General features: G+C 45.4%; 104 protein-coding genes and 4 riboswitches (2 of these 108 cut by a window edge). Of the genes, 23 read left to right on the forward strand and 81 right to left on the reverse strand.

All coding sequences use genetic code 11. The annotated features are described in order from the left end of the window. Together CP943_RS21290 and pdxR are read right to left on the reverse strand one after the other, a co-directional pair. Positions 1 to 86: the 5' portion of a polysaccharide deacetylase family protein gene (locus tag CP943_RS21290; protein WP_199792134.1), read on the reverse strand. Its footprint begins 721 nt before the window's first position; the window shows 86 of its 807 coding nt (coding positions 1–86); the start codon lies at positions 84 to 86; its stop codon lies beyond the left edge, outside the window. Positions 87 to 180: 94 nt separating this feature from the next. Beyond that, positions 181 to 1,608: a MocR-like pyridoxine biosynthesis transcription factor PdxR gene (gene pdxR / locus CP943_RS21295; protein ID WP_316242714.1), complete on the reverse strand. Its 1,428-nt coding sequence runs from the start codon at positions 1,606 to 1,608 to the stop codon at positions 181 to 183. A 91-nt stretch (positions 1,609 to 1,699) separates the two neighbouring features. Here pdxR and CP943_RS21300 point away from each other — a divergent pair, with 91 nt between their 5' ends. Then, a complete protein-coding gene (locus CP943_RS21300; protein ID WP_025810577.1) occupies positions 1,700 to 2,248 on the forward strand; it encodes a pyridoxamine 5'-phosphate oxidase family protein in 549 nt (182 codons plus the stop codon). Positions 2,249 to 2,266: 18 nt separating this feature from the next. Here the strand turns inward: CP943_RS21300 and CP943_RS21305 are convergent, their stop codons facing one another. Beyond that, the gene (locus tag CP943_RS21305) at positions 2,267 to 4,525 is read right to left on the reverse strand and encodes a glycosyltransferase (RefSeq protein WP_105981305.1); all 2,259 of its coding nucleotides are present in this window, start codon (positions 4,523 to 4,525) and stop codon (positions 2,267 to 2,269) included. A 605-nt stretch (positions 4,526 to 5,130) separates the two neighbouring features. Between CP943_RS21305 and CP943_RS21310 the strand changes: the two genes are divergently transcribed. Next, the gene (locus CP943_RS21310; protein WP_020453456.1) at positions 5,131 to 6,483 is read left to right on the forward strand and encodes a citrate/malate transporter CimH; all 1,353 of its coding nucleotides are present in this window, start codon (positions 5,131 to 5,133) and stop codon (positions 6,481 to 6,483) included. Between the two features lie 250 nt (positions 6,484 to 6,733). On the opposite strand, the gene CP943_RS21320 is transcribed toward CP943_RS21310, so the two are convergent. The 6 genes from CP943_RS21320 to CP943_RS21345 all read right to left on the reverse strand — a co-directional run bounded on the left by CP943_RS21320 (position 6,734) and on the right by CP943_RS21345 (position 12,719). Then, positions 6,734 to 7,594 (reverse strand): glycerophosphodiester phosphodiesterase, encoded by an 861-nt coding sequence (locus CP943_RS21320; protein WP_095291329.1) that lies wholly within the window; start codon positions 7,592 to 7,594, stop codon positions 6,734 to 6,736. A 142-nt stretch (positions 7,595 to 7,736) separates the two neighbouring features. After that, positions 7,737 to 8,006 (reverse strand): excalibur calcium-binding domain-containing protein, encoded by a 270-nt coding sequence (locus CP943_RS21325; protein ID WP_020453458.1) that lies wholly within the window; start codon positions 8,004 to 8,006, stop codon positions 7,737 to 7,739. 144 nt (positions 8,007 to 8,150) lie between these two features. Continuing rightward, complete coding sequence (locus CP943_RS21330; RefSeq protein ID WP_020453459.1) at positions 8,151 to 8,798, reverse strand: hypothetical protein; 648 nt, start codon at positions 8,796 to 8,798, stop codon at positions 8,151 to 8,153. Between the two features lie 130 nt (positions 8,799 to 8,928). Beyond that, positions 8,929 to 10,848, reverse strand: coding sequence for a lipoteichoic acid synthase (locus tag CP943_RS21335; RefSeq protein WP_023856932.1), 1,920 nt, complete (start codon positions 10,846 to 10,848; stop codon positions 8,929 to 8,931). A gap of 272 nt (positions 10,849 to 11,120) precedes the next feature. Next, the gene (locus CP943_RS21340) at positions 11,121 to 11,678 is read right to left on the reverse strand and encodes a YfjD family protein (RefSeq protein WP_105981306.1); all 558 of its coding nucleotides are present in this window, start codon (positions 11,676 to 11,678) and stop codon (positions 11,121 to 11,123) included. A 204-nt stretch (positions 11,679 to 11,882) separates the two neighbouring features. Continuing rightward, positions 11,883 to 12,719: a YitT family protein gene (locus CP943_RS21345; protein ID WP_020453462.1), complete on the reverse strand. Its 837-nt coding sequence runs from the start codon at positions 12,717 to 12,719 to the stop codon at positions 11,883 to 11,885. A gap of 86 nt (positions 12,720 to 12,805) precedes the next feature. Beyond that, a riboswitch (guanidine-I (ykkC/yxkD leader) is annotated at positions 12,806 to 12,912 on the reverse strand. A gap of 169 nt (positions 12,913 to 13,081) precedes the next feature. Here CP943_RS21345 and argR point away from each other — a divergent pair. The 6 genes from argR (at position 13,082) to CP943_RS21385 (ending at position 19,279) form a co-directional block, all read left to right on the forward strand. Continuing rightward, the gene (argR, locus tag CP943_RS21355) at positions 13,082 to 13,522 is read left to right on the forward strand and encodes an arginine repressor (protein ID WP_020453463.1); all 441 of its coding nucleotides are present in this window, start codon (positions 13,082 to 13,084) and stop codon (positions 13,520 to 13,522) included. 265 nt (positions 13,523 to 13,787) lie between these two features. Beyond that, complete coding sequence (arcA, locus tag CP943_RS21365) at positions 13,788 to 15,023, forward strand: arginine deiminase (protein ID WP_023856930.1); 1,236 nt, start codon at positions 13,788 to 13,790, stop codon at positions 15,021 to 15,023. A gap of 29 nt (positions 15,024 to 15,052) precedes the next feature. Beyond that, positions 15,053 to 16,060 carry an ornithine carbamoyltransferase gene (gene argF, locus CP943_RS21370; protein ID WP_020453465.1) on the forward strand — a complete coding sequence of 336 codons (1,008 nt, stop codon included), beginning with the start codon at positions 15,053 to 15,055 and terminating at the stop codon, positions 16,058 to 16,060. Between the two features lie 53 nt (positions 16,061 to 16,113). After that, positions 16,114 to 17,520: an arginine-ornithine antiporter gene (arcD, locus tag CP943_RS21375; protein ID WP_020453466.1), complete on the forward strand. Its 1,407-nt coding sequence runs from the start codon at positions 16,114 to 16,116 to the stop codon at positions 17,518 to 17,520. Between the two features lie 21 nt (positions 17,521 to 17,541). Beyond that, positions 17,542 to 18,492 carry a carbamate kinase gene (gene arcC, locus CP943_RS21380; RefSeq protein WP_020453467.1) on the forward strand — a complete coding sequence of 317 codons (951 nt, stop codon included), beginning with the start codon at positions 17,542 to 17,544 and terminating at the stop codon, positions 18,490 to 18,492. A gap of 109 nt (positions 18,493 to 18,601) precedes the next feature. Next, positions 18,602 to 19,279, forward strand: a complete 678-nt coding sequence (locus tag CP943_RS21385; protein ID WP_020453468.1) for a Crp/Fnr family transcriptional regulator — start codon at positions 18,602 to 18,604, stop codon at positions 19,277 to 19,279. A 54-nt stretch (positions 19,280 to 19,333) separates the two neighbouring features. Here the strand turns inward: CP943_RS21385 and CP943_RS21390 are convergent, their stop codons facing one another. The 5 genes from CP943_RS21390 to CP943_RS21410 form a co-directional block, all read right to left on the reverse strand. Then, positions 19,334 to 20,770, reverse strand: a complete 1,437-nt coding sequence (locus tag CP943_RS21390; RefSeq protein ID WP_023856929.1) for a glycoside hydrolase family 1 protein — start codon at positions 20,768 to 20,770, stop codon at positions 19,334 to 19,336. Positions 20,771 to 20,793: 23 nt separating this feature from the next. Then, the gene (locus CP943_RS21395; RefSeq protein WP_105981307.1) at positions 20,794 to 22,113 is read right to left on the reverse strand and encodes a PTS sugar transporter subunit IIC; all 1,320 of its coding nucleotides are present in this window, start codon (positions 22,111 to 22,113) and stop codon (positions 20,794 to 20,796) included. A 157-nt stretch (positions 22,114 to 22,270) separates the two neighbouring features. After that, on the reverse strand, positions 22,271 to 23,662 hold the full coding sequence (locus CP943_RS21400; protein WP_105981308.1) for a DUF4179 domain-containing protein: 1,392 nt from the start codon (positions 23,660 to 23,662) through the stop codon (positions 22,271 to 22,273). Further along, on the reverse strand, positions 23,632 to 24,201 hold the full coding sequence (locus tag CP943_RS21405; RefSeq protein ID WP_025810570.1) for a sigma-70 family RNA polymerase sigma factor: 570 nt from the start codon (positions 24,199 to 24,201) through the stop codon (positions 23,632 to 23,634). Before CP943_RS21405 ends, CP943_RS21400 begins: the two co-directional genes overlap by 31 nt. Positions 24,202 to 24,296: 95 nt before the next feature. Then, the gene (locus tag CP943_RS21410; RefSeq protein WP_025810569.1) at positions 24,297 to 24,710 is read right to left on the reverse strand and encodes a hypothetical protein; all 414 of its coding nucleotides are present in this window, start codon (positions 24,708 to 24,710) and stop codon (positions 24,297 to 24,299) included. A gap of 139 nt (positions 24,711 to 24,849) precedes the next feature. Here CP943_RS21410 and pepT point away from each other — a divergent pair, with 139 nt between their 5' ends. Next, positions 24,850 to 26,082 carry a peptidase T gene (gene pepT / locus CP943_RS21415; RefSeq protein WP_026580333.1) on the forward strand — a complete coding sequence of 411 codons (1,233 nt, stop codon included), beginning with the start codon at positions 24,850 to 24,852 and terminating at the stop codon, positions 26,080 to 26,082. Positions 26,083 to 26,220: 138 nt separating this feature from the next. Here the strand turns inward: pepT and CP943_RS21425 are convergent, their stop codons facing one another. From CP943_RS21425 to CP943_RS21445, 5 genes are read right to left on the reverse strand one after another with little or no spacing between them, the layout of a single operon-like run. Beyond that, the gene (locus CP943_RS21425; RefSeq protein ID WP_026580334.1) at positions 26,221 to 27,699 is read right to left on the reverse strand and encodes a glycoside hydrolase family 32 protein; all 1,479 of its coding nucleotides are present in this window, start codon (positions 27,697 to 27,699) and stop codon (positions 26,221 to 26,223) included. Positions 27,700 to 27,713: 14 nt separating this feature from the next. Continuing rightward, complete coding sequence (locus tag CP943_RS21430; RefSeq protein ID WP_026580335.1) at positions 27,714 to 28,949, reverse strand: MFS transporter; 1,236 nt, start codon at positions 28,947 to 28,949, stop codon at positions 27,714 to 27,716. A 34-nt stretch (positions 28,950 to 28,983) separates the two neighbouring features. Continuing rightward, positions 28,984 to 29,832, reverse strand: a complete 849-nt coding sequence (locus CP943_RS21435) for a carbohydrate ABC transporter permease (RefSeq protein ID WP_023856923.1) — start codon at positions 29,830 to 29,832, stop codon at positions 28,984 to 28,986. Beyond that, positions 29,829 to 30,767, reverse strand: coding sequence for a carbohydrate ABC transporter permease (locus CP943_RS21440; RefSeq protein WP_035400392.1), 939 nt, complete (start codon positions 30,765 to 30,767; stop codon positions 29,829 to 29,831). The genes CP943_RS21435 and CP943_RS21440 overlap by 4 nt, the downstream gene beginning before the upstream one ends. 11 nt (positions 30,768 to 30,778) lie before the next feature. Further along, the gene (locus tag CP943_RS21445) at positions 30,779 to 32,077 is read right to left on the reverse strand and encodes an ABC transporter substrate-binding protein (protein ID WP_026580337.1); all 1,299 of its coding nucleotides are present in this window, start codon (positions 32,075 to 32,077) and stop codon (positions 30,779 to 30,781) included. Between the two features lie 233 nt (positions 32,078 to 32,310). On the opposite strand from CP943_RS21445, the gene CP943_RS21450 reads away from it, so the two are divergent. Beyond that, a complete protein-coding gene (locus CP943_RS21450; RefSeq protein ID WP_020453480.1) occupies positions 32,311 to 33,285 on the forward strand; it encodes a LacI family DNA-binding transcriptional regulator in 975 nt (324 codons plus the stop codon). A gap of 196 nt (positions 33,286 to 33,481) precedes the next feature. Further along, positions 33,482 to 34,012: a chorismate--pyruvate lyase family protein gene (locus CP943_RS21455; RefSeq protein WP_020453481.1), complete on the forward strand. Its 531-nt coding sequence runs from the start codon at positions 33,482 to 33,484 to the stop codon at positions 34,010 to 34,012. 100 nt (positions 34,013 to 34,112) lie between these two features. Here CP943_RS21455 and CP943_RS21460 read toward each other — a convergent pair whose 3' ends face one another. Then, complete coding sequence (locus tag CP943_RS21460) at positions 34,113 to 34,796, reverse strand: DUF3298 and DUF4163 domain-containing protein (RefSeq protein WP_026580338.1); 684 nt, start codon at positions 34,794 to 34,796, stop codon at positions 34,113 to 34,115. 318 nt (positions 34,797 to 35,114) lie between these two features. Continuing rightward, positions 35,115 to 35,224, forward strand: a riboswitch (SAM riboswitch). 73 nt (positions 35,225 to 35,297) lie between these two features. Between CP943_RS21460 and CP943_RS21465 the strand changes: the two genes are divergently transcribed. From CP943_RS21465 to galE, 4 genes are all read left to right on the forward strand, one after another. Further along, positions 35,298 to 36,428 (forward strand): 5-methyltetrahydropteroyltriglutamate--homocysteine S-methyltransferase, encoded by a 1,131-nt coding sequence (locus CP943_RS21465; protein WP_023856917.1) that lies wholly within the window; start codon positions 35,298 to 35,300, stop codon positions 36,426 to 36,428. 343 nt (positions 36,429 to 36,771) lie between these two features. After that, positions 36,772 to 39,012, forward strand: a complete 2,241-nt coding sequence (locus CP943_RS21470) for a glycosyltransferase family 39 protein (RefSeq protein WP_105981309.1) — start codon at positions 36,772 to 36,774, stop codon at positions 39,010 to 39,012. Next, a complete protein-coding gene (locus tag CP943_RS21475; protein ID WP_020453486.1) occupies positions 39,012 to 40,010 on the forward strand; it encodes a glycosyltransferase family 2 protein in 999 nt (332 codons plus the stop codon). Before CP943_RS21470 ends, CP943_RS21475 begins: the two co-directional genes overlap by 1 nt. 30 nt (positions 40,011 to 40,040) lie before the next feature. Then, positions 40,041 to 41,033 (forward strand): UDP-glucose 4-epimerase GalE, encoded by a 993-nt coding sequence (gene galE, locus CP943_RS21480; protein WP_105981310.1) that lies wholly within the window; start codon positions 40,041 to 40,043, stop codon positions 41,031 to 41,033. 206 nt (positions 41,034 to 41,239) lie between these two features. Here the strand turns inward: galE and CP943_RS21485 are convergent, their stop codons facing one another. Genes CP943_RS21485 through CP943_RS21500 form a run of 4 tightly spaced genes read right to left on the reverse strand, consistent with a single transcriptional unit; the run spans position 41,240 to position 44,803 of the window. Next, complete coding sequence (locus CP943_RS21485; protein ID WP_105981311.1) at positions 41,240 to 42,403, reverse strand: hypothetical protein; 1,164 nt, start codon at positions 42,401 to 42,403, stop codon at positions 41,240 to 41,242. Between the two features lie 10 nt (positions 42,404 to 42,413). Further along, positions 42,414 to 43,847 (reverse strand): alpha/beta fold hydrolase, encoded by a 1,434-nt coding sequence (locus CP943_RS21490; RefSeq protein ID WP_105981312.1) that lies wholly within the window; start codon positions 43,845 to 43,847, stop codon positions 42,414 to 42,416. Positions 43,848 to 43,865: 18 nt separating this feature from the next. Further along, a complete protein-coding gene (locus CP943_RS21495) occupies positions 43,866 to 44,504 on the reverse strand; it encodes a hypothetical protein (RefSeq protein WP_020453490.1) in 639 nt (212 codons plus the stop codon). A gap of 2 nt (positions 44,505 to 44,506) precedes the next feature. Next, entirely contained in the window at positions 44,507 to 44,803 is a 297-nt protein-coding gene (locus CP943_RS21500) for a DUF4176 domain-containing protein (protein ID WP_020453491.1), read from the reverse strand. A gap of 531 nt (positions 44,804 to 45,334) precedes the next feature. Further along, positions 45,335 to 45,436: riboswitch (purine riboswitch) on the forward strand. A gap of 134 nt (positions 45,437 to 45,570) precedes the next feature. Between CP943_RS21500 and CP943_RS21505 the strand changes: the two genes are divergently transcribed. Then, complete coding sequence (locus CP943_RS21505) at positions 45,571 to 46,764, forward strand: nucleoside transporter C-terminal domain-containing protein (protein ID WP_020453492.1); 1,194 nt, start codon at positions 45,571 to 45,573, stop codon at positions 46,762 to 46,764. A gap of 45 nt (positions 46,765 to 46,809) precedes the next feature. On the opposite strand, the gene CP943_RS21510 is transcribed toward CP943_RS21505, so the two are convergent. The 9 genes from CP943_RS21510 to tenA form a co-directional block, all read right to left on the reverse strand. Further along, a complete protein-coding gene (locus CP943_RS21510; RefSeq protein WP_105981313.1) occupies positions 46,810 to 48,891 on the reverse strand; it encodes a catalase in 2,082 nt (693 codons plus the stop codon). Between the two features lie 146 nt (positions 48,892 to 49,037). After that, positions 49,038 to 49,490, reverse strand: a complete 453-nt coding sequence (locus tag CP943_RS21515) for an AraC family transcriptional regulator (protein ID WP_035339296.1) — start codon at positions 49,488 to 49,490, stop codon at positions 49,038 to 49,040. A gap of 167 nt (positions 49,491 to 49,657) precedes the next feature. Then, positions 49,658 to 51,076, reverse strand: coding sequence for a glycoside hydrolase family 1 protein (locus CP943_RS21520; RefSeq protein WP_105981314.1), 1,419 nt, complete (start codon positions 51,074 to 51,076; stop codon positions 49,658 to 49,660). Continuing rightward, positions 51,066 to 52,925 carry a PTS beta-glucoside transporter subunit IIBCA gene (locus CP943_RS21525; protein WP_095291286.1) on the reverse strand — a complete coding sequence of 620 codons (1,860 nt, stop codon included), beginning with the start codon at positions 52,923 to 52,925 and terminating at the stop codon, positions 51,066 to 51,068. Before CP943_RS21525 ends, CP943_RS21520 begins: the two co-directional genes overlap by 11 nt. 311 nt (positions 52,926 to 53,236) lie before the next feature. Then, positions 53,237 to 54,070 (reverse strand): BglG family transcription antiterminator LicT, encoded by an 834-nt coding sequence (licT, locus tag CP943_RS21530; RefSeq protein WP_020453498.1) that lies wholly within the window; start codon positions 54,068 to 54,070, stop codon positions 53,237 to 53,239. 182 nt (positions 54,071 to 54,252) lie between these two features. Continuing rightward, positions 54,253 to 54,987 carry an energy-coupling factor transporter transmembrane component T family protein gene (locus tag CP943_RS21535; protein WP_023856906.1) on the reverse strand — a complete coding sequence of 245 codons (735 nt, stop codon included), beginning with the start codon at positions 54,985 to 54,987 and terminating at the stop codon, positions 54,253 to 54,255. Further along, positions 54,984 to 56,576 (reverse strand): ABC transporter ATP-binding protein, encoded by a 1,593-nt coding sequence (locus CP943_RS21540; protein WP_075212851.1) that lies wholly within the window; start codon positions 56,574 to 56,576, stop codon positions 54,984 to 54,986. Before CP943_RS21540 ends, CP943_RS21535 begins: the two co-directional genes overlap by 4 nt. Continuing rightward, positions 56,551 to 57,150: an ECF transporter S component gene (locus CP943_RS21545; protein WP_020453501.1), complete on the reverse strand. Its 600-nt coding sequence runs from the start codon at positions 57,148 to 57,150 to the stop codon at positions 56,551 to 56,553. Before CP943_RS21545 ends, CP943_RS21540 begins: the two co-directional genes overlap by 26 nt. Next, positions 57,147 to 57,833, reverse strand: a complete 687-nt coding sequence (gene tenA / locus CP943_RS21550; protein ID WP_096748405.1) for a thiaminase II — start codon at positions 57,831 to 57,833, stop codon at positions 57,147 to 57,149. Before tenA ends, CP943_RS21545 begins: the two co-directional genes overlap by 4 nt. A 113-nt stretch (positions 57,834 to 57,946) precedes the next feature. Next, a riboswitch (TPP riboswitch) is annotated at positions 57,947 to 58,051 on the reverse strand. Positions 58,052 to 58,255: 204 nt separating this feature from the next. Between tenA and CP943_RS22560 the strand changes: the two genes are divergently transcribed. Further along, the gene (locus CP943_RS22560) at positions 58,256 to 58,414 is read left to right on the forward strand and encodes a hypothetical protein (RefSeq protein ID WP_020453503.1); all 159 of its coding nucleotides are present in this window, start codon (positions 58,256 to 58,258) and stop codon (positions 58,412 to 58,414) included. A 50-nt stretch (positions 58,415 to 58,464) separates the two neighbouring features. Here CP943_RS22560 and aceA read toward each other — a convergent pair whose 3' ends face one another. Genes aceA through yhfH form a run of 3 tightly spaced genes read right to left on the reverse strand, consistent with a single transcriptional unit; the run spans position 58,465 to position 61,520 of the window. Next, positions 58,465 to 59,736 (reverse strand): isocitrate lyase, encoded by a 1,272-nt coding sequence (gene aceA, locus CP943_RS21555; protein WP_105981315.1) that lies wholly within the window; start codon positions 59,734 to 59,736, stop codon positions 58,465 to 58,467. A 14-nt stretch (positions 59,737 to 59,750) separates the two neighbouring features. Further along, the gene (gene aceB / locus CP943_RS21560; protein WP_103749450.1) at positions 59,751 to 61,340 is read right to left on the reverse strand and encodes a malate synthase A; all 1,590 of its coding nucleotides are present in this window, start codon (positions 61,338 to 61,340) and stop codon (positions 59,751 to 59,753) included. A gap of 42 nt (positions 61,341 to 61,382) precedes the next feature. Continuing rightward, positions 61,383 to 61,520: a protein YhfH gene (gene yhfH / locus CP943_RS21565; RefSeq protein WP_023856901.1), complete on the reverse strand. Its 138-nt coding sequence runs from the start codon at positions 61,518 to 61,520 to the stop codon at positions 61,383 to 61,385. Positions 61,521 to 61,735: 215 nt separating this feature from the next. Between yhfH and CP943_RS21570 the strand changes: the two genes are divergently transcribed. Then, the gene (locus CP943_RS21570; protein ID WP_199792135.1) at positions 61,736 to 63,916 is read left to right on the forward strand and encodes an ArnT family glycosyltransferase; all 2,181 of its coding nucleotides are present in this window, start codon (positions 61,736 to 61,738) and stop codon (positions 63,914 to 63,916) included. 43 nt (positions 63,917 to 63,959) lie between these two features. Here CP943_RS21570 and CP943_RS21575 read toward each other — a convergent pair whose 3' ends face one another. The 31 genes from CP943_RS21575 to CP943_RS21725 all read right to left on the reverse strand — a co-directional run bounded on the left by CP943_RS21575 (position 63,960) and on the right by CP943_RS21725 (position 93,266). Further along, on the reverse strand, positions 63,960 to 64,427 hold the full coding sequence (locus CP943_RS21575) for a DUF2716 domain-containing protein (protein WP_095291279.1): 468 nt from the start codon (positions 64,425 to 64,427) through the stop codon (positions 63,960 to 63,962). Continuing rightward, entirely contained in the window at positions 64,424 to 65,131 is a 708-nt protein-coding gene (locus CP943_RS21580; protein WP_105981317.1) for a hypothetical protein, read from the reverse strand. Before CP943_RS21580 ends, CP943_RS21575 begins: the two co-directional genes overlap by 4 nt. A 13-nt stretch (positions 65,132 to 65,144) precedes the next feature. Continuing rightward, on the reverse strand, positions 65,145 to 65,711 hold the full coding sequence (locus CP943_RS21585) for a hypothetical protein (protein ID WP_095291275.1): 567 nt from the start codon (positions 65,709 to 65,711) through the stop codon (positions 65,145 to 65,147). Continuing rightward, complete coding sequence (locus CP943_RS22775) at positions 65,712 to 66,449, reverse strand: DUF2750 domain-containing protein (protein WP_234026550.1); 738 nt, start codon at positions 66,447 to 66,449, stop codon at positions 65,712 to 65,714. A gap of 25 nt (positions 66,450 to 66,474) precedes the next feature. Beyond that, positions 66,475 to 66,828 (reverse strand): YxiJ family protein, encoded by a 354-nt coding sequence (locus CP943_RS21595; protein ID WP_026580354.1) that lies wholly within the window; start codon positions 66,826 to 66,828, stop codon positions 66,475 to 66,477. A 190-nt stretch (positions 66,829 to 67,018) separates the two neighbouring features. Then, positions 67,019 to 67,492, reverse strand: coding sequence for a hypothetical protein (locus CP943_RS21600; RefSeq protein WP_229129193.1), 474 nt, complete (start codon positions 67,490 to 67,492; stop codon positions 67,019 to 67,021). Between the two features lie 14 nt (positions 67,493 to 67,506). Beyond that, entirely contained in the window at positions 67,507 to 68,265 is a 759-nt protein-coding gene (locus CP943_RS21605) for a hypothetical protein (protein WP_026580356.1), read from the reverse strand. Continuing rightward, complete coding sequence (locus tag CP943_RS21610) at positions 68,241 to 68,627, reverse strand: hypothetical protein (protein ID WP_309436367.1); 387 nt, start codon at positions 68,625 to 68,627, stop codon at positions 68,241 to 68,243. The genes CP943_RS21605 and CP943_RS21610 overlap by 25 nt, the downstream gene beginning before the upstream one ends. Beyond that, positions 68,590 to 69,264 (reverse strand): DUF7003 family protein, encoded by a 675-nt coding sequence (locus CP943_RS21615; RefSeq protein WP_051967027.1) that lies wholly within the window; start codon positions 69,262 to 69,264, stop codon positions 68,590 to 68,592. The genes CP943_RS21610 and CP943_RS21615 overlap by 38 nt, the downstream gene beginning before the upstream one ends. Positions 69,265 to 69,287: 23 nt before the next feature. Then, positions 69,288 to 69,980 (reverse strand): DUF7003 family protein, encoded by a 693-nt coding sequence (locus CP943_RS21620; RefSeq protein WP_096748407.1) that lies wholly within the window; start codon positions 69,978 to 69,980, stop codon positions 69,288 to 69,290. 182 nt (positions 69,981 to 70,162) lie between these two features. Beyond that, positions 70,163 to 70,924 carry a hypothetical protein gene (locus CP943_RS21625; protein WP_026580359.1) on the reverse strand — a complete coding sequence of 254 codons (762 nt, stop codon included), beginning with the start codon at positions 70,922 to 70,924 and terminating at the stop codon, positions 70,163 to 70,165. 438 nt (positions 70,925 to 71,362) lie between these two features. After that, positions 71,363 to 73,303, reverse strand: a complete 1,941-nt coding sequence (locus CP943_RS21630) for an ABC transporter permease (protein ID WP_095291266.1) — start codon at positions 73,301 to 73,303, stop codon at positions 71,363 to 71,365. After that, entirely contained in the window at positions 73,293 to 74,054 is a 762-nt protein-coding gene (locus CP943_RS21635) for an ABC transporter ATP-binding protein (RefSeq protein WP_020453508.1), read from the reverse strand. The genes CP943_RS21630 and CP943_RS21635 overlap by 11 nt, the downstream gene beginning before the upstream one ends. A gap of 101 nt (positions 74,055 to 74,155) precedes the next feature. Next, positions 74,156 to 75,160 (reverse strand): sensor histidine kinase, encoded by a 1,005-nt coding sequence (locus tag CP943_RS21640; RefSeq protein WP_105981381.1) that lies wholly within the window; start codon positions 75,158 to 75,160, stop codon positions 74,156 to 74,158. Between the two features lie 5 nt (positions 75,161 to 75,165). After that, complete coding sequence (locus tag CP943_RS21645) at positions 75,166 to 75,852, reverse strand: response regulator transcription factor (protein WP_020453510.1); 687 nt, start codon at positions 75,850 to 75,852, stop codon at positions 75,166 to 75,168. Positions 75,853 to 75,959: 107 nt separating this feature from the next. Further along, a complete protein-coding gene (locus CP943_RS21650; protein ID WP_023856895.1) occupies positions 75,960 to 77,369 on the reverse strand; it encodes an aryl-phospho-beta-d-glucosidase in 1,410 nt (469 codons plus the stop codon). A gap of 40 nt (positions 77,370 to 77,409) precedes the next feature. Beyond that, positions 77,410 to 79,254: a beta-glucoside-specific PTS transporter subunit IIABC gene (locus CP943_RS21655; protein WP_023856894.1), complete on the reverse strand. Its 1,845-nt coding sequence runs from the start codon at positions 79,252 to 79,254 to the stop codon at positions 77,410 to 77,412. Positions 79,255 to 79,582: 328 nt separating this feature from the next. After that, positions 79,583 to 79,960 carry a hypothetical protein gene (locus CP943_RS21660; protein ID WP_234026551.1) on the reverse strand — a complete coding sequence of 126 codons (378 nt, stop codon included), beginning with the start codon at positions 79,958 to 79,960 and terminating at the stop codon, positions 79,583 to 79,585. Positions 79,961 to 80,143: 183 nt separating this feature from the next. Beyond that, positions 80,144 to 81,133 (reverse strand): choloylglycine hydrolase family protein, encoded by a 990-nt coding sequence (locus tag CP943_RS21665; protein WP_105981318.1) that lies wholly within the window; start codon positions 81,131 to 81,133, stop codon positions 80,144 to 80,146. Positions 81,134 to 81,269: 136 nt separating this feature from the next. Next, entirely contained in the window at positions 81,270 to 82,679 is a 1,410-nt protein-coding gene (locus CP943_RS21670) for an arabinan endo-1,5-alpha-L-arabinosidase AbnB (RefSeq protein ID WP_026580360.1), read from the reverse strand. Between the two features lie 110 nt (positions 82,680 to 82,789). Continuing rightward, positions 82,790 to 84,235: a DEAD/DEAH box helicase gene (locus CP943_RS21675; protein ID WP_105981319.1), complete on the reverse strand. Its 1,446-nt coding sequence runs from the start codon at positions 84,233 to 84,235 to the stop codon at positions 82,790 to 82,792. A 230-nt stretch (positions 84,236 to 84,465) separates the two neighbouring features. Next, entirely contained in the window at positions 84,466 to 85,062 is a 597-nt protein-coding gene (locus CP943_RS21680; RefSeq protein WP_105981320.1) for a hypothetical protein, read from the reverse strand. 23 nt (positions 85,063 to 85,085) lie between these two features. Continuing rightward, a complete protein-coding gene (locus CP943_RS21685; RefSeq protein WP_105981321.1) occupies positions 85,086 to 85,859 on the reverse strand; it encodes a phosphate signaling complex PhoU family protein in 774 nt (257 codons plus the stop codon). A 12-nt stretch (positions 85,860 to 85,871) separates the two neighbouring features. Then, entirely contained in the window at positions 85,872 to 87,464 is a 1,593-nt protein-coding gene (locus CP943_RS21690) for a ribonuclease YeeF family protein (RefSeq protein ID WP_105981322.1), read from the reverse strand. Positions 87,465 to 87,481: 17 nt separating this feature from the next. Further along, positions 87,482 to 87,751, reverse strand: a complete 270-nt coding sequence (locus CP943_RS21695; protein WP_020453522.1) for a YwqI/YxiC family protein — start codon at positions 87,749 to 87,751, stop codon at positions 87,482 to 87,484. A gap of 9 nt (positions 87,752 to 87,760) precedes the next feature. Continuing rightward, on the reverse strand, positions 87,761 to 88,153 hold the full coding sequence (locus CP943_RS21700; protein WP_023856887.1) for a DUF5082 domain-containing protein: 393 nt from the start codon (positions 88,151 to 88,153) through the stop codon (positions 87,761 to 87,763). A gap of 354 nt (positions 88,154 to 88,507) precedes the next feature. Further along, positions 88,508 to 88,774: a hypothetical protein gene (locus CP943_RS21705; RefSeq protein ID WP_026580364.1), complete on the reverse strand. Its 267-nt coding sequence runs from the start codon at positions 88,772 to 88,774 to the stop codon at positions 88,508 to 88,510. Positions 88,775 to 88,935: 161 nt separating this feature from the next. Beyond that, positions 88,936 to 90,237 (reverse strand): pyrimidine-nucleoside phosphorylase, encoded by a 1,302-nt coding sequence (locus CP943_RS21710; protein WP_026580365.1) that lies wholly within the window; start codon positions 90,235 to 90,237, stop codon positions 88,936 to 88,938. Positions 90,238 to 90,267: 30 nt separating this feature from the next. Further along, positions 90,268 to 91,449 carry a NupC/NupG family nucleoside CNT transporter gene (locus CP943_RS21715; RefSeq protein WP_105981323.1) on the reverse strand — a complete coding sequence of 394 codons (1,182 nt, stop codon included), beginning with the start codon at positions 91,447 to 91,449 and terminating at the stop codon, positions 90,268 to 90,270. An 81-nt stretch (positions 91,450 to 91,530) separates the two neighbouring features. Beyond that, positions 91,531 to 92,202: a deoxyribose-phosphate aldolase gene (deoC, locus tag CP943_RS21720; protein ID WP_026580366.1), complete on the reverse strand. Its 672-nt coding sequence runs from the start codon at positions 92,200 to 92,202 to the stop codon at positions 91,531 to 91,533. Between the two features lie 125 nt (positions 92,203 to 92,327). Further along, a complete protein-coding gene (locus CP943_RS21725) occupies positions 92,328 to 93,266 on the reverse strand; it encodes a DNA-binding transcriptional repressor DeoR (RefSeq protein WP_020453527.1) in 939 nt (312 codons plus the stop codon). A 513-nt stretch (positions 93,267 to 93,779) separates the two neighbouring features. On the opposite strand from CP943_RS21725, the gene CP943_RS21730 reads away from it, so the two are divergent. From CP943_RS21730 to CP943_RS21750, 5 genes are read left to right on the forward strand one after another with little or no spacing between them, the layout of a single operon-like run. Continuing rightward, a complete protein-coding gene (locus tag CP943_RS21730) occupies positions 93,780 to 94,841 on the forward strand; it encodes a lipoprotein YdaJ (RefSeq protein ID WP_206761232.1) in 1,062 nt (353 codons plus the stop codon). Beyond that, on the forward strand, positions 94,822 to 95,661 hold the full coding sequence (locus CP943_RS21735; RefSeq protein ID WP_026580368.1) for a diguanylate cyclase domain-containing protein: 840 nt from the start codon (positions 94,822 to 94,824) through the stop codon (positions 95,659 to 95,661). The genes CP943_RS21730 and CP943_RS21735 overlap by 20 nt, the downstream gene beginning before the upstream one ends. Further along, positions 95,651 to 97,381 (forward strand): DUF2334 domain-containing protein, encoded by a 1,731-nt coding sequence (locus tag CP943_RS21740; protein ID WP_025810543.1) that lies wholly within the window; start codon positions 95,651 to 95,653, stop codon positions 97,379 to 97,381. Before CP943_RS21735 ends, CP943_RS21740 begins: the two co-directional genes overlap by 11 nt. Further along, on the forward strand, positions 97,374 to 98,636 hold the full coding sequence (locus CP943_RS21745; protein ID WP_020453531.1) for a glycosyltransferase family 2 protein: 1,263 nt from the start codon (positions 97,374 to 97,376) through the stop codon (positions 98,634 to 98,636). The genes CP943_RS21740 and CP943_RS21745 overlap by 8 nt, the downstream gene beginning before the upstream one ends. Positions 98,637 to 98,641: 5 nt before the next feature. Continuing rightward, on the forward strand, positions 98,642 to 100,768 hold the full coding sequence (locus tag CP943_RS21750) for a cellulose biosynthesis cyclic di-GMP-binding regulatory protein BcsB (RefSeq protein ID WP_026580370.1): 2,127 nt from the start codon (positions 98,642 to 98,644) through the stop codon (positions 100,766 to 100,768). Between the two features lie 30 nt (positions 100,769 to 100,798). On the opposite strand, the gene CP943_RS21755 is transcribed toward CP943_RS21750, so the two are convergent. From CP943_RS21755 to iolB, 14 genes are all read right to left on the reverse strand, one after another. Next, positions 100,799 to 102,088 (reverse strand): valine--pyruvate transaminase, encoded by a 1,290-nt coding sequence (locus CP943_RS21755; RefSeq protein WP_025810541.1) that lies wholly within the window; start codon positions 102,086 to 102,088, stop codon positions 100,799 to 100,801. After that, a complete protein-coding gene (locus CP943_RS21760; protein WP_105981324.1) occupies positions 102,085 to 103,323 on the reverse strand; it encodes a DUF6421 family protein in 1,239 nt (412 codons plus the stop codon). The genes CP943_RS21755 and CP943_RS21760 overlap by 4 nt, the downstream gene beginning before the upstream one ends. Further along, positions 103,320 to 103,886, reverse strand: a complete 567-nt coding sequence (locus CP943_RS21765) for a prephenate dehydratase domain-containing protein (RefSeq protein WP_020453535.1) — start codon at positions 103,884 to 103,886, stop codon at positions 103,320 to 103,322. Before CP943_RS21765 ends, CP943_RS21760 begins: the two co-directional genes overlap by 4 nt. Before the next feature lies 1 nt (position 103,887). After that, positions 103,888 to 105,165: an ATP-grasp domain-containing protein gene (locus CP943_RS21770; protein WP_105981325.1), complete on the reverse strand. Its 1,278-nt coding sequence runs from the start codon at positions 105,163 to 105,165 to the stop codon at positions 103,888 to 103,890. Further along, entirely contained in the window at positions 105,122 to 106,060 is a 939-nt protein-coding gene (locus CP943_RS21775) for a DMT family transporter (RefSeq protein WP_020453537.1), read from the reverse strand. The genes CP943_RS21770 and CP943_RS21775 overlap by 44 nt, the downstream gene beginning before the upstream one ends. A 206-nt stretch (positions 106,061 to 106,266) precedes the next feature. After that, the gene (fba, locus tag CP943_RS21780) at positions 106,267 to 107,145 is read right to left on the reverse strand and encodes a class II fructose-1,6-bisphosphate aldolase (RefSeq protein ID WP_095323587.1); all 879 of its coding nucleotides are present in this window, start codon (positions 107,143 to 107,145) and stop codon (positions 106,267 to 106,269) included. A 21-nt stretch (positions 107,146 to 107,166) separates the two neighbouring features. Then, a complete protein-coding gene (gene iolI, locus CP943_RS21785) occupies positions 107,167 to 108,003 on the reverse strand; it encodes a 2-keto-myo-inositol isomerase (RefSeq protein WP_025810538.1) in 837 nt (278 codons plus the stop codon). Positions 108,004 to 108,069: 66 nt separating this feature from the next. Continuing rightward, a complete protein-coding gene (locus CP943_RS21790; protein WP_023856874.1) occupies positions 108,070 to 108,936 on the reverse strand; it encodes a sugar phosphate isomerase/epimerase family protein in 867 nt (288 codons plus the stop codon). Positions 108,937 to 108,959: 23 nt separating this feature from the next. Next, positions 108,960 to 109,994 (reverse strand): bifunctional inositol 2-dehydrogenase/D-chiro-inositol 1-dehydrogenase, encoded by a 1,035-nt coding sequence (locus CP943_RS21795; protein WP_105981326.1) that lies wholly within the window; start codon positions 109,992 to 109,994, stop codon positions 108,960 to 108,962. 23 nt (positions 109,995 to 110,017) lie between these two features. Next, a complete protein-coding gene (locus tag CP943_RS21800; RefSeq protein WP_020453542.1) occupies positions 110,018 to 111,322 on the reverse strand; it encodes an MFS transporter in 1,305 nt (434 codons plus the stop codon). A 12-nt stretch (positions 111,323 to 111,334) separates the two neighbouring features. After that, positions 111,335 to 112,237: a myo-inosose-2 dehydratase gene (iolE, locus tag CP943_RS21805; RefSeq protein ID WP_105981327.1), complete on the reverse strand. Its 903-nt coding sequence runs from the start codon at positions 112,235 to 112,237 to the stop codon at positions 111,335 to 111,337. A gap of 13 nt (positions 112,238 to 112,250) precedes the next feature. Further along, positions 112,251 to 114,164, reverse strand: coding sequence for a 3D-(3,5/4)-trihydroxycyclohexane-1,2-dione acylhydrolase (decyclizing) (gene iolD / locus CP943_RS21810; RefSeq protein WP_105981328.1), 1,914 nt, complete (start codon positions 114,162 to 114,164; stop codon positions 112,251 to 112,253). 31 nt (positions 114,165 to 114,195) lie between these two features. Continuing rightward, positions 114,196 to 115,173, reverse strand: coding sequence for a 5-dehydro-2-deoxygluconokinase (gene iolC, locus CP943_RS21815; RefSeq protein WP_025810535.1), 978 nt, complete (start codon positions 115,171 to 115,173; stop codon positions 114,196 to 114,198). A gap of 27 nt (positions 115,174 to 115,200) precedes the next feature. Beyond that, on the reverse strand, positions 115,201 to 115,343 hold the final stretch of the coding sequence (iolB, locus tag CP943_RS21820) for a 5-deoxy-glucuronate isomerase (RefSeq protein WP_020453546.1). Its footprint extends 673 nt past the window's final position; only the last 143 of its 816 coding nucleotides appear in the window; its start codon lies beyond the right edge, outside the window; it ends in the stop codon at positions 115,201 to 115,203.

Consider the following 115,343-nt stretch of genomic DNA (forward strand, 5'->3'; position numbering starts at 1 on the left):
GCCGCTTTTTGAGCCGTATTTGGTTCTGTTTTTTCCTCTCCTTTTGCTTCATGACTGGAACACCCGTACAGCATTCCCATCAACATAAGCAGCAAAATGAGCAGTTTCGTTTTTTTCACAAGTATTCCCGCTTTCTATCTATTGAATCCTTTTTAATATCGGTTTCGGAACGAGCATTTTTCACCGTTCCTGCTTTGATGATGAAAGCCAAGCTTTACGCAGTATGCTGATCCCTTCTTCAATTTCCGCTTCAGAAAGCCCCCCAAATCCCGCCATGACGATGGAAGAGCTGCTTTTATGTGGCTCAAGCCAGAAATCTGATACCGGATAAACTTTCACACCGAGTTTTTCCGCTTTATGTATGAAGTCTTGTGCATGTCGGTCTGTCTTCATCAAAATATGGAGCCCCGCTTTTTCGCCGATGATTTCCATGTCATTTCCGAAATGCGTTTTAATGGCCGATATTAATGTTTTGTGCTTTTCTTGATATACTTTTTTCATTTTACGGATGTGTCTTTCGAAAAAACCTTCTTTCATAAATAAAAACATCGCTTTTTGAATGATGGGTGAAGCGGACTGGCTGTAGCGGCCAAGCGTTTCTTGAAATTCATCCGCCAGCTTTGAAGGCAGAACGATATAACTCAATCTCGCTGCCGGAAGAAATGACTTTGAAAAAGTCCCTAAATAAATGACTTTTTCTTTTTTATCAAGCGCTTTTAAAGATGGAATAGGCCTGCCCTGATAGCGGAATTCACTGTCATAGTCGTCTTCGATAATGTAGGCATTCTCACGGCTTGCCCATTCAAGCAATTTCAGCCTCTTCTGTACCGGCAGGACCATTCCATACGGAAACTGATGAGATGGCGTAATATAAACGAGTTTGGCTCGGCTTGCAGCAAGCTGAAACAAATTGATCCCGTCTGTCTCGAGACCAATCGGCTGAAGTTCACATCCATGGTTGAGGAAAACGGAACGCACACCATCATATCCCGGATTTTCCGCCGCAACCAATCGGCCGTGCATTGAGAGCAGCTGGCAAAGAAGTCCGACTGCATACTGCGTACCGGAACAGATCACAATTTGCTCCGGTACACAGCGCACACCCCTTGCCTGAAATAAATACTTCGCCAATTCCGTGCGAAGGCCGAAATCGCCTTTATGATCGCCATACAAAAATAAGTCATGATCTCCACTGTCCATTGCATTCTGCAGACAACGTCTCCATGTTTTGAATGGAAAATGGCTTAAATCGATATCACCATATTTAAAATCATATGTTGCCGCTGAAGCTTGTCCTGTGTCTTTTTGTTCCCGATTGGTATGAATCTTCAATTGACTAGGCGGCATCAGTGTTTTCTCCAAGGGAAGCACTTTGATGCCGATCCTTGGCCTGCTTTCTGTATAGCCTTCTGCAGTGAGCTGCTGATAGGCGCTTTCAACTGTATTTTTGCTTAGATGCAAATGTTCGCATAAATAGCGGATCGGCGGCAAAAGAGCTCCCGCTGGGATGCCGCCGGCCTCTATTTCTTTTTTGATATATTCGTAAAGCTGTATATACAGAGGTGTTTTAAGCTGTTTATTGAGTAAAGGCGTTAACTCTATCATCATCTGACCTCATCAAGTTTTCTATTATTGTCTCTTTTTAAAGGGACAATAACAACTTAAAATCAGTTTAATAATAAAAAGGAGCGTGAATGTGATGGCTCATTCCATTCGGCAAAAACAGCTTGTCTGCACAGATGAAAAAAAGATTGATCAATTTTTAACAGAAGCGCAAACCGGTTATCTCGGCATGTCCACAGATGAATATCCATATGTCATCCCTTTGAATTTCGTCTGGAAAAACGGTTACATTTACTTTCACGGTGCATCAGAGGGACGGAAAATGGACATGCTGCAAGAAAATCCTAACGTATGTTTCACAGTCAGCGAACAATATGGAACAATGGTTCATCCCATTCCCGCTAAAACCGATACCGCTTATATGAGTGTCATTCTTTTCGGCACAGCGTCAATCATCACAGACTTAGATGAAGCAACATCCGCGATGCAGGCTCTTCTCGACAAATACGTACCAGGATACTACAGTACTCCGCTTCACAAAACACATGTTGAAAAGTACAGATCGAGTTTAGGCAGCAAAACCGTTGTCCTTAAAATTCATCCCATAAAGATAACAGCTAAAGAAAACATGCTGAATCAAAGTATGAAATTCGAAAACGGGCGGACCGTACAGGAAGACCGTTGATAAAAAAAGACCCGCAGCTTATGCTACCGGGTCTCCTATGGATTGTGCCGCATTTCCATCTATAAATTTCAATCCCGCTGTGTACCGCTTCTTCCGCTTCTTTATCCAGCAGACGAGCGCCAACCGCTGATCCAGATCCTTCTCATTGATAGAAACTAACACATGTTCATTCATCTCAAGCGGGACGCCGGATTCAATCTGACAGCCTGACAAGCTGATGTCCTTAATCATGATCTCGTGGGCGCCTTTCTCTGCATCATCGGGAAACAGCAGTGTTCCCAGACCTTGAAAGGCCTCGCGGACGTGTTTTCTCTTGTATGCATCCGGGCTTTTTTCTGTTTTCATGAAAAATCGCAGCACTGTTGACAACGTATCAGCCCGCTTTTCCCGGTCGGCCTTTTTTTCATTTTCTTCATCAAACATAAAACCGATCAGTTTCACATACAGTTCCTTGTCCATCTCTTTGAAGTGCAGCCCGATTTCAATGTCTGCCTCGTCTTTTGTCGTCCACATCACCCGAGCCGGCACTTTTCCGACCGCATCTATGATCAGACCGTCCACATGATAGTACATGTGCAAATCAGCCTGATAAGGCAGCCTGATACGCGCGCCCGTGTCGCTCACATCGATCAGTTCGCATTCGTGCTCATCGCCAGAAACGGTGGAAAAAGCCGCCGGCTTGTTGACTGTGAACCGTTCAGAGCTTCGAAATCTCGGCCTGTCAAAGGCAACGAGCAGCGCAAGTATGAGTCCCGTCATATTATAGAGAACCCAAAATAAATGATACGATGTGACGTTCATATCAAAAGTATGCAGAAACCAAAGTTCATAAAGAATTTTCCCGAGAGCAAACAGCGTCATTGCAAGCAGAATCGCACACGGCAGCGCCGTCGTATATTTGAATTTTCGCCGATCTGTGTTGACGCCCTTCGGTGTGACTTTAAAATCAAACCGCTTTTTAAAAATGAATTCCGACAAAGCCGATATCGCCATGTGCGGCGCCATCGATGTATCGTAAATATGACTCCAGCTCATGCTGCGCTGCCGGTCCGAAACGGCTTTAAATGAAAGGTAAGAACCTAAAAACGCAGGCAGCCAAAACGAGGTGATCGACCACAAATCGGTCTTTAAGCTATGTATGCCAAACAGCAAAAACAAGAGCGGCGCCAGGATGTAAACCATCTTAAAAACGCCGAAAAACCAAAAGAGAATACCGTCAAAATAAAGAATGCGCTGCATTGGTGTAAGACCTTTTAAGAAAAGCGGATTCCACTTCTTTCCGCACTGAATGTTTCCCCTGCACCAGCGGTCGCGCTGCTTCAAAAGATCCGTCCACGTTTCCGGCGAGAGACCGACGGCAAGCACTTCCTTGACGAAAACAGATTTAAATTTCGTTTGCAAAAGCATTCCCGTTGCCATATCCTCCGTAATCACGCCTGTCGCAAAACCGCCGATTTCCTCCAAAGCGGTTCTTCTGAAAACCGTATTGCTGCCGACGTACATGACGGCATTAAAACGGTCTTTCCCGGCCTGGAGCCTGCGCATAAAAAAGTCCTGCTCATTCGGAATGTTCGCACCGGAAAATAAGTTGTACTGATAAGGATCTTCATTATAGAAGGCCTGCGGCGTTTGAACAAAAGCCACTTTTTCCTTCTTAAAATAGCCGACAGTTTTCTGCAAAAATGAAGGGAGCGGAACCATATCGGCATCCATCGTCACAATCAGTTCCCCGTTCGAGCAGCTCATCGCATGGTTTAAATTCCCCGCTTTTGCATGCTCATTGTTTGGCCTTGTAACGTAATGAACGCCAAGTTCCTCAGCCAGTTTTTGAATATCCGTCCGCCTTCCGTCATCACACAAATAAATGTTGACAAGCTCTTTTGGATAGTCGAGGCTCAGACAGCCTGCCACAGACTTTTTCAGCACATGGCGCTCCTCGTTATAAGTTGCAATGAGAATATCAACGCTCGGCCAATGGTCTTGATCGCCCAGCGTTTCCGGCTCCCGCTTCCTTTCCTTCCATACTAGCGTATAAAAGATCAAGAGCTGTAAAAAGCCGATACATTCAGTTGCAATCAGGATCACGCCCATCACGATGTCGGCAGGGCGAGAGACAGGCAGTGTATAGCCGAACCGCCAAACAATATACACGCCGTTCGTCATAAGACACAATATGATTAAAAATTTCTTGAAACGCGGATTCATCCAAGATCCCAAAAAACCGATGAGAATAAGGGCAATCATTGCGACGGGATAGCAGTGTAAGATAAATTCCATTTTCTTCTCCTTATGTGCTGATAAAAAACCCTTCGGGAAGGGTTTCTCTAAAATTTCCCTCCATTTCATTCTTTTGCACTCGAATATATTACCACCTTTAGACCTAAATTTCCTTAAAAATAATAAAAAAACATATCTAATTGTCTTTTAAACGCGAAAAATATAAGACTATAGACTCTCTTCCAAAAAATCCATAAGGCTCACGTTGATAACCCTTCACATATATGCCACCTCAAGATTGAATCTTTTGTCGCAGACGTCCTCTGTCTCTTCGGAGACGGGAGCTGAATGTATCAACGGTTCACACAGGAAAAAAGGTCTCTGCTCCTAAATGTTTGATTTATTTTTGACGGATTGACAGCTTTTTTGTGTCGATTTTGATTCCAGTAAAAGGAGATTCGGGAATTACCGCATCAAAAAAAGCCTGCACAAGGCCATTAAACAGTGTCCAGACACGTCTTTAACCAAATGGACCCGCTCTAGATCATCATGTGAAAACAGCTAGGTCTTCCTGCACGGTTGTCTGAATTTTGATTTTTTTAGTATACTTAATTTAGTTAAATAACTCAGAGCAAAGGGATAACAAAAAGGATGGGGGAAAGAAAATGGAAGCAAAACCAAAGGTACAACATATACCGATTCAAACAACGAAAGAACCGGATGAAAATTTTTTTGCAAGAGCAATGAATGTTAAAATCGGCATCATTCCGCTGCCCGTGTACTTGCTGCTCTTCGCTTTGATTGTGACGTTTGTCTATATGCACGATCTGAAAAGCGACATTTTAACAGCTATTGCAGTTACGGGCTTTTTCGGATTCACCTTCGCCCAAATCGGAAAGTCGCTGCCGCTTCTTCGTTCTGTCGGCGGTGCCGCTATACTTGCGACATTTATTCCTTCAGCTATCGTCTATTACCATCTCATTCCCGATGACATTATCAAATCAACAACTGAATTTACAGAAAACTCAAACTTTCTTTATTTGTTTATTTCAGCCATTGTAGTGGGAAGCATTTTAGGGATGAAAAGAGAAACGCTGGTCAGGGCGTTCATTAAAATTTTCATTCCGCTGATCGCAGGGACAATTGCCGCAGCGGCAGTCGGTCTGACAGTTGGTACAATGCTCGGCCTCGGATTTCAGCATACGCTGCTGTACATTGTGATTCCGATCATGGCCGGAGGGGTTGGCGAGGGAGCCATTCCGCTGTCCATCGGCTATTCGGAAATCATGCACATGTCACAAGGAGAAGCTTTTGCACTTGTCATTCCTTCCATTATGTTCGGAAGCTTAAGCGCTGTCATTTTGTCCGGGGTTTTAAATGTAATGGGGAAGAAAAAGCCTGAATGGACAGGCAACGGAAAAGTCGACCGTTTCGAAAGTGGGGACGCACTGCCGCTTGAAAGCCGCGACAAAGACAAAGAAAGCGTTTTTAACCTTTCCCACTTTGCATCGGGAGGCATTCTTGCCGTCTCATTATATTTGGTCGGTATGCTTTCACATGACTTGTTCGGATTTCCAGCACCCGTCATGATGCTTCTCTTGGCTGTTGCCGTGAAACTGTTTCGTTTGGCTCCGGCGAATTTGGAAAACGGCGCCTACGGCGTGTCACGTTTCTTTTCAACTGCTGTGACATATCCGCTGCTTTTTGCCATTGGCGTCTCCATGACACCGTGGGACAAGCTGATCGCTGCTTTTAATATTGCCAATATTATTACGATCGTATCTGTCGTGATCACGATGATAGCCGTCGGCTTTTTTACAGGAAAGTGGCTGAACATGTACCCGATCGAAACCGCGATTATCAATGCCTGCCATTCAGGTCAGGGCGGAACGGGGGACATCGCCATTCTCAGCGCCGCCGAGCGCCTCGAGCTCATGCCGTTTGCTCAGGTATCCACAAGAATCGGCGGAGCGATAACCGTTACACTGACATTGCTGCTGTTAGCCCAGTTTTATTGATGAATGAAAAAGCCTGCAGAGCAAACTGCAGGCTTCAGATTGTTGACAAAATCCCAAAACGGCTTTTTGTTTTGGGATTTTGTCATCTTTTCAGCGTGATTGAAAACCTTTGCAGTCTAGGAAGGCCGAGCATCGGAGCGGAGCGAATGTTGGAATTCGTGAGCACCGACGCGCAGGCCTGACAACGAATGCGAGGGTTTGTCGACACGCTGAAGCCTGCAGAGCAAACTGCAGGCTTTCTGTTTAGTATCTAGCGTACTTTTTTCGGAACATAGTCGGGAAAGTCTGTCACAATCCCGTCCACGCCAGCCTTTAAAAGCGGAGGCACTTCATCGCGGGAGCGGACGGTCCATGGCGTAATTTTCATGCCGAACGCATGGATTCTCGGCACAAGTGTAGGATCAGCGGCCACATTTTTTAAGTTGGCGTTCACATATTTGGCATAGCCGGAAAATGCCTTGAGCTTTGCATCTGTTAAGTCCGCTGTTTTTGACGTTAAGACACCTGTCGGCATTGATGGGAGCAGCTGATGAATTTTGTATACAGAGTTGAAATCAAACGATTGTACAATGATTTTTCCGTTTTTAGGCTTATCCATTCTCCGCTCTTTCAATGCCGCTGATACTTTTTCTTCGATTCCCGGATAGCGTGCAGGTTCTTTCAATTCGATCAGCATTCCGATCTTTCCTTTATACCGGTCAAGCACTTCTTCAAATGTCGGAATGCGTTCCCCGGCGAACTGCGGCCCGAAGTAGCTGCCAGCATCAAGCTTGCGCAGCTCGGCAAGCGTCAAGTCCTTTACGGCGACCGGCAGCACTGAGCCGATGTCTGTCGTACGGTTTACAGTTGTATCATGAATGACGACAAGCTCCCCGTCCTTGGACATTTGAACATCCAGCTCGATATAATCCGCTTTCATCTGATGCGCCTTTTCAAAGGCAGCCATCGTGTTTTCCGGCGCATATCCAGAAGCACCTCTGTGCGCAATGACAGCCACTTTTTTAGGCTTCGCCGCCGGCTCTTGCGCTCCCGCGTCCGTTGCAAACAGTGCTGACCCGATAGAAACCCCGATCAATGAAGATAACATCAATTTCTTTAATAAAGCTGACACATCATCCACTCCCCTTTTGCTCTTCTCTTGCCAAAGTATAGGTTCGCACTGTTAAGATTATGTTTCAGCAGTCTTTAATTTTCATAAATTTCCTGATAAACAAAAAAAGACCCCCTCAGCAAGAGATCTTTTTTTGGATATATCAGCGCTCACAGGCAATTTTGTCTTTATCGCGGTCCAGCTTTTTATTGGCGTCATAAAGCGCTTTTGAAACATACGGCTTGTACTTCGTTTTTCCGCCTTTGTTTTTGACCGACTTCGAACGTGCGACGCCGCCTTTATAGTCTTTATTTAAAGCTTTGCAGTTTTTGTACGTTTTTACCTTCGTTTTTGCTTCTGCCACATCGCCGGCACCCCAGGAAAAACCGATGATAAGACCGGCAGACAAAAGACCCGCTGCTATTTTTTTCATCCCGTTTGACCCCTTTCGTCTAATTCTTATGTATCTTTTACCATAATAAAATATTTTTCTTATTCACTCAAGAAAAATATGACATTTTATTGAATAAAAAGTATGTATTGGACAAAGGACTTTTCACACAAAAAACCGGCCGCGTTATGCGCCGGCTTCATCAACATATTGATGTTCACAAGTCTTTTTCAAAACAGCGTGAATCTCATAGGCCAATTCCTTCGGATGGATGCACAGCATGTCTTCCAAAGGACTGTTCCAGTTCCCGTTCTTAATCAATTTCAGCGCATAATGGCCGGCCGGACTGCACTCGGGATACCACTCTATATCGAGGAGGAGGCATTCTTCCTCATGCCGCAGCTTCAAAAGATCCCGTTTGAAATCTGACCGCCAGGCCTTGCTGTCAGGCGCCAATTCATCGGGGTTTGTATCGGTTAATGAGTGATGCACAACCGTCCAACCGGCCGGGATTCTAAGCCTCAGCAAATTGCGGGCGCCGCCAGAGGCGCGAATCCTATCTTCCAACCGTTCGACCAGCTGTTCATACGGCGTATCTGAATCTTCACTGACCAGCGTTTGATCAGCATTTAGCATCCTGATAACGTACTTCAGTTCTCCAGCATATTCAACTTGTACCATTTTACCGGAGGTTTCATTCTCCAAGGTGAAGAGCGTACGGCGGGGATCGCGAATCGGCTTTTGATACAAATGATTTTCTTTCACTGTCCAGCCGGCCGGCACCATTAAAGGATGCAATTTAAAAAAATACTGAGATTTGGTCAACGTTCTCACATCCTCTATCCTTGTTCTGTCCTCTTTCCTATCAATCTATGTGCCGGGCCGGCTTCTTAGAACAACGGCGGACCAGCCTCACAAAAAAACCGCCTGACGCTTCATAAAGCAGTCAGGCGGCTTTTCGTTTTTACTCGCCGGTTTTTTCTTTTCCGTAATGATACGTTGATGGATCAACAGGTTTGAAGTCTGAAATTTCGTGGAACCTTAACAGATCTTTATAGAGTACTTGGTCGGACAGATCCAGCTGTTCGGACACCTGTGATTTGAGGTTTTCCGTTTCCTGGTTGCCTTTGATCTCTTTTCCTGTCTTTGTATCGTATACGGTCGTATCAATCATCGTGTACTTCGGCGTTACATAGTTTCCATTTCTGAAAGCCACGGTTTCGTCGTGGTCTTTAGAAAAGAGGTCTGTACCAAAGTTGATGTATTTTTTGCTGTCAATACCTTGCAGGTGAAGAAGTGTCGGCATGACATCCATTTCGCCGCCATACGTATGATTGACTCCGCCTTTTTTGCCCGGAACGCGGATCATAAGCGGTACGCGCTGATTCATCGCGTTTTGATACGGTGTAATCTCTTTTCCTAATACTTCTTTCATCGCACGGTTGTGGTTCTCTGAGATTCCGTTGTGGTCGCCATAGATGACGATGACGGAATCATCATATAATCCCGATTTTTTCAGCTCTTTAAAGAAATCTTCAAGCGCTTCGTCAAGATAACGCGCCGTCTGGAAATACCCGTCTACCGTTTTGTCTCCCGTCGTTCCCTTTTCAAGGGTGGCATCCTTTTCATCCAAAATGAACGGATAGTGGTTTGTCAGCGAGATTAAATGCGCATAGAACGGCTGTTTCAGCGATTTCAGCTTCGGAATTGATTCTTCAAAGAACGGCTTGTCTTTCAAGCCAAGGTTGACGAGATTCTCCTCTGACATGTCATATGTGCTGGCATCGAAGAATTTGTCATAGCCAATTTGTTTATACACCTGGTCGCGGTTCCAGAATGACTTGTAATCCCCGTGGAGCACGGCGCTTGTGTAGCCTTCTTTTTGGTTCAGAATCGCCGGCAGGGACTGGTACGTATTTTGCCCTTTTGTTACAAACGCGCTGCCTTCAGGCAGTCCGTAAAGGCTGTTGTCCATCATCAATTCGGCATCCGCGGTTTTACCTTGACCGGTCTGATGGAAAAAGTTATCGAAATACATCATGTCATTCTGGCCGTGCGCCAGCTTGTTCAAGAACGGCGTGACTTCTTTTCCGTTCAGCTTATAATCGATCAAAAACGTCTGGAAGCTTTCCAAATGAATCTTGATGATGTTCTTACCTTTTGCTGCGCCGAAATACTCGTCATTCGGTTTTGCATAATGCGAATTTGTATAGTTAATGACGCTCGTCAGGTCGTCGCTGCTCGCATATGCCTTTTGGCTCGCGTTTTGGGCAGCCTGAACACCATCATAGATCATGTAATTGTAAGGCCCCAAATACTTGACGATATAATTTCGGTCAAATGTTCTTGTCAAAAGCTCCGGACGGTCTGTCTCAGCAACTGCAAGGTTGATGAAAAACAGCGCCACTCCGCCGATAACGACAGTTGCAGCCCATCTTTTTTTCAGTTGTGCCGCCTTCAGTTCAGGCAGCTTCACACATAATGCAATCAGAATGATCAAATCGACGAAATAGATAACGTCATGAAATGCCATGATGTCAAAAACGCCATCCGACATGTTGCCGAGGTTTCCGGCTTGTTTTAAGTTTGCAAACGTCAAAAAGTCATCAAAGAAACGGTAAAACAGGATATTTGCATATAAAGCAAACGTCATCACAGCATCAATGATGATGATCCATATCGCCGACCGACGGCCTTTAGCAAACAAAGCCAAACCGAGTGCAGCAATCGTGAAGCTGAATGGGTTGATAAACAGCAGCATGTGCTGCGTAGACCCTTTCACACCCAAATTAAACTCTAAAAAGTAGGAAGCATAGGTTTTAGCCCATACAAAAACAACAGCTAACACAAAAAAGCTTAGCTTATGAGAGAATATTTTTTTCATGATAACCTCTACCTTTTTAAACTTTTTTCAGACCGCTTTCTGTTTCAGTCAATGAAGCGTGAGGAAACGATAATATATCATTCTACTAAAAGTCTCGGCGGTTTTTCAAGCACGTCCACGATGAAAATCCCCCAGCTTCCCTCACTCAAACAGTCCACGTCTGCGTAAAAAAATTCCGCATTTAAGACTACGGCCTCTAATTAAGACGAATGAATTTCCCCAAAGGTTTCAGTTATTTTCATTCATCTCGAAAATTGCTCTTTCCCGGACGATTAAATATCTTTATGAAATTCATTTAAATAAGCTTTTCTTTGCGCTTCTGTGAACCGGCCGATCCAGTCCGCACGCGCTTCCTCCGTCATATAGGGCAGAATGTATAGCTCGACCGCTTTATAAAATGCCGGTTCAGGAAGAATGTTGTACGTCGGAATCCGCACCATGCCGTTCCCGCGCGTCTCTATCAGTATATCCATAAAGAAAATGCCTTTCAGGCTGAAGCGGTGCTGCGCCATTTTAAGGCTTTTAATGTCCTTGAACAATACAGATTTCTTCCCTGAGAACAGCCGCCCGCCTTCTCCCTCGATCATGCTGAAGATGATGTTTCCTTTTTTTGTGAATGCCGGAAATATCATTAGAAAAGTAATCAAACCATAGATGATCCCGAAAAGTCCGACTCCCAGGTAAAGCAATGAATATTTCGATTCGAGTTTTATTGCTTCATAAAAGAGCCACAATCCGACCAATCCGAAACCTGCCGTCCCCGCAAAAGCCCATACTCTAAAGAACATTCGGCTTTTCACATCAATTGGCTTTTTTTCTTCCTGTTCCAAAAATAATAGACCTCCTTTACTTCAGCAAGCGGATTTCTATATTAATGATATTCATGCCACAATCTACCTTACCACAGAAACCGGTTTCTGCATAAAACTTGCAGTGTGAATGATCACGTATTCGTCCAATCAGCAGACGATCTGTCCCTAATCACGACCCGATGAATACAAAAAGGCTCCCGGCCATCTGCCGGCAGCCTTCCCCTATTTTGAAATATCAACAAATCCCTCGCCGAATACATCCCTGACATCGTGGATGATGACAAATGCTTTTTTATCTGTGCTTCTTATAATTTTCTTGAGCATGGACAGCTCTTGTTTGTTAATGACAATGTATAGAATTTCTTTGGAATCGCCCGTATAGTGTCCGCGTCCCGTTAATATCGTGACGCCGCGGTCCATCAAGGTATTGACCTGCGCGGCGATCTCGTTTTTATGCTCAGAAATGATCGTGATCGCTTTTTTCGTGTTGAGCCCTTCGATAATGAAATCCATGACCTTTGTGGCGATGTACAGCATGACAATCGTAAACATCAGCTTTTCAGCACCAATGATAAAGTAGGAACTGAACACGACAACTAAATCGATCATCAGCAAGGCATAGCTGATGTTCCAGTCGAAATATTTATTGGCGATTCTCGCGAGAATCGCAGACCCGGCAGTGGTTCCGCCGACACGAATGATCATGCCGATGCCGACGCCGGCAAATACCCCGGCAAAGATCGTGCTGATGATCACTTCATCAGCCGGTACCGTCCAATCTTCAGTAACATGCAGAAAAAATGAATTGGCCGCCACCGCAATGATGGTATAAATCGTCGTTTTTTTATCCAAAAAGCGATAGCCGATAATCAGAAGAATGCCGTTCAGCACAAAGTTTGTGATGCCCGGAGACCATTCAAAAACGTAGTATAAAATCAGCGTGATCCCCGTGACGCCGCCTTCTCCCAAGTCATTCGGGATGGCGAACAGATTCACGGCTAACGCAAAGAAAAATGCGCCTATAACAATCAGGATCATATCCATTGCTTTCTTTTTCATAAAACTGCATCCCCTTCCTTATTCGTAGTCGATTTCCTGTAAAAAGTAAAAAAGCCCCGGAGAGAAGCTCTTTGATTAAGAGCAAAAACTCCTGGGCTTTTATCCCACCGTGTCATAACGATATCTTCGCTATGTGTTTTCTCTCGGACCAGACCAGCGCGGAACCCACTGCGGAACCCTAGAAAACCACCTTTTCTCTGTTATCAATTTGTCATCTTCAAGCATTATAAGTGAAATTTTGGGGTCTATCAACCCCTTTAACAGACTGAAAGATTTGTTTTTTTGTAAAATAGCTTCCATCTGCCGACGATAAAACCGTCCTATAATAATAGATATACGTGTTTTGCCTGGGAGGCGCTCTTATGAACAAACAAAAACGGCAATGGCTCATCAAGCAAACCATTCTCGAACATCCGGTAGAAAATCAGGAACAGCTGGCATCCCTGCTGGAAAAACGGGGCATCGCCGTTTCGCAGTCTACCATTTCCCGCGATATTAAAGAAATGTATCTTGTGAAACAGCCCGGTGAAAACGGAAAGCTTGTCTACACGACAAATGCTTCCTTATCCATCAACCCTTCCAAAATATTAAAAGATAAAATCTCCGACGTTGTCCTTCATGTGCATCGGACGGACAACTTGATCATTATTAAAACAATGCCCGGCAACGCCCATGCCATCGGCGTCCTTCTTGATAAGCTGGGAAGCCCGGAAATGCTGGGCTGTATATGCGGGAACGATACATGCCTTGTGATTTCCCAATCGCCTGAGGCAGCCCAATCATTTTGTGATCACTTATGCTGATCCGGCCATCCGGATCAGCTTTTTTTCCCTCAAAAAAAATTTTTTCAAAAAATCCCCTTTAAAAATATACACGTTTTATACGTTCTATTCTCTGCTCCTGCAAGGACTCATTTTCGATTTATCATAATTATTCATTTTTGTTTTTGCTTCATCAAAAAACATGTGAAATATATCACGTTTTCGTTGTTATCGCTTTCACATCGCGCTTTTCCTTCCTGTTTTAAGCTGTACATGTAACAAAAAGAGCTTAGGAGGCGGGATGATCATGACAACACCGATACACGTTTACTCTGAAATCGGCCCTTTGAAAACCGTCATGCTGAAGCGGCCCGGTCGGGAACTGGAAAACCTCACACCCGAATATCTGGAAAGGCTTCTCTTTGACGATATTCCCTTTTTGCCAGCGGTGCAAAAAGAGCATGACCAATTTGCAGAAACGTTAAAGAAACAGGGAGTTGAAGTTCTTTATTTAGAAAAGCTGACGGCTGAAGCCCTGGATGACGCTTTCATCCGCGAGCGGTTTATCGATGAGCTGTTAACGGAAAGCAAAGCAGATATCAACGGCGCTTACGACAGACTGAAAGAGTTCTTGCTCACCTTTGACGCCGATTCGATGGTCGAACATGTGATGAGCGGGATTCGAAAAAATGAGCTGGAACGCGAAAAGAAATCGCATCTTCATGAGCTGATGGAAGACCATTATCCATTTTATCTCGATCCGATGCCAAACCTTTACTTCACAAGAGATCCGGCGGCCGCCATCGGAAGCGGACTGACCATCAACAAAATGAAAGAGCCTGCTCGCAGGAGAGAGTCGCTGTTTATGCGCTACATTATCAATCACCACCCGCGTTTTAAAGGGCATGAGATTCCGGTTTGGCTTGACCGTGATTTCAAATTCAATATCGAAGGCGGAGATGAGCTTGTCTTAAATGAAGATACCGTAGCGATCGGGGTATCAGAACGGACAACGGCTCAGGCGATCGAGCGTCTTGTCCGGAACTTATTTCAGCGGCAGAGCCGGATTCGCCGCGTACTGGCCGTCGAAATACCGAAGAGCAGAGCCTTTATGCATTTAGATACCGTCTTCACGATGGTTGACCGAGATCAATTCACGATCCATCCCGCCATCCAGGGGCCTGAAGGAGACATGCGGATCTTCGTTCTTGAGAGAGGGGAAACGGCAGACGACATTCGTACGACTGAAGAACACAATCTGCCGGAAGTGCTAAAAAGAACGCTCGGCCTTTCAGATGTCAACTTGATCTTCTGCGGCGGCGGAGACGAAATCGCTTCAGCCAGAGAGCAGTGGAATGACGGTTCCAATACACTCGCGATCGCTCCTGGTGTCGTCGTCACCTATGACCGGAATTACATTTCTAACGAATGTTTGAGAGAACAGGGCATTAAAGTTATCGAAATCCCGAGCGGGGAGCTTTCAAGAGGACGCGGCGGCCCGCGCTGCATGAGCATGCCGCTCTATCGCGAAGATGTGAAATAGCCAAACCTAAAGAAAAAGGAGAGAGATCCATGAACCAAACGATTGATTTAAAAGGCAGAAGCTACTTAGCTGAAAAAGATTTTTCCGAAGAAGAAATCCTCTATTTGCTCGATCTCGCCCAAAAATTAAAAGAAAAAAAAGCGCAAGGCATCAAGCATCGCTATTTGGAAGGTAAAAACATCGCTTTGCTGTTTGAAAAGCCTTCTACAAGAACGCGCTGCGCTTTCACGACAGCCTGTATCGACCTCGGTGCGCATCCCGAATATTTGGGCAAAGACGACATTCAGCTCGGCAAAAAAGAATCGATCGAAGACACAGCCAAAGTTCTCGGCCGCATGTTCGACGGAATTGAATTCCGCGGATTTGAACATGAAAAAGTGATTTCCCTGGCAGAGCATTCCGGTGTGCCGGTATGGAACGGGCTGACCGATTTATGGCATCCGACGCAGATGCTTGCGGACTTTATGACAGTGAAAGAACATACGGGACGCGTAAAAGGGATCAAACTCACCTATATCGGCGACGGCCGTAACAACGTCGCAAACAGCCTGCTCATCGGCGGCGCCAAAGTCGGCATGGACGTGAGAATCTGCTCGCCTCAAGAGCTGTTCCCTGATCAAGACATCGTTAAAATGGCGGAAGCGTTCGCCGAAGAATCCGGCGGAAAAATCACCGTCACAAGCGATACAGATGAAGCCGTGTCCGGAGCCGACGTTCTGTATACGGACGTCTGGGTATCCATGGGAGAAGAAGACAAGTTCGCTGAAAGGATCAAACTGCTCAAGCCTTATCAAGTGAATATGGATCTCGTCAAGAAAACAGGAAACGATAACGTCATCTTCCTGCACTGTCTGCCTGCCTTCCACGACCTTCATACAACTTACGGACAAAACGTTTACGATCAGCACGGCCTTAAAGAAATGGAAGTGACGGACGAAGTGTTCCGCAGCAAACACTCTAAAGTGTTCGATGAAGCTGAAAACCGCATGCACACAATTAAAGCTGTCATGGCAGCGACACTCGGCGATCTTGACTGACAGGAAAAGGGGCTCATTCCCTTTTCCATTCTAAACCGAATGAGGTGACAAAAATGGCGGAAGAAAAGAAACTTGGGCTGTTTGCACTTATCGCGCTTGTCATCGGATCGATGATCGGCGGGGGCGCCTTCAACCTTGCAAGCGACATGGCTTCAGGAGCGGGGGCGGGAGCCATTTTAATCGGCTGGATCATCACCGGAGTCGGCATGATTGCCCTGGCCTTCTCTTTCCAAAACTTGACCACGAAAAGGCCTGATTTAGACGGCGGTATTTTCACTTATGCGCGGGAAGGATTCGGCCATTTTATGGGGTTTAACAGCGGCTGGGGGTACTGGTTCGCAGCCCTTCTCGGCAATGTCGCATACGGAACGCTGCTGTTCAGCGCAGTCGGATATTTCATCCCTGCGTTTGGAGACGGACAAAACGTCGCATCGATTATCGGTGCAAGCGTAATCCTCTGGTGCGTGCACTTTTTGATCCTGCGCGGGGTACAGTCCGCTGCCATGATCAACTTAATTACGACCATTTCAAAACTGGTACCGATTTTTGCTTTCATTATCGCCATTATCTTTGTGTTTCATCTTGATTTATTTACGAACGATTTCTGGGGAAAAGGGCTGTCGCTCGGTTCCATCGGGACACAGGTCAAGAGCACGATGCTGGTGACCGTCTGGGTGTTTACCGGAATTGAAGGGGCCGTCTTATTCTCAAGCCGTGCCAAAAAATCAAGCGATGTCGGCAAAGCGACTGTCATCGGCTTGATCAGTGTACTTGTGATTTACGTCATGATTACGATGCTGTCGCTCGGCGTCATGAATCAGCAAAACTTAGCCGGGCTTCCGAATCCTTCAATGGCCGCGATCATGGAGCATATCGTCGGCAAATGGGGAGCTGTGCTCATCAACTTGGGATTAATCATTTCCGTATTGGGCGCCTGGCTGGCCTGGACATTATTCGCGGGCGAACTCCCGCTGATCGCGGCGCGCGAAGGGGTCTTCCCGAAATGGTTCGGCAAAGAAAATAAAAACGGCGCGCCGACAAATGCGCTGACTTTGACAAACGCCATTATCCAGCTGTTTTTGCTGACGTTTCTCATTTCGGATGCGGCCTATCAGTTTGCATTCTCCTTGGCTTCCTCGGCCATCTTGATCCCGTATCTGTTTTCCGGGCTTTATCAGCTTAAATACAGCTGGCTGCACAAAGAACCTAACCGGGGAAAGAACCTCATCATCGGGATCATCGCAAGCATTTACGGCGTCTGGCTCGTATATGCCGCAGGACTTGATTACCTGCTTTTGACCATGATTTTATACGCTCCCGGCATTCTCGTATTCCGGGCTGTCCGCAAAGGAAAAGAAGGCCCCGTCTTCAATAAGGCCGAGCTTTTGATTGCCGCCGCGATTCTTGTATTGGCTGTCATCGCCGTGATCAGGCTGGCTGCGGGAAGCATTTCAATTTAACAAAACAGAGGTGATGATCAAATGAAAAAAAGAAAAATTGTCGTCGCACTTGGCGGTAATGCCATCCAAACCGGAGATGCCAGTGCAGAAGCGCAAAAGCGCGCGCTTGAAGAAACCGCCATGTATTTGGCGGATATGATCGACAGCGGCGCCGAATTAATCGTCACGCACGGAAACGGCCCGCAGGTCGGAAACCTGATGATTCAGCAAAAAGAGGCGGATTCCCCGAAAACACCGGCCATGCCGCTTGAAACTTGTGTTTCCATGACCCAGGGAATGATCGGCTATTGGCTGCAAAATGCTCTTGACCGGGCGCTGCATGCGAAAGGGAAAGGCGGACATGCGGCAACCGTCATCACCCGGGTCGCCGTCCGAGGCGATGATGAAGCATTCCGCAACCCGACAAAACCGATCGGTCCGTTTTACAGCGAAGAAGAAGCGAAAGAACTGATGAACAGCCGCAACGGCGGCCTCGTTTTTAAAGAAGACGCCGGAAGAGGCTGGCGCCGGGTCGTACCGTCTCCGGCTCCGGTATCGATCCTTGAACACGATGTTATCAATGATCTTGTCGAACACGGACATATCGTCATTGCGGCCGGCGGCGGAGGCGTTCCCGTCATTGAAAACGGCGATGCCGTCTCCGGTATTGACGCCGTCATCGACAAAGACTTTGCCGCCTGCAAACTGGCGGAACTTGTGCAGGCTGACGAACTGGTCATTCTAACAGGTGTCGACTATGTTGCCGTCGATTATTTAAAGCCGACAGAACGCGCGCTGAAACGCGTCACCACCGAAGAACTGAAAGGTTATATAAAAGAAAAGCAATTTGCAGAAGGAAGCATGCTGCCAAAAGTCAAAGCAGCCATCCAATTTGCCGAAGCCAAAAAAGGCAATAAAACGGTCATCACATCCCTGAAATTAGCCAAAGACGCTCTCCAAGGAAATGCCGGCACGATTGTCGAACAAGCCTAAAAGCAAAAGGAAGGGCTCGGGGAGGGTTCTTCCTTTTGCCAATCGTCAAAAACAAGTAAAATTTAAACTATATAGCCGCAACATAAGAAAATCGATAAGGGTGGTCCATATGAAGAACAAAGACATCGTACATCAACTGAAAAAGTTTCCTCTTCTCGCTTCCCTGAATAAAAGAGATCTGGAAGATATGAAACAGTTTATCTATTGGCGCACTTACCATAAAGGCCAGATATTATTTATGGAAGACGACCCCCGGGAACGAATGTACCTTCTTCTCGACGGCTTTATCAAACTCGAAAAATCAAACGAAGCTGGATCCATGTTTTATACCGACTATGTACGTCCTCATACCCTCTTTCCATTTGGAGGCTTGTTTCGGGATGAGCATTATCACTATGCCGCCGAAGCCTTAACAGATATTGAACTCTACTATATACCCATGAACATCTTCGAAGATCTCGTCCGGGACAACAAAAACCTGCTTTACGATATTCTCAATCATTTATCAGACATTCTTGCCCTCCACGAGGAAAGGCTGAAGCGCATTACACTCTCCCATGCACACGACAGGGTCACACAAGCCATTTACTATTTAACCGAAAGCCTCGGTCAAAAAGAAAGCAATTCAACCGTCATCAACTGTCCGATCACCGCTGCTGAAATTGCCAAAATCTCAGGGACATCCCGCGAAACCGTCAGCGCCGTCCTGAAAAAGCTCCGCTGCGAAGGCGTGATCAGTCAAATGAACAAGCAGATTATGATCAACCGGCCGGAGTATTTTATGTAGATCATATATGAGAAATCATCCCGACGACAAGCGGGATGATTCCCCCCGCCGCCTTTATTTATACCGGAATTCCTCTGTTTCAAACTGTCTGTTTTTGATGATATCCCGATAAAAGCAAGCCGATTTTTTCAGCGCCCTGCTGCGGTTGTCCTCCAATCGGATCTCAACAAGGCCGTAGCGGTTTTTAAAGGCGTTCATCGGAGAGACGTTGTCCGTGAACGCCCAAAGCATATATCCTTTGCAGTTTGCGCCGTCTGCGATCCCTTTCATTGCCTCTCGCAAATGGGCCGAAATAAAATCGATTCTGTAGTCATCCTGAATGACACCTTCTTCATTTTTAAAACGCTCCTCATGTTCGACGCCCATCCCGTTTTCCGCAATCAGCCATTCGATATTTCCGTACTCATGTTTGAGTCTCATCGCCATATCATAGACAATTTGGGGATAGATCTCCCATCCTCTGAATGGGTTCATTTTTCTGCCGGGCAGCTCAAAGTATTCATAGTAATAAGCGGGATGAAATGGCGTTGAGTCATTCCACTGTCTTGACGGAGCTTTTACACGGCGGGGGTAATAAAGGTTAATGCCGGCAAAATCTACTGTATGCTGTTTGATGATGTCAAGCTCCGCCTCATCATGGTCAAACAGAATATCGTGTTTAACCAAGAGCTCTATCAATTCATCGGGGTAGGCGCCTTTGATGCTCGGATCCAAAAAAACCCTGTTAAAAAACAAATCATAGATGCGGGCCGCTTTTTGGTCATGAGGCGCGCTTGATCTCGCATAAGTAACCTCCGGATTCAAAATAACGCCGATTTTGGCGCCTTCCAGGCAATCGGACTTGCGGGCGTGAAAAAGCCTGACGCATTTCGCCGTCGCCAATGCCTTATTAAAATTCCATTGCATCCATTTTTTTGTGTTCTGCTCATATGGATATCGAATTGCATCAAGGAAAATCCGGGTTTGCGGGACAATCGGTTCATTAAAAGTAAACCAATATTTCACCCTGTCTCCATATCGTTCAAATACTTTTTTCGCATATGCCGCAAATAAATCTATGACATGTTTAGACCCCCACCCTCCGTATTTCTCCATTAAAACTGCGGGAATCTCATAATGCTCAAGGCAAATCATCGGTTCCACACCTGATGCAATCAGCTCATTGATGACATCGTCGATATAGCCTGCGTACACTTCGTCAACTTCTGCTGTTTCATAATCAATCAGAAAGCGGGACCAGTTAATCGATGTCCGGTAATGTGTCAAGCCGATCTCTTTCATATGATGAATATCCTCTTTATAGCGGTTATAAAAATCGGTTGCCACAGCCGGTCCGTATCCGTTATGCCATACATGCGGGTCATTCTTGTACCACATATCCAAATAAGAATCCTGTGTCGGCCGCTTCCCGGCCCACCCCTCTGTCTGCCACGCCGACGCTGCTGCGCCGAGAATAAAATCGGCGGGAATCTTCCACGTTTGTCTCGCCATTTTGTTCGCTCCTTTCAACGCCTTTACATGGAAACATTGTTTTCAGAATTTACCGTAAGGCTTCGATTCATCAACATCACAAACGGAAGATAAATAAGGGCAGAGACGATGATGCATACGATTTGTGTGACGACGGCGCCGAGGCTTCCTCCTGTCGACAGCCACACATTGATAATCGGCGGTGTCGTCCACGGCACCATGACAACGGCTTTTCCGGCAAAGCCCGCCGCTGTCGCGATGTAACCGATCGCCCCCGTCACAAGCGGCGTCACAATAAAAGGAATCGCCATTAACGGATTCAGCATGACGGGAACCCCGAAGATCACCGGTTCATTGATATTGAAGATGCCGGGACCAAACGAAATTTTTGTAATGCTGCGCAAATCCTCCCGTTTCCCCGCGATAAAAATCGCGATCAACAGGCCGATCGTGACGCCGGATCCGCCGATGCTCATGTACACATCCCAAAACGGCATCGTAATGATATTCGGAATCGATTCGCCGGCAGCGTATGCATTCATATTGACGGTAATCGAAGCGAGCAGCAAAGGCTCCCTGATCGGCTTCACCATCTGGTTTCCGTGTATGCCGATGACCCAGAAAAACTGTGCGACAAACACTAGCAGCAAAATCCCGGGAAGGCCTTGAATCGCACCCTCAAGCGGTTTTTGCACGACATTGTACACAGCTTCATGAAGGTATACGCCCGTCAGCCGATGAAAAGCAAATCCGAAGCTGGCGATGATCGTGACCGTAATAATCGAAGGAAATAAAGTGCCGAACGAGACAGAGACATTGGCCGGCACGCTGTCCGGCATTTTAATTTTGAGCCGGTCCATGCTCGAAAGCTTGCTGAAGATTTCAACAGACACAATCGAAATAAACATCCCCAAAAACAGCGACTTCGGATCCGTAAATTCCTTGGCCAGCACATTAACCACTTCCTGCATCGAACCGTTCACTTCCAACAGCACCGTCGATGGAATGACAGAGATATAGGACATCAGCGCCATCAAGCCGGGAAAAAATGATTCATGCCCATTCAGCTTCCCGAGCTCAATCCCGATCAAAAACACTGCGCCGATCGTAATAAAGTTCAGCGTCGCATAATTGATCGAGGCCATAATCGGCTCAAGCGCAGACAAGAACCGAAAAGGCTCGAAAACCGCAAGTCCCGTCTCGGGGCTCATCACCATATTCTGCATCAGAACCGCAAACGCCCCGGCAATGATGACCGGCATCAGCGTAACAAACGCCGACTTAATGACCATGATATATTTGAAGCTTGTAATTTTAAAAGCGACCCGCTCAAACATCTCGGTCACCTTCGCCATCCTGCTCATTTACTCTCCCCCTTTTTTTGGTGGTTTGCTTTTACTTTACAATGAAAACGCTTTCTTTTCGGTGCATATTTTTTCCTTTGGGAGAGGAAATTTTTCAGGTTGGGAGGCCATCAAAGCAGACAACCCGCCGTTTCACTGAAACAGCGGGTCATATATTTTACTGTGGCAATTGCACTTTGATCGGCTTGAACGGTGTAGAATAAAATGCGCTTAAATAACCAAACTCGACATCAAGCGAATATTGGTCAAGACTGAAGTTTTTCACTCCAAATTCACCATCTAACGTAAAGTCTGAACGGAATCGAAGTTTTTCAGGATCTAGCACTTTTGTAAAATTACCTTTTACGCTGTGTCCCTCCGGCGCCTCGTCAAAGCCTTTATAAGCCGAATCAACCAGCGACATCGTTTCTAAAAAATTTTGCATGCTGTCCATATCGATCTTAGATTGATCGACATGTTTCAAATGATAGTCGACAGACAGTTTGCTACCGTTTTGTTTCACCTGATCAACGGCAATCTGGAAATCATGACGGTCAGCGCTCAGCACGGCGGGCGTTTTTGTGAGTGGCAGCGTTTTTTCGGAATCGCCCATACTGCTGCTCGCCTCAATCTTGAGGTATTTTGTTCCTTTATTCACTTTTTCAAGGATCAGCCTTTCTTCGTGACGAACCTTGTTTCCTTTCTTTGTACTGTCTGTCGTCCTCTGCCCTCCACTTATATAAGGGATTTCGTTTCCTTTATCATCTGTCACTTTTATAATTGATGTACGATCGTTTGGATGTTCCTCTGAATTGGATACTTCATAGTCGATGACAGTCGATTCTTTTCCGAGAATTACTGTTTTTACGGCGAGCTTATGGCCATCAGCCGATTGTGTATTGTTTTTAGTTACGTGGAGCGTTTTATACGGCAGTTTATCAACCGGAATGTCGAACTTCCATTTCCCTCTGATTCCGTTAATATCTGTGATCGTAACCGGGAGTGTCAGTTTATCGGGAATATGTTTGTCTGGATAGCCCATTTGAATGTAGCCGGTATAGCCATCCTCTGTTTTCTTTATGTCTCCTTGAGAAGCGATCGCCCATTTGCGCTCGCCATTAAATAATGTGAAATGAATCATTCTCGCTCCATCATCCAAATCTTTTCTTGTATCACTTTTCACCTTAAACGTCATACCGATGATTCCGCCGTCAAAATAAACGCTTGTCGCCGTCACGTCTATGTTGTTGCTGGACGCTTTCTCGTTCAGTTCAGTGACAAGCTGGCCCGCCACCAAGTTTTGACCGACATAGTCATGGAATTGTTGATACGCTTTCCCAAACAGCGGGACGTCAGCCAACACGCTTTGCATCGCTGGGGAAACGAAGCCGCTGCCGAGAAGGAGCACAGCGGCCGCGCCTGAAACAAAAATGGTTCGTTTCACGGCGTGCTTCGGCCGAAACCTTTTTTCCCGCTTGGCCCGATTGATGCCTTTATCGATTGATTCGCGGATTTCTTTTGTAGGAACATTGATCTTGTTTACTTCGTTTTTGAACCATTGTTTGTCCATGCGTCTTCTCCCCCAGTCAGTAGTTGTTTTAATTCAAGCTTCGCTCTTTTCAAATAGGTCTTAACGGTTCCTTCGGGAGCATTCATCACCTCGGCGATATCATGTATCGGCAGGTCGTGATAATAAAATAGAATGATGGCGGTTTGATATTCTTTTCGCAACCGCTGAACGGCTTCAAGCATCCCCATTCTGTCGTCCGCATCCATCTCCTGCTCCTGGCCTTCATCCTGCAGCGGCCTGTCCATTAAAACCACTTTCTTTTTCTTGTCTAATAAGGCATATGCATGATGAATGAGGATTTTCGTCAGCCATGTCAAAAAGTATTCGGGATTCCTCAGCTGGGCAATCGATAAAAATGCCTTGTACGCCGTCTCCTGAACGATATCTAACGCGTCCTCCTTATCTCGCACATATATGTAAGCTGTTCTGTAAAGCTGATCGCTGTGCTTTTGAAACAGCGTTTCAAAAGCTTTGGCATTGCCTGCGACAGCTTTCTTAACTAATCTGATTTGCTTCACTGTTGCGCCTCCTTCAAACATTAGAGAAGAGAATGGATGAGAAAAGTTTCAAAAGGACGGAATTTTTTCTCTGCATTAAAAAAATCCGCTATTTCATCGAAAATAGCGGATTCTATTTACTTCTTTGTCAGCGTCACTTTAGAAGTTCCGGTTTGGCCGTGCGGTTCCTGTTCATATTTAAGCTCTTCCCTCAGTTCATTCATACTTGATCGTTTGATTCGATAGACGGCTTCAAGCCGAACCAAATATTCGGCCCTTGTTTTGAAAGCATGAATGATTGAGATGATCCAAACGATAAGCAAGGCTTTCATAGCCAAATCGAAAAGGAACGTTCTGGCTGTAAAAGCAGCGAATAAAACAGCCACTGCATATCCGATCCCGGCAAATAACCATTTTCTTTGTTTCGTTCGCGCTGCGATATAAATAAATGCAAACCAGCTTAAAAATCCAAAAGGAACCCATGTGAACACAAGCCAGAAAGAATGTGCAAACTCCCATTTTGTTCCTTCATTTGTATAACCTTTAGCCATTGTGATACTCCCTTACAATTGTGATGATCCTTTAGAACTATATTATACTAAATTTTCCTATACAGGAATAAAAGTTTTCGATTCGCCCGCCATGAATGATAAGATAAACATAAAACCAACAATTGGAGATGAAGGAAACATGAAGAACAAACTGATTGAACGTCTCATTTCTTATGCGAAAGTGGATACGCAGTCAAATGAAAACAGTCAGACGACGCCTTCCACTCCCGGGCAGCTGACGCTTGCCAATATGCTTGTTGAAGAGCTGAAAGAGATCGGCATGAAGGACGTCACAATCGATGAAAACGGCTATGTGATGGCGACGCTTCCTTCGAATACGGAAAAAGAGGTGCCGACGATCGGCTTCCTGGCTCATGTGGATACAGCAACAGATTTTACCGGAAAGAACGTCAATCCGCAGGTTATCGAACAATACGACGGAAAGGACATTGTGCTGAATGAATCTCTCAATGTCGTCTTATCGCCCAAGGAATTTCCCGAGCTTGCAGATTATGCGGGACATACATTGATCACTACCGACGGAACGACTTTGCTCGGCGCCGATAATAAAGCGGGAATCTCTGAAATCATGACGGCAATCGAATATTTAATTGCGCACCCCGAAATCAAACACGGGAAGATCAGAGTCGCTTTTACGCCTGATGAAGAGATCGGCAGAGGGCCCCACAAGTTTGACGTAGAGGCGTTCAACGCCACATTCGCGTATACGGTTGACGGCGGACCGCTCGGCGAACTGCAGTACGAAAGCTTCAATGCTGCAGCCGCGAAAATCACTTGTAAAGGAACGAACGTCCACCCCGGCACAGCAAAAGGAAAAATGGTCAATGCCGCCAAAATCGCGATGCAGTTTCACGCCGGACTTCCGGAAAACGAAGCTCCTGAATTTACAGAAGGTTATGAAGGCTTCTACCATCTGCTTTCGATCAAGGGCGATGTCTCTGAAACCACTCTCTCCTATATCATCAGGGATTTTGACAGAGACCGATTTAACGAGAGAAAAGAAACCGTCCAAAAAATTGCAAACGACCTTAAAGCCAAATACGGCGAAAACAGCATCACAGTAGACATGAATGATCAATATTACAACATGAGGGAAAAAATCGAACCGGTCAAAGAGATTGTCGACATTGCCTATGAAGCGATGAAAAATCTGGACATCGAGCCGGTTGTGAAACCGATCCGCGGCGGTACAGACGGCTCCCAGCTCTCATACATGGGGCTTCCTTGTCCGAACATTTTTACAGGCGGGGAAAACTTTCACGGAAAATACGAGTATATTTCCGCCGACAATATGGTAAAAGCCGCGAATGTCATCGTGGAAATTGTGAAGCTGTTTGAAGAAAGAGCGTAATATGAAAAAAAGCGGAAAGCGGCTGCAAGACACGACAGCCGCTTTTTTGTCAGATCAATCTTTATCTGCGCTTTGCCGATATAAGAACATGTTTCGGGTTAAAGCCGATTAACGTCTCACCGATGCAAAAAATTCTGCTCATTCGGCTTCATCGCCTTTCCAAATATCTTTCAACGTCCAGTAAGTGAACTCTTCGACCCGTACATTGCCTTTCTCAGAAAACAGCTCAATCCCGGCTCTTCCTTCTTTGGGATATATGCGGCTGGTCATTGTCGCTTCACCATGGTTTGCAAATACTTCAATAGACGATCTGTCAAGAAACAGATGCAAGGTGAGCTTCTCCTCCGCTTCAAGCCGTACATTTCTCACACCGTCCCGCGCTTTGCCGGACTTTGAACAGTCGAGCGTCAGCTTTTGATCAACCAAGCTGTACTGGATGATTGTCTCTTCCTGTTCAATCCCCCGAATCTTTAAGCCAACCGTTTCGGCACTGCAAATTGTCAAATCAAAAACGGCCACCACTTCAAGAAGCTTTTCGGCTGTCTTTATTAAATAGCTGCCGGAAATCGATTGATTGGCACATTCATGATGTTCCGATTCACGAAGTAATTGAGTCTCCTCAACCGGATTCATTAAAATTTTGTGATCATCCTTCAACGTCAATTCACGCGGCAAAGTTAAAGCCCCGCACCATCCGTCCGCTTTCGTCGGCATCTCTGACTCCCACATATCCATCCAGCCAATCGCAATTCTGCGCCCTTTGTCATCCAACAAAGTTTGCACGGCATAAAAGTCATGGCCATGGTCCAATTCCTTAAAGGAGCCATGTACAAACTCATTCGTGCCTTCATCATAATCTCCAATCAAATAGCCTGTTTGATACAGATTCTGATATGAATCACCATCCGCCTCTATACCCTGAGGAGAAATCAGCAAAATGTGTTTGCCGTCTAATTCAAAGAAATCCGGACATTCCCACATAAAGCCGAGATTCCCGTCGCTTTGGGCGAGGACGCCTGCATATTCCCAATCTACAAAGTTAGGCGAGCGATATAAAATGACCCGACCGACATTTTCTTTTGAGGCGTTTCCGATCACCATATACCAGGTCTCACCATGCCTCCATACTTTCGGATCGCGAAAGTGGCGGGAGCTGTCTTCCGGCGGCTCTGCGATGACAGGGTTTTCTTTCAGTTTTTCAAAGGTGATACCATCTTTGCTGACTGCTATATTCTGATTTTGATAGAAATCGTCTTTCTCTTCATCTATCATATTGTGCCCTGTATAGATTAAAGCAAGGTCGCCGTTATATTCGACTGCGCTTCCTGAGAAGCAGCCGCTCTCATCAAATGCATCGCCAGGGGCTAAAGCGATCGGCAAGTGTTCCCAGTGAATAAGATCCCTGCTCTTCAAATGGCCCCAATGCATCGGCCCCCAATTCTCATCATACGGATGATGTTGATAAAAGACATGATACTCCCCTTTATATTGAATCAGTCCGTTTGGATCATTTATCCAGTTTGCCCGGGGCATCATGTGATAGCCCATTCGGTATCGGTGATTCACTTTTTTTCCGGCTTTCTTCAATGCTTCTTCTGCCTGGTGAATTCTATTCATCTGTGACACCCTTTCTATATATGCTTTCTTTGTAGACTTTGAGCAAATTCAACGTCTTTCTTTGAGTCTAGCAAGGTAAAAATCGAAATAATGGTGAAACAAAGGACCATTGCTCCCATGATGAGATAAGTTTGGCGAAATCCGATGCTGTCGTATAAGCCTCCCGCAAGCGGCGAAAAAATCGACGTGCCTACCTGGGATGCGAATTGAAAGCCGACAAGATAAAGTACGGATGAAAGACGATTATCAAAATTAGTCGCCAAATATTTAAACACCGCAATCAGCATAATCGGCAATTCTACAGCATGAATGAGTTTCATCGATGAAATTCCGACCGGTCCGCTGACAAGTCCGGAGCCGATAATGCGGAAAGCCATTAACAGCCCCGCTAAAATCAAACTTTTTTTAGGACCAAGCTTATTGACGATGAAAGGCGCAAGAAACATCATGCCCGCTTCAATGAATACTTGGAATGAGTTAAGGTATCCAAATATTTGGTTCCCCAGAGCCGGAGTCGGAAATAAGGAAGCGTAGTAAAGCGGGAACTGCTGGTCATAGACGCCGTATACGCAAGTTACGCCGATCACGTACAACATCAAAAACCAGAAATCTTTTAAGAGAAAAAGCCCTCCCACGTCTTTTAATCCGACCGAGTCTGCCCTTTCCTTTTCATAATCTGTCATCTCAATTTTTACGGAAACAATAATGGCTACCAATATGACTGCTGAAACGGAAGCAACCCAGAAGTTGATATTCGGGTCGATATTGAACAGCTGACCTGCAAAAAATGTCGCCGCAGCCCAGCCGAGGGATCCCCACATCCTTGTTCTTCCATATTCAAAGTGATATTTGCGGCTTACCTTTTCAATAAAGGTTTCAATCGCGCCGATTCCGGCGAGAAAAGCAGTTCCCAAATAAATTCCGCCGACGATAGCCCCGAGAAAGACATTGTATTGCAAAAGCGGTCCGTAGACGAAAATATAAAAGGGACCCGTAAATACGAGAAGCAAGCTGATCATAAATAATATGTTTTTCTTCAGACCGAGCTTATCAGAGATAAAACCGTACAAAGGCTGCATGCACAAAGTAAAGATAGCGTTTACAGAAAAGATAATGCCTGTCGCGGACCCGTTCAAATTGATTTCTTGCCCTAACCAAATCGCAAATAAAGAATAGCTGGAAGACCAAGTAAAAAAGAAAAAGAAAAAATAAGCGCTTAGTTTCCAATACAGACTGTTTGAGCTTTTCATTTTCATTTGCTCCTTTAACCCGATTTGGATGTATCTATTTGATGCCTGTCCCTGAACCGCCGAGGCCATCTAAAATGTAGCGTTGGGCTACAATGTAGATCAGAATCAGCGGAATCGTGGAAATCGTCAAGACAGCCATTACCTGGTTCGTATAAACCGGCTCGGTGCTGTTGATGGCTGTAATCGCCACCTGGATCGGAAATTTCGACTTATCCGTCAAAACCATCAGCGGCCAAATATAGTCATTCCAGCTGCCGATAAAAGCCAATGTCCCCACAGTAGCAACAGCCGGTTTCGACATCGGCAGCATCACCCGCCAGAAAATCTGCCATGTATTGGCTCCATCCAGCTTGGCCGACTCAATCATCTCCCCCGGGATCGCCATGAAAAAGTTTCGGAACAAATAAATATTGAAAGCCCCGGCAAGCGCCGGCAAAATCACGGCAAGGCGCGTATCAACAAGTCCGAGCTTATGAACAATTGTAAACTGCGAGATTAAAATCGTTTCCATCGGCACGATTAAAAGCGCCAGCAATATGGTAAACAGCACTTTTTTACCTGTGAATTGCAGCTTGGCGAATGCGAAGCCCGCCATTCCGTTGATAATGACCGCTCCCGCTGCCACACACAAACCGTAAAACAGACTGTTACCGATATACATTAGTAAATCAAACCGTGACAGCACTTCCCTGTAGGATTGAAACCATTCCGACGGATGAAAAGACGGGAGAAACGCTTTAATGCTGCTGATATTGTTGTAAATATCGGCTTCCGGTTTCATCGATGAAGCGACCATCCAAATCAGCGGAAATATAAACAGAACCGCCAGCAAAACAAGGCATATATATTCCAGTATCGTTAAAGGCCCGAATTTCCTTCTCATCCGCCTTCATCCTCCTTCACCAGCTTGCGCTGCGCAAGCGTCACCAATCCAATTATCGTGCCAAACAAGAGCGCAATTGAACTTGCATAGCCGACCATCCGATCGGTAAATCCCGTTTGATAAATATAATAGACAACTGTCATCGTTGAATTGACCGGTCCCCCCTGGGTCATGACCATTGGCTGCACGAGGAGCTTAAACGCACTGATCAGCGTTGTAATAAAGATAAAAATCGACGTCGGTTTCAACAAAGGCAATGTAATATAAATAAACCGCTGCCATTTATTCATACCATCCAATTGCGCCGCCTCGTAGACATCTCCGGGAATGTTTTGCAGGCCCGCTAAAAAAATCAGCATCTGAAATCCCGCTCCCTGCCAGACTGAAACGAAAACAATTGTAAAGATTGCCTGATCAGGACTTGTCAAAAACGGCTGTGGCGGTAAACCGATATGCGTCAGCACGTTATTGATCATGCCTTCATTCGGATTCAGCAAGTACAGCCACAAAACGGAGATGACAACAAGCGACATGACGACGGGGCTAAAGTATGCGACTTTGAAAAACGTATTGGCCTTGCGCTTTTTATTCAACAGAAGGGCCAGCCCGAGAGCGGCCCCGATCTGTAATGGAATCACAAGGACAACAAATTTCAATGTGTTGCTCAAACTTTTCAAGAAAATAGGGTCTTTGAACAATTTGATAAAGTTGTCAAAACCGACAAACTTGCGCATGTCAGGTGTTAACAAATAATAATCTGTAAATGCGTAGTAAACCGCCATAATCGAAGGAATCACGAGAAACACTGACAAAATCAGCAAGGACGGACCTAAAAATGTATAGGCCAGCACATTGTCCCGCCACCCTATTTTATTGGCCGGGATTTTTTTCAGCGGAAAGGCCGTCCTTGCTTCTTTCAACGGAATTTTATTCATGGTTCCACCTTCTAGTTAGCCTTATCGATGGCTGATTGCATTTCTTTTGCACGCGTATCCAGCACCGATTGAATATCCTGATGCTGATCAAAGAAGCTGATGTCATCGATCGCTTGCTGAAATGCGCGTGTCACCTGCGGATATGCCGGTGTCACCGGTCGTGCATGCCCCGTTTCTTTCAGCTGCTGCAAGAAGACATTCATTTCATCTGAGAATTCCTTTGCCATCACTTTCTCTGATGAATAGCGCACAGGCAGCGCGGCGATCGAACGGCTCAATTCCAGGTTGGATTCCTTGTTTGTCATCCAATCGACCAATTTTGCCGACCATTCCTTGTTTTCAGACGTCTGTGTCATGGCAAACTGCCAGCTTCCTGAAGGGGACACAAGCTTTTTTGTTTTTGGCGAAACAGGATACGGCATCACACCATAATCGACATTAGGGAAATTTGTTTCCATGTCGGTTACCGTCCAGACACCGCTCATTTTCATCGGATATTTTTCCGTTTCAAACGCCTGCTTAACCGGAGTCCGGGTCGTGTAACCCTCCTTCAGCATTGTTTGAATAAATGTCATCGCTGCAACGGTCGGTTTGTCGTTAAAAACACCCTCCGACTTCTTGCCGTCTTTTGAAAGGACATCACCGCCAGCCGACCAAACAAATGGCAAAAGCGCATAAGTCAGCATTTCGTCTTTTGACTGCAACTGCATATCGATGGCCGGTTTGTCATATTTATTTTTCAGCTTTTTGCAAAGCTCAAGAAATTCGTCCCACGTCCATGGATTCTCAACCGTTGGCAGCGTTTTCAAGTCAACGCCGGCATCCTTCAGCATTTTTTTGTTATAGTAAATACCGACCGACGATTCGCTGACGCCGATCGCATACAGTTTCCCCCCGTAGGTTCCCTGTTGCTTAATGCTCGGCAATAAATCATCCTGGTCTTTGATATACTCATCCAATGGCGCAATTACGCCAGATTTCGCATAAGCCGCCGTATTCGGTCCGTCCAAAGTGATCACATCCGGCAAGGTGTTCGTTGTCAGCGCCGCGTTCACTTTGTCTTCATATCCGCCGCCGTTTCCGCTTCTGGGGATGAAATCAATTTTTGCCTTGACGTTTTCGGAGGCATACTTTTTATTAAAAGCGTCCACCCGCTTTTGATAGACCTTTCCTTCTTCACTATCATCAGATACGTGCACCCACATCGTAAGCGTTTTCCCATCTTGGCTATTTGCACTTTTGCTATTGCTGCAGCCCCACATCGCAAACATCAGTAACAACGAAAAAATTCCGAAGAGCCACCTTTTCATCTTTGTCACTTCCCCCCATTTTTCATAAATCAACAGATAAAAGCGCTTTCAAGTGAATTGTATGTCAACCGGTTTCACATGTCAACCGGTTGACATACTTTTTCCCCAATTATTCATCCCGGTACATTTCTCAGAATCATGGCATTTTCTTGCACATATCAGTCCGATTCTCTAAAATAAGTGCGTGACGAGAATTGTAAGCCATTTCAGTAAACTAGCAGGGGGAAAAGGGAATGAAGCCTAGCATTCACGACGTTGCAAAAAAAGCGGGAGTTTCACCAACAACCGTATCGCGGGTATTAAATAACCGCGGCTATATTAGTGAAAAAACAAAAGAAAAAGTCTATAAAGCGATGGAAGAAATCAATTACTTTCCAAACGATTTGGCCCGCTCTTTATTTCGTAAACGAACTCATTTAATAGGGCTCATCATCCCTAACTCCAGCAACCCGTTTTTCGGCGAACTGGCCTTTCATATTGAGAGCATCTGCGCTGCCATGGGCTACAAACTGCTGCTTTGCAACAGCTTGAACCGCAAAGACAAAGAAGAAAAATACTTGGAAATGCTGATGCGAAATCAAGTGGACGGCGTCATCGCCGTGACCTACAACAGGGGAATCTTAAACTATCATCGGCAAAACCTGCCGATTGTCGCCATCGATCATTACTTATCGGAAACGATTCCCGTCATCGGCTCCAATAACTATGACGGAGGAAGAAAAGCGACAGAACTGTTAATTGCAAAAGGCTGCCGGCACATCATCCATCTCAACGGACCAATTGAGCTGAAAACACCGGCAAATCTTAGACGAAAAGCATATGAAGATGTGATGCGACAACACGGAAGGCAGCCGATTACATATGAGGTTCCCTTTCATCAAAATTACCGGGAAATCATCTCAAAACTGTTTGATGAACAGCCTGCGGCTGACGGCATTTTTGCCAGCGATGACCTCATGGCCGCTACAGTCATCACCGAAGCAAAAAAACGCGGAAAAGACATTCCCGGGCAATTAAAGGTGATCGGCTACGACGGAACGGAAGCCGTTCAGTCCATCCTCCCGGAATTGACAACCATCCAGCAGCCGATTGAACTCATTTCCAAGACGGCCATCGAGATTTTGTCCAAAGCCATTGAAGGCGAATTCGATGATTTACCGCTGGAAACCTATTTGCCCGTACAGCTTTTAGAAGGAGAGACGACTTAAATGAATCGCACAAAAAAAGGAGACATTGACGTCTCCTTTTTCCATACATATCCTGATCTATCCAATTGTTAAAAATATAAAATTTACATTACTAACCTAAAATTTAACTTATTTTTCTAGACAAACGCATCTCCACATGATAAATTTAAAGACAAGTTTTCAAAAAATTCTAATTTTGGTACGGGGGTGCCTTTCATTGAGCGTAAGCCACTTTTTTCCTGAAACTCTAGTTGCTCTTGTAAAAGACATGTTAACCAAAACCGATGGTTCAACAACCAAAGCGATTGAAACGCTGATCGGTGGCAAAGCCGAAATCGAAGTTTTTCAGCAAAATAATATTGATTATGACAAGCTGTCACCTGAAGAAGCGAGGCTGTTTCAACGCGATGATGACATCTTGTTTAGAACTTCCTCTTTGAAAACAGGCGATGATTATTTATCTTATAATTATGTCTATGTTAAAACAAACTTACTGCCGCCCGCCATCAAACAAGATTTGCAGGCAGAAAGGCTTCCCATCGGGAAAATCATTGCAGAACTGGAGTCAAGGCGTGAAATTTTCAGTACGGGCGACTGCCTGGGAAAACATTTCACACAACTTGTACCTGTTTCAGCAGACCGGACATATGCTTTTAAAAAATATCAGATTATCAGCGGCCGGCAGTGCATGTTCTATGTCTGCGAGCTATTCGATTTAGAAAAAATCTGCGAACGGACTGCGGGCTGAATCATGCCCGTCAGCTGCCACTTTATGAAAAGGCTTCCATAACCTCCCCATTCCTTCTTCCCTCAAAACAAAAAAACCCCTGCGAAACAGGGGCTGTTATTTATTGATACACCGTTTTCGGCACGGCAACGACCGGATTTCCGGCAGCATAAGGAGCGACATCGTATTGCTGGAAGACGATCGCAATGCCGTCTTTTGTGTAATAAAAAGCCGTGTTTTTACCAAGGACGATGTCTTTCTTCTTCACATCCGGGAAGAAAATGTCGCTGTGTTTTTGAATATAGTCGTAAATGTATGTTTTTGTCTTATCCATTTTCGATTTTGTATTTAAGATATCTGATAAATACACCCGCTTTTTAGAGGCAAGGTCATAGTTGAAAGAGCGGACTGCCGTATTTCCGTGCGCTCCGCCGGAGTAGACGTAATTACTTGTCAGAATGCTCAGCTTTTGGCCGGTCCGGTATTTCACTTCAAAGGACGTTTGATAATCTGTTTGGTATTCGTGCTGTTGGCCGTCTTTCTTGTTTTTTACATAATCTTTGTAGGACTGCTCAATATAACGTTTAAAATCTTTGTTGATCCTATTTTGGAGAGATTTGCTGCTTACATTTGCAACCTGCGGGTATTTCAAAGCCTTAATGTTTTTGTAAGTATGGCTCGTGACCGTCGGCTTTTTTTCATTTGCCGCGTGTGCAGAAGGAAGTGCGGCCGCACCGTACAGCGCAAAAAACAATACCCCTGTCATCAGCATACCTAACGCTTTAAACACTGTTTTTTTGTTCATAAGAACCCTCCTTAATCTGTCATTGTTTATCATACCCATTTTGAAATCAGGTACACATGATAGACCGGTGAACTCGCGAGAAAGTTTCTATTTTCGGAGATAAAAATTGAAAAATATTCTAATTCACCCTGTTCGTTCAGCACCTTGTTGACCATTTGAAAGACTGTCTTGACAAAAAATTCACACGCTGATTCGATACGCCCTCCGTTTTAACCGCAGAAGAAGAAAATGAAAAACCAAATAGTTTTTTTAAACCCATTGACATTTTTATAAAAAGTATTAATATTAAAATTATTAAAAAATTGCATAAAAAGGTTTTCCTTATCAAGAGTGGTGGAGGGACTGGCCCTGTGAAACCCGGCAACCGCTGTCTATGACAGAATGGTGCTAAATCCTTAAGAGCATGTTCGTGCTCTTGAAGATAAGGAGGAGATTGAATATATCAAGCTCTTCCTTATCGGGAAGAGCTTTTTTATGTCTATAAAGAAAGAGGGATGAAGCATGACACAATCAACCGATGTACTGAAGCAAACGCCTGGGAAAAAAATCGGACCGTACAGAGCTGATCAGGTGGGGAGTCTTTTAAGGTCTGCGCCCGTAAAAAAAGCGCGTATTCAAAAAGCGAACGGTGAAATTAGCGCTGAACAACTGCGCGAAGTCGAAAACGAAGAGATCAAGCGCATTGTCGAAAAGCAAAAAGAAATTGGCCTTAAAGCCGTTACTGACGGGGAATTCCGCAGGTCATGGTGGCATTTCGATTTTCTTGAAGGGCTTGACGGCGTAGAAGGATATACAGCGGACAAGGGCATTCAATTTCATAATGTTGAAACGAAGCCGCGCGGAATCAAAGTAACAAGCAAAGTCGATTTTACAAACCATCCGATGCTGGAAGATTATAAATTTCTTCATGATATTGCGGGCACACATACGCCGAAAATGACGATTCCGAGCCCGAATATGCTGTTTTTCAGAGGAAAACTTGGAGAAAGCCCGTACGAGGATCTGGATGAGTTCCATCACGATGTCGCGCAGGCTTACAAAAAAGCGATCCGCGCATTTTACGATGCCGGCTGCCGCTATTTGCAACTGGATGACACGGCCTGGTCGGTATTTTTCTCAGACAAAGGACATGAGCAGATCAAAGCCTTCGGCCGCCAGCCTGATGAACTGCGCCAGTCCTTCGCCAACACGATTAATGAAGCAGTTGAAGGACGCCCGGACGATTTGACGGTCACCATGCACATCTGCCGCGGCAACTTCCAGTCAACATGGGTGGCGGAAGGCGGCTACGATGCGGCTGCAGAAACGATTTTCGACGGACTCAATTTAGACGGACTTTTCCTTGAATTTGATGACGAGCGCTCCGGCGGCTTCGAACCGCTTCGCTATGTCAAACGGAAAGACTTGCAGATCGTCCTCGGTCTGATCACATCAAAATTCGGAGAGCTTGAAAACCCGGATGATATTAAGCGGCGCATCGACGAAGCAGCTCGCTTCGTCGACCTGAACCAATTGTGCCTAAGCCCGCAGTGCGGCTTTGCCTCCACAGAAGAAGGCAACCTCCTGACGGAAGAGCAGCAATGGGAAAAACTGCGCCATGTCGTCGAGATCGCAGAAGACGTATGGAAATAACACCTCATATTTGAGACATGCCTCCTGACGGCATGTCTCAGAATGTTGACAAAATCCCAAAACAGCTTTTTGTTTTGGGATTTTGTCATCCTTTCAGCGTGATTGAAAACCCTTGCAGTCTAGGAAGGCCGAGCATCGGAGCGGAGCGAATGTTGGAATTCGTGAGCACCGACGCGCAGGCCTGACAACGAATGCGGGGGTTTCTCGACACGCTGGAGACATGCCTCCTGACGGCATGTCTCTTTTTTTTTGCCCCTCTATACAATTTAAAATTCCTTCTTGATTTGTTCATAGTTTGATCATATTTGGCTTCTATAATGCTCTTTAGTGAGGTGATCGAACAATGATTAAGAAAAGGAAAATCGATATATTCCTGGTCTTCATTCTTGTATTATCTGCAGCTTTAAACTTGTACGGCATCTGGAATAGTGACACAGACAACGCCTACTATACGGCGGCCGTTGAAAGTATGACCCAAAGTTTTCATAACTTTTTTTACGCATCATTTGATCCAGCAGGCTTTGTAACAGTTGATAAACCGCCGGTTGCACTCTGGATTCAGACACTTTTTGCACTTGTGTTCGGCGTGCATGGCTGGAGCGTCGTTCTTCCTGAAGCGATTGCCGAAGTGATTTCCGTAGCACTGTTGTACTTTATTGTAAAACCTACTTTTGGCAAAACGGCGGCCAGAATTTCAGCTCTTATTATGGCGTGTACGCCGATTGCCGTTGCGGTCAGCCATACAAACAACGTCGACAGCATTCTCACCCTTTGTTTGATGATTGCAACCTGGATGTTGTTTAAAGCAGTCCGGAAAGGAAAAATCGGCTGGCTGCTCGGCGCATTCTGTATGGTCGGCGTCGGCTTTAACGTCAAAATGCTGCAAGCATACATGGTATTACCGGCATTCCTGCTGTTTTACATGATTGCAGCAAAAACGACGATTCGCAAAAAAATTGTGTCTCTTATCACAGCCTTGATCGTTCTGGCAGGCGTTTCCGTTTCCTGGGCGGTAGTCGTCGATAGTCAGCCGGAGAGTTCGCGCCCTTATATTGGAAGCAGCCAGACCAACTCTGTCCTTGAGCTGGCGTTTGGCTACAACGGCATCCAGCGTCTCACAGGCCAAAACGGTGCTGGCGGGGGCGGAACCTCCTCATCTGATCAAAATCAAAAGAACCAGCAGCAGGAAATGCCGCAGCAGCAAAGCGGCGATACCGAAAACAACTCAGACTCGACAAATGGACAAATGGCTCCGCCGAGCGGGGGCGAGATGCCTTCAGGCGGACCGGACGGCCAGCAGGGTGATGTTCAAAGCGGCGGCGGAGGTCCCGGTGGCGGCACGAGCGGCATGTTTGGCACAGGAAACCCCGGCCCTCTCAGACTATTCCAATCCGAGCTTTCCGGACAGGCAAGCTGGCTCATCCCGTTTGTACTCTTCGGCATCATCGGTTTGCTGATCACGGGCCTTCGCGGTCAACGCAAATTCAATGAAATAACGACTGAAACGATTTTCTGGATGATGTGGCTTCTGCCAGTCGCTGCATTCTTCAGCGTCGCAGGATTCTTCCACCATTACTATCTGATCATGCTGGCAGCACCGATTGCCGCTTTATCAGGTGCAGGCTGGACAGCGCTCGTTCGCCTCTATCAGGAAGAAAGCGGCTGGAAAAAACAGCTTCTGCCGATCGGAATTTTGCTGACAACCGCATTTGAATTGTATATTTTGAGTCCTTATCTCAGCGAAATCGGCATCGTCTGGAGCATATTGATCGGCGCTTTTGGCATTGTCACAAGCTGCCTTCTCATCTTTTTCAAAAAAGGAAAGTCATTCAGCTACTATGTATCACTTGCAGCGCTGCTCGGCATGCTGATCGGACCTTTCTATTGGACAACAGCAACGCTCGCTGACGGTGTAAACGGCATGATTCCGCAGGCCGGACCTAAATCCGCACAATCATTTGGCGGTGGCGGCGGAGGGAAGATGCAGAATAACAACGGCAGCGGACCTCCCAGATTCGGCAGCCAAGACGGTCAAACAGACAGTGATCAAAACAACAATAACGGACCTGGCTTCGGTCCTGGTTCAAACAGCAATGATTCTTCAACTGATACCGGTTCCGGCCAAAACAGCCAAAATCAGAACGGCGAAGGCGCAAGCGGCCGTCAACAAGGCGAACCAAGCGGCGGCAGCCCTGGAAGCGGCGAATCAGTCGATGAAGAACTGTTGAGCTACCTTGAAAAGAACAACACGGGTGAAAAATATTTATTTGCGGTCTCCAGCGCAACGTCTGCTCAATCTTACATCATCAAAACAGGTAAAGCTGTCATGGCGATGGGCGGATTCTCTGGAAGCGACCCGATTTTGACGGTTGAAAAACTTGAGAAGCTCGTCAAAAACGGCGAAGTCAAGTACTTCATGATCGGCGACGGTCGAGGCCAAGACAACTCAGAAATCACTAACTGGATTAAAGAAAACGGAAAAGAAATTTCAAAAAACGAATACAGCAGCTCTTCTTCAGATAACGATTCCCAGTCAGGCGGACCTGGCGGAAATCAGACGCTTTATAAAGTGGAGCTTGATTGATGAAAGGAAAGGTGATGAATATGCAGAGACAAGTCACATTTTCAATCGTAGTCCCTGTCTACAACGAAGCGGAAGTACTTCAAAGCACCTATGACCGATTAAAAACCGTCATGGACTCGACAGGCGACCCTTATGAACTGATTTTTGTAAACGACGGTTCAAGCGATGACAGTATTCACATGCTGAAGTCGCTTGCTCAGTCAGACCCGGCAGTAAAATGCATCAATTTCTCAAGAAATTTCGGTCATCAGATCGCCATTACGGCCGGTACCGACTATGCTGCCGGCGAAGCGATCGTGGTGATCGATGCCGATTTGCAGGATCCTCCCGAATTGATTTTGGAAATGGCGGAAAAGTGGCGCCAAGGCTTTGACGTTGTATACGCCGTCCGCACAAAGCGGGAAGGAGAAACATTTTTCAAAAAGCAAACGGCCGCCATGTTCTACCGTATTTTAAGAAAACTCACAGACGTTGATATCCCGGTGGATACGGGAGATTTCCGGCTCATGGACCGGAAGGTGGTCAATGAAATGAACAAGCTGAAAGAAAAAAATCCTTTCGTCCGCGGCCTTGTCAGCTGGCTCGGGTTCAAGCAGACCGCCGTCTATTACGAGCGCCACGAACGGCTTGCAGGGGAAACGAAGTACCCTCTCAAAAAAATGCTGAAGCTCTCGCTCGACGGCATCACTTCATTTTCCTTTCAGCCGCTGAAACTGGCAAGCTACTCAGGAATCGCGCTGTCAGCGGTCGGTTTTATATATGCCTTCATCGTCGTCTGCATGAAGCTGTTTACGACAAGCACCATTACCGGGTGGTCTTCGATGATCATTCTGCAATGCTTGTTCAGCGGCTTTATCCTGATCATCCTCGGAGCGATCGGCGAATACATCGGCCGCATTTATGACGAAGTGAAAGACAGGCCGCTATATATCATTGACGGCAAATACGGATTTGAAGAACAGCGGCGGGCGGCAGCTCCGCAGCGCCATATCATGTAGAAGATAAGAGATCCAAAAGGAGGAATTCCGATGAGCATACTTGTTGTCGGGGGAGCCGGTTATATCGGTTCCCACGCCGTTTACACGTTAATTGAGAAAAAAGAAAAAGTCGTCGTTGTGGATTCCCTGGCAACGGGACACGCAGAAGCCGTTCACCCCGAAGCTGCGTTTTATGAAGGGAATATTCGCGACCGGCATTTTCTCAAGCAAGTATTTGAAAATGAGGACATTGAAGCCGTCATGCATTTCGCAGCATCACCCATTCCATCACAGTCGAATCGCGTTTTTTCTTCTTTCAACGAAAACATGACAGGCATGGAAACACTGCTTGAGGTGATGAAAGAATACGATGTCAGCCGGATCGTTTTCGCGTCAAGCGCAGCCGTCTACGGCAATCCAGACCTGCCTGTCACGGAAGAAACCGAACCTGAGCCCGTTCACCCGCACGGCAAGGTCAAACGGATGATGGAGAAAATGCTGATGGAAGCGGAAAAAGCGTACGGCCTGAAATATGTGATCCTCCGCTCCTTCAATGCGTGCGGCGCCCACCCATCCGCCATCATCGGCGAAGACCGGGGGAGCGAAACACATCTCATTTCAAATGTTCTGCGAACCGCTCTCGGACACCTTCCTTTTGTTCACATAGATCACCCTGAAAACGGAACAGGCTTCCGCGATTATGTTCACGTGCAGGATTTGGCAGAAGCACACGTGCTCGCCATCAGTCACATGCGGAAAGGCAAGGATAGCCGAATCTACAATCTCAGCTATGGCGAAAGCTACTCCGCTGAACAAATCATCCTTGCCGCCCAATATGTCACAGGCATTCCTCTCATCGCCGCAAAGCTGACAGAAACGGACATCGATTCACAAGCAACATTTGCCGCTTCTTCTTCCAAGGCCAGAAAAGAACTAGGCTGGACCCCGAAGCACAACAGCCTGATCGCAATCATCCGCGACGCCTGGAACTGGCACTCTGCGAATCCGAATGGGTATGCGGCGGAGAAGGTGAGAAAAGGGTGAAAAATGAACTGCACCTCCTATCGTTAGATAGTGTCTAACTATGGAGGTGCGGTTTTTTCTCCATCGTCTTTGCGGTAGTTGGTGATCATCGGCAGGCCATTGAAATGTTTTTATTTGAGTTCCAAAAATGACAGAAGGCTTGTCCCAATTTTGTGGCCTACCTTTGTCAAATAAGAAAAGGACTGAATAAAAACTCTTCAGTCCCTCTATGATTCAATTCCTAAATCAACTAAGTAAGCGGTTGGCTGTTGTTTGTTTTTTTGTAAATCGATTAGTACATTAACAGAACCTGCTGTACCAATCGTCTTCCCGTGATAGGAAATATACAAAACTACATAATCTTTATTAAAATATTGAATATTAGCTATCCTTGCATCGCCCGCGTTAAAATCCATCTCTTTTGCAATTTGTTTGAAGTCAATCTTAAATTGAGCTTCATATTTTTCATTTCCTTTTAGATAATTATCCACTGTTTGTATCTGTTGAATACCCTCAGGCATTACATTTGTTTCTTTTTCTTTTGCTCCGTTAATAAAAACATATTTACCATCTTTACTTAAATAATCATCTTTTTTAATATCAATTAATTGATTGGTCCTTTTATCTAAAATCATATCATCAAAAAATAAAAGCGAATATCTTCCCGATTTGTCTACCTTGGTGAATAAATCATAGTAATCTTTTAACTTTCCTGTTGATAATGTGTTTTGCAGTTTTTCTTTAGTGATAACTGTCGACTCAATATTTGTTAAGTCTTGCGTTATGAAAAGTCCTATTGTGCTATTAATACGATCTTTCATACTAAAATCTTGAATAACCACCGAAAAGCATTTAGAATTCACTGCATATAAATTAATCTCTAATTCATCGGATTTCTTTACTCCATAGTTTTTCAATAGCTGCGGCAAATCCAATGTTTTTTTATTTTTCTTTGTTTTCACTTCCAGTTGATTGTTCGGCAACATTTTAATAGCAGGAAGATGATATTTTTCTTTGTCTTGAATAGGATGGTGCAACAACTTTTCTAAGCGTTCTATTTGGTACAAATTATTTAAAGTCTTTTTAGGTTCTTTTGCAGTAAACAAGGGCTTATAATATTCTTTTAACTGATCCTGAGTATATTGAAAGTACCGCATTGCTTGTCCTTGGTGATTGACTGTTGAAAATAAAGTAACATCATTCACTTCTATGATTTTTTTATCTGTACTGCCAGTAAGGTAGGATTTCATAAACTCAGTTAATCCACGGCTATCCTCCTTAGGAAAGCCTTTTTTATACGTTATCTCCTGATTTTGACCTTTTCCGCAGCCGGTGATTACCAGCAAGAGTACTATTAATGCGCTTAAATTTATAAACCTTTTTCTTATCATTGAACTGCTCCTATTCTGCTTCTTTTTTGTTAACTTCTTGAATTAAGTCAACAAATTCAGAGTCTTCAACTTCATAAATATGTCCAGGATTTGTGACACCGGAACCTTTCACTTCAATTTCTGGCTTTTTATCAATGAGATCGCCTAATATGTCCCCATGTTGACTTTCAACTGAAACGATATCATCACTGTTTATTTTATGTTTTCCACTTGCAGTATAGTAAGGGGAAAAACTCACAGTATCCTCTGTTCTGTATCCCGCAGCTGCAGTAATGTCCATTTTCTGAAGCTTTTGGTAGACTTCAGGATTGGCAGATTTCAAATGATTAATGTCTTCAGTCATCGCCTCACTGTCCATATCTGTATAAGCATTACTGTAGTCTTTTCCCTCATCATTATTTCTGTTATCTTCTTTAAAATCTAAATATTCGCTCGTATCCATAGTATGTCTTTTAGCAAGAGGACTGTCTGCGAGCCAACGTGCTCTATTAGCGCCGATAGCTAAGATATTTTTATCATATGGGGTTCCGATTGTTGTGATGCTTCGGACATGATCAGGGTAATCCATCGCAAATTGCAGCGATCTTCTCCCGCCATAGCTGTGGCCGAACATATCGATCTTTGTCTCCTCATTCATCAGCCCCATATCATTTAGCTTTTCTGCTAAATCATCACTTGTTGCTTGGCGATGTTCATTCATATGCTCTGTTTCGTAAACGATATGCAATCTTCCCGCTTTTTCTTTGTATTGTTTTGTATCCTTTAACTTTTTCAATCCTTCTACTCTCTTAATTACTTTTTCACCATTTATTATTTCAATGATATAGTATTCTCTTGTTTTATCACTATTTATACGTATTATAATATCACCGTCTTTTGCTGCTTTTCTAACACTATTATTGAATCCATCCCCATCATCCTCAATCCCATGCACATAAACCGAAACATTCTTATAATCCGAAAAATCACCTTTCACATGATTAACCGAATTATACAAGATTGAGATGTCTGTCAAGGCTTCGCGCATTGGGGCGCGGTGGGTGCGGGCGACATTGCTGAAATCTTGTTCAACCTGATCAAGGCCATTTTTTAGATTCTCGTATTGGCTAATTAAAAGAACGACGTCACTCGTAATATTGTTGCGTTTCTGTATGTCTTCCGGTGAGGGGTCTTCCATAGACTCAAACTTGCGTCTGGCATTCTCCTGACAATCTTTTAAATCCTTTATCCAATCGTTGATTTCCGATTTGATATCCGCCACATTAAAATTCATGACGTTTTTTGATACAAAGTTCGGAAGTTCTTTATTTTCTATCGATACCCATATTTTATTAAAAGCTTCAAGCAAACGGCTGGATTGAGCATGCTGCAGCATTCGATTAGCTCTTCTTTCATGGCTTTTGATAATATTTGTGATTTCTGGCTCTCTATTATAATATGCCATAACTCTAGTTCCCTTCCATCATTTCACTCTTTGCAGTTGTTGTGAGATTACGTTATCGACGCGCTTTAATTCCTTAATGATGTTTTTGGCGTTTGCCGAAAGTTCTTTGACTCTTTTTTTAAGCTCCGTCATGATCGATTTGATGTGCGACTTTGCATCAGACCAGACGTCATCGAATTTTTCCCACGGAAACTCTGTTTCATACATCATTTCTCTGAGCATTGTGTCAAAATGGTGCAAAACTTCGTCTAATGTAGATAGATTTGATTCAAACTTTCCGGTTGCCTGGTGTAACGATTCGCCGTTTACTTTTATTTCACTTTGGACTCTTTCAGCCGAAAATGTATGGTTTCTTTCCGATCTTGACTGCGGCTGAACATTGGCCGGTTTGTCGGATTCGTCCGTTAGTTCGACCGCTTTTGCAAAACACCGCACACTGTCTGCAAAATATAATAAACAGCTGCTCGCTTTACTGAAAAAGTTGATGTTGTCACTCATTTTTTTCTGCAGCGCTGCGGCGGCTTTTCCGCTGTGCCGGTCTAATTCTTCACGAAAAAACACCATGTTCTCAAATACATGGCTAAAAGCGTTTTCCAGCTGACTAATGGTCCCCGCTGCCTTATGTGAAAGTTCTTTGTTGAAGCGAAAATGTCCCATCGTCATTGCTCCTTATTTTCGTTTTTTCCTGCTTCAGCTTCTGTTAGCAACTCATCAAGCTGCAATTCTTTTTGATCTACATATCCGTAATGGTACACAACTTCTATATCTTGTTTATTAAATAAAACTAGCTGTTCTTTCGGATCGGTAAAACCGTTTGGATAGTCGACAGCTGCATAATCTCTGATGACATGGTTTGTCTCAGAAAACATTTGCCGCCCGATGATAAGCAGACGTCTTGAATCATTATGTAAGCCGACAACACTGCCGACAGGAAGATAGTTCTTTTTTAATAGCATAATTGATTATCCCTCTTTTTCTCTGAAATTGGACATATATACAAGTTGTAAAAACATAGGAAAATCATAGCAAAAAAGTTTCATTTTATTCAACGAACTAAAGTACCGTGAAATTTTACCTATTCAAATCAAAGACTTTTGATTTAAGGTTTGCTCTTTATGTAAGGCTTGTCGGTGTCATTAGTATGTTGCAGTGAGGCCTTAGCACTGAAACGATTCATCATACTTACGGGACCTTTCAGACAAAGTTTCACAAAAAAAAACCGCCATAGTAGGCGGCGGCATCATGAAATATAAAGCGTAATCGCTTACGATTCTCCTCTAATAAAAAGAATCTTATCACCTTCCATTTTTCGTCTGTTGTTCTGTGCATCGTCACTTCAATCATTTTTCCCGCTTGAAAAGCCGGCTTTCAAAGACTAAGCAACAAGCTCACTGCACCCTCTCCTAGACATGACTTTATTTGAAAAATTATTGTGAAAATATATTTTTAGCTTGAATTTTACACAAACTCGAGATAAAATACAGTCAAAATAATAGAAGCTCACTTCTTGTATATAATCAGTAATAGGGTCTGATTGTTTCTACCTGGCAACCGTAAATCGCCAGACTACAAGGAAGTTTGAATAGATTTGATCATGTAAAAAGTGTATTGCGCAAACAATATATCTATTTTTCATTTGCTCTTATTTTTCATGCTTTCTTTATCGGAACCCATGAAAAGTAAGAGCTTTTTTATTTTCAAAAAACATTCGGGAGTTGGCATCATGTATTTTCTCATTAACATTTTAGGCATTTTCATTGTCATGTCCGTGATTTATTTTTGTTCTCCGCGAAAGAAAAGCGTAAAATGGAGGCCGATTCTCTCCCTTTTCATCGTTGAGCTTTTGGTGACTTGGTTTATGCTTGGGACAAAAATCGGCGGATGGGCCATCAACCTGATCGCCTCTTTCTTTTCGTGGCTGATCGCTTGTGCAAGCGACGGTATTGCGTTTGCCTTTCCGTCAGTGATGGGCAATGAAACCGTTGACTTTTTCTTCAGCGCCTTGCTGCCGATTATCTTTGTGGTGACATTTTTTGATATACTGGCTTATTTCGGAATTTTAACATGGATGATTGATAAGATCGGCTGGGTGATTTCGAAAGTCTCGCGCCTTCCTAAATTAGAAAGTTTCTTTTCGATTCAAATGATGTTTCTGGGGAATACTGAAGCGCTCGCCGTGATTCGCGGGCAATTGGCCGTATTAAAGGACAACCGCCTGCTGACGTTCGGCATTATGAGCATGAGCAGTATCAGCGGATCGATTCTCGGTTCTTATTTAACGATGGTTCCTGCAACATACGTATTTACAGCGATTCCATTGAATTGCTTAAATGCGTTGATCTTGGCCAGCATTTTAAACCCGGTAGAAGTCACTAAGGATGAAGACATCATTTACGTACCGCCAAAAGAAGAGAAAAAGGACTTTTTCTCAACGATTTCAAACAGCATGATGGTCGGAATGAACATGGTCATCGTCATTCTCGCCATGGTCATCGGATATGTCGCTTTAACCTCATGTTTGAACGGAATGTTGGGGTTGATCATGGACGGTTTGACGATTCAAAAAATCTTTTCTTACATCTTCAGTCCGTTCGCATTCCTGCTTGGACTGGCGCCGGGTGACGCGATGTATGTCGCACAGCTGATGGGGATGAAACTCGCAACAAACGAATTCGTCGCGATGATGGATTTAAAAACGCAGCTAGATACGATTTCGCCCCATACAGCCGCCGTGGCCACAACATTTTTGACGTCGTTTGCCAACTTCAGTACGATCGGAATGATCTATGGAACATACAATTCCTTATTTAACGGAGAAAAATCAGCGATTATCGGAAGAAATGTGTGGAAGCTCCTTGTCAGCGGAATAGCGGTGTCGCTGTTGAGCGCGGGGATTGTCGGGCTGTTTGTGTGGTAGAAAAATAGAGTAAAAGGGCAGGCATTTAGCCTGCCTCTTTTTTTATTAAACTTGTCTATCCCAATGGCGGTGCCCGCCGATCGCTTCGACCAGCTTTTTGCCGAAGTCGTCTTTGCTCTTATCATCGCGAGAGATGATAATGCCCGGCTGTGCTGCCGCGTGGGACCCGGCGGCGGACAGCAGGAGATCGATCCCTTTGCCTGCGGCTCCGATCGCTTTATAATGTCCGAATGCTTCATTGATAAAATCCGATGCGGTTTTATGCAATTGCAGGCGTTCAATGCTTTCTTGGCCGCCCGGAATATAAACGGCATCGTACAGCACGGAATCGACCGTCTGCAAAGTGTTACCGACTTCTATTTCTGTACCGCCGGTCCCTTTGATCACGCCGAGTGCCGAGCTGACAATGTCCGGAATGATGTCGGCTTTTTTGAACTCTTTCAACACCCGGCTGAGGTCCTCATCATCAAAACCTTGCTCTGCTAAAATGGCGACGGTCCTCGTCTGCGGCAGTTTGACCGTGTTTTCCTGGCTGAGCGCAGGGGATTTGAACGTCACATTGGAGCCTTCGTCTTTTTCAGGGGGCTCTACACCTACACCCGCAGCGATTTGCTTGGCAAGCTCCCTGTCAACCCTGTTAAACATATGAACGACTTGGCGGCGGACGTCCTTGCTTTTGACCTTTCCGACTTCAAAGCGGAACGCCGAAATGATATGTTCTTTTTCAACGGGAGACATGCTGTTCCAAAACAGCTTCGCTTGCGAATAGTGATCGTTAAAGCTTTCGCTGCGCCGGCGGATTTTTTTGCCCTCGACTTTTTCCTCGTAATGCACATATCCGCCTTCTTCTTCTGAAGCAGGCGCCGGATCGTTGTTTTGCAGCGAATTTTTATGATAAGCGACAGGCCCTTTGTTAATCGTCATTCTGTGATAGCCGTCATACTGGTTGTTATGGAACGGACAGACCGGCCGGTTGATCGGAATTTCATGAAAGTTCGGACCTCCCAATCGGATCAGCTGTGTGTCCGTATAGGAAAAGAGCCGGCCCTGCAAAAGCGGATCGTTTGTAAAATCGATTCCCGGAACAACGTGGCCCGGATGGAAAGCGGCCTGTTCCGTTTCGGCAAAAACGTTATCCTGGTTTCGATTCAGCGTCATTTTACCGATGATCTTAACAGGAACCATTTCTTCCGGCCAAAGCTTTGTCGGATCAAGGATATCAAAGTCAAACTTGAACTCGTCTTCTTCGTCAATCATTTGCACGCCGAGCTCATACTCCACTTCATCGCCTCTTTCGATCGCTTCCCAAAGATCGCGGCGGTGATAGTCGGGATCTTTCCCGGCGATTGTCTGCGCTTCGTCCCAGACGAGCGAATGGACGCCAAGGACGGGCTTCCAGTGAAATTTAACAAAGCGCGCCTTGCCTTCTTCATTTACAAACCTGAACGTATGAACGCCGAAGCCTTCCATCATCCTGTAGCTTCGCGGAATCGCCCTGTCAGACATCGCCCACATGATCATGTGAGCCGTTTCTTCATTGTTGGCGACAAAGTCCCAAAACGTATCGTGCGCCGTAGAAGCCTGCGGCATTTCGTTATTCGGTTCCGGCTTAAAGGCGTGCACAAGGTCAGGAAACTTGATGGCATCCTGAATGAAGAAAACAGGGATGTTGTTGCCGACGAGGTCGTAGTTCCCTTCTTCTGTATAAAACTTTGTCGCGAATCCTCTGACATCACGGACGGTATCACCCGAGCCCCTGGAACCGGCCACAGTCGAGAATCTGACAAACACCGGCGTTTTCACTGACGGATCTTGAAGAAATTTTGCTTTCGTATACTCCGTCATCGGCTCGTAAACCTGGAAATAGCCATGCGCGCCAAAACCCCTCGCATGGACGACCCGCTCCGGAATCCGTTCATGGTCAAAATGGGTCATTTTTTCACGGAAATGAAAGTCCTCCATCAGCGTCGGACCGCGCACGCCTGCTTTTAAAGAGTGCTCGTCTTCAGATACGCGTAAACCTTGGTTCGTCGTCATTTTTTTGCCCCGGTTGTCAGACCGGTACTGTTCAAGTTGCTGATCCTTGCTGTGCTCATTGACGTTGCGGCGGCCATCATTGTTATTCACTTGTCATCCCTCCCCATATTTATTCCCTATGTAGTTGATCTGGATTGCTATTTTATGATTTACCCTGTCTGTCAGCGAGTTAAACGCAACGCTCGTTAAAGGGAATTGTAATTTTAATAAATTCAAAGTTTGGACAAGAAAATGAATTAAACCGATTTTAAAGGTACACATATTTCACAATACGGGTTGCTCACCATATCACCCGTGTATTTTTCCATTATTGGTCTATTGTCCAGTTGAAATTCATTGTTTTGCAGAGATGAAAAAATATCAGAATATGCTTTTTGAATATCTTCTGCTGTATGTTTAACATCATAAATCAGGTATTTTCCGCCGGAAATTTCCCCTTCAAAAACTGAATCATCGACTTGATAATCATGCGGAATCACAATACAAGCATCAAATCTACACTGATCAGGAGATGTTGTTTCCGGGTTATCCTGTGGAATCGCAAAAAGAATGGCAGACTCAAGAAGACCTTTTTCCTTAGCCCATTTTTTTAATGCCTCCATTACCTCAATATTGGCAGGACCGTACGGACCAACTCGTCGCATATAAGCAATACGATAGTTTGGAAGTGTTTCAACTTTGAATGTCATAGATTTTTTCTTCCTTTCCTGATTGTTGTTCGTTACGTTTCGAATGTAACATGCTTTAAAAATAATCACATTTTTATTTTTAAAATTTTCTGTAAATTTTTAAAATGATCATTTTCACAACAAAAAAGAGGATATTCAGAGATCATCTGAACATCCTCTTTCTTTGTTTAATCTAGTGTTTCGCCGTTTGAAGCAATCAAGTCTTTATACCAGTAAAAGCTTTTTTTGCGAATGCGGCGCAAGTCTTTCAAATCAAATTCGTCGCGGTTCACATAAATAAATCCGTAGCGTTTTGAACAGCCTTGATGGGTTGAAATCAAGTCGATGGCAGACCATGGGGAGTAGCCGAAAACATCGACTCCATCCGTGATCGCCAGCTGAATTTGCTTGATATGTTCCTTTAAATAATCGATGCGGTAGTCGTCATTTACGACATCTCCGTCTTCAAGCTGATCAAACGCGCCGAGGCCGTTCTCAGTGATGATCAGCGGCAGCTGATAGCGGTCATAGATCTCGCGCAGCGTCGAACGGAAACCGACAGGGTCGATCTCCCAGCCAAATGCGTTTTTCTTTAAGTGCGGATTGCTGCTTCCCCTGTATACGCCTTCTTCTCCCGTCTGCAAATGCTGGTCGCCGCCTCGGGCAGCCGTATCGCTGCCGTCATCCCTGCTCGCTTCAGCCGTTTGCGACGTATAGTAGTTAAACGCGATAAAGTCCGGCATGGCTGACCGCAGAATATCCATATCTCCTTCGGCGATGACCGGTGTGCAGTCTTTTTCTTTCATATATGCCCATGCCGTTGTATTGTACCGTCCGAATACGGCCATATCCAAGTAAAGCCAGTTGCGGATCGCATTATAGTTAAAAGCCGCCAGCACGTCCTCCGGTTTCGAAGAAGCAGGATAGATGAGCGCGATATTCGGCGCAGGGCCGATTTTCGCTTCCGGCAGCATCTCATGGCAAAGCTTGATCGCTTTTGCCTGTGCGACAAGCATGTGATGGTTTTGCTGATAAAGCTCTTTTTTCGGGTTTTCCAAGTTTGGATCAAGTGTGCCGAGTGCAGATCCGTGGAGAATCATCATATTTTGCTCGTTGATGGTCAGCCAGTATTTGACGCGGTCTCCGTAGCTTTCAAAAAGGATTCTCGCATACTTTTCAAAGGCGTCAATCGTGGCCCTGTCCGACCAGCCGCCTTTTTTCTGCAAAGCATTCGGCAGATCAAAGTGGTACATCGTAACAATCGGTTCGATTCCATATTTCAGGAGTTCATCGATCAAACGGCTGTAAAATTCGATGCCCTTCGGATTAATATCGCCGTCCCCGTCCGGAATGATGCGCGTCCAGGCAATCGAAAAACGGTACGCTTTGAAGCCCATTTCCGCAAACAAAGCGATATCTTCTTTATAGCGGTGGTAATGGTCGCTTGCGACTTTAAAATCGGTTGTCCCTTCCGGGTAGCTTTCGCGCGCATCGATGACAGAAGGCCCTTTTCCATCTTCATCCCAAGCGCCCTCCACTTGATAAGCGGAAGTAGACGCACCCCACAAAAATTCTTCCGGAAATTGAGCTAATGTTTTATATTTCATGATTATTTTCCTCCCATGGTGATGAAATTAAAGTGATGATCGGTTCTTCAGTTTTCACCTGTTTTTGATCCGTTGGAATGATATCCGTGTATTGAACGGAATTTGTAACGATGATTGGTGTTTTCACGTCAAACCCTTCTTCTTTCAAAGCGTCCAGATTGAATTCTGCGAGTATATCACCCCGTTTCACTTTTTGCCCCTGCTCGACCTTGGAATTGAAGTGCCTTCCATCGAGTCTGACCGTGTCCATCCCGATATGAATCAAAATCTCGGCTCCGCTTTCTGACGTTATGCCGTATGCGTGACCCGTCGGAAATGCCGTTGTCACGATGCCGTCCGCAGGGGCGGTGACAACGCCTTTTGACGGAAGCACCGCGATTCCTTTTCCAAGCGCCCCCGATGCGAACACCTTATCTGATACTTCTGTTAACGGCAGGACTTCTCCTTGCAAAGGGCTGTAAATTGGTTCACCGGCGCTTTTTTCAACGGGCTGCTCTTTCGTCTCCTCCACAGGGTCGTCAAAGCCGACAATGTAAGTGAGCAAAATTGATAAAACAAACGAAACTGTAATTCCGATGATAAAGCCGAGAAAGCCCGGTCCGTAAAAAATCGGAATCGTCAACAAGCCCGGAGCGCCGGAAGCGAGAGCGACACTGCCGGAGTATCCGATAATGGCTCCGCCTGCCGCTGCACTGATGACACCGCATACAAACGGCTTTTTCAGCCTGAGTGTCACCCCGTAGACGGCCGGCTCTGTAATCCCGAATATCCCGGTAACGGCAGCAGATCCTGCCAATGCTTTCAACTTCTTGTTTTTCGTCTTCAGCATGACACCAAACGCAGCTCCTGTTTGGGCAAAGACGGCGGCTGCCGTCGCCGGTTTGATGTAGTCCTTGCCGTGGACGGCAATGTTGTTCAAAATGACAGGGACGATCCCCCAGTGAATGCCGAAGATGACAAGGATTTGCCATAAGGCCGCGATAATCGCTCCTGCCAGAATCGGGCTCACATCAAAAACGGACAGAATCGCCGCCGCAATCCCGTTTCCTGTGTAAACACCGAGCGGTCCGAATACGATCAAAGTTAACGGCACCATCACCGTCAGGCATAATAAAGGGGTGATAAAGTTCTTCACGCTTTCATGAATAAAGCGCATACATAATCTTTCAAGATAGCTCATTACAAATACGGCAAGGATAATCGGGATAACGGTCGACGTATAATTCATCAAGACGACCGGAATGCCGAAAAACTCCGTCTGGGCGCCGCTGTTTTTCAGTTCGAGTATCGTTGGATAGATCAGCGCCCCGGCAATCGTCAGCGCTATGAACGGGTTCGCTCCAAATTTTTTGGCGGCCGTAACGGCGAGCAGCAAAGGCAGGAAATAAAACAGGCTGTCGGCTGCCGCGTATAGAATCGTATATGTCGTCTCTTCCGGCGAGAGCCAGCCGGCGTTTGTGCAAATCAAAAGCATGCCTTTTAAAATCCCCGCTCCTGCCATGACGCCGAGCAGCGGAGTGAAAATGCTAGATACGATATCTACTAATCTACCGGTGAGGCTTCCTTTCTCTTTTTGGCTGTGATCGGCCGCAGAACCTTCCAACAGTTGAGAGATCCGGCCGATTTCTTTATAGACTTCAGGAACGTTATTGCCGATAACGACTTGAAATTGTCCGCCGCTCTCCACTACGGTTACCACGCCATCCGTATTTTCAAGCGCTTCCCTGTCTGCTTTGGAACGGTCTTTCAGTTTGAAGCGAAGCCTTGTCGCGCAATGGACTAGCGATACAACGTTCTTCTCCCCGCCGACGCGCTCCAGAATTTCTTTTGCCATTGATTGAACATCCATCGTTGATCATCTCCTGTCTCTCCTAAAGCCCTATTAAGCTGTTAAAAAATAAAAAACCTAAACTAAAGCCAGTACAAAGAAGGCTTAGTTTAGGTTTTGCCTGCCGAACAGTAACAATCCCGTTTTAAGACATGATGAAAATAAAAAAACCTAAATCACTGTGAAAAACAAGGGCATAAGAATCCCGCTCACAGTCATTTAGGTTTTGCCTGCATGATCAGTAACAATCCTAACAACCTGTATAAGTTGATGTAAGTAAAAAGTAGCATACATTTATCCAATTGTCAACGCTTTCATTTTAGCATCATCCTCTATTTTTGATGAACGACCCGCTCGATATGAATCGTCAAATACAGAAGCTCTTCGTTTGTCAGCTGATGACCGTATTCTTTTTCGATGTACTGCCTGATTTTATTTGTACACACATAAGCGTCGCGGTACTTATTTTTGACGGTTTCAAATAAAAAGTCGTCCCGGCTTTCCATATAGGCTCCGCTGAACAGCCGCTGCGCGAAAAATTTCAAATGGGTAATGAAGCGGTAATAGTGAAGCGATTCTTCGTCAAAATCGATATGAAAGTGATATTTGACGATGCTTAAAATCTCCTGCATGACTTTCGTAATATTGACGATGTTCGGCATTTCTTCATTCAGCTCGGCGTTTACGATATGGAGTGCGATAAAAGCGGCTTCATCCTCCGGAAGAGCTGTCCCCGTCTTCTTTTCAATGATGGCCAGCGCCTCTTTGCCGATGGCGAACTCATCTTTATACAGCCGTTTTGTCTCCCAAAGCAGGGCGTTTTTAATATCCAGACCCTTTTTATGCCGTTCGACGGCGAAATGAATATGGTCGGTCAGCGAGACATAAATACTGTCATTCAGCTTCTTGCCGAGCTTTAATTTCGCATAGGAGATAATTTCTTCAGACATTTCCATAAATTCGATCGGAATTTCGTCCAACAGCGTCTTAAATCTTTCTGATACATCTTTATTATCAAGCCTGAAAATCTTCTCGATTCTCGATTCATCCACCGCTTCCCCAGGCTTTTTTTGAAAAGCGATTCCCCTGCCCATGACCACTAATTCCTGACCCTGTTCATTTAAAACACTGATCACATTGTTGTTGATCACTTTGGCAATTTTCACATCGCGCCACTCCCATCTTGTAAGGGGATTTTTTATATTTCTTTTTTCATATGGTACACATTGATTGTACAATCTTTTTGGCCTAGGTCAATATGTTTCAGTCAACGTCCGAAATATTTACATTTTACAGAATGCCCGATTTATAAAAAAAGAGCCGCAGTGCGGCCCTGTAAAAAACCCTCTTAAAAAATGAGCAAAATTCCCGCTGTGACTGACGCCAGACCCGCAAAATAAACGAAGTCTTTTCCGGAAAGCCGCGCTGTTTGATAGTAGGTGCGGTCTTTTGCACCGGTAAACCCTCTCGCTTCCATGGCAACGGCGATTCTTTCCGACTTGCGGATGCCTTGCGAAAACAAAGGCAGCGCATAGCGAATAAACGCCTTCCAGCTGTTTTTTTGCTTATAGCCCCTGATTTTGTGCGCCGCCTTCATTTGCGAAAGCTCAGACTGAAAAAGCGGGACAAAACGGAAGCCGGCCAGCAAGCCATAAGCCCACTTAGGCGACAGCCTGCATTGATGAATCAGGCTCATAATAAACTGCGTCAAATCGGTTGTTGATGTAAACAAAAGACCGTATGTGACAAAGCCGAGCATCCGGAGCGCGATTGTCAGCCCATTGCCGACGCTTTCCTCGGTGACACGGAACCAGGCCCATTCCCAAATCGTTTCCTCGCCTTTTCCAAAAGCGGCCATCATCCAAAAGACGAGAATAAAAAAGACGAGATAAGGCAACAGCCGCTTACTTAAATAAGACAAAGTCCATCCCCCGAAAAAAATTCCGACGGCAACCGCAAACAGCCAAATGAATAGAGTCGGTTTCGGATTTGAAACAAACATGAGCAAGCACATGACCAGGAGGTGGGAAAAGAGCTTGGCGCTCGGGTTCAATGCCGAAAGAAGTGAACCATTGCTTTTCATACGGGAACCCTCTCCTTTCTTTCATGCATGAACCGGTAATGAAGCGGCGGTATCAATGAAAAGCGGCGGACGAGGCCTTGATCAGAAAATAATCGATACGGCGTTCCTTGAAATGCCGCTTTCCCTTGATGAAACACGATGACACGGCCGGAATGCTCATCTACGATGTCCATGTCGTGCGTCACCATCACAATCGTCGTTCCCCGTTCCTGCCGTTCCTTTAACCGCTTGATTAATTCTTGCGCCGTCCTTTCGTCCTGACCGAATGTCGGCTCGTCAAGCAGCAGCAGATCCTGGTCAAACAAAAGCATTGTCGCAACGCTTAAACGCCGTTTCTGCCCGAGGCTTAATGTAAAGGGGTGCGCTTTTTGATGAGCGTCAAGTCCGAATTCCCGCAGCAATTCAGCCGTTTTCTTTTCGACCCGGTCCTCCGGCCATCCCCGCTGCCTCGCCCCGAACGCGATCTCGTCAAACACCGTGTCCCGAATAAATTGAAGCTCGGGATTTTGAAAGACAAAGCCGGCCTTCTCATAGAGCGTCCGGTCGGACCATTTCTTCAGCTCCCGATCCTCAAGATAAAGGCGCCCTTTTTTGACGGCTTCAAGCCTGATCAGACTTTTTAAAAACGTACTCTTTCCGCTCCCGTTCTCGCCGATGACCGAAATCCATTCTCCCCTTGGAATCTCAAGGGTGATGCCGTCGGCAACGATCTTTTTCCGATAGCCGATCGCCGCGTCGTCTGCGCGGATCAATATGTCTCTGTCAGCTGCAGGCCTGTTTTTCGCCTCCTCCTCTTTCATTTTCAATGTAGAAGAGAGCTTGACGGCGAGCGGATGATCATCTTGTGTGATGACATCTTCCCATACCGCAGGGTACAGTTTCGGCTGCCAGATGCCCGCCGCTTTCATCTCCGGCTGAAAATGTTTCACGATTTCTTCCGGCTTTCCGTCAGCGATGATCTGTCCCTTTCCATTGAAAAGAATGACGCGGTCCATCCACTCGATACAGCCGTCCAGCACGTGTTCGACGAACACCATCGTCTGTCCGCTTTTTCGTGAAACGTTACGAAGCAAGGCAAAGATGTCTTTCCGGCTGGCCGGGTCCAGCTGCGCCGTCGGCTCGTCAAAAAACAGCACTTCAGGCTCCAGAGCGAGCAGGCACGCTAATGCCAGTCTCTGCTTCATACCGCCTGACAAGGTTTCGATCGGCGTTTTCTTATCTATCTTTAATCCGACTTGCTCCATCAGCTCCGAGATGATGCCGTCCATATCTTTTGGGGAGACGGACCGGTTTTCTAGGCTAAAAGCGATTTCCTCATCAACATGAAGCATGCAGAACTGCGAATCCGGATCCTGAAACATAACGCCGGCGCTCTTTCTGCGATTGACCTCTCCGCTGACCTCAGCTTCGACATGTTCAGGAATGATGCCGGAAAGCACGGACAACAGTGTCGATTTGCCGCTTCCGCTCGGACCGAGTATCAGCACTTTCTCTCCCTGCCCAATCGACAGCGAGACCCGGTCTAGGACTGTTTCAGGACGATGATAAAAACGGACGGAAAGGTTACTGCATCCGAGAAATGAACGCATCGGCATCATCCTTCTTCCGCTGTTCCTTCATGATCTCATACTGATTCAGGACTCCCGTTTTCGCAAGCGCTTCGACAACGGCTTTTGCCAGCCAGCCGCCGAGTACAATGCCGCTGATGATTTGGATGATAAGCGTCATGATCAGCGTTTGCGTCGTATAGTAGGCAAAACCGTTCGCCATCAGGCTGTATGTCATGCTTCCGACCGCGGCAAGCGCACCGGAAAGCATAAGGGTAAACAAGTTGTAACGCTTATAGCGAAAGATCGCAAACGCGATTTCCGCACCGGCTCCCTGGAACACACCGATTAATAATGCTGACAGTCCAAAGTGGCTTCCGGTCAGCAGTTCGACCGCCGCAGCTGCCGTCTCGGCAATCAGCGCCGCACCCGGTTTACGGATGATATAAGCGACAATCGGGCTGGCGATCACCCAAATGCCGAACATAAAGTTCGCTCCGACAGGCCCGACAATAGCTGAAACAGGGATCCACAAGGTGGACCATCCTAAGTAAATGACGCCGCATGCAACGGACAAGATCACTGCCATCACGACTTCTTTCATGTTCCAATTCATCGTCTCACCGCCTCCATTTCCACAGGCCAATCTTCAACTGTATAAGCCATCTCCCAAAAGCCGTATTCAAGCTGACAGCTTTGCAAAAAAAGCTCCTTCATTTTTTCTTTTTCAGCCTTGCCCGCTGTTTCGGCCCATTCATCCAGGCGGGCGCAAAACTTCGTCGTGATTGAATCGGTTCTGTCTCCGTAAAAACAGATCCAGTCATAAAATGGATGCGACGGGTCAGGCTGAACGTCCATCATCAGTTTTTTTCCGATCTCCCAATATGTCCACGGACAAGGCAGCAAGACGGCTAATATCTCTCCCAGCGTGCCTTCGTGCGCCGTCGTCAGCATATGGTGGATATAATGATGGGCAGAAGGCGCAAGCGGATAGCCCTGCAGAGATTCATACTCCACCCCCGCGGCCCGGCACAGGTTGTTGTGCGGGTGCACTTCGCTGTTTAATACAAATGAAATCTGCTCATGAAACATCTCCATGTCTTTCCGGTTTTGACACTTGGAAATTGCAATTCCGTAGATTTGAATAAAAGCGTTCAAATACTCGTAATCTTGCTTCACATAATGAATAAGCTGCTCCTTTTTCAGCTTGCCGGACGCCAGTCCCAATACAAACGGATGCTCAAAAATGGCTTCAAAAATAGGGTCTGCCTCGCGGCGAAGTTCTGCAGAAAAACTCATGTAGATAGCCTCCTCAGCAATCGGTTTTATAAGGAAGGCACAGGGGGAGCGAGCCGCTTTTTACGCAAAAAAGCCGCCCCAAAATGGAGCGGCCTTTGTATGATGAAATCATAAAGACACCGGCTCCACTTCCCTACGCTAGTATGAACTAGATCAGGTTCAAAGGGTCCAAGATCGCTTCTTGTCTCAGCCGGCTTACGGCTCCCCTAGTGGACTTCCTATTACATTAACTTTTACTCTACACATCAATGATTATGATGTCAACCTGAGTTTTTCAGTTTTATTCTTGTATAGAACCGCCGGGTTTCATACAGAAGATGCAGCGGGTAAAAATATTTATGGAAAAATGTTAATTTTCTGAAACCTTTTGCAGGCTTGTTCGTCTAATATAGTGAAGACAAAAAAATTTGGAGGGGATATTTATGATGATGTTTATCTTGATTTTGACAATGGCTGTGTATTTGTTCTATTCTTTCAGCAAAGACAACCGGCCGGCCAAAAGAAACAACAAAAATCATCAGACACTGACTGTTATTAGGGAAAACCCTTTTACCGCCCCTTCCAATGATGTCAATTGCTAACTTGATAGACAACAAGCAAGCCGCCCCATGACGGGCGGCTTTTTACGTTTTTAGGATTGAAATTGTTCCGCTTCAGTCGATCCCTTCAGTGCAGTGGTTGATGAAGTCCCGCCTGTCACAACCTGGGCGACTTCATCAAAGTAGCTCGTTCCGACTTCGCGCTGATGCCTTGTCGCCGTATAGCCGTGGACTTCGCTGGCAAACTCGGCCTGCTGCAGATCAGAATACGCCGCCATTCCGCGGTGCTTATATTGGCGGGCCAATTCAAACATGCCGTGGTTTAAGGCGTGGAAGCCTGCCAGTGTGACAAATTGAAATTTATAGCCCATTTCACTGAGCTGTTTCTGGAAGTTCAAGATGGTGTTGTCATCCAGTTTGGCCTTCCAGTTGAACGAAGGGGAGCAGTTGTAGGCGAGCAGTTTGCCCGGGAATTTTTCATGGATCGCCTGTGCAAACCGGCGGGCTTCTTCAATATTCGGCTCAGACGTTTCACACCAGATCAAATCGGCATACGGCGCATACGCCAAACCTCTCGCAATCGCCTGATCAAGACCCGGCTTTGTTTTGAAGAACCCTTCCGCTGTTCGCTCTCCCGTCAAAAACGGCGCATCATATGAATCGACGTCGCTTGTGATCAGGTCGGCCGCATTCGCGTCCGTACGGGCAATAAGAATGGTCGGGACTCCCATCACGTCTGCGGCGAGGCGCGCGGCAATCAAATTACGCACCGCCGTTTGCGTCGGAAGCAGCACTTTCCCGCCCAAATGCCCGCACTTTTTCTCAGACGACAACTGGTCTTCAAAGTGAACTCCCGCGGCGCCGGCTTCAATCATACCTTTCATCAGCTCGAACACATTCAGCTGTCCGCCGAAGCCCGCTTCAGCGTCGGCCACAATCGGAGCAAACCAATCGATGTCTTCTTTTCCTTCCATATGGTGAATTTGATCGGCGCGCTGCAGCGTACGGTTGATTTTTTTGACGACTTCCGGCACGCTGTTTGCCGGATAAAGGCTTTGGTCAGGATACATGCTCCCTGACAAATTGGCATCGGCCGCCACCTGCCAACCGCTTAAATAAATCGCTTTCAATCCGGCTTTTACTTGCTGCATGGCTTGATTTCCGGTCAAAGCGCCCAGCGCCGGCACGAAGTCCTCTGTGTGGAGAAGCTTCCACAGCTTTTCGGCGCCGCGCCTTGCAATCGTGTATTCAATCTCAAGCGTGCCTCTCAGCCGAATAACGTCAGCCGCCTGATACGGCCTTGTGATCCCTTTCCAGCGTTCTTCATGCTCCCAGCTTTCTGCGAGTTGTTTTTCTTTCAGCATCGCACATTCCCCCATCATATTTTTTCATAAGCGGGTATCGTTAGAAATTCCGCGAATTCATCATCCAAAATCAGCTGTTCAAATAACTGTCCGGCCTCTTCGAACCGGCCGCTCCGAAAATGTTCTATGCCGGCTTCTTCGAAGATTTTCTGCATTTCTTCCTCTTTCATCATCTTGACCATTTCGGCGTTGACTTTCCGGCCATCGTCAAGAACCCCTTTCGGATGGCGAATCCATTGCCAAAGCTGGGCTCTGGAAATCTCCGCCGTTGCTGCGTCCTCCATTAAGTGGTCGATCGGAGCGGCGCCTCTGCCCGACAGCCATGAAGCTAAATAGCGGATGCCGGCGCTGATATTGGTACGGACGCCTGCTTCTGTAATCCGGCCTTGCGGTACTTCCAGCAAGTCTTTTTCCTCGACCTTTACGTCTTCCCGCTTTCTATGAATCTGGTTCGCCGACGGCATATGCTGATTGAATACATCGAGCGCCGTTTGAATCATGCCGGGATGCGCGATCCATGTTCCGTCATGTCCGTCTTTTACTTCACGTTCCTTATCTTCGCGGATTTTGGCAAATGCGGCTTCATTGATCTCAGGTTTGTCTTTAGCGGGAATTTGCGCCGCCATTCCCCCGATCGCATGGACGTTGCGTTTATGACACGTTTGAATCGCCAAGAGGGAGTACGCCCTCATGTTTGGAACCGTCATCGTCACGGCTGAGCGGTCTGGAAGAATGACGTCTTCCCTGTTCCTGAATTTCTTAATAAAGCTGAAAATATAATCCCACCTGCCGCAGTTAAGTCCGGCTGAATGCTCCTTCAATTCATAGAGGATTTCATCCATTTCAAAAGCCGCCAGGATCGTTTCAACGAGAACCGTCGCTTTAATCGTCCCCTGCGGAATGCGCAAGTCGTTTTGCGCATAAACAAACACGTCGTTCCACAGCCTTGCTTCCAGATGGTTTTCGATTTTTGGAAGGTAGAAATAAGGGCCGCTTCCTTTTTTGATCAGCTCTTTTGCATTATGGAAAAAATAAAGGCCAAAATCGAACAGGCTTGCTGACACGGGCTTGCCGCCGATCAGCACATGCTTCTCTTCCAAGTGCCATCCCCTCGGTCTTACAATGATGACGGCGGGGTTTTCTTTCAGCTCATAGCGTTTGCCCTGTTTATTCGTAAAAGAAATCGTCCCGCGAACCGCGTCCCGCAAATTAACCTGGCCTTCAATGCAGTTTTTCCAAGTCGGCGAGTTCGCATCTTCAAAGTCGGCCATAAAGACTTTGGCTCCTGAATTTAAAGCATTGATGACCATTTTTCTGTCGACCGGGCCGGTGATTTCAACCCTGCGGTCCTCCAAATCCCGGGGGAGCGGGGCGACCGTCCAGTCCGCCTCGCGGATGTGCTTCGTTTCCGCCAAAAAACCGGGATTCTTCCCTTGATCAATTTCAGCCTGCCTGATCGTTCGCAAATGCAGCAATTCCCGTCTTCTTCCCCCGAAATGTCGTTCAAGACGTCCGATAAACTCCAGCGCTTCTTTTGTCAAAATCTCTTCATACTGCGGATTCATCGATCCGGTTATCTGAGTTCTCTTCTCCTCTGTTTTCATGTCTCCCTACCCCTTTACATGCATTGTTATAAAACAGTTTGCTTACTCGCCTTTTTTGGAAAGACAGCGCTCACATTCCATAAAGTAAGATTCAGCCTGCTCCTCCATCTTTTCGCCGCATTCAGGGCAAGTTTTTTTTGGAAGCGTTCTGAAAAATTCCATCGGACTTTTCAAGCTCATTTGTGTCACTCTCCTTTTTTATAGAACAGTTTTATGTTTTTGATTTCTGTTGTAGTACAGTATACAGCGCAAAAAGAAAAAAGTACACACCTTTTTCCAAAAAATATTTATTTTTTTCCATTCAAACAAAAATAGATTGTTCTCTTTTTATTCATAACTTGTTCATATTTTTCTTCTAGAATAGGGAACATAAAGAGGTGAAAGTGATGATGAAAATAAAAAACAAACAACTTGATGTCATTCTGATTCTTATTTTGTTGGCAGCTCTTATTCTGAATACATATAACATTTGGCAGGACAATGCCGCCAACCAGTATTACTTGGCGGCGGTCAAAAGCATGACGCAAAGCTTCCACAATTTCTTCTTTGCGTCATTCGACTCTTCCGGATTCGTGTCAGTAGATAAGCCGCCCCTCGTTTTATGGATTCAGACCATATTTGCGAAAATTTTCGGCGTGCATACGTGGAGTGTGATTTTGCCGCAGGCGCTTGCAGGTGCGGGTTCCGTCTATCTGCTATACGTACTGATTAAACCGAAATTCGGAAAAGGAGCCGCCCGCATTTCAGCGCTGGTGATGGCGCTGACGCCGATCGCGGTTGCCGTAAGCCGGACGAATAATATCGACAGCATGCTCGTCTTCACGCTCCTTTTTGGTACATGGTGCCTGATGAAGGCGGTCAAACAAGGCAGGCTGCTCTGGCTGCTCGCTGCATTTGGCCTCATCGGCCTCGGGTTCAATATGAAGATGCTTCAGGCATTCATGGTGCTTCCCGCGTTCTTGCTGTTTTATCTTATCGCGGCCCATGCGAATTGGAAGAAAAAAATTGTGTCCGCTGTTTTATCGCTTATTATTCTCACCGGCGTTTCGCTTTCTTGGGCGCTTGCTGTCGACTATACATCGGCCGACAGCCGCCCGTATGTCGGAAGCAGTCAAACCAACTCCGTGCTTGAACTGGCTTTCGGCTACAACGGCACAGAGCGGCTGCTCGGCCAGACGACGGGCAACGTCCGCGGCGATATGAACGGTTTTAGAGGAGACATGCAGCAGCCGAACGGCAATGCACACACTCAGAACGGGAACAATGCAGCCGACAGCTCCAATGGACAAAATGGCGCGATGCAGCCGCCGGGTGCAAGCAGCGCGACCAACGGCAATGCGCAAACTCAAGACGGAAGCCGTTCATCCGACGGCTCCGATGGTCAAAACGGTGCAATGCAGCCGCCGGCTGCGGGCAACGCGACCGATGACGGTTCTCAAGGAGCAAACGGCGGCAGTCAGCCGCCAACCGGAGGCGGACCGGGTGGAGGCAACGGCGGGCCCGGTGGCAATGGCGGACCGGGTGCAGGTCAAGGCAGCGGACAAAGCATGAACATGTTCGGCACCGGTGACGCAGGACCCCTGCGGCTCTTCCAATCTGCTTTATCGGGCCAAATTAGCTGGATGCTTCCATTCGCATTATTCGGACTGCTCGGCATGATCATCAGCTGGCTCCGCAGCCGCCGCGAAAATGCAGGCGAAATGAAAGAAACAATCTTTTGGGCTGCATGGCTCGTTCCTGTTGCCGGGTTCTTTAGCATCGCCGGATTCTTTCACCACTACTACTTGATTATGCTGGCACCGCCGATCGCCGCACTGTCAGGAATTGGATGGTACGCGATGTACGCCCTTTACAAAAATCACAAAGACTGGGCAAGCTATCTGCTGCCGGCTGCCGTTCTGACAACGGCAGCATTCCAAGTGTATATTTTAAACGCATATACAAGCCAAATCGGCAGCGCCTGGATGTATGTCATGGGCCTCTTGGGGCTGGGTGTCAGCATCGCCTTACTGACGCTGAAGCGAAGTCATCCATTCGGAAGGCAGCTCACCATCATCAGCTTGTGCGTGCTTCTTTTGACAACGGTCTATTGGTCGGCAACACCGATCCTTTACGGAGGAAACAGCGTTCTTCCTGAATCAGGGCCTCAGCTGCAAAGCTCCAACGGAGGCGGAATGTTCAGCTCGGATGTGGACACAGGACTGCTCACATACCTCCGGAAAAATAATACCGGCGAAGAGTACCTGTTCGCGACATTGACAACGGTAACCGCAGCCCCGTATATCATCAATGCCGACGAAAATGTCATGGCGCTCGGAGGCTTCAACGGCACAGACCCGATCTTGTCGATCAGTGAGCTGAAAAACCTCGTCAAAGAAGGAAAAATAAAATACTTTCTGATCAGTGACAACTCAGGCAACAGTGAGCTCGTCTCCTGGATTAAAGAAAACGGAACCGAAATTTCGTCTGATGAATACAACAGTACCACGAACAATACAGACCGCTCCGCACAACAGGGCGCAAGGGGCGGCCCGGGCGGCGGACAGCAGCAAACACTCTACAAGGTTGAGCTGTAGGAAATATGAGGAAGCCCATCGGACTCATCCGATGGGCTTTTGATTATGCTTTTCTAAAAATAACCGGCGGATGATGTTCAATATGGTCAAGAAGTTTTTCTCCATATAGGGTCATCGTTTGCCGCCAAGGGTCGCCAAGCACGCCCCATTCAAAATCCCGCTGGAAAAAGAAATAGTAATCCCCATTCGGAAAGAGCGGAATCGGCCAATCCCCATATTCATCTTTAGGAAGCGGTCCGTGCGGATAAAACATATATCCTTCATGCTGCCAATAGAGTGCGTACATCGTCTCCAGCGGATCTGTACACGCCTTGAAGGCGCCGATCATCTTCTCCTCCAAATCGGCAAGGAACCGGCCGTCTGCTTTAAACCCTGTGGACACATCATAGACAATATACGGCCGCGGCGGCTTCATCCTTGAACATTGAAGGCCGGGTTTCCATTTGACGACCCGATTCACCTTTGTCCACACTTTATCATTTTCCCGGCTGCTTAAAACGGTCCAGCTCATTGGGTATCGTTCTCCTTTTGCTGTTTGACAAATTTGCTGCTCCCGTTTACCCGCAGACTGAAATATGAATGCTTGTGGGCCATTGTATATATCACCGCTTCATCATCCGACAGCCATTCCAGCCTGTTCATATAGTATGCGATGTCCTCAATAAAAGTTTCTGTTGCAGCCGCCAGTCCTTTTGCAATCACATTTTTCTTTCTGTCTTCAATCACTAAATATAATCTGAACGAGTATATATCAAGCTCGACCAGAGGGTACGCCTTTAATTTAAAATTCGTACTCATCTTTGGCCGCCATGCTTTAAACTGGTGTTTGTAATCTTTCTTCCTCATATTTGCAAAAGCCTTAGCAACAGCCGCTTTATCCCAGTTGCGTTGTTCCGCTACAAACAGCATCGCTTCTTTCAGTACACCTGCCATCATCACTTTTTTCTCGTAACTCTGCAGCTTTTGGAAAGCTGGCATATCAAAAGGAATCTCCGCTTCATAACTGTGTTTTGGACAAAGCATATCAGGTTCTTCCTGAACTGTTTTTACCAGTTTCATCTCTTCAAAGTCACCGCATATAAAGAAAATCGCTTGACAGTCGTTCGTTTTAAACGTTTTACCCAGCTCCCACAAAAACATCTCTGTGATACATGTTGACTCGCCTTGCAAACCTTTCCCATATTCATCGACCATCTGTACCTCTTTTAAAAACATGTCAGTTGTCCTCTCACATCTTTTCTCCGTAATGCCTCTGGAAAATTTCCTGAAAATCCGGGGGAATGGTTTGGTTGTAAAATATGACAGAAATCCAACCCAGCACGATATCATTGAGCGGCTGCCAAGACTTCAGACTTTCCTTCAATGCATCATCATTAAAGCCAATGACACATATTTCGAATGTACGCGAGCCATAAATAACCCATTTTTGTGAAGGTGACATCCATACAACTCTAGAAGCCAGCGTTATCATGTCTTCATTCTGATCCGAACCCTTTGTCAAAACCGAAAGATACGCTTCAGACGACATATCAACGGGAAGCTTCACCCAAGTGTCTGACCACTCCTCAATTCCTCCCATCACAATATATTCATCGCCTGAAGCAGCTGCCAATTGGCTTAGCATATGCCAGCTATCATCTGACAACACCCAATGAAATTCTTCGAAACAGAAATATCGGAACTTCTGTCTGAACACAAGATTTGGAAACTCCTTTTCTGCATTTAATAATTTGTCTGCTGCCTGCCGGAAGAGATGCAGCTCACTGCTGTTTTTACCATCACCTTTCCGATACATTTAATAATTCTCCAATTCCGCCAAGATGTCTTCCAAGAGAGAATCGATCGGCAATATAATAGCGTCTCTCGAGTTGAAAAAGATGGACGGCTGAATCCCGTCTTCTTTCATGCCCGGCAGCCACTCATTCACGAATTCTTCGAGATCGATCGGCCTGGCTGTGCATTCCCTCCATTCCTGTCCTGCGCACAATTCGGCGTAGTCCTTTGCCGGCCAGAACGGAATCAATTTGCCGCCTTGATCATCCTCCGTCATCACCCATCCGTCGCCATATAATGACCAGACCTCTTCAAAGTCGGCGATTCTTTTAATAAAATACTCGTACCGCTTCTCTTTCGAAGCCTTTAATAAAGCCTCGACTTCTTTTTTGTTCAGCCTTGGCACGATTCGTTCAATGCGTGAAACATCATATGTATGGCAATAAAATTGGAATGTCCCGTCTTCATAATCTTCAACAACATAATTGATATTCTCCCAGCCGGCGTTTAATTGATCGATTTTGAAACCGCCATGCCGGCCTTCAAAATCGGTTAACCGAACAGAAGAAACCTCCTTAAATGTCAAATCAATATGATAGCTGTCATTCTCATCTTCATAGAGAACCGTCATGTCGATCGAGCTGATGTCTTTTCCTTCATGAAATTCTTTGTAGTATTGAAACCGGATAATTTCTTTAATATGAACCGATGAAAACTCGGGTATTTCCAGATTAAGCTTTTCGTGTTTAGACAACTCCACTATAGTCACCTCTGTATGGGTATGGTCAAGTCTTCCTGCGGTTTACAATCGAACACAACAATCTCCTGACGTTTTCATGCATGGCAACCACATGAAAAGTCTCAGGGTAATTTTCGATTTTGTTCTTTGGATAAACTTCAAAAAACGTTTTTTCTAGTGATTGGCGTTGCACCTTAGGCATTTTTTTATCCGCCAAAACGTAACCTAAACTGCCGGCGACGAGCGCAAAATACTCGTAAAAATCCCCTGACAAGCCGTGCCCGTCTTGTTCAAACGCATCCAAATCTGCCGGAAGCGGTCCTGACAAGCGCTTGTCCATATCCTTCAGTTGATTTACAGTATCAGCATCAAGCCGATAATATCTGTATCTTTTCTTCATTGTCCTTCACCCGCAGATCGTAAAAATTCTGTTTTATCAAAAGAAAAGTGGATCTCAATTATTGCCTACATATTGCTCATCACCTTTTACAATCACATTTATATACCTTTAGCTTCGACTTAGAATACGACATTCCGGAAGAGAGCAAAAAATATGTTTCGCCGAAGAAAAACGCCCCTTTAATGATGCATTATTCCACGACATAGACATCAGTCGCATCAAATTCAAACCAGATGACCTTCTCCTTTGATTCAATATGTACATCAACCTTTTGAGTCACGCTATTAAAATATTTTTTATTGTTAACCGGGTCTGCTACTAAAACAACAAAATCATTGATTGAAGCAAGAAAAGAGAGGTATTCTGTCAGCTTGTGTCTTTCTAGCAGTTCTTCTTTAGTCAACATGCACTCAACGTGGATGAGCCTTTTCGATAGGGCATTTACAGCAAATTGTTTATCTTCAATGAATGGGTTCATTTCATCTATGAAATCGGGCGTTCCCATAATTTCGATAAGAATCTGGTTAAAATCGAGATGTTCAAAAAATGTAATGAGGCCATTGTTTGACAGAAGATCGGATGAGTACAGTGAATGGTAATGCAGAAGGTTGATCACATCCAGATTTCCTATACTCGTCAAAGACTCGGTATTTAATTTACACACGGACCGCACTCCTTCTAGTTAATCCAGGTCAGATATGATAGCTTTTGTCTGCTTTCCTTCATAAAGTCACTATTTGCAGCATTCCGTTCCAACTCAAACAATTCTTGAATGGATATATCCGGAAAGGTTTCGTCTAATAAACGGTTTCTTCGATTTGTATACAATACACGAGCGAGCGGCTCATGATTTGAGCTGATAACCTTAAAGGTATAATCGATAATATAGCTTTCTTGTAAACACATTGCCGCGAAGACATGTTCTTTTAATAAGTCTTTCCCTATTTCTGCTGAAGCCGCCTCGTCCATTCCCTTGTAAACCTTATTGAACAGAATGCAGACCGCACTACCTTCATATTCATCTATCATCTGCATGATATGAAAGTAAGTGTTATGGCTGTCAGGCACAATGATTTTATCCCCAATTTTATAATTTTGTCCTTTAGGAATCTTATAGTTCGCAATCTCTTCTTTAAAACTGTCGCGCAGTTCTTGAGAAACCATAAAGGAAGGGTTATACAGTTCATTTATAACCGCGGCCACTTCAAACACTTTTTGGCCATCCCGATAGGAAACTGAGGTTCCATCGGCTTCTGAATCAAAGGCTATCCTACCGAATCCTCTTTGCTTTAATTCTTTTCTAATGAGAGAGACAGCCTGCTCTGTCGTTTCTTGATTCAATAATGCTGCCACATCTGCATAAAACCAATATTTTTTGATGACAGAGTCAGGAAAGTAGATATCTATTTTTCCTAATCGAAACGTTCGTTGCTGCACTTTCTCACCTCATCAATGGGGCCGTTCCAGTATTCTTCTATCCAATCCTTTAGTTCCTCTTTATCATGCAAATATGTTTCAGGTGAATCCTTTAAATCGAATCCGCTTAGTAAAATCAACAAATTCCATACCCTCTCATCTTCTATTTCCGGATCGTCAGCGTATACATAACCCCCTGCCCAATCCGAAAGTTCCTCTCTCGCCAAATCTCCTTTTAACACCTGTTTCATTTTGCAGATACAGTCCGATAATTCAGGTTTTTCCACATCTAACACCTCTTTTGTTATCGAATGTGATTCTCCCCATAGGCTTTCTAAACATGCCTTAGTCGATATCGTAATCTTCCCACTGTTTCCAATCATTATTTGGGACCCCTGCACAAACCGGACCTTGTCCAGTTTCAAGATATTCTGCAAATGATTGAAATGAAACTAATTCACTTGGGCTAGTTAAATAATCGGGATACTCCCAATTCTCTGTTTCATACACTTCTTCATAATCGCATTGTAGTCCTAATTCATTCAGAAGATTTTCGGGTTTTATCCAAAGAGCCTCTCTGAAAGATGGATCTTCAAACAAGTTTCTAAAGTATGTTTTCCACGCTCCTTCTTTTGTCTGTTTTTGGTATCTGTTTCTCTGGTTAGCTTTTATACAGTAAAGAGTCTCCACAATTTCAATTTTGGCTACTTCGCTTAATTGATCCAGATTACTTTCATGATATGTTACCAGCTCACCTGCTTTGGTCGTTAAAGAGAAGTCGTCCATAATGATTAAGCTGTAGTTGTCTGAAAAACTGTTGCTGTATGCATGAATAGACAGAAAAGGCCCTTTATCATCTATTTGAAAGCACTGTATTGAAAGTAACCAATCATCTTTATTTAATCGCATTAACGTACATTTACTGCCGATATAGTTACATTCGCGCCATTCAAAAATCGGTCTGTTTAATTCACTAAATTCACCGTCTAATAAACTAAGAATTTCTCTGCTTTTAATCAATGGATTTCTCCCTTAAATACTTTTTAAAAATAATCGACAGAATCTGTGGATGCCCACATTGGCCACTCTGTATTTCCATTGGCATAGTCTGATAGATATGTTGCTTTTTTGCGGCATATTGCTTCGGCAATTGATTCAAAGAAAGGAGAAAGACTTGGCAAATCCTTTTCTGTTTCTGGATGTATCCACGTTTCTGTTGAATACAATTGGTCATACATTAACGGGAGATCAGCAGTTTGGAGTTGTTCATGTTTTGTCAGCCAGAGAGTGTCGAGAAATAAACGGTTTTTACTCATCTGCCTCAAACAGGTAATCCATTCATTCTCCACATTAATATTTGCTTGCACTTTTTGCTCAATGAAAAAATGAAATACTTTCTCTCTAAGGACAATGCTAAACGGATTTTTTGCAAAGCCGGTTTCCACATCCTCCAACTCTAATTTGTTTCCTTTTTCGTCCAAAAACGCAAACGGCTCATCAACTAAAAAGCTTGCTTCATGATTAATTACTTGATTGCCCATCGCATGAAAATCAATAGCCGGTCCCAATTTTGACAATCCGAACAACTGAAACGTCAAGAGCCAGTTATCCCCTTCAACAAATACCGAAAGTTTGCCTTTTACGAAATCGAAATTTCCGTTATCAAGCAACGGAAACTCTCCCTTTTTGAATGAATCATCAAGCAATGCAAGAATCGCTTCTTTATTTTTGAGCACGATCATCACCCCCGTTTTGCCTTTTGCTAACACTTTTTGGTTTTTTGTGTAATTAAATTGCTATTCGTCTAAAACGCCTTACCACTAATCCAATTTCCGAAAGCTCATGGTGTTTTATGATCGTTTAACAGCTACCATGGCTACTCCTAGTTAATATATCAGGCCACACACTGGATATTTATTTATGTTTCATACTTAATGATATCTTCCATTGAAATGCCGTTAGAATACTTCATTAGAATCGTCTCTATACATAAATGGCCGAATATTCCTATGGGGTTATAAATGGCCTTACCTGTTTTCTGATCTACTTCTGTTAATACATCATCTCCACCTAAAGAGCCTTCTTTTCCTTCACTAATAAAATATTTTCCTTCCTCATAAGTAATAAATCTTAATTTGGATTCATCATATTGTTTCAACAAATCTTGAGTTGCTTTAGAAACAACCTTCCAATCATCCTGCAAAAAACCAGTGTAACTTGTATTTGCTACAAATAGCTTATTTTCTTCTTTTAGTAAATCACGTATCATAGCTTTACTCAGCTTTTGATCTACAAAAATGTCATAATACTGAATTAGCACATCATCATCTTTACGTTTTGCCAAGTTTCCTTCCAAAACCCATGCATAGCTGTATTTATTTATCTCCTCTAAGGGAATCTCAATAATAGCGCCGGGCACAATTTTTGACAGGGACTTAGCTTTTTTTGTTGAAGCTTTTATATCTGTAATTTGTCTTTCGTTTAGCTCCGGAAAAAATGAATCTCCATTTGTGTTCAATACATGAAGCAATGTTACGAAAAATTCGTCTAAAGCCGGTTCCCTATCCAAATGCTCCTTGGACATTTTATAGAATTTCTCTACCGCATCGTGAAGGATATCCAATCCGTCATCACCGATCATAATGTTCTTGTTTTTATGTTCTTCTTCCCAAATGCCCAATAGAAAGCTCCTTTCAACTCTTTCTTCTCTATTGCAACTGACAGCAAGTATTCATAGCGTTTCTTCCGTATGTATACAGCCGCCTGTCCAGTACTATTTTAAATGTTTCTGTACCTGGACAACCGCAAGCTGTGGAATTAACCAAGGTATCGTCAAACAATCGCTCTTTTGTATCAAAATGGTTGAATCACAAACTCATAATCAACGGTATCTCTTTTTCAGCATAGATCACTTTTTCCATCGTTTAGCTTCATTATTATCTATATTTTAACCGATGCATAGAACTGTTACAATATTCCTAAAATATTTAAGGGATTAAAACCCAATAAAAATTACATTTTTTTATATTCATTGAGCGAAGCAAAAAAGGCTGCCCCCACTCGGGAACAGCCCTTTCATTCGTCTCTGATGCTGCGGCCGAGATTCCACACGGCTCAGCTACAGCGCCGACTTGATCACTTTCTTACCGTAAAGAACGGACAGCAAACCGAAAATAGAATACAGAACGGTGTACAGCACCATCACGATGATCATCGGCGTCCGCACCTCTGCTCCGAATAAGAACCAGCCGGATTGGACAGCAAAGTAACTGTGAGACAGGCCGATAACCAATGGAATTCCGAAATTATACATTTGCTTGATTCGTATCCCCTTCAGAAGATCCCCGCGCGTGAAACCAAGTTTTCTCAAGATCGTGTAATTCGGTTTCTCATCTTCGCTTTCGTCCATTTGTTTAAAGTAAAGGATGCATCCTGATGTGATCAGAAACGTAAGTCCTAGAAATCCTACGATAAACATGGCAAGTCCGAAAAGCGATTTTTGAGCTGTGCTTGCATCGAGGAGCGATAAATGCTGATCGCTTTGATTCACTGTTGCAAACAATTCATTTGCCTGCTGAATCTGATCTTCATCTTTTAAATTGATCCCGTAAAAAAGACTCGACTTCTGCTGTAATTTTGGATCTTTGTCTTGGCTCAGACGTTTAAACAGCGCATCATCCACAACGGCTACAGGCAATCCGCCGCTGGTAAAGTTGAAGGATAAGAGGGACTCTTTTCTCAGCCCTAAATAGTTTAATGGAATCGTCTCATGCTCGCTCTTTACCTTAATGGCCCCCGTCTCTTTTAAAGCCATAAGTTTCTGGAGAAGGTCGTTATATCCTGAGAAAATGACGTCTCCTTTGTGCACGTCAATCCCGTCAATCTCTGCATCGCTGACTACGGCGAGGGGTAATTTCCCCGGGTCACCAGCCATATTTTCAGGATCCCCTTCGACAACTTGTTCCAGATTGAAAGTCGCCTGAATGACATGAATTTCTTTTTTGCTGTATGAAATGTTGTTTTCATCCAATAGTTGTTCGAACCGTTTTGCATCCTTTTGATTTGTCATAGCGAAATCAGCCGCTACATTTTGTTCGGCGGCTTTCTCTGCAGAGTAGTACGAAATATAGCACAAGGATAACAAACCGATCGCCAGTGCCGTAACAGTGGTGATGATCGTTAATAATAGAGCGTTTGATTTCAGCCGGAACATGATCGATGAAAGGGACAGCACTTCATAAATATTTAAGTAGCCTCCTTTGCTTTTGCGGATGATGTTGGAGACAAAGCTGACCGATCCTTTATAAAAGAGGTACGTTCCGATGATAACGGTACCGAGAATAAAGCTCATCGCATAAAACAGCTCATCTATGGTCTTGAATTTTCCGCTGAACAACTCAGTAGAAATGTAATATCCCGACAAAATAAACAAGATGCCCAATAAGCCAATGATCATTTGAAAAACGGATATTCTCTTTACCTTATCTTCCGTAGCTGATGTCGCTTTAAATAATGACAAAATGCTTTGCTTTTTGATAAACGTATAATTCATCACCATCACCAGCAGGTAGATTCCGCAGAATACAATGACAGTTTGCATAAGCGCTTCTCCGGAAAAATTCAATTCGGTTTCAGCTTGAACATCTACTATTTTAAATAAAGTCATAAGCACGAGCTTTGAGATCGAAAACCCGGCAAACACCCCAATGACCAAAGAGCCGAAATACAGCATGACATTTTCCAAACTTAAAATACGGAAGATTTTTTGCTTCCTCATGCCGATTAGCTGGAATAAACCGATTTCTTTGCTGCGCCGCTTAATAAAAATCGTATTGGCATACAAAATAAAAACTGCTACTACTGCCACTAGAAGAATGGAAGCTGCTTTCAAAGCCGCTGCGCCTTTTATCGATGCCTTCACTTCATCGATCGCCGGATCATACTGCAGCGTAACAAACGCAAAATAAAGCGCCACGCTGAAGATTAACGCAAACACATAAAGGTAATAGTTCCGTATATTCTTTTTCAGGTTGCGGAAGATTAGCTGATTAATACTCATGCTGAACCCCGCCTAACACGCCTTGCGTTTTCATGATGTCCTGAAAGAACATCTGCCTGTCTTGTCCGCCTTTATTCAGCTGCGTATAAATTTGTCCGTCTTTAATGAAAACCACTCTGCTGCAGAAGCTCGCGGCGACGGGATCATGGGTGACCATAATGATTGTGGCCCGGCGCTTTTGATTTAACTGGCTCAGCTTGTTTAACAAGTCTGATGCGGATTTCGAATCAAGCGCACCGGTCGGTTCGTCAGCGAAAATAATGCTCGGTTCATGAATAAACGCCCTGGCTGCTGATGTGCGCTGTTTTTGCCCGCCGGAAATTTCATTCGGATACTTATTCTTCAGCTCAAAGATGCCTAATTCTTTCGCGACTTCCTCAAATTTTTGACCTGCTTCTTTTTTTGATATTTTCGTAATCGACAGCGGCAGAAGGATATTTTCTTTCACTGTCAGCGTATCGAGCAAATTGTATTCTTGAAAGATAAATCCTAAATGCTGCTTCCTGAATTCAGCAAGCTGTTTTTCCTTCAGATTCGTCATCTCAGCTTGGTTGATGTTAATCGTTCCGCCGCTCACCTGGTCAATAGAGGACAGAACATTGAGCAATGTTGTTTTGCCTGAACCTGACGGGCCCATAATACTGACAAATTCACCCTTTTGGATCTGAATGTCAATTCCCTTTAACACTTCGTGTTTATTGTGCTTATTTCCATAGCTTTTTCGTATTTTTTTCGCTTCTAAAATCATCATTTTTAAAATCTCCTTTTGACTGGATATTTTTATTATAGAAAGGAGGACAGCCGTTTTCCTTCGATTCAGCGAACAAAAAAGAAAAGCGTGTGACACTTTTGTCACACGCCAAGCACACGGGAAAATTCGTTCCGCTTCGGAAAAATCAGCGTAAAGGTTGTCCCCGTTCCTGATTTAGAATCAACCTCGATATGAATCAGGAGCGGCTTTGCCGCTTTTTTCGCCAAATACAGCCCCATTCCCGTGGCGGCCTGATCATGATGCTCCGTTGTTGATGTGAAACCTTTGTCAAACACACGCGGTATATCTTTTGGATCGATGCCCCGTCCAAAATCTTGAACTGCGAGATGCACCTGGCCATCTTGTTCATAGCTTTTAATCAAAATATCGGATGCTTCGCTGTATTTCACTGCGTTTGTCAGCAGCTGCCTCATGATAAAAGACAGCCATTTCGCATCGCTGAGCACTTCCCCGGCCTCAAGCTGTATATCAAACCCGATCCCTTTTGGAATGCACCATGATTGCAAATCTTTTAGTTCTTTAAAGATTAAAGGTTTGAGCTCTAGAGCTTCAAGAGACAAGTCATTTTCGATAAATGACATCCGCTTTTGATGAAGCTGGCGATCGAGCAGCAGGTGAACGCGCAGCCATTCATAGTCGAGTCTCGATTTTAATGATTGATCGTCAATCGTCTCCATGATCAAATGCATGGCGGTAAGCGGCGTTTTGACTTCGTGTATCCAGGCCATGAGCTCATCTTTTTCATTCTCCAATGCCAGGCGATGCTGCGCCGCCTCTTGCTTTAACTGTTTCGTTTGTTCGGCTATGCTTTTTTCAATCATCGTTTCGAAAGGCGTTTCCGCCTCTCGAATGTTTGTCACATCGAGATTGTGATCCCATTCTTCCAGGCTTTTATAAAACTTCGTTTCCCTCCGAAAGCGGACAAGTACAAAAACGATAAAAATAAATGAAGACAAATAGGTCATATATAAAATCGATGCAAAAGGAATGGATGAATCGACATAAGCGATAAACAGAAAGACGATCTGCTGCAAGACAAATATGGCGATCCAGCTTCGCCTCTCGGTCAAAAACGCTTTCAGCATTCTCATCATCCTTCTTCTTTCGCCATATAGCCCTGGCCGACCTTTGTCTCAATATATTGCCCCAAGTTCAAGGTATCCAGTTTTTTTCTCAAACGGTTTACGTTGACCGTCAGCGTGTTATCGCTGACAAAACGCTCATCGTTCCATAAGCTTCTCATCAATTCTTCCCTGCTGACAATTTTGTTTTTTTGGTCGATCAATTGTTTTAAAATGAACATTTCATTCCTCGTCAACTCGATCGACCCCGCCTTATTGCTGACGCGGTTTTGCTCGGGATCAACGGTTGCACCGCACCACGCTTTCTTCAGAATCTCAGGCTCTGTATTATAGTCGTAAACACGGCGGAAAATCGCCTGGATTTTGGCAATCAGCACGTCAAAATGAAACGGTTTCTGAATATAATCATCTGCTCCAAACTGCATGGACATGACCATATCAGCCGGATGGTCGCGCGAAGATAAAAAGAGAATCGGAACGTTGGAACGGGAACGGATCTGCCGGCACCAATGAAACCCGTCATATTTCGGCAGCTGAATATCGATAATGACGCAATCGGGCTTAATCGCCGCAAACTCCTGCATCACTTCGCTGAAATCGTCGATGCCGTACACCTCGTATGACCACCCGGTTAACCGTTCTTTTATTTCCTGAAACAGCGATTCATCGTCTTCGATCAACAGCAGTTTAAACATTTGCCTCACCGCACTTTTTGTCTTTTTTCTAAGTCAAGTGTATAGCAAATCGTTTTCATGCGCTACAGAGAAAAAAGCTGTCCTGTAAAGGACAGCCATTTTAAATATCACAAACTCTCGCCATTCGTTTCGATCACTTTTTTATACCAGTAAAAGCTTTTCTTTCTCGTTCTTGCAAACGTGCCGTTTCCTTCATTGTCACGGTCGACATAAATATAGCCGTAGCGTTTTTTCATTTCGGCGGTGGATGCGCTGACCAAGTCGATCGGGCCCCATGATGTGTAGCCGATTAAGTCGACGCCGTCTGCGATCGCTTCTCTTACTTCTTTTAGGTGATCGCGCAAATAGTTGATTCTGTAGTCATCTTGTATCGAACCGTCTTCTTCGACGACATCGACGGCGCCGAGCCCGTTTTCAACAATGAAAAGCGGCTTTTGATAGCGGTCGTACAATGTATTCAGCGTAATGCGGATTCCTTTAGGGTCGATCTGCCAGCCCCATTCGGACGATTCAAGGTACGGGTTTTTAACCCCTCCGAGCAAGTTGCCTCCCGTTTTTGCCAAATCTTCCGGATTCGTGCTCGCAACCATTGACATGTAGTAGCTGAAACCGATATAGTCGACTGTGTTTTCCTTCAGAATGTCTTCATCACCTTCAGCCATCTCAATCGCAATTCCATTTTCCTTAAAGAAGCGCTTCATATAGCCCGGATAAGCTCCGCGTGCCTGTACGTCCGAGAAAAACAGCGTTCTTCTCTCATTTTCCATCGCGGCGAGCACGTCTTCCGGTTTTGGCGTCATCGGGTATGTCGTCGTTGCGGCAATCATACAGCCGATTTTAGCGTCCGGAATAATATCCTTGCCTGCTTTTACCGCAAGGGCGCTTGCGACAAATAGATGATGCGCCGCTTGGTACATCGCATTTAACTGGTTTTCGCCTTCTTCAAATACAAGGCCACCGCCTGTAAACGGCGCATGCAGGACCATGTTGATTTCGTTGAACGTCATCCAATATTTCACTTTGTCTTTATAGCGGGTGAAAACCGTTTTCGCATAATGTTCATAGCACTCGATCACTTTCCGGTTTTTCCAGCCTCCGTATTTTTTAATTAAACCGAGCGGCATTTCGTAGTGGGATATCGTCACGACTGGCTCAATATTGTATTTTAATAGCTCATCAAAGAGGCGATCGTAAAATTCGAGTCCCTCTTCATTCGGTTCACTTTCATCACCGTTAGGAAAAATCCGCGTCCAGGCAATCGATGTTCGAAACGCTTTAAATCCCATTTCGGCGAAAAGAGCGATGTCTTCTTTGTAGCGGTGGTAAAAATCGATGCCTTCGTGATACAGGTTCAATGACTCCATCGACTCATCGAATGGATACATGACCCCGTTCGGCGACACATCAGCTGTCGAGAGCCCCTTTCCGCCGACATTATAGGCGCCTTCTACTTGGTTTGCGGCAACCGCTCCGCCCCATAAAAAACCATCAGGGAATTTTTTCGTTTGTTCAGTCATATCCTTTCACCTCATCCAAATTTGTCGAGCTTTCCTCTCTCTACGCCAGCGCGATCAGCGCTTCCTCAATGTCAACGCTTTCATCTGTTTTCAAAGGCTTGATCGACTGGTACCGGTCCGTATTTGTGATGATAACCGGCGTGATTAACTGATAGCCCGCATCCTTAATCGCATCCATATCAAATGAGACAAGCTGGTCTCCCGGCTTTACAGCGTCTCCTTTATTGACATGCACGGTAAAGTGCTCACCGTTCAATTTCACCGTATCGATTCCGATATGAATAATAATTTCTGCCCCATTGTCGCTAGTGATGCCGAGGGCGTGCTTCGTTTGAAAAACGGTCGTGATCGTGCCTGATACAGGCGACACCACTTTGCCTTCTTCTGGCTCAATGGCAACACCTTTTCCCATGACTTCTCCTGAAAATGTCGCATCATCCACTTCACTCAATGCTTTGACTTCGCCTTTCAGCGGGCTTTGAATAATTTCACTACCGCCAGTCGTAGAAGAAGCAGCCGCCGGTTCATCGGCTTCATCTGACGGAATGTCTTCAAATCCCAATACAAAAGCAAACGCTGTAGCGGCAAAGAACGCGATGACGATCCCGATCGTGGCCTGTATAAAAGTCGGACCGATAAACGTTGTAATTCCCGGCAAACCGACGTTTCCGCCAATAATATATGCTGCTACGCCGGTGATGCCGTAAAATGCACCTCCGACAGCGGCACCGAGAAGCGCAGAAACAAACGGCTTTTTCAGCCTCATGTTGACACCGTACATCGCTGGCTCTGTAATCCCCATCAAAGCCGTGATGCTTGTCGTCAGCGACAATGATTTGAATTTCTTATTTCTTGATCGCAGGAAGACGGCAAATGACGCGCCAGCCTGCCCCATATTCGCCAAGAACATCGCAGGTATCAAATAATCGTAGCCGTTTTGCGTAATGTTGTTGAACATAACCGGAATGAAAGCATAGTGCATTCCTGTCATGACGATCAAAGAAAACGTTCCGGCTAAAAGGATCATCGTGATTAAACCGGCGTTTTCAAATAAACCGTTCACACCGATTGACAGATAGTTCCCTGCAATCGCACCGAGCGGACCGACTGTAATTAATGTGACAGGCACCACAATCAGCAGCGTCAGTGTCGGTACAAAAATCATCTTCAACGAAGTCGGGGTGACTCTGTCAATCCATTTCTCAACGTAAGATGCAATCCAAATCGCGAGCAGGATCGGAATGACTGTCGACGAATAAGTGGCAGCGGTTACAGGCAATCCGACAAAAGAAATGCTTTTCCCTGAACCGAGGAGCGCTGTCAGATCGGGATGCAGAATCGCCGCTCCGATCGCCGCCGCAACATAAGGATTGCTGCCGAATTTTCTCGCGGCGCTGACCGCCAGCAAAATCGGCAGGAAGTAAAATGCTCCGTCGCCGATGGCCGATAAAATGGTGTGGACCTGGCTATTTTCACTCATCCAGCCGAACGTGACGGCGATAGCAATGATCCCCTTGATCATACCCGCTCCGGCGATGGCCGGGAGAATCGGCGTAAATACGCCTGATATCACATCAAAAATGGCGGACAGCACGTTTTTCTTTTTGCCGGCTTGCTGCTCGCCCGCTTTTTCATCGCTGAGCCCGCTGTTGGCAATGATCGCTTTGTACACCTTAGGGACATCATTTCCAATGATGATTTGAAACTGCTGGCCGCTGATGTTGGTGCCCATTACAGCCGGAAGACTTTCCAGTTTCGCGCGGTCTGTCTTCGCATTGTCATAAAGGTTGAAACGCAGTCTTGTCATGCAGTGAATCACGCTCTGTACGTTCTCTTCACCGCCCACGAGTTGTAAAATGTCCTTCGATACTTTATTATAATCCATATGAGTACCTCCTCTTTTGGGGGAATCTGCCGGACTGAAGGTGGCCGCCTTCACCCGGCTTTTTTATTGGCTGGAACCGCAATGAATCCTCAGAATCTCACATCACCTCCTCATTTTGGGTATAAAAAAAACCTAAATTACGCCGGCTTGAACGGGACGATGTCCCAGAAAGCTGTACGCAACTTAGGTTTTGCCTGCAAAAGCAGTAACAATCCTTAAGAAACTTGCTGATATTAGTTTGTAACTATACTGTAACACCTGTTTTTGTTCATGTCAACGCTTTCATTACAAATGTCTCATAAAAAATAGAATACACGTAAACTAGAAACTAAGACTTTATACCTTTATTTCTATGTTTTCTAGCTTTCGCCGCCTTTTTCATAAGCAATGCAGGGTTTCGCCTTGCTTTCCTTCGCGCTGGCGGCTGTGCAACTGCGTCTTTCGGTTCCTGCTGCTTATGAAGAATGAATCCGGCGGCCATGAACGGAATCCCTGATAAGTTTGTGAAAATGTTTTTAATGCCCATCGCTAAAATAAAAGAGCCCCATGGAGAAAACGGATCTTTTTTGATTTTCACGTAAGCGGTGATTTCCAGGGCAATAAAAATGACCGACTGTACTAAAATTACAATCAACAAGCTCAAAATGAACAAGAGAGCCAAATTAAACAACGTGCCTGAGTAGATCATCAACTTCAGCGCGGCCACGAAAGTCCCAGCCTCCATATATCCGTCCGTGACATTTGGATTCCAAACGGCATAAACGTCAAATTGATGTTTGAAATGAAAAAACAAAAATAATATAAACAACCAATATATGCTATGTAAGCTAATGCCTAATAAAATGAGTCTGTTTGCTGCTTTGTTTTGCAATATTGTTCCTTCTTTCGTTTATGATTGAAGAGAATGAAACGTCTCTTCCTGCTTTGGCGGAAACGCCTTTATTTCGTTGCTGTCCAGGTCTTCCTGTAATATGCAAACCTTTTGAATCTGCCTGTTTTGATAATGGTGAAAATAGTAGCTGCACGTCTCGCTGCACATCACCGACGTATATTGGGTGTAATCGTCTTCGCCATTGTCAGTTATGACAATCCCTTTGGGAATATTCATATGGGAGAGAATATGAAACGCGGCAGAAACGCCTTCTGTTTCGTCGGACACGGGCTTCATGTGCTCTTTCAAAACTGCTGCCCTGACAAAACGGGATGGCGGTGTAAAGTCTCCCGGCAATCCGGACAGCCCGGAACCTTGGCCAAAAGCCGACAGCGTCAGGTCTCCCATCTTTTTCGCGGCAAACTGTCCCGGCTGAAGACCGATATAATTGCGCAAATTGGTCAAATGCCAAGGAAAATCCGGACTGTTCGTCAGCACGCCGACCGGATTATCATGAATTTGAATCCCTCCGGCCGCCGGTTCAACAACGATGCTCGCACCGGAGCGGTCCGTTAATAGCCAATGAAGCGGCGTCACCGTACTGAGCAAGCTGACCTCTCTCTCAACAATGTTTACGGAAACAGCCGCTTTTTTCACTTCCTCCAAATCGCCGCATTCCGACAGCACCCATGTCACAAATTCGTGCGGCGCAAGATTGCGGCATTGCTCTTTCGTCTCGCTTTCATACACAGCATAATCCGGGAAATAAAGCGCCGCGCAAGACAATCCTTTTTCATTCACACCATCGGCAAACAGCGCATTATTGAGCCTTCTGCCCATCCCGATAAACGCATACCGGCCGGCATGCTCGCTGCCGACTGCTTCACTTTTCCATTTGTAGCGACGCGGATGCAACAGCACTTCCCCGTTAAGCTCAAAATCAAAATCCATCGTCCTCGCCAATAAATGCTCCCGACCCGCAGTCGTCAACGTGATACTTGTACACATTGCGTCTCATCCTTTTCGTTTGATATTACACTTCGTGAACAATTTATTTCCATGTTATCGAATTGGAAATGATTCGTCAAAATGAAAGGGATTAAGATAAAAATGACCTCCAGAACAGAGGTCACTTTTAATCACATCATTTACTCCCCCAAACCGCATCTCCCTCACGAGACAACGCACTAAACGTCATCACCTTCCGCTCAGAAGCTGCATCCCACTGGCGCAAAAATACGCCATCATATGTTTTTCCGTCGAGCTTGAGTTCGATTTTGTTGTCTCCCGTGTTCTTCCACGTCCCGGCCGCTGCGCCGGTTATTTTGCCGTTTTGATTTAAGCGGATTTCTTTCGATTCTTTAATATCTGCAGATATGTCTTTTCCATGACGCACCAATTCGTAGGCGCCAATCACATCTGACTTTTTCACCTTGTCGAGCTTCTCTCCGGCATAGCGGTGAGGGGCGGCAACCGGCCAGCCTTGTTTGTTCATCAACAGTTGGTGGACGCGGACTTCGTGCTCCTCGCCCCGTCCCGGGAAGCGGGTGTGGAAGAATAAATACGATTTGCCGCTTTTTTCATCGTAAAAGGCAGAGTTATGGCCCGGCGATACATAGCCGTTTTGATTGCTAAATGAGAAATTTCCCATCAGTTTGACACCGTACGGTTCGATTGAGCGATCGTCAAAAAACGTTCCTTCTTTGCCGCGGACGTCAATCATCGCATGGCCTTCTGCGTCATAATAAGGGCCGTCAGGGTTTTTTGAGCGGGCGACGCGAATGTTGTACCCGCCGTCAGCGGCAAGCCCTCCGAAGGACATGTACAGGTAGTAATACTGTGTTTCAGGATTATAGAGAATGTATGCGCCTTCAATCCGGCTGTGATTGCCGCCGATCAGCTTTTTGCCGTACCCCTGTCCCGGAAGCGGAAGTCCGGTTTTCTTATCCATTTCTAAAATAAAAATTCCCCCGGAATAGGAGCCGTACACCATCCACAGCTTTCCTTTTTGATCAAAGAATGTATGCGGATCGACGACATTTGGGTGCTTTGTCGCGTCATAAGGCGTGCCGTCATTGCTGATCCCGTCCATTCCCGACTTCAGGAAAATGCCTTTATTTTTGTATGGGCCTTCAATGTCGTCCGCGACAGCAAGTCCGAGCGCAGATCTCGGAGAATCCCCGCGGCAGGCGTTGTAATACATATAAAACTTGCCGTCCTCAAGCTGGGTGACATCAGGCGCCCACAACGTATCAGATTCAGCCCATTCAAAGGCCTCTTTTAATTCTTCATATACGTTCGGAATCAGAGGATTGCCGTCGTGGACACTCGAGGAAATTTGCGTCCATTTCATGAGGTCCGTCGATTTGGCCGAAGCTAAATGGGAGCCGAAGACATAGTACGTGCCATTCGCTTTAATAATGGATGGATCGTGAACCGCCACTTCTGAAAATACAGGTTTTTGAGTTTGTGCAGAAGCTTGGTTTGGCGCGAAACATGCAGCCATGATGAAAAGCAATGCAAGGACTTGGATGAAACACTTTCTCATATTCATTTGTTCTCCTTTCTTTTGAAGCGCTTTCATTTTTTGACAATTCATCATATGCTGCTTATCCAAGGTTTATTACGAACAAAAAAGCTCCCGACAAAGTCGGCAGCCTAAGTTTATTTCCTCGCTTTATGCACTTTCAGCAATTTCCCTTTCACGGTTGTGTTTTTCATCGCTTCTAAGACGAGCGGTCCTTTGCCGTTTAAAATTTCAACGAATGAACCTTGCTCTTGTATCGTGATAATCCCAATATCCTCAGCGGAGACGCCGTCAATTTTAGCAATCGTCCCAACGAAATCAACAGCTCTCAGCTTCTTCTTTTTTCCCCCGTTAAAGTAGAGCCTCATAATTTCTTTATTTAACGATTCGCTCTTGTCCTGTTTAAGCTCAGGCTTCCTATTGATTTTCTTTTGAAACGCCGCTTTTGCCCGTGCAATTTCTCCTTTTGACGGCGCCTCAATAATAGGAATGGAAAAACCGATATAGTCTTCAATGTCAGCGATCATCCTTTTTTCACGCGGGCTGGCAAGCGTAATCGCTTTTCCCCGGCTGCCGGCTCGGCCTGTTCTGCCGGTACGATGCACATAGCTTTCTTGATCTAATGGCAGCTCATAGTTGATAACATGTGTGATGTTCTCAATATCGATGCCCCTTGCCGCCACATCTGTCGCGATTAAATAGCGGAACGCTCCCCGTCTAAAGCGGTTCATCACGGCAAAACGTTCCTCCTGAGGCATGCCGCCGTGAATTTTCGCGCACGGATAACCCAAACCGGCTAAGCGCCGCTGCAACTCATTCACTTGCTCCTGTGTGCGGCAAAAGACGATGCAGCTGTCCGGATTCTCAACAATGAACAGATCCACTAAAAGCGGAAATGAATCATTTTCATTTACAAAGATCAGTTGATGCTCGATATCTGCAGTTGTCGTACCGCCTGCTTGAATCTTGATTTTCAAAGGATCTTTCATATATTGAAGGGATAGATGCTCCACATCCTCCGGAAAAGTTGCTGAAAACAGCATCGTCAGCCGTTCTTCAGGCAAATGGCGGATGATCGCTCCTACTTGATCGATAAATCCCATATTCAGCATTTCATCGGCCTCATCGATGACAAGGTATTTCAGTTTTTCTAATGGAAAGGTCCCTTTTTCAATGTGATCCAATACGCGTCCAGGTGTCCCGACAACGATATGGCATTTTTGCTTGAGCTCTGTTTTTTGCCGTTCAAAGGACGATTTCCCGTAAACAGCCGCTGCTTTTATTCTTTTATAGCGGCCGATGTTCGTCAAATCCTCCTTAACCTGAGCGGCAAGCTCGCGCGTCGGTGTCAAAACCAAAGCTTGTGGTTTGTTCTCTTCCCATTCTGTCAGCTCGCAAAGCGGAATTCCGAACGCGGCCGTCTTCCCGCTCCCCGTTCGCGATTTCACCACAACATCCCGCTTTTTAAGCGCCGCGGGAATCACTTCGCTTTGCACCGCAGTCGGCTGCTTATACCCTAAATGATCGAGCGCTTTCGTAATATCGCCGCTTAATGCATAGTCTTTAAAACTGGCTTTGTTCATGCATGAACTCCTTTTGGTCATATGATTTCCAATGAATGATGGTGTTATGAATGTGATTATACGCGAATCATAACTGATTTCAAAAGGACATGAAAAACTGGGCTGTAATAAACGCAGCCCTAAGAAACACCCTAATTAACTTATAAAGCTGTTAACACAAAAGAATGAATTGCTGCTCAGAGAAAAGAATCGGTTTTTTTACCTATAACTATTTAATTCCCCTCTAATATTTAATACATAGAGGATATTGAAGCTATAGAAAAGACTAACACTATGATAAAAACAATTCCCATTAAACGCTGCAATAGAAAAGGCAGACGGGCTAAAACAACCTGGACTTCATAATTAATTGCCCAAGCAATAAATAAGAAATAGCGTAAAAAATCGTTTATCCATCCACTTGACTCTTCATATATATTAAATTCATACTGTTTTATCACCCAGTTAGGAAATAGCAATGAAATAATTGCCATAATGAAATTTATAGTAAGAGACATATACAATAAGGCGCTTGGGTATGGAATGTGTTCCCTTAAAACAAAACTTAAAAATAAACTTATAGCAATGACGGTAATAGTACCTACTATTAGGTTTGATTTCTTGAATATTTTTTTCCTCGGACTAACATATATTTTTTTTGTATTAAAACCGTACACCAAAGAAAGTAAAACCAAGAAACATTCCGCGAAAAATATAAATAAAAATAATGAGATACTGCTGTCATCTCGATTCCAATATGGGATGTTTATCAACAAAAGTACCACTAATAACATGAATACTGCATTACTTCGCATCCAAAAAATACCGCTTTTTTTTATAGAAAACATAAATCCACTTGTCCTTTCTTTTTCTACAAATCAAAAAACTCATTCATTGTATTTACTATTTTCTCGAAATATTCATTTACTGCCACAGGCTGAAGAAAAAGTGAACCGGTTTTTTTTATATTCTCATAATCTAAATGCCAAATAAAATCATCACTTCTTAATAAGAATACAGCTTGATCTAATCTTGATTGGCTTGTAATATAGTCGCTTTCAAAAAATGAAATATTATCAAGCTCTTGATTGTTTTTTAGAAAATCAAAAGAGAACTGACTAATAGATGGGTGAGTTTTTGGATCCTCCGCCATTCTTTTAATAACCTCAGCTTCTACTTCGTGAAATTCATCAAATGAATCATCATCCATTTCAAAAATTTCATGTTCTGGGTTTTTATCCGTATATGAATGATAAAATGTTTTCAACATTTCTAAAAACGACTCTCTGCTTCTTAAAATCGAAAAACTATGATTTTGATTTTCTATCTCCTGCACAATGAGTTCATCTTTTTGAACATGATGTACAATCAACACTCTTTTCCGATGGATACAGCGAACTTTTCGCTTTGATTGAATGAGTAAGTGAATCAGGTTTTCTAACCCTTTTTGTAAATTAGATTCTGTGCCATCATCCCAATATCCTCTTTGTTTTAAAAGATTTTCGGCTTGAATTGAAAATGGTTCAATGTCTTTTTCATCTTGAATTATCTTCTGTTCATTAATAATATCCTCAGCAGCTTTTTCATATCTGCATAATAACAATGCGGCAACAAGTTCATTAGTAGTTAATATAATTTTAGACACTTTAAATTCCCCCTATCGAAACCAACTAGTCACAAAGTCCTCTGCTTTTGATAAACCCTCTGAAACTGAATCAGAGATATTCGATAATTGTTTGTCGGTCCAGTCTTTCATATCATCCCATCTGTCTTCTACCCATTCACCAGCATCTTCTCCCCACTCTTTTACTGTGTCGCCAACAAATATAGATCCGGTTATTCCAATACCAGCTCCAATAGCTCCCCCAATAAGAGTTCCGGGGCCTGGGCATATAAGTGACCCTAATGCAGCACCTCCAACAGTCACACCTGCTACTCCCGCATCCATTCCAAAGCCAGCTGCCACTCGTCCTGATATTTCAAGGGTAGACTTCCCCTTGTTATCATCATTAATGAATTCAGAAAAATTAGTCACAAAGGAAAATACGGTACCTACTCCAGGGACTTTTTTAAATAGTTTTCCGGGAGCTACTTCATCCTTAAACTTCCCAAGAGTCCCTTTCACATCAAGCTTAGTCTTATAACTCTTCAGTTCCTCTGGCTTATGCTTTAGGAAACTTTGGCTTTCTAAAATCTTTTCATATGATATTCTTGTTGTGTTAGGCCCCAACCCAACAATCTTTCTCAAAAGGCCGCTTGGTTTATTTTGAAATTTGCCGAGCCATTTTTTGATTGGTTTGCTTGAGTTTGGATCGCCTTTTTTCAGGATATTGTAAACAAACTGAGCCACCTTGGAATCGTATTTTCCGTTAGCTCCCTGCGTCCATTTCGGAGAGGCTTTCACACGGAAGTTTCCTTTTCCGTCTTTTTCAAGCTCAAGCATTTTCGTCGCCAGTACATTCACGGCTATGACGCCTTTTGTTACAGCCAAAGCGCCGTTTCCTGTACCGATTAAATCGAGCCATTCAGCGATTCTGCCCATCATTGTCGGATCGTCTTGTTTTTCTGCTAAATCAACGGCTTCGTCAATCATTTGTTTAACGACATCTGTTTCAGAAAAGTAGTTTTCAACCTCTTTAATCGTTTTTTTAGATAGGATCGCGCCTCCCTTTGACCAAGTGTTCACTTTTTCAGTGAGCTTGGAAAGCTGAGCGATCGAATTTGACGATTGTTTTAATATAGAATTAGTATCACGATCAAGCTCTTTTAAATCAGACACTGTGTTGTTCACATGTTTTTTTGCTTCGGAAATATGCTCATTAAATGATGCCAAAGAGATAGATCCGCCCCCAATCAACTGGCTGATTTTATCAAATTCGTCATTAATCGAATCAACCGTATCATTCGTTTGACGTTTCAGTTCTGTTAAGCCCTTTTTGACGTCATGCGTCAGAAACTCTTCTTTTACAAAACCCTCTGTTGATTCATAGGTTCTGATTTTTGCTTTAATATCTTTTAAATTCTGTATGTATTGATCAATAAAGTGCTGAAAATAAAGCAGCACGGGAAGATGAAGAACCGAAAAGTGTTCTTTGATCGCATTTCCGCCTTCTCCTTTTAATGCATCATCAAGCTCTGCAATTTTTTGTACACTTTCCCTTATGGCATTGATTTCTTTTTCCTCTTGCTTTTTTTCCTTAATCAATTGGTCTATCGCGTCAATGACTTCAGAGACATCTAAAACTTTCAAGAGAAAACCAGCCCTCCTTATTTCATTTTTTGAGAGATGTTTTTATCAGTATCAATCAGGACTTTAATGTTTGACCATGCGTCCTTTTCAACTGAAGATAGCGCCTCCTTGTATTTTTTTAATAGCTGCTCGTATTCCTTTTCGATTTTTTTTATTTTGTTCACTACATCCATTGAAGAATTAGTGATATCGGCTTTTGAACCTGCTATCGAAAGTGCGCTGATTTTTGTCTGAAGGCTTGAAAACGCCGTTTTGACTTCTTCTGCTTTTACCTTTATTTCTGCCATTCTTTCACCTCAATGATTGACTTGTTTTTTTATATCTGTAAGCTGTTGTTTTTGTATACTTAGAAACATCTCCATATTAGAGATTTGCATTTCAAGATTTTCAATCTCTTGCTCAATATGTGAAATCAGACCATCTGTTTCTCTCTGTATATTTTGATAGCTGTGTGCAATATTTGATCTTATATTGATAAATTGATTTGTATGTCTACCGTTCCATATATGCGAAGTAATATCTGGCTGATTGATGAGATTGGCATTGTTTGAAAGGGTGTGAAGTTCACCGGTAATAGCTGTTTTTGCTTTTTTCAGTTCAGCGATTTTGCTTTGTGTATCCTTTATATTGTGAGATAAAGAAGAAATATCTTTTTCCAAAGAAGCGATTTTAGCAGCATGGTTTGACATATCGGGTTCACCTCGTTTTTCAGAAAATAAACGTCTGCACGTTACTATTCGCTTATTCCGCAGTATTTCGGTTAGGTATATTGTTGCTCTCCGATTGAATCCAACGTTCTTATAAATCAGACCTTTTTCATATTACAATATCATCCAAAATAGGTAAATAGGATAATGGACTTGGTTTTCTTGGATTTTCTTGAATTGATCCATTCAAGCTTCTCACAATGTTCTTTGAAATAGCATCAGGTGCTTAGTTCAAATGACCTTCTTCAAATCTTGCCATTAAACAAACAGCACACACCCAAGGTTTTCTCAAAATATCCGTTTTTAAAAACCGCCGGATTTTCCGGCGGTTCCCTTTTAACTGCTCCATTTCTTGAATTTTTTAAAATATATACAAAAGGAAATGATTCCGCCAATTATACCTGTCAAAATTGCCAATATGAATGAAATAAACAACAAACCCAAATACCCCCATCCCAGCGCTTCATCCTGGGAAGGTTCGCCCGTCACAAAAGATTGCATGTAAAAATGCGACAGTATGGCATATAGGATAAATGAGCATATACCTATAAGGATAAAGATTAAAACACTAATACCAGAAGATACTAGAATACGTTTGGCCACGTTTAAAAAAACCTCCTATTTATCTATACCTTTCCGTCCATGTAAAAAGATGACACCTAAGACGTATTCATGCTACAAGAAAGATTAAAATAGGTAAATGAGAAAAAAAGCCCATAAAAACAGCACACACCCAAGGGTATGTGCTGTTTCTGCATGTTCTTCTATTCCGTAATCACCGTATGCACGAGCTTCGGCGCTTCGGCTTTCTCAGCGATTTGAATGTTATCGTAGACTTTTTCGATGACGTCATCGACATTTTCGCGGTTTGCGTATAGGGTAACCAATGGTTCGCCTTTTTCGACTGCGTCGCCGACTTTTTTGCGAAGCATGATGCCGACGGCGAGGTCGATTTTATCCTCTTTTGTTGCGCGGCCGGCGCCCAGCAGCATGGCCGCGACGCCGATTTGATCGGCGACGATTTCAGACACGACGCCCGCTTCTTTGGCAGGAATGTCGATTTTGTAGGCAGCCTGAGGCAGCTTTTCAGGGTTATCCGCGACAGAACTGTCGCCGCCTTGGTTCTGAAGGAAACCCTTGAATTTTTGCAGCGCTTTTCCGTTTTTCATTACATCGATCAGTTTCTCTCTTGCTTCGTCAAGGGTCTCTGCCTTTTTGGCGAGAACGACCATTTGGCTGCCCAATGTTAAGACAAGCTCAGTCAAGTCTTCCGGACCTTCCCCTTTTAATGTATCGATCGCCTCTTTCACCTCAAGGGCATTTCCGATGGCAAACCCCAGCGGCTGGGACATGTCGGAGATGACAGCCATCGTTTGGCGGCCGACATTGTTTCCGATGCGGACCATCGCTTTCGCAAGGTTGACGGCGTCTTCATCGGTTTTCATAAAGGCGCCGGCGCCTGTTTTGACGTCAAGGACAATCGCGTCCGCCCCTGCGGCGATTTTCTTGCTCATAATCGAGCTGGCAATCAGCGGGATCGAATTGACCGTGCCTGTCACATCGCGAAGGGCGTACAGTTTTTTGTCAGCAGGCGTCAAGTTTCCGCTTTGGCCGATGACGGCAACCTTGTCGCGGTTGACAAGTTTGATGAATTCGTCTTTAGAAAGTTCCACGTGAAACCCTTTGATCGCTTCGAGCTTGTCAATTGTTCCCCCTGTGTGTCCAAGGCCGCGGCCCGACATTTTGGCGACCGGGACGTCGAGAGCCGCAACAAGCGGCGCAAGTACGAGCGTCGTCGTGTCGCCGACGCCTCCTGTTGAGTGTTTGTCGACTTTGATGCCTTCAATCGCGGAAAGATCGATCGTTTCGCCTGAGTTGACCATCGCCATCGTAAGATCGGCCCGTTCTCTGTCCGTCATGTCCTGAAAATAGATGGCCATCGCCAGAGCGCTCGCCTGATAGTCAGGAATGCTGCCGTCTGTGTAGCCTTTAATGAAAAATTGAATTTCTTCTGTTGTCAATTCTTCTCCATTTTGTTTTTTAGTGATGATATCAACCATTCTCATTGTGATCACCAGTCCTTTTTTCAATGTTTATCAATAGATCAATCCTACAACGGTCGCTGTCAAGAAACTGACGAGCGTTGCGCCGTATAGCAATTTCAATCCAAAACGTGCGACGACGTTTCCTTGTTTCTCATTCAGTCCTTTAACAGCGCCGGCGATAATTCCGATCGATGAGAAATTGGCAAATGAGACGAGGAAGACAGAAACAATCGCTTCGGTGCGGCCGCTGAAATGGAAGCTGCCTTGTGCGAGAGACTGCATCGCGACAAATTCATTTGAGACCATCTTGGTTGCCATGATACTTCCAGCATTCACCGCTTCATGCCATGGAATACCCATCAGGAAGGCAAACGGCGCAAAAATAAACCCGAGCAGTTCCTGGAATGATATGCCTAGTGCGGCGCTGAAAATGCCGTTAATCATTGCGATGATCGCGACAAATCCGATCAACATGGCGGCCACGACGACGGCGACTTTAAAGCCGTCCATAATATATTCGCCCAGCATTTCAAAGAAGGATTGTTTTTCCTCTTCCTGTACCTCTACCATATCAAGTTCTCGATCGACTTCATAAGGATTGATAATCGAAGCGATAATAAATCCGCCGAATAAGTTCAATACGAGCGCGGTGACAACGTATTCTGGCTTCAGCATCGTCATATAGGCGCCGACGATAGACATCGAGACAGTTGACATCGCTGAAGCGCACAGCGTGTAAAGTCTGTGCTTAGGCAGCAGCCCCAGCTGCTTTTTTAACGAAATGAATACTTCAGATTGCCCCAGTATCGCCGAGGCCACGGCATTGTATGACTCAAGTTTGCCCATCCCGTTGATTTTGCTAAGCGCAAGACCAATATATTTTATAATAAACGGAAGGATTCTCCAATATTGCAAAATACCGATTAAAGCAGAGATAAAAACAATCGGGAGCAGCACGCTGATGAAGAATGTGGATTCATTCACATTCACCAGCCCGCCAAAGACAAAATTTACACCTTCTGCGGCATATTCAAGCAAATACCCGAAGCCTTTGGCAAACCCGCCGACGAGATAGTTTCCGACGCCCGTGTTCAGCAAAACATATCCCAATGCAAATTGCAGCACGATCATGACGATAACCGGACGGTACTTCACTCTTTTTTTTCCGCTGCTGACCAGCCATGCAAGCCCTAAGACGACAAATAAACCGATGAGCCCGATAAGATATTTCATGTTTTGATCCTCCTGGGGATGTATTCGCTTACATTTTTGTATCTGTGCGCAGGAAGCTTTCGCTTCCCGCCGCACTGGATCTTAGTAGTTATCTTCATTTTTCCCTTCTGCTCCGCTGACGATGGAAACGCCTGCGCTTGCACCGATCCGGGTCGCTCCGGCTGAGATCATGCTTTCAACGTCCTCTTTTGTTCGAATGCCTCCGGATGCTTTGACACCGATGTCGGGTCCGACTGTTTTCCGCATGAGGGCAATATCTTCCGCTGTCGCTCCGCCGGTTGAGAACCCGGTTGAAGTTTTGACAAAGTCGGCACCGGCAGCAACAGCCAAGCGGCAAGCCCGCTCTTTTTCCTCGTCTGTCAACAGACACGTTTCAATGATGACTTTAACAAGCGCTTTACCTTTTGCGGCTTCAACGACTTCGCGGATGTCCGCCTCGACAAAGTCATCGTCTCCGTCTTTTAAAGCGGCGATGTTGATGACCATGTCCACCTCTGTCGCGCCTTTTGCGATCGCGTCTTTCGTTTCAAACGCTTTTGTTTCTGTCGTGTTGGCGCCCAGCGGAAAACCGATGACTGTGCAAACATCGATTTCCGTTCCTTTCAGCTCTTTGGCGGCGAATTCAACCCATGTCGGGTTGACGCAAACTGAAGCGAATTGGTGTGTTTTCGCTTCTTCTATTAATTTTTCAATCTCGGATTTTTGTGTATGCGGTTTCAATGCTGTATGATCAATGAGATTTGCAATCGTCATATACTAGCACTTCCTTTGTATAAGATAGTTTCAGCATAACCGATTTTTGAACAAATGTAAATTACCATATGAAATTTTGTTCAATAGAAAATAAAGTAAAATCCAGGCTGTTCTTCCTGGACACTTTAATCATCTAGCAGTTCTTTCGCCGTATGCTGATCAATAATCAGCACATTGGCATATTTGCCTTTTAGTGCACCATGAATAGCGGCTTTTTTCCGGCTGCCGCCCGCTACGAGAATCGACCGTTCTTTTTCCCTCAAGTCAGCCAATTCAATGCCGATCGTCCGCGAGTCGATAGCATGGCTGCAAATGTTTCCCTCCGCATCAAAAAAGCGCGAACAAATATCGCCGACTCCACGTTCTTTCAGAAGGGCTTTTTCCTCTTCATGAAAATACCCCAGCCTGAACAGCAGGGCTTCATCACGGACCGTGCCGACTGTAAATAACGCAATGTTCGCCTGTTTGCCCATTTCTATGATCCGCTTAATGTGCCTGTCCCGCTCTACCATCTGTTTAACTTCCGGATTGTCAAACACGACCGGAAGCGGCAAATACCTCGGCATCGTTTGAAAGGCTTCGGCAAACAGCTGAATCGTTTCAGACGAATAGGTGTTGACACTTGAGTGGCTGATTCCGCCTTTCAGTTGTACGACCTCTGCGCCCTTCACCTGTTTGGGCTGCATATTTTGGGCGATTTGGTACATTGTCGTTCCCCAGCTGACGCCGACAATGTCGCCGTCCTTGACTGCGCCGTGCATGTATTCGGCTCCGAAGCGGCTGAGATAATGCGTGATGGTCGTATAATCCGCGGTCGGCGAAAAAACAACATGTGCTTCCATGAGCCCGTATTTTTCCTCAAGCATCGCACCGAGCGCATCCATATCTTCAAACGGATCCATGACGCGGATTTGGACATACCCCTTTTCCTTGGCGAACTGCAGCAGCCTTGATACCGTCGGTCTTGAAATCTGCAGCTGTTCGGCGATTTGCTGCTGGCTGTAGTCAGACTGATAATAGAGCCTCGCAGCTTCAATGCTCAATTGCTGTTTTTCCTTGTCCATCACGTTCCTCCCCTTTAGTAACGCTTTAACCCATATTATATAGGTTCATGCTCCTTCTCATCCAGCTGAATTGCAAAAAGACGGCCAGTATGCCGGCCCATGCGCCACTACATGTGTTCATATCATATCTTTATCCTTTATATATACATCTTTTTCTGCTGTCAGTTCTTCAGCTGCGCTTGTCCGCCGGTAAAACACGGTTTCATCTCATAGCTGAATCAATACCTCACCAAGATTTTTTCTGGTTGCTCTGGTCTCACACAGGCTATCCATTCACGTCCTCCGTTTATTTCCTTTGGTATTTTTTTATGAAAATCAATACGAAAATCCTTCTATTGATGGAAAAACATTTTATTATTGGACTTACGTCCTCTTTTTGGATAGTCCAAAAAGATCAAAAAAATCTAGCAATCTCCATTTTTTCATTTATAATAAGTAAGTCAAAATTATTCTCAAAAAAAACATTCGGGGTGATCTATCGTGAAAGCACCCGTGAGGTATATATGGATTGGTATGATCCTGTGCTTTTTATCGGCCAGTCTGGCCGTCGGTTGTATCAAAGCTGAAGATCAGTCAGATGATGACAAAAATGATGAAGCGCTGCAGCCTGCCGAACACTTCGTTTACCATCATTTAATGAGCGATCAGGGACTGATTAAAACCAGCTTTTCTGACCAGCCTGTTTACTTGTCGGAATCGCTTGGCTTGTGGATGGAATTTTTGATCAGTAAAAAAGACGGCGAGCATTTTCATGAGCAATATCAGCACCTGACCGAATCCTTCCTGATGAAAAACAACCTGGTCTCATGGCAAATCCAAAACGGCCAGGCAAGCGGGGTAAACGCCTTGATCGATGATCTCAGAATCATGGTGAGCCTCGATCAAGCGGCAGCTCTATGGGGAAACAGCGAGTATAAACAAACCGCTCTGAACATCGGTTCCGCATTAAAAACGCACAACATGAACAACGGGATATTGACGGACTTTTACGACTCCGCCTCTCAATCCGCATCAAAGGATATCACGCTTTCCTATATCATGCCAGATGCGCTATCCGTCTTGAAAAAAAACGGAGTGATTGATAAGGATACCGAAAGGCGGAACGCCAACATTCTTTACCGCGCCCCTTTGAAAAACGGTTTTCTCCCGAAAGTGTACAGTACAGAAACGAAAGCATACACCTATGACCATGAAGTCAATCTCATTGATCAGCTTTACACAGCTTGGCATTTACCGCCGAAGGATCAAAAAGCCGCTGTATTAGCGGATTGGCTCAAACAGACGTTTCAAACCGGCGGCAAACTGTATGGCCGGTACTCGATCGATACAAAAAAGCCGGCGGTTCAATACGAATCTCCATCCGTCTACGCTTTGGCGATATTATTTTTCATCAACCAAAACGAAGATCAAGACGTCATCAAAGCGCTGTATGATCGAATGAATGATTTTGAAATTCTTGATTCGTCTGAGACGTATTATGGGGGATATATGAGCGGAAATGATACGCATTCTTTTGATAACCTGCTGCCTCTATTAGCCGAAAGGAAGCTTTTAAATGAAAATATCATTCAATGATTCGCAAAAAATGTTCGCTTATATGACGGGAATAGCAGCAGCTCTTGCGTTGTTCATCCATTATGTCTCAGCCCCGCAGTCCGAATCCATTCTCATCATTTGCATCACACTTGCCATCATCGCAGCGGGAATATGGCTCGGATCGATTTACGCACTGGCTGGGACGATCATCGTCCTGTTTGTTCTCGGAACTTTGATGATGTTTCTTCACACAGACGCTTCGTCTGAAACGGAATTGCAAACCCTCGTCATCTGGGGAATAGCGCTTTTGCTGTTCTCCTTCATGTCAGGGAGAATCCATGACATCGCGATCGGACTTCACCGCTCTGTCAAACACCTTCAAGACGAGATCAATAGCTTCGTTGCAATTGACAGGGTGACAGGCTTTGATAATAAACAGAGGATGAAGCTGGAGCTCTCGGAAGAAATCAAGCGGGCAGAGCGGTATGGCAACTCATTTGTTTTTTTACTGCTGCAAATGCATTATTTCAAAGAGTTCAAATCCCTGTACGGAGAAAAAGAAACCGACCGTCTCTTTCAATTTGTCAGCAGTCAAATCAGATCATGTGTCCGGGAAACGGATAAAAGATTCCGGCCTGCCGAAGAGCGGTTTGGCATCCTGCTGACACACACGCCTGCTGAGCATATGCCTGCCGTCCTTGAAAAACTGAAGAAACAGCTGGACACATACCAGCTGAAAAACGGCAAGTATGTCACCTTGACCTTCCACGTGTGCCACTTATCATATCAAAACGATTTAAAGACTGCTGAGCAATTTTTAGAAGAACTAGAAAACGAGATGATGATGAATGAACTGTAAGCGGATATTACTTCTATGCGCGGCTGTCCTTATCCTGGCTGCGGTTTTTCATGTTCCGGACACCGCCGGGGCAAAGCAGCAGGAGCGCGGCATTCTCATCATCTATTCAACATTGGACGGCAAAAAATCAGCCGATGTGAAAATGCTCGACCTTATCGCCGGCCATTTTACATCTCATGTGACCGTTGTAAATGATGCGGATGTCAAAGCTGCGGATCTGGCAGGAAAAGACCGCGTCATCTATTACGGACAAACGAAAAGAAAGCTGAACAAAAAGCTCGCGCAGCTGATCAGCTCCTTCCAAAAACCTGTGACAGCGATCGGCTTTAACGCCGGGCAGTTCAGCCAATTTGCAGATCTTTCGCTGAAAAGCGAAGACAATGTGTATCAGATTCGCAGCACAAATGAGGAACACGATACCTCTTTAGAAAGCGGAATTCGTGTCCTTGAGGTATCAGGCTTGAAGGGAAAAGCGTTGTACACATACAAAGCTGACGACGGAAAAGCTCGCCCATTCGCATGGAAAACCGGCAAAAGTAACGTGTACATCGGTTTAACCGATTTGCTCAACAACAACCTCCTCGCCGCTAAGCTGCTCAGACAGGCATTTGGTGAAACCCCGGACAGCACGCTGTTATATTTGCGGCTTGAGGATATCAGCCCAATGTCGGATGAAAAACTGCTGCTCCAAGCCGGGGCTTATCTGCATAAACGAAATATTCCTTTTATCCTTTCTGTGATTCCGGTATATGTCAATCCTGAAACGGGCGACAAAGTCTATATGTCTGAAAAGCCGAAGCTTGTCAACGTGCTGAGAAAGCTGCAGGATATGGGCGGCAGTGTAATTGTTCACGGGTATACCCATACATACCGCTACAGCGAAACCGGTGAAGGATTCGAGTTTTGGGATGCTAAAGCCGATCAGCCGATCACATCGCAAAATGCGAAAGAGCCCGCGACCCTTTTGCAAAAGGAACAGAACTTTCCGAATGAAGAAGCATATCAAAACTATTTGAAGCCGTTCAGAAAAAATGAGGAAACGTACACGCGGCAGAAGCTGACGAACGCTATTGAAGATCTCACCGCAGAAGGACTGTATCCGCTCGCGTTTGAAGCGCCGCACTATACGATGTCAGAGCACGGCTATCAGATCGCCTCACAGTATTTTACAAGCTTGTTAGGCCAGGTTCAGCTTAGCGATACAACATGGAAAACGTCAGGCGCCGGGCCTTTTGTTACCAAACCGGCAATACTCCATGGGATGACGCTCTATCCTGAGACCATCGGCTATGTTGATCAATCGGATCAAAATCCGCTCGGCAAAGTCGAGGAACGCATCTCTCAAATGATCGATTTTGAAGGCGGAGTAGCCGGCGCATTTTATCATCCTTATCTTGGAATGAAATATCTCCCTGAGCTGGTTGATCAAATGGAACGCATTCCGAACAGCGAATGGCTCGATATTAAAAAGACAAAGCAAACCGTTAAAACAGATAAAGTGGAAATTCACACAAGCGGAGATGGAACGATTCAAGTTAAAAGCAAAGTCAGCGCCATTGAGACGTTTTTCGATCATCACCAGCAAAGCCCGCTGGAAAAGGCGCTTTGGATTCTCTCTCTTATTGTGCTCTTGTTTGTTGTCATGTTTGTGAGCTATACCCTTTACTTGAGAGCCACATTAAAAAAACGAATCTTTAAGGAGAGAAAAAACCGTGGGTAATGTTCTGTTCCTAGTCTCTTTAAGCTTAATATGGGTCATGCTTCTGTATCACATGTTTCTGATGCAGGGCGGATTCCGCCACTATATGACCTTCGAACGGAACATGCCGAAGTGGAAAGAGAACGTGAAGGATCTTCCGAAGGTCAGCGTTCTGATTCCTGCGCATAACGAAGAGGTCGTGATTCGGCAGACGCTGAAGGCGATGGTGAATCTCTATTATCCGAAGGACCGGCTGGAGATTATCGTCATCAACGACAATTCATCTGACCGGACGGGCGACATTGTAGGTGAGTTTTCCAGACAATACGACTTTATTAAAATGGTCGTGACCAAACCTCCGCATGCCGGAAAGGGAAAATCGACGGCGCTCAATTGCGGTTTTGCCGAATCAAGCGGAGATGTCATTTGTGTGTATGACGCCGACAACACGCCCGAAAAAATGGCTGTTTATTACCTTGTCCTCGGGCTCATGAATGATCAGAAAGCCGGAGCAGTGGTGGGAAAATTCCGCGTCATCAATGCGGCGAAAACATTGCTCACAAAATTTATCAACATCGAAACGATTTGTTTCCAATGGATGGCACAGGGCGGGAGATGGAAATGGTTCAAAATCGCCACGATCCCCGGCACCAATTTCGCCATCAGGAGAAGCATTATCGAACAGCTGGGCGGCTGGGACGATCAGGCGCTCGCGGAGGATACCGAGCTTACGATCCGGGTCTACAACCTCGGCTACCACATCCGCTTCTTCCCGGCGGCCGTCACTTGGGAGCAGGAGCCGGAAACGTGGAAAGTCTGGTGGCGTCAACGGACAAGATGGGCGCGCGGCAACCAGTATGTCGTCCTGAAATTTTTGGCTCAATTTTTCAAGCTGAAGAGGAAACGGATTATTTTTGATTTGTTTTATTTCTTTTTTACGTATTTTTTGTTTTTCTTTGGTGTCATCATGTCAAATGCGCTTTTTGTGATCAATTTATTTTATAATCTGCATCTTTCATTCGGTTTTTTGTCTATCATCTTATGGGTTTTGGCTTTCTTTCTATTTATGACGGAGGTCATGATTACACTGAGCATCGAAAAAACAGAAATGAACAGGCAGAACTTTTTCATCGTTTTTCTGATGTACTTTACATACTCGCAGGCTTGGATTGCGCTCGTGATTTATTCTTTATTCGTCGAAATCAAGCACCGCCTGTTCAAGCAAGAGGTTAAATGGTACAAAACAGAACGATACAATCAAAAGAAAAGCGGGTGACTTTTTTGAAATATATCATCATATGTCTGGCAAGCCTTATGCTGATCACGGCGACGGGACAAGCTGCAGCTGCCAAAGACGTTACAGTAGACGGCTCGATCCTCGGGAAAAACAGCCGGGAACAAGCCGAACAGCAAGTTCTTACAAACGATCTCTTAACCTTGTACGGGGCAAAAGACAACGCCGAGCTGACGTATCAAATTCCAGCGGGCGCCTCCTCTGCCCATCAGCAGCTCACACTTGAATACGAGGCCTCAGACCTTTTAATTTCACCGTCTTCTTTAACAGCCGAGATTGATGGCGAACCGGTCAAAACGGTTAAGCTTGCAGGGAATGCCGGGAAGAAAACGCTGAAACTCGCACTAAACAAAAGCCAGTCGTCTCCAGGGTTTCACAGCCTATCACTGAAGTTCTACGGTGTGGTTCATGAAGGCGTCTGCGTCAGACAGGACTCTTCCGGGAACTGGATCAAAATTTACCCGGACAGCCGTCTGAATATCGGAGAAAAGAACGAATCTAAAGGAATGGCGCTCGAACATTATCCTTATCCGTTCGCTCAGTCCGGCAGCTCCGTGGAAAAAACGGCAATCGTCATTCCGGACCATCCAAGTTCGGCTGAAATCGAAGCTGCAGTTAAAACAGAAGCCTACCTTAAAACGGTTGACAATAGCATCAGCACGAAGATCTTTGGTGAATCTGACCTGGCGAAAATCGACAGGCCGACGATTGTGATCGGCGTCCAGCATCACTGGAGCGGCAAAGTGAAAAAGCTGTTAAAACAAGCAAAGCTCGAAGCAAAAGAAGACAAGCTTTTGCTTGCGGAACGGATGCTCAAAGCAAAGGATAAGCAACAGCCTGTATTGTTTGCAGCTGCATCATCTGATGATGTTCTTTCTGAAAAGATCAGCGTCATTACCGACAAAACGTATGCCGCCCAGCTCAGCGGCGACACGCTGGCAATCGGCAAACTTCAGCAGCATAATAAACGGGACGGCGGCAAGCTGACACTCGAGGATTTCGGGACGGGGGATTTGACAATCGGGTCCGGACAGACATCTTCCGAGCATTTTTATTATCCCGCACCGGCGCCATTAGACAAGAATCAACCTGCAAAGCTTTCGCTTACGATGAAAAAATCGGAGACGATTCAAAAGCAGGCCGGTCAAAGCGAGTTAGCTGCGGAACAAGCGGAGCTGAAGGTCATGATCAATGGTCAGCCTCATTCCGTCGGACTTGACGATTTAGGAAAAGAAGACAAAAACGGCTTTTACCATGTTTCTTTAAAAGTCGATCCGAAACTTTTGCAAAAAAACCGTTACATCGATATTCAATTTGCCACTTCAGGGTTGAAAGAGAACAACCCCTGCTATGCGGGGAACGGTGACAAGTGGATTTTCATCGATAAACAGAGTGCATTGTCTTACCATGTCAGCGACACGTCAGCTTCAGCCGATTTTCAAGAGTGGCCGCTTCCCTACGCGGGAGATCAGGACAACAAAACGCTGATGATCCTGCCCGACAAGGCGGATCAGTCAAAGCTTCATGAACTTTCACTTGTGGTCGGCTCCTTCGGCAGCGAAGCCAGGCAGGCATTCACAGTGAAAACATCCGCTGAAGTCAAACCGGATGACATGAAAGGAAGAAACATCATCTTCATCGGAAGTGTCGATCAATTCTCTCTGCTGAAGGAAAAAACATCCGAATTGGCTGTTCCGACGGCGAAAAACGGGGCATTTGATGTGTCATCTTTTCAAATGCTGAATGAAACGACGAAACAAATCGCGTTTACTCAAACATCGCTTTGGGATTCAAATTACTCGATGGCTGTTTTCGCGCCGTTTAAAGGGCAAGGCACAGCTGTCACAAAAGAAATGATCAACTTTTTAAACAGCAATGACTTCGCAGCAACCGTCGTTAATGAAACGGACAGCCATCAGCTGTTTACAAACCATCAGCAGCTGACAGCAAAATCAGCTGAAACCAAGACGGATGATAAACAGGAAAGCAATCAGCAGCATGTGATGTACATTGCCATCCTGATCGTGATCATAGCGGCAGCGGTTATTCTGATTTTGACAACCGCCAGGCGGAGAAAAAGAAAGGCCAATGGCGGCGGAAAGATTGACGAATAAAACAGGGGCTTGCTTCTAGCCCCTGTTTTTTTATAAGTATTCAACCTGCTTCTCATATACATCCTTCACAATTTTAGCTAAAATATCGATTCCCCTTATGATATCTTCATCCGCCGCGGTTAGGCTGATTCGTATACACTGGTGCGAATGCGCCATGGGGCGGGATTGGTGGTGAAAGAAAGATGAGCCGGGAACGATGATGACTCCGTCGGCTTTCATATACTCATACAGCGCCGCATCAGTCACCGGCAGGTCTTCAAACCACAGCCATCCGAAAAGCGCCCCTTCCCCTTGATGCAAATACCATTTGATGTCTTCAGGCATCTTGCCTAAAAGCGTATCCTTAAGCAGCTTGAATTTATTGCGGTAATACGGCCTGACTTCATTTAGCGACACGTCGGCGAGGCGCCCGTCATTCAAAACAGATGCCGCCATATACTGCCCCAGCCTCGAAGAATGGATCGCCGCATTAGACTGGAATGCTTCCATTGCCTGAATATACCGGGACGGCCCGATGGCGATTCCGATCCTTTCACCAGGCAGGCCTGCTTTTGAAAGGCTCATACAGTGGATAATCTGATCGTTGAAAATCGGTTCCATGTCGATAAAATGAATCGCCGGAAAAGGCGGAGCATATGCGGAATCAATGAACAGCGGAACATTCGCTTCTCGGCAGGCGTCAGAAATGAATGCTACATGTTCGCCAGGCAGGATGTTTCCGCAAGGATTGTTCGGCCGTGAAAGCAAGACAGCGCCGATGCACGGATCGGTCCTCATCCTCTCTAAAAACGCCTCACGGTCGAGCTCATATCGAAACGTATGATCATCCAATACCGAAATGAGAGGAGGTATCCCCTCAATCATCTCCCGCTCCAACGCCGCTCCGCTGTATCCTGAATAGTCGGGAAGCATCGGAATCAAGGCTTTTTTCATCACAGACCCGCTTCCCATTCCGCAAAACGAATTAATCGCCAGAAAAAACAGCTGCTGGCTTCCGGCTGTAATCAGCACATTCTCTTTTCGAATGTCGGCGCGATACCGCTCTGAAAAGAAGCGGACAACACTTTCAATCAGTTCATCGGTTCCATAGCTCGATCCGTATTGGCCGATTACCGAAGAAAACCTGTCATCGTCGAGCAGATTGGCAAGAGCCGACTTCCACATGGCTGACACGCCGGGCAATATCATTGGATTGCCCGCACTTAAATTAATGTATGACCGATCTCCGCCGGCTAGGACTTCCTGAATATCGTTCATCACAGCCCTGACCCCTGTCTTCTCATTCATTTTCTCTCCGATTTTGCTTAATGCCGGCTTCACGCTTCCAGTCTCTCCCGCTTAAACCGAAGACGGGCGGTTTCGATTTTCTTATTGATCTCGTCAATGAAATATTGTTCCGGAACGCTGAACCGCTCGCCTTCACGCCCGGGAGGCAGGTATTGTCTGACATAGCGTTCCGCCGCCTCTTTGTATGCAGAGTCATCCTCGATCTCTTCCAGCTGTTCGATTTCAGCCACAAGCTTTTTTAAATCGTCCATGCATCGGGAAAGATCAAGCGACACGGGTTTCTCTTCTCCTCTTTGAATGGAACGGCCGTTTTCAATGATCCAGCTGAACAGAAAATAGCCTGTCCCGGAATCAAAATTCCGCGTTGCATTATGCTGGCTTGGATAGCGCAGCAGCCGTTCATACAAAACAAATTCGATTATTTCCTCCCAGCCGTCATATTGCCGCTCCCACAAAGTGAGGATCGCTTGGCAATCGACCTTGACTTCTTCTAAAATGCCTGCGAAAAAATTCATTTTCGCCTGAATATGCAGATGAAAAGGTTTTTTTCCGCAATGATGAAAATAGTCATGAAGGTAGCCCCACAGCACCCTTGCTTCATATGTGCGGTCGGGGGAAAGCTGAGCCGACTTGAAAGGCGCATGTTCAAAAATGGCCCTCGCTCTTTTCAGCGTATCCTCATGGTAAATGTGATAAAACTTATTAAAATAGAAAATCGCGAATGTCTGTGATGTAATGTTCTCTTTTGTTTTCACATTTTCCGGGAAGAATACGATACATTTTTCTTCCGTGAACCCCTTTGTTCCGGCGAGAAGCTTGAGGGATTGGCAGCCGTTTTCAGGATGGGGCAGCTCTTCTTCTATCGGCCTCATCATGGCAGGTTCTTCACGAACGGCCAAAAAGGCTTCAAAATAACAGCCTTTCGCATGTGGCCCATTAGGCGTCACGATCGGCGCCGCAAAAAAGGTCGTCTCCTGATCATTCGGAGCCCGGTAAGCCGTCAATAACCGGTCAAAATACGGCGTCTCCTCTAATCCGCGTCCGATCCAATCCAAGACGTCCTGTTTAAACGCCTCTTTTGCAGCCGTTAGGTGAACCGCTTCATAAATGGTTCCAGCGTCTTCTATCAATTGCAGCAGAAGCTGTTCCGCCCTTTCGTGACGCTCTGTAATCTGTCCTTTATCATTTTGGTACGTCTGTAATTCATGAATGTTCGGTACAATCTGCTCGTTGACCAAGTTTACAATGTCCCCTGTCAATGTCGTCATCGGCTTCCTCCTTCGATTGATTTAAGCCCGTGGATCGTAAAACACATCGGCACTTCTCCAAAATCTTGAATGACTTTCAAACGGTGTTCATCAGCTGCTTTAATCGTCGTGATACAGCCGTCAGCCGCGTTTGAAGCGCAGGCCAGGGCCGCTTGTGCATTGCTGGTGACAAATTGGACTTGACTGCTGAACAGCTTCGCCAGATGGGCGGGAGCAGGGTGTGAAGCGACGGTTTGAATGTCAGATGCCATCGTGTGCTGTTTTGCGGCAAAAACCATGTTGTATGTCGGCATCACAAAACTGTCTATGATCTTTAAGTCAGCGAGATTCTCGAATACAATTTGATGCAAAAACGGGTAAACGGCACAGCCTAAAAGAACTGAATTTTCTGTCGATTTAACATGAGGGAGCGCTTCTTCCAACGTTTCATAAAGCCTGACTTCCCCGCGGACCCCTTTGTTTTTGAGCCAAAGCAGGCCGGCTTTTTCGCAGTTCGTGCCTTTGGGACCGAGCGTATGGACAATCATCACGGCTTGTTCTTCCTGCACTTTAGTCGAGATCATCTTAACCTCCTATTGTACCCGTCAAATTATTTTGATATATGATATGAAGCTCATCATCCAGTTCCCGGTAGAAAGCTGCGCATTCTTCATATGAATGATGGCTTGTGAATATAAATCCGGGATAACCGGAAAAATGCGGGTACGGCAGAATTTTCGCGCCTTTTCTAATAAATTGAAACACCCGCTTTACCTCCGGCCTCTGTTTGACTTCTTCCAGTCCGTCGATTTTTTCAAAAGTGCCGGAGCCCTGTACAGGAATGATATAATTGCCGGCTGTCCTTACAGGCCGGATCTCTTCTTTAAACTCGCTGCTCTCCAGCGGCTTTATTGCGTTTTGCAAGACAAGCTGCATAAAATTGATGCCCGTGCTCTCTTTGACGATGTAATGCGAAACCCCTGAACCGCCGATTCTGGCGCCCACCTCGATAACATAAGGTGTTCCGTCCTTGTCCAGCCTCAGCTCCGTATGAGCCGGCCCCTGATGAATGCCCAGCGCTGAAACGGCTCCTGTCACTTCCTTAACAATCGCAAGGCGCGTCTCTTCTTTCAATTGAGCCGGAGCAATATAGACGCCTTCTTCAAAAAACGGACCTTTGCTGTTCCCTTTGTATCCAATCGAAAGAACATGTACGTTTCCTTGAATCGACAGCGTTTCAATCACAAATTCCGGCCCATCGATAAATTGCTCGGCTATGATGCCCGTTTTGCCGTGTACGAATCGATTAAGGTCCGTCTCGTTAACGGCCTCGACTTTCCTGACGGCCTCCTCAAGCTCCTTCCAATCATCAACACGGACGACGCCCTGGCTTGAAAAGCCGTTGACCGGCTTAACAACTAATGGATAAGTCAGTTTCCTGTCTTCGAGATCAGCGAGCGTATGGAACTCGTGGAAAACCGGCGTATTCAGGCCGTTTTGCTGAAGGATGCTGCGGGTTTTATTTTTATTGCGGCAGTTTTCCATTGTTGTGAAAGAAAGCCCCGGCAGATTCAAAGCTTCAGCGGCTTTTGCCGTGAAAGGCAATGCCGGCTCAAACAGTGTCACAACGCCGTCAAACGGAAATTCGACAAATGTCTGTTTGACGATTTCCAGCGCCGCTTCTTCATCTTCAAATAACGGCAGCGGCACACAGCGTTCCACAGCCGGAAGATTGCCCGGGAAATCTTCGGCTGAATTGTAAAAGAACGTGACCTTCAATCCTAAATGCTCAGCTTCTTCAAAAATAAATGGCAAGTGCTTATTTTGACAAATGATGGCCAAGTTTTTGTTTCGTATCGTCAATTTTCGCGATCCTCTCTTCTTTTTTTAAGTTGATGAACATCACACCGAATATGACAAACAGCGTTCCTAAATAAATATTCGCATTCAGTTTTTCATCCAGAAACAGAAATCCGATATAAAGCGCAATGACGGGGGAGATAAACAAGTGGGAAGTCGCTTTTGAGATGTGCCATTTTTTAAGCAGATAAATGTTGATCCAAAAACCCAATATCGAGCCGACAACCGCTAAATAAAGCAGCGCATAAAGGCTCACGCCGGAAAACGTTCTTGTCCCGCTTTCAAAGATGAGGCTGCTGATGAGCAATACCGCTCCGCCGCTCAGCATCGAAAGGGAGTTAAAGCTTAAGATCGGAAGCGAACGAATTCTCTGTTGTACTTTGATTTGAATAAAAGCCGAGCCAAACATCGCACACAAAATCACAATCATGGCGACGATTTCAATAACATCGACTTTGATCAACAGCTGATTGCCAAACACGATTGTAATGCCAAGCAACGCAAGGCAAATGCCCCATTTCTGCAATTTCGTCGCCGGTGTCCCTTTGACAAGGCGGTTGATCATCAGGGCAAAGACTGAAATGCTAGCCGCTAATATAGACACCAACCCGCTCGGCAAATAAAGAGAGGCCCAATAAACAGATCCAAATGGAACGGAAAAATACATGATGCCGTTCAAAAACGACAGCACCAGCAGTTCCTTTGACAGCACAAACTGCCTTCGTATCAAAAGAAACGCCGCGATCAAAATGCTTGCGATCATAAACCGCATGCCCGCGGACCAAAATGGAAGGCTGTCACTCAACCCGGCTTTTTGAAAAGCCCATGTCGTCCCGCCGATCAAACATAATACGATAAATAAAATATGAACCCGATATTTTAAAACGTTTGTCCGCATAGCATTCACCTGATTTTGTTATTGTCTTGCTGTCATTTATTTTCAGAAAATAGAATCTTTTCTGATCAAAATGGATTATGAGGGAAATTATAACTATTATATCAATTACAGTCAATCATTCTTTTGAACCTTTAGAATATCTTTACAAATACTGCGCACAAAAAAACACTCACTTCGATAAGTGAGTGAGGCGATACGGGTCTAGATTATATTTCTATCTTTTGGGTGCATACCGCTTTTCCGGATGACCCGAATTCTCTCATTTTATGTTTGACCGTTTCTTTGACTGCGCTGATCCCTGGCGTCATATAGGCGCGGGGTTCATATAAATCGGGATTGTCTTTAAACATGCTGCGCGTTTTCTCGGTCCAGGCGACCATGCATTCGGTATTAATGTTGATTTTCGCATGGCCCAGACGGATCGTTTTAGCGATTTGATCAGCCGGGATGCCCGAAGCTCCATGAAGAACAAGCGGAATGTCCGTCACCCGTGAGATTTCTTCCATTTCCTTAAATCCTAAATTAGGCTCGCCTTGATATTTTCCATGAACAGAGCCGAGCGCGGCTGCTAAAGCATCGATACCGGTTTCTTTGACAATGCGTTCGCATTCACCGATGTCGGCATACTGCACCCCGCCGATGAGCCCGTCTTCCATGCCCCCTACGGTGCCAACCTCTGCTTCAACCGAAACATTGCGAATTCCGGCGTATGACACGACCTCTTTTGTCATGGCGATGTTTTCATCGATTGGTGAATGCGAGCCGTCGATCATGACTGAGCTAAAACCGGCGTCAATCGCTTGCTTGCAGCGCTCCGGATTTTTGCCATGGTCAAGGTGAAGGACGACGGGAACGGAGATCGACATTTCCTCAATCAAAGCCGCAACCATTGCGGAAACCGTCTTAAATCCGCCCAAATAATCGATGAGCCGGTCTGAGGCGGCTACGATGACAGGTGAGCGTTCCTCTTCCGCCGCCTGTAGAATCGCTTTTGTCCATTGAAGGCCGTTAATATTAAATTGACCGATTGCATAATGATGTTCCTTTGCTTCTTGAAGAAGTTCTTTCATGGAAACGAAAGCCACGTTCACCCCTCCTATCCCGTATTAAATCTTGAAGTATTTTGAAACAACTTCAACTGTTGTTTCTTTGGCCGTTCGAATCGTTTCTTCCGCGCTCAGCTTATAGTATTCAGGTCTGAACAATTCAACTGACACGACATCCGAAAAACCGATGTCTTTCAAAGTTGATAAGTGGGCATCCAAGTCGATGGCCCCCTGTCCCGGCCAAACGCGGTCTTCATCTCTTAAAAAGCCGATTGGGAAGTCTTCCGTATCATCGATATGATAAATGAAAATCTTCTTGCCGTCCGCCTTTTTCAAATCCTCAATGTCCGAACCCATTGCATGGAAGTGGAAGCTGTCAAGAACAAGGCCGACATTATCGCGGTTCACGGTCATGACGATATCATAGGCCTGGCTGAACGTATTGACTGTGCACTCCGGATGACCGACAAACTCGACAGCGATCTTTACACCGTACGGCTCCGCGATGTCTGACAGCTCTGTCAGCACTTCGACGGAGCTCGCTTTAATATCTTCTTTTAAGATTTTTTGTTCGGTGACAAGCGGTACCGCGACCACATATTTCACACCAAGCGTTTTGCATGTTTCCATCATGCCTTTAAATTCTTCGATGATTTCACGGTACCCTTTTTCATCGCGGTTGTTGAAAAAGACAAGGGCATTCAAGGCCAGCGGCTTAATATGATGCGTTTGAAAATACTCGGCTAACTCTGAGAGAGAATGGTCTTTTAAATATTCGGGCAGCTTATCCATCGTCCGGATTTCGATATAATCGTATCCGTGCTTCTCACAGTATTCGAGGTCTTTTGCTAGGTTTGAATTTTCTAATGTCGTTGCTTCATTAAAGCATAGCTTCATATTAGATTCTCCTTATCTAAATATCCTTGTGAAGAGAGAGTTCGGCGGGGCGCCGAACTCAGGGGCTTATCCTAGTAATTCCTGTTTCAGCTTTTCAAGCATGAATCTGCTTGATTCATCCGCTCTTTCGTCAACCCAGGCAAACACGGCATTCGTCGCTATTCCGTCGAACTTCATCTCTCTCAGCTTTCTGAAAATCGTATCAAAATCAACCTCGCCTTGGCCAATGTCCAAATGCTGGTGAACCGTTACTTTCGCGTCAGGCGGATTGACGATGTAGCGAAGGCCATGAGCCGCTTTATGATTATAAGTATCTGCAAATAAAACATGCGTGAGGCGGTCGCCGGCTTCGTCAAACATTGTCTCGATGTCGCCTTTTCCGTCGTCATAGAAGAATGTGTGCGCAGTCGAGTAGACAAGATTGATCCAGTCCTTGTCAAGCGCTCGGATCATATCCATCGCACCTTTGTGTGTTTCGATAAAATCGTATGGATGGGCTTGAAGATTGAGTTTAATGCCTTCTTTTTCAAAGACTGGCAGAAGCTCATCCATGGATTTGATAAATTTTTCTTCACTTGTTAAAGGATCGTATTTTGAACCGCTGAATTCGCTGTTCATCAAATCGACTTCAAGCTCAACCGCAATTTCGATCGCCCTTTTCCAATTGCGCACCGCTGCCTGACGGCGATCTTCATCAGGACCGGCCCAGTGGTAAAGCGGAAGGAGCGATGAAAGCTTAACACCGGTATCTTTTAAAAGCCGCTTTAATTGTTTGATTTTAGCTGAATCGACTTTCGGATATTTATAGAATGGACAAAAATCTTCGCGCGGCGATAGTTCGATATATTCGTAGCCAAGCTCCGCCGTTTTATAGACCGTTTCCTCCAAAGTTAAATCATCGCGATACATCGATGGATCCAATGCTAATTTCATACTTTTCACTCCTCGGAAAGTTTTTATTTTTGAACAGTTGTAAACGTTTGATAGAATTTCGGTTTCTCTTGAAGCGCCACAGGTTCTTTCTGTCCGGATTCCTGAGCTTTTACGCAGGCATCCGTCGTCACGGCGGCGATATAGCCGTCCCATGCAGTCGGCCCGCTGACCTCGCCTTTCTGTTGGATCGAGTCAATGAAATCTTGGATTTCTACATCATAAGCGTCTACAAAGCGGCGCTGCCAATCCATGAGAATATCCGTCGAGAATTTGCCGTCTTTTCTGAGAGAGATGCTTGATGGTTCAGGAAGCTTCACGATTCCGTCTTCTCCGACGATTTCACACTGGATATCGTAGCCGTATTTGCAGTTGACATAGATTTCCGCATTGATCACGACTCCGCCTTTCGTTTCGATGATGACGATTTGCGGATCACGCAAATGAGGGAGCGCGTTTTTCGATTTTTTCGGATAAATGACCTGAACGGATTCGTAATCGTCATTGATCAGCCAGTGCAGGGCGTCTATTTCATGGACAAGCGTATCGACAACAGCCATATCTGTCGTATAGTTGTCGCCTACAACCGGGTTGCGGTGCGCACAGTGGATCATGAGAGGCTCGCCGATGACCCGGTTGTCGATCGCTTCTTTCAGCTGTACGTAACCGCTGTCATAACGGCGCATAAAGCCGACTTGAACGAGACGTTTGCCCGCTTTGATTTCTTCATTGACGATCCGCATGCATCCTTCCGCAGTCGTCGCCAGAGGCTTTTCGCAAAATACGAATTTGTTCGCTTTAATCGCTTTCAAAACGCTTGATTCATGTGCCGGTCCCCAGCTTGTGACTAAGACTGCGTCTACATTTTCGGCTGCGATGAGACTGTCGTCATCCGGATAGACCTTTGCATTCAGGCTGTAGTCTGTTACAACTTGCTGAGCTGCCTCCTGGTTTACATCGGTGACCGCGACAATTTTGCCGCCGGCTAATTTATTCGTGATGCGGTTGATGTGTTCTTTTCCGATTGCTCCTGTACCAATAACACCAATGCGTAATTTCATTGATAGCCACTCCTTCAAAATAATTACATAATTTTTCTTGTTTGCACTTGCCCAGCTTGAGCCGGAGGAGTCCCATACAGCTCTTCCTGAATTTGTTCAAGCGACTTACCGGATGTATTCGGTGCAAAAAAGAGCCCGATGAGCATGCTGGCCGTTACACATCCAAGGAGAATGGCCGCCATAAATGCAATTCCAAAATTCGAGATGATCATTGGAACGAAAAGGCTCCAAGCCCCGATTGAAATACGAACGAGGAAGAACATCAATCCTTGTGCAGATGCGCGATATTCCGTCGGGAAAATTTCACTCGCCCATAATTGATAATTGGCCTGTTGCCCGGCCCCATTGTTTAGGCCGATCATCACGATAAAGAGGATGAGGATCGGCATGCCCTCTGCCGGAAGCAGAAACAATGACCAGCCGATCACCGCTGCAAATGCGGAGATCCCAAACACTGTCTTCCTGTATTTGTCTGCAAACGGCATGAAGATAAAAGCGACGCCAAGCCCGGTGAAAATAAACAGCCCCATCTGCAAAATGTTTGCCATGGTCGCTGACACATCGCCGACCTGCTGATAAATGTAAGGCATAAAAAACCCCATGACACCTGCAGCCAGATTCCAAACCAAGTACACGCCCATTAAAAATAAAATGCTTTTCAAATACTTAGGCTGAAGCAAATCGAGATAAGACGCCTTCGGCTTCCTGACGGCTTGAGCCGATTCGGATTGACCCTGCCAGGCATCGGATTCCGGCAGCCTTTTCCGCAGAACATATGTGATCAGTGCGATAACGAGCAAATGCCCAAACACGATTTTATTGCCCAATAAGCCTATATCACCGAGCAGGACCGACAGCAGCAGGACCACAACCGCTCCCGCCGCCCATGCGACCTGTGCAACCCCGCAATGACGCGCCCTGTTTTTCTTAGGTGCGTTCTCCGCGATGATCGTCCAGGAAGCCGTAATATCAGCTCCTACCGATAAACCGATAATAATGTAACCGCTTAACAAAAAGGGAAAGCTGGTGCCGAACAATACTAAACAAATCCCCAGTGCATAAACCAGCATACTGTTCGTATAGACAGCCTTTCGGCCAATCTTGTCGGCCAAAAAGCCTCCGAGCAGCGCTCCGATTGCCGCTGAGATGGCGTTGGCGCTAAACGCGCCGAGCAGTCCGATCTGTGTATCAGAAAGCTTCAGGTAACTGACCCATAAAGATAATCCTGCCGATCCTGCGACAATGGAGCCTGCATCAATGTAATTTGCCAAAGCTGCTGCGACGGTTCGTTTATTGAATGGTGAGACTGCTGCACTTCCATTGCTCAATTTAGAGCCCCCCTAATTGGTTGCTGGGACATTCAACAAGTGACGATCGATGTACTTTCTGGCGATCAATGCGTATTCAAGCGGGTTGGCAACATCGGGATCCTGCTCGGCTTCCACAACGATCCAGCCGGAATAGCCGTGCTTTAATAGCGTTTGATAGACTTCTCTAAAATCGATGCAGCCATCGCCTGGAACAGTGAACATCCCTTGCAAAAACGCCTGTTGGAACGATTTTCCTTCCTGCTTGCATTTTTCTATGATCTTGAGGCGCGCGTCTTTAAAATGAACGTGCCCAATACGGTCCATATGCTTCTCTAGTATGTTCATATAATTTCCATCTGAAATGTAGGCATGCCCAGTATCATACAGAAGGTGCACGAGTGCCGGGTCAGTTCCCGCCATGAGCCGGTCAACCTCTTCCTCTGTCTGCACGCCTGTGCCGAGGTGATGATGATAGACAAGCTTCAGGCCGTACCGGACGGCGATTTCCCCGAGGTGATTTAACCCTTCAAATAGCCGCTGCCATTCTTCATCGGTGAAATAAGGCTTTTCTTTAAACACGTTTTTATCCAAGCCCTGCACGCTGTACGTCTGTTCTGATACGACCGCAACATCGGCATGAACGTCTTTCAAGTACTGGCAGTGAGCCGCAAATTCCTTGGCTACTTCTTCAATGCCGTCCCGAATGATATAGCTGCTGAACCACTTGCCGGCAATCCTTAGATTTCGCAGCTCGAGCTCTTTATTGAGAATGGCCGGTTCCGGAAAAAAGCCGCCCACTTCTGTGCCTTGAAAGCCTGCAACAACAATGTCGCTCAACAAATGCTGAAGTGTGTTTCCCGCGCCGATTTCCGGAATATCATCGTTCCGCCACCCTATGGGGGCGATGCCCCATAGAATTTGTGTCTTGCCCATCCTGGTGCCTCCTTTAATACTGCTTTGCAGATTTCAGCATTTTTTCTTTTGCTTCATACGCCTTTTGCACGCTTTCCTGTTCGGAAACCTCTGCAACACCTACGTGCCACCAGCTGTCATAGCCGTCCGTCATCGTCTTCGGCAACACCTTCATTTCGATCAATGTTGAGACATCTTGTTTTTTGGCATCTTCAAGCGCCGCTTTTAATTCTTCAATCGTGTTCGCTTTGTAGGTTTTTGCTCCATACCCTTCGGCCACTTTCGCGTAGTCGACATTGAGAATCTGATTGTCTGCTGTTCTGAATTCGCAGAAGTAGCTGCCGCTTCCATGGTCCATTTGCAGGTTGTTGATACAGCCGAATCCTGAGTTGTCAAAGAGCAGCACGTTGATTTTTTTATTATATTGAATTGCTGTAATGAGCTCTGAGTGGAGCATCAGGAAGCTTCCGTCTCCGACCAGTGAATAAACCTCTCTATCAGGATGAGCCAATTTCAAGCCGAGTGTTCCCGATACTTCATATCCCATGCAGGAATAGCCGTATTCCAAGTGGTACGTATTCGGTACGTTTGAATGCCACAGCCGTTGGAGATCCCCAGGCAAAGATCCTGCTGAACAAATGACGACGCTGTCCGGATCAACTGTTTCATTGATGGCGAGCAATGCCGTTGTTTGCGGGAGCTCGGTTTGCAGCACATCCGCGTATTCGTTGAGTATTTCTTGAGAAAAATGATCTTTAATTTCAGGTGTGAAGTTTTCACGCTTAAATGTTACCTTGCTCAAACGGTCACGCTCAGCAAGCCACTCGGCTTTCAGTTCCTTGATGATCGAACCGAATTCGCTCTTATAGCCTTCCAATAAACCGTGCAGCTTGCCGAGCGTTACTTTTGCATCGGCAACGACTTGGAAAGCATCCAGTTTATATGCCTGCATTCTGTTGACATTGATGTTTAAAAACTTTGAGTTGTCAAAGTCAAAAGCGGTTTTTGATGATGTCGCGAAATCGGTATAGCGCGTGCCGATTCCAATGATCAAGTCAGCCTCGCGAGCCGCTTTGTTTGCCGCCAGCGTACCTGTGATGCCCATTCCACCCAAGTTGTTGGCAAAATCAGCTTCCACTGTAGATTTTCCGGCCTGGGTTTCCACCAGCGGAATATTGTACGCTTCAGACATGGCGATCAGTTCGTCGCGCGCTCCGGAATATTTCGCTCCGCCGCCGACCAAGATGAGCGGTTTTTTGCTCGACTTGATCAGCTCTGCCGCTCCCTTCAGTTCACGCTCGCTCGGCTCTTTGCGATCAATATAGTGAACGCGTTTCTCAAAAAAGCTTTCATCGAAATCATAGGCTTCGCCTTCAACATCTTGAGAAATGCAAACCGTTGCAGGACCCGCTTTTGCAGGATCTGTCATCACTTCAAAAGCGCGAATCAGACTGCTCATCAACTGTTCAGGGCGCGTAATCCGGTCCCAATACCTCGAAACAGGCTTCAAAGCATCGTTCGTCGTAATCGCCGCACTGTATTCCTGTTCTACTTGCTGAAGAACAGGATCAGGCTGTCTCGTTGCAAATGTATCAGCCGGAATCAAGAGAACCGGAATATTGTTCGCAAGCGCCGTACCTGCGGCGGCCACAAGGTTAGCTGCTCCCGGTCCGACTGATGTTGATACAGCATAGATCTTCCTCCTCAGCATCTGCTTGCTGTAAGCCATTGCCGCATGTGCCATTCCCTGCTCATTCTTGCCTTGAAACACCTTTAAATGACCCGCATCCTGTTCAAGCGCCTGGCCGATGCCAACGACGTTCCCATGGCCGAAAATCGTAAAGATCCCCTCGACAAACGGTGTTTCTTCACCATCTACATGGATGTACTGCTGATTTAAGAATTTAATTAACGCTTGTGCTGTGGTTAAACGTATTTTCTTGCCCACAAACGATCCCACCTTTATTCATATTCTTCATTTAAGACTGAGCCGCGATAAGCTCTTCAATCTCGGCGACTGTCGGCATCGCTTCAGATGAGCTGTGCTTGGAAACAACAATGGATGCGGAAGCGCTTCCGTATTTCAGCGCAGTTTCAATATCTTTGCCTGAAACGAGTCCGTAGAGGAAAGCGGAAGCGTATGAATCCCCCGCTCCAAACGTTTTTAAGACCTTCGTTTTGTATGCTTTCGCCCGGAAGATGTCTCCGGATTTGCTGTATGCATATGAACCTTCGACACCGTGCTTGATAACGACAAGATCTGCGGAATGTGCAAACAAATGCTGAACAGATTCTTCATTGCTGCCGCCGCTCTTATTTTCCATTACATCAAACTCATCACGCGTTCCGATGACAATGTCTGATTGTTCGGCAACAAGCGTATAGTAAACGGACGTTTCCTCCGCAGATGTCCACGTATATGGACGATAGTCAAGCTCAAAGACCACTTTCACTTGATGCTTTTTCGCCAGCTGCACGGCTTTCAGCACCGCTTCGCGGGAAGGGCTTTTAGCCAGTGCCGTACCTGACACAAGAAGCATCTTCGATTTTGCAATATAGTCTTCGTTCACTTCAGAAGGGGCAAGGTAAAGATCTGCAACATCATCCCTGTACATTAAAATGCTGCATTCTTCAGGGCTTAAAATTTCTGTGAAAGCAAGCCCCGCTTTATGTCCGTCTTTATCAACCGCCATTTGTGACGTATCGACACCCGTATTTCTCATATAGGTTTCGATGAATCTGCCGTGCTGGTCATCCGGAATCTTCCCGATAAAGCCGGTCTTCAATCCTAATTTGGAACTGCCGATTGCAATATTAGCCGGGGAGCCGCCGACATATTTTGAAAATGTCATCGTCTGCTCCATCGGCCTGTTGTATTCGACTGCGTTTAAATCGATACATGCGCGGCCGATCGCTACAATGTCAAATTCTTTCTCTTCATTAAACGTATACCTCATCTTCAACAGCCTCTCCTTGCCTTATTGTTAGCGTTCCAAAATCCATTCATGGTCAGGGTCGTTATGAAACTTCCATTTCCGCGTCGGCCCTGCCATCACGTTTAAATAATAGGATGTGTATCCGTCAGGCACCCCGACAGGATGGTATCCGGCCGGCACGATGACAACGT

Source organism: Bacillus paralicheniformis (assembly GCF_002993925.1).
In the GTDB taxonomy this organism is placed as follows: Bacteria; Bacillota; Bacilli; order Bacillales; family Bacillaceae; genus Bacillus; species Bacillus paralicheniformis.

Coding starts and splice junctions, on each gene's coding strand:
- CP943_RS21695 (WP_020453522.1), bottom strand. CDS start 87,751: ATGGCAGAAATAAAGGTAAAAGCAGAAGAAGTCAAAACGGCGTTTTCA.
- CP943_RS21775 (WP_020453537.1), bottom strand. CDS start 106,060: ATGCGGACAAACGTTTTAAAATATCGGGTTCATATTTTATTTATCGTA.
- CP943_RS21465 (WP_023856917.1), top strand. CDS start 35,298: ATGACACAATCAACCGATGTACTGAAGCAAACGCCTGGGAAAAAAATC.
- CP943_RS21325 (WP_020453458.1), bottom strand. CDS start 8,006: ATGAAAAAAATAGCAGCGGGTCTTTTGTCTGCCGGTCTTATCATCGGT.
- CP943_RS21335 (WP_023856932.1), bottom strand. CDS start 10,848: ATGAAAAAAATATTCTCTCATAAGCTAAGCTTTTTTGTGTTAGCTGTT.
- iolE (WP_105981327.1), bottom strand. CDS start 112,237: ATGGGCAAGACACAAATTCTATGGGGCATCGCCCCCATAGGGTGGCGG.
- CP943_RS21300 (WP_025810577.1), top strand. CDS start 1,700: ATGGCTCATTCCATTCGGCAAAAACAGCTTGTCTGCACAGATGAAAAA.
- CP943_RS21790 (WP_023856874.1), bottom strand. CDS start 108,936: ATGAAATTAGCATTGGATCCATCGATGTATCGCGATGATTTAACTTTG.
- CP943_RS21440 (WP_035400392.1), bottom strand. CDS start 30,767: ATGAATAAAATTCCGTTGAAAGAAGCAAGGACGGCCTTTCCGCTGAAA.
- CP943_RS21655 (WP_023856894.1), bottom strand. CDS start 79,254: ATGGATTATAATAAAGTATCGAAGGACATTTTACAACTCGTGGGCGGT.
- tenA (WP_096748405.1), bottom strand. CDS start 57,833: ATGAGTTTTTCTGCAGAACTTCGCCGCGAGGCAGACCCTATTTTTGAA.
- CP943_RS21610 (WP_309436367.1), bottom strand. CDS start 68,627: ATGATTGGAAACAGTGGGAAGATTACGATATCGACTAAGGCATGTTTA.
- CP943_RS21505 (WP_020453492.1), top strand. CDS start 45,571: ATGTATTTTCTCATTAACATTTTAGGCATTTTCATTGTCATGTCCGTG.
- CP943_RS21575 (WP_095291279.1), bottom strand. CDS start 64,427: ATGAGCTGGACCGTTTTAAGCAGCCGGGAAAATGATAAAGTGTGGACA.
- galE (WP_105981310.1), top strand. CDS start 40,041: ATGAGCATACTTGTTGTCGGGGGAGCCGGTTATATCGGTTCCCACGCC.
- CP943_RS21495 (WP_020453490.1), bottom strand. CDS start 44,504: ATGGGACATTTTCGCTTCAACAAAGAACTTTCACATAAGGCAGCGGGG.
- yhfH (WP_023856901.1), bottom strand. CDS start 61,520: ATGAGCTTGAAAAGTCCGATGGAATTTTTCAGAACGCTTCCAAAAAAA.
- CP943_RS22560 (WP_020453503.1), top strand. CDS start 58,256: ATGATGATGTTTATCTTGATTTTGACAATGGCTGTGTATTTGTTCTAT.
- CP943_RS21740 (WP_025810543.1), top strand. CDS start 95,651: ATGAACTGTAAGCGGATATTACTTCTATGCGCGGCTGTCCTTATCCTG.
- CP943_RS21425 (WP_026580334.1), bottom strand. CDS start 27,699: ATGAATAGAATTCACCAGGCAGAAGAAGCATTGAAGAAAGCCGGAAAA.
- CP943_RS21545 (WP_020453501.1), bottom strand. CDS start 57,150: ATGAATTGGAACATGAAAGAAGTCGTGATGGCAGTGATCTTGTCCGTT.
- CP943_RS21460 (WP_026580338.1), bottom strand. CDS start 34,796: ATGAACAAAAAAACAGTGTTTAAAGCGTTAGGTATGCTGATGACAGGG.
- CP943_RS21680 (WP_105981320.1), bottom strand. CDS start 85,062: ATGTTTTCTATAAAAAAAAGCGGTATTTTTTGGATGCGAAGTAATGCA.
- CP943_RS21585 (WP_095291275.1), bottom strand. CDS start 65,711: ATGTATCGGAAAGGTGATGGTAAAAACAGCAGTGAGCTGCATCTCTTC.
- CP943_RS21405 (WP_025810570.1), bottom strand. CDS start 24,201: ATGTTTGAAGGAGGCGCAACAGTGAAGCAAATCAGATTAGTTAAGAAA.
- CP943_RS21535 (WP_023856906.1), bottom strand. CDS start 54,987: ATGAAAAGCAATGGTTCACTTCTTTCGGCATTGAACCCGAGCGCCAAG.
- CP943_RS21795 (WP_105981326.1), bottom strand. CDS start 109,994: ATGAAATTACGCATTGGTGTTATTGGTACAGGAGCAATCGGAAAAGAA.
- CP943_RS21525 (WP_095291286.1), bottom strand. CDS start 52,925: ATGGATGTTCAATCAATGGCAAAAGAAATTCTGGAGCGCGTCGGCGGG.
- CP943_RS21710 (WP_026580365.1), bottom strand. CDS start 90,237: ATGAGAATGGTTGATATCATCACTAAAAAACAAAATGGAGAAGAATTG.
- CP943_RS21735 (WP_026580368.1), top strand. CDS start 94,822: ATGAAAATATCATTCAATGATTCGCAAAAAATGTTCGCTTATATGACG.
- CP943_RS21730 (WP_206761232.1), top strand. CDS start 93,780: ATGATCCTGTGCTTTTTATCGGCCAGTCTGGCCGTCGGTTGTATCAAA.
- CP943_RS21430 (WP_026580335.1), bottom strand. CDS start 28,949: ATGAAAAGCTCAAACAGTCTGTATTGGAAACTAAGCGCTTATTTTTTC.
- CP943_RS21305 (WP_105981305.1), bottom strand. CDS start 4,525: ATGGAATTTATCTTACACTGCTATCCCGTCGCAATGATTGCCCTTATT.
- CP943_RS21515 (WP_035339296.1), bottom strand. CDS start 49,490: ATGACATTCAAAGTTGAAACACTTCCAAACTATCGTATTGCTTATATG.
- CP943_RS21435 (WP_023856923.1), bottom strand. CDS start 29,832: ATGAGAAGGAAATTCGGGCCTTTAACGATACTGGAATATATATGCCTT.
- CP943_RS21310 (WP_020453456.1), top strand. CDS start 5,131: ATGGAAGCAAAACCAAAGGTACAACATATACCGATTCAAACAACGAAA.
- CP943_RS21345 (WP_020453462.1), bottom strand. CDS start 12,719: ATGAAAAAGAAAGCAATGGATATGATCCTGATTGTTATAGGCGCATTT.
- arcD (WP_020453466.1), top strand. CDS start 16,114: ATGGCGGAAGAAAAGAAACTTGGGCTGTTTGCACTTATCGCGCTTGTC.
- CP943_RS21630 (WP_095291266.1), bottom strand. CDS start 73,303: ATGAGTATTAATCAGCTAATCTTCCGCAACCTGAAAAAGAATATACGG.
- CP943_RS21540 (WP_075212851.1), bottom strand. CDS start 56,576: ATGCGTTCATTTCTCGGATGCAGTAACCTTTCCGTCCGTTTTTATCAT.
- aceA (WP_105981315.1), bottom strand. CDS start 59,736: ATGCTGAAAGAAAAACAACTCGCAGAAAGCTGGGAGCATGAAGAACGC.
- iolI (WP_025810538.1), bottom strand. CDS start 108,003: ATGAAGCTATGCTTTAATGAAGCAACGACATTAGAAAATTCAAACCTA.
- argR (WP_020453463.1), top strand. CDS start 13,082: ATGAACAAACAAAAACGGCAATGGCTCATCAAGCAAACCATTCTCGAA.
- pdxR (WP_316242714.1), bottom strand. CDS start 1,608: ATGATGATAGAGTTAACGCCTTTACTCAATAAACAGCTTAAAACACCT.
- CP943_RS21650 (WP_023856895.1), bottom strand. CDS start 77,369: ATGACTGAACAAACGAAAAAATTCCCTGATGGTTTTTTATGGGGCGGA.
- CP943_RS21385 (WP_020453468.1), top strand. CDS start 18,602: ATGAAGAACAAAGACATCGTACATCAACTGAAAAAGTTTCCTCTTCTC.
- CP943_RS21500 (WP_020453491.1), bottom strand. CDS start 44,803: ATGCTATTAAAAAAGAACTATCTTCCTGTCGGCAGTGTTGTCGGCTTA.
- pepT (WP_026580333.1), top strand. CDS start 24,850: ATGAAGAACAAACTGATTGAACGTCTCATTTCTTATGCGAAAGTGGAT.
- CP943_RS21520 (WP_105981314.1), bottom strand. CDS start 51,076: ATGAAATATAAAACATTAGCTCAATTTCCGGAAGAATTTTTGTGGGGT.
- deoC (WP_026580366.1), bottom strand. CDS start 92,202: ATGACGATTGCAAATCTCATTGATCATACAGCATTGAAACCGCATACA.
- CP943_RS21400 (WP_105981308.1), bottom strand. CDS start 23,662: ATGGACAAACAATGGTTCAAAAACGAAGTAAACAAGATCAATGTTCCT.
- CP943_RS21665 (WP_105981318.1), bottom strand. CDS start 81,133: ATGTGTACAAGTATCACGTTGACGACTGCGGGTCGGGAGCATTTATTG.
- CP943_RS21580 (WP_105981317.1), bottom strand. CDS start 65,131: ATGTTTTTAAAAGAGGTACAGATGGTCGATGAATATGGGAAAGGTTTG.
- CP943_RS21490 (WP_105981312.1), bottom strand. CDS start 43,847: ATGGCATATTATAATAGAGAGCCAGAAATCACAAATATTATCAAAAGC.
- iolC (WP_025810535.1), bottom strand. CDS start 115,173: ATGAGGTATACGTTTAATGAAGAGAAAGAATTTGACATTGTAGCGATC.
- CP943_RS21445 (WP_026580337.1), bottom strand. CDS start 32,077: ATGAAAAGGTGGCTCTTCGGAATTTTTTCGTTGTTACTGATGTTTGCG.
- CP943_RS21410 (WP_025810569.1), bottom strand. CDS start 24,710: ATGGCTAAAGGTTATACAAATGAAGGAACAAAATGGGAGTTTGCACAT.
- arcA (WP_023856930.1), top strand. CDS start 13,788: ATGACAACACCGATACACGTTTACTCTGAAATCGGCCCTTTGAAAACC.
- CP943_RS21395 (WP_105981307.1), bottom strand. CDS start 22,113: ATGAGCAGGATGGCGAAGGTGACCGAGATGTTTGAGCGGGTCGCTTTT.
- CP943_RS21595 (WP_026580354.1), bottom strand. CDS start 66,828: ATGAAGAAAAGATACAGATATTATCGGCTTGATGCTGATACTGTAAAT.
- CP943_RS21450 (WP_020453480.1), top strand. CDS start 32,311: ATGAAGCCTAGCATTCACGACGTTGCAAAAAAAGCGGGAGTTTCACCA.
- CP943_RS21635 (WP_020453508.1), bottom strand. CDS start 74,054: ATGATGATTTTAGAAGCGAAAAAAATACGAAAAAGCTATGGAAATAAG.
- CP943_RS21640 (WP_105981381.1), bottom strand. CDS start 75,160: ATGCTGAAAGCGTTTTTGACCGAGAGGCGAAGCTGGATCGCCATATTT.
- CP943_RS21700 (WP_023856887.1), bottom strand. CDS start 88,153: ATGTCAAACCATGCTGCTAAAATCGCTTCTTTGGAAAAAGATATTTCT.
- CP943_RS21675 (WP_105981319.1), bottom strand. CDS start 84,235: ATGAACAAAGCCAGTTTTAAAGACTATGCATTAAGCGGCGATATTACG.
- CP943_RS21485 (WP_105981311.1), bottom strand. CDS start 42,403: ATGATAAGAAAAAGGTTTATAAATTTAAGCGCATTAATAGTACTCTTG.
- CP943_RS21390 (WP_023856929.1), bottom strand. CDS start 20,770: ATGGCGAGACAAACGTGGAAGATTCCCGCCGATTTTATTCTCGGCGCA.
- CP943_RS21765 (WP_020453535.1), bottom strand. CDS start 103,886: ATGATCTCGACTAAAGTGCAGGAAGAACAAGCCGTGATGATTGTCCAT.
- arcC (WP_020453467.1), top strand. CDS start 17,542: ATGAAAAAAAGAAAAATTGTCGTCGCACTTGGCGGTAATGCCATCCAA.
- aceB (WP_103749450.1), bottom strand. CDS start 61,340: ATGAAAACAGAGGAGAAGAGAACTCAGATAACCGGATCGATGAATCCG.
- argF (WP_020453465.1), top strand. CDS start 15,053: ATGAACCAAACGATTGATTTAAAAGGCAGAAGCTACTTAGCTGAAAAA.
- CP943_RS21470 (WP_105981309.1), top strand. CDS start 36,772: ATGATTAAGAAAAGGAAAATCGATATATTCCTGGTCTTCATTCTTGTA.
- CP943_RS21475 (WP_020453486.1), top strand. CDS start 39,012: ATGAAAGGAAAGGTGATGAATATGCAGAGACAAGTCACATTTTCAATC.
- CP943_RS21725 (WP_020453527.1), bottom strand. CDS start 93,266: ATGGACAAGGAAAAACAGCAATTGAGCATTGAAGCTGCGAGGCTCTAT.
- CP943_RS21760 (WP_105981324.1), bottom strand. CDS start 103,323: ATGACGACATTGACAGGGGACATTGTAAACTTGGTCAACGAGCAGATT.
- CP943_RS21715 (WP_105981323.1), bottom strand. CDS start 91,449: ATGAAATATCTTATCGGGCTCATCGGTTTATTTGTCGTCTTAGGGCTT.
- CP943_RS21645 (WP_020453510.1), bottom strand. CDS start 75,852: ATGTTTAAACTGCTGTTGATCGAAGACGATGAATCGCTGTTTCAGGAA.
- CP943_RS21670 (WP_026580360.1), bottom strand. CDS start 82,679: ATGAATATGAGAAAGTGTTTCATCCAAGTCCTTGCATTGCTTTTCATC.